Source organism: Agromyces sp. NSFZ (genome assembly GCF_056156205.1).
The window spans coordinates 168,606-279,373 of sequence record NZ_CM149585.1; the positions used below are offsets into that span (position 1 = coordinate 168,606).

At 70.8% G+C, this 110,768-nt stretch carries 113 protein-coding genes (2 of these 113 cut by a window edge); 64 read left to right on the forward strand and 49 right to left on the reverse strand.

All coding sequences use genetic code 11. The features are described 5' to 3' along the window. The 4 genes in view from ACVFI9_RS00785 to ACVFI9_RS00800 are tightly spaced (at most 59 nt apart) and all read left to right on the forward strand, a layout consistent with a single transcriptional unit that may run on beyond the window. Positions 1-120: the 3' end of a serine hydrolase domain-containing protein gene (locus ACVFI9_RS00785; RefSeq protein ID WP_474764146.1), read on the forward strand. Its footprint begins 981 nt before the window's first position; the window shows 120 of its 1,101 coding nt (coding positions 982-1,101); its start codon lies beyond the left edge, outside the window; the stop codon is at positions 118-120. Positions 121-176: 56 nt separating this feature from the next. Then, a complete protein-coding gene (locus tag ACVFI9_RS00790) occupies positions 177-1,058 on the forward strand; it encodes an LssY C-terminal domain-containing protein (protein ID WP_474764147.1) in 882 nt (293 codons plus the stop codon). Further along, positions 1,055-1,699, forward strand: a complete 645-nt coding sequence (locus tag ACVFI9_RS00795) for a hypothetical protein (RefSeq protein ID WP_474764148.1) — start codon at positions 1,055-1,057, stop codon at positions 1,697-1,699. The genes ACVFI9_RS00790 and ACVFI9_RS00795 overlap by 4 nt, the downstream gene beginning before the upstream one ends. 59 nt (positions 1,700-1,758) lie before the next feature. Next, positions 1,759-3,036 carry a serine hydrolase domain-containing protein gene (locus ACVFI9_RS00800; RefSeq protein ID WP_474764149.1) on the forward strand — a complete coding sequence of 426 codons (1,278 nt, stop codon included), beginning with the start codon at positions 1,759-1,761 and terminating at the stop codon, positions 3,034-3,036. Positions 3,037-3,063: 27 nt separating this feature from the next. On the opposite strand, the gene ACVFI9_RS00805 is transcribed toward ACVFI9_RS00800, so the two are convergent. Then, complete coding sequence (locus ACVFI9_RS00805; protein WP_474764150.1) at positions 3,064-4,035, reverse strand: SIS domain-containing protein; 972 nt, start codon at positions 4,033-4,035, stop codon at positions 3,064-3,066. Next, the gene (locus ACVFI9_RS00810) at positions 3,999-5,183 is read right to left on the reverse strand and encodes a hypothetical protein (protein ID WP_474764151.1); all 1,185 of its coding nucleotides are present in this window, start codon (positions 5,181-5,183) and stop codon (positions 3,999-4,001) included. Before ACVFI9_RS00810 ends, ACVFI9_RS00805 begins: the two co-directional genes overlap by 37 nt. 120 nt (positions 5,184-5,303) lie before the next feature. Between ACVFI9_RS00810 and ACVFI9_RS00815 the strand changes: the two genes are divergently transcribed. The 4 genes from ACVFI9_RS00815 to ACVFI9_RS00830 are packed head-to-tail and all read left to right on the forward strand — an operon-like array spanning position 5,304 to position 9,255. Then, the gene (locus ACVFI9_RS00815) at positions 5,304-6,398 is read left to right on the forward strand and encodes a polyamine ABC transporter substrate-binding protein (RefSeq protein ID WP_474764152.1); all 1,095 of its coding nucleotides are present in this window, start codon (positions 5,304-5,306) and stop codon (positions 6,396-6,398) included. 4 nt (positions 6,399-6,402) lie between these two features. Beyond that, positions 6,403-7,305: an ABC transporter permease gene (locus ACVFI9_RS00820; protein ID WP_474764153.1), complete on the forward strand. Its 903-nt coding sequence runs from the start codon at positions 6,403-6,405 to the stop codon at positions 7,303-7,305. Beyond that, positions 7,298-8,149 (forward strand): ABC transporter permease, encoded by an 852-nt coding sequence (locus tag ACVFI9_RS00825; RefSeq protein ID WP_474764154.1) that lies wholly within the window; start codon positions 7,298-7,300, stop codon positions 8,147-8,149. Before ACVFI9_RS00820 ends, ACVFI9_RS00825 begins: the two co-directional genes overlap by 8 nt. Next, a complete protein-coding gene (locus tag ACVFI9_RS00830) occupies positions 8,146-9,255 on the forward strand; it encodes an ABC transporter ATP-binding protein (RefSeq protein ID WP_474764155.1) in 1,110 nt (369 codons plus the stop codon). Before ACVFI9_RS00825 ends, ACVFI9_RS00830 begins: the two co-directional genes overlap by 4 nt. Here ACVFI9_RS00830 and ACVFI9_RS00835 read toward each other — a convergent pair. Next, positions 9,234-9,845, reverse strand: coding sequence for a TetR/AcrR family transcriptional regulator (locus ACVFI9_RS00835; protein ID WP_474764156.1), 612 nt, complete (start codon positions 9,843-9,845; stop codon positions 9,234-9,236). The genes ACVFI9_RS00830 and ACVFI9_RS00835 overlap by 22 nt on opposite strands. A 131-nt stretch (positions 9,846-9,976) precedes the next feature. Between ACVFI9_RS00835 and ACVFI9_RS00840 the strand changes: the two genes are divergently transcribed. The 4 genes from ACVFI9_RS00840 (at position 9,977) to ACVFI9_RS00855 (ending at position 14,907) form a co-directional block, all read left to right on the forward strand. Next, on the forward strand, positions 9,977-11,278 hold the full coding sequence (locus ACVFI9_RS00840) for a glycosyltransferase (RefSeq protein ID WP_474764157.1): 1,302 nt from the start codon (positions 9,977-9,979) through the stop codon (positions 11,276-11,278). Beyond that, positions 11,275-12,699, forward strand: a complete 1,425-nt coding sequence (locus ACVFI9_RS00845; protein WP_474764158.1) for an NAD(P)/FAD-dependent oxidoreductase — start codon at positions 11,275-11,277, stop codon at positions 12,697-12,699. The genes ACVFI9_RS00840 and ACVFI9_RS00845 overlap by 4 nt, the downstream gene beginning before the upstream one ends. Before the next feature lie 114 nt (positions 12,700-12,813). After that, entirely contained in the window at positions 12,814-14,268 is a 1,455-nt protein-coding gene (locus ACVFI9_RS00850) for an aminobutyraldehyde dehydrogenase (RefSeq protein WP_474764159.1), read from the forward strand. A 102-nt stretch (positions 14,269-14,370) separates the two neighbouring features. Continuing rightward, the gene (locus ACVFI9_RS00855) at positions 14,371-14,907 is read left to right on the forward strand and encodes a YbhB/YbcL family Raf kinase inhibitor-like protein (RefSeq protein ID WP_474764160.1); all 537 of its coding nucleotides are present in this window, start codon (positions 14,371-14,373) and stop codon (positions 14,905-14,907) included. A gap of 57 nt (positions 14,908-14,964) precedes the next feature. Here ACVFI9_RS00855 and ACVFI9_RS00860 read toward each other — a convergent pair whose 3' ends face one another. Together ACVFI9_RS00860 and ACVFI9_RS00865 are read right to left on the reverse strand one after the other, a co-directional pair. Further along, complete coding sequence (locus ACVFI9_RS00860) at positions 14,965-15,195, reverse strand: PLD nuclease N-terminal domain-containing protein (RefSeq protein WP_474764161.1); 231 nt, start codon at positions 15,193-15,195, stop codon at positions 14,965-14,967. 20 nt (positions 15,196-15,215) lie between these two features. Then, the gene (locus ACVFI9_RS00865; RefSeq protein WP_474764162.1) at positions 15,216-15,854 is read right to left on the reverse strand and encodes a LysE family translocator; all 639 of its coding nucleotides are present in this window, start codon (positions 15,852-15,854) and stop codon (positions 15,216-15,218) included. Between the two features lie 70 nt (positions 15,855-15,924). On the opposite strand from ACVFI9_RS00865, the gene ACVFI9_RS00870 reads away from it, so the two are divergent. Together ACVFI9_RS00870 and ACVFI9_RS00875 are read left to right on the forward strand one after the other, a co-directional pair. After that, positions 15,925-16,440 carry a MarR family winged helix-turn-helix transcriptional regulator gene (locus tag ACVFI9_RS00870; protein WP_474764163.1) on the forward strand — a complete coding sequence of 172 codons (516 nt, stop codon included), beginning with the start codon at positions 15,925-15,927 and terminating at the stop codon, positions 16,438-16,440. Beyond that, positions 16,437-17,117: a GNAT family N-acetyltransferase gene (locus tag ACVFI9_RS00875; RefSeq protein WP_474764164.1), complete on the forward strand. Its 681-nt coding sequence runs from the start codon at positions 16,437-16,439 to the stop codon at positions 17,115-17,117. The genes ACVFI9_RS00870 and ACVFI9_RS00875 overlap by 4 nt, the downstream gene beginning before the upstream one ends. A 48-nt stretch (positions 17,118-17,165) precedes the next feature. Here the strand turns inward: ACVFI9_RS00875 and ACVFI9_RS00880 are convergent, their stop codons facing one another. Further along, positions 17,166-17,543, reverse strand: a complete 378-nt coding sequence (locus ACVFI9_RS00880; RefSeq protein WP_474764165.1) for a VOC family protein — start codon at positions 17,541-17,543, stop codon at positions 17,166-17,168. A gap of 58 nt (positions 17,544-17,601) precedes the next feature. Between ACVFI9_RS00880 and ACVFI9_RS00885 the strand changes: the two genes are divergently transcribed. The 5 genes from ACVFI9_RS00885 (at position 17,602) to ACVFI9_RS00905 (ending at position 23,098) form a co-directional block, all read left to right on the forward strand. After that, a complete protein-coding gene (locus tag ACVFI9_RS00885; protein WP_474764166.1) occupies positions 17,602-18,747 on the forward strand; it encodes an enoyl-CoA hydratase/isomerase family protein in 1,146 nt (381 codons plus the stop codon). A 114-nt stretch (positions 18,748-18,861) separates the two neighbouring features. Then, positions 18,862-20,400: an MmgE/PrpD family protein gene (locus tag ACVFI9_RS00890; protein ID WP_474764167.1), complete on the forward strand. Its 1,539-nt coding sequence runs from the start codon at positions 18,862-18,864 to the stop codon at positions 20,398-20,400. Positions 20,401-20,580: 180 nt separating this feature from the next. Beyond that, positions 20,581-21,720 (forward strand): bifunctional 2-methylcitrate synthase/citrate synthase, encoded by a 1,140-nt coding sequence (locus ACVFI9_RS00895; protein ID WP_474764168.1) that lies wholly within the window; start codon positions 20,581-20,583, stop codon positions 21,718-21,720. A 17-nt stretch (positions 21,721-21,737) separates the two neighbouring features. After that, entirely contained in the window at positions 21,738-22,436 is a 699-nt protein-coding gene (locus ACVFI9_RS00900) for a dihydrofolate reductase family protein (RefSeq protein ID WP_474764169.1), read from the forward strand. Positions 22,437-22,516: 80 nt separating this feature from the next. Beyond that, complete coding sequence (locus ACVFI9_RS00905; protein ID WP_474764170.1) at positions 22,517-23,098, forward strand: acyl-CoA thioesterase; 582 nt, start codon at positions 22,517-22,519, stop codon at positions 23,096-23,098. A gap of 24 nt (positions 23,099-23,122) precedes the next feature. On the opposite strand, the gene ACVFI9_RS00910 is transcribed toward ACVFI9_RS00905, so the two are convergent. Continuing rightward, entirely contained in the window at positions 23,123-24,232 is a 1,110-nt protein-coding gene (locus ACVFI9_RS00910; RefSeq protein WP_474764171.1) for an AI-2E family transporter, read from the reverse strand. Between the two features lie 49 nt (positions 24,233-24,281). Continuing rightward, positions 24,282-24,791 carry an SRPBCC domain-containing protein gene (locus ACVFI9_RS00915; protein WP_474764172.1) on the reverse strand — a complete coding sequence of 170 codons (510 nt, stop codon included), beginning with the start codon at positions 24,789-24,791 and terminating at the stop codon, positions 24,282-24,284. A gap of 83 nt (positions 24,792-24,874) precedes the next feature. Between ACVFI9_RS00915 and ACVFI9_RS00920 the strand changes: the two genes are divergently transcribed. Beyond that, the gene (locus tag ACVFI9_RS00920; RefSeq protein ID WP_474764173.1) at positions 24,875-25,243 is read left to right on the forward strand and encodes a hypothetical protein; all 369 of its coding nucleotides are present in this window, start codon (positions 24,875-24,877) and stop codon (positions 25,241-25,243) included. Positions 25,244-25,269: 26 nt separating this feature from the next. Here the strand turns inward: ACVFI9_RS00920 and ACVFI9_RS00925 are convergent, their stop codons facing one another. The 3 genes from ACVFI9_RS00925 to ACVFI9_RS00935 form a co-directional block, all read right to left on the reverse strand. After that, the gene (locus tag ACVFI9_RS00925) at positions 25,270-26,970 is read right to left on the reverse strand and encodes a phytoene desaturase family protein (RefSeq protein WP_474764174.1); all 1,701 of its coding nucleotides are present in this window, start codon (positions 26,968-26,970) and stop codon (positions 25,270-25,272) included. A 72-nt stretch (positions 26,971-27,042) separates the two neighbouring features. Further along, positions 27,043-27,843 (reverse strand): ABC transporter permease, encoded by an 801-nt coding sequence (locus ACVFI9_RS00930; RefSeq protein WP_474764175.1) that lies wholly within the window; start codon positions 27,841-27,843, stop codon positions 27,043-27,045. A 34-nt stretch (positions 27,844-27,877) separates the two neighbouring features. Continuing rightward, positions 27,878-28,876 carry an ATP-binding cassette domain-containing protein gene (locus ACVFI9_RS00935; RefSeq protein ID WP_474764176.1) on the reverse strand — a complete coding sequence of 333 codons (999 nt, stop codon included), beginning with the start codon at positions 28,874-28,876 and terminating at the stop codon, positions 27,878-27,880. Between the two features lie 60 nt (positions 28,877-28,936). Here ACVFI9_RS00935 and ACVFI9_RS00940 point away from each other — a divergent pair, with 60 nt between their 5' ends. Then, complete coding sequence (locus ACVFI9_RS00940; protein WP_474764177.1) at positions 28,937-29,932, forward strand: helix-turn-helix transcriptional regulator; 996 nt, start codon at positions 28,937-28,939, stop codon at positions 29,930-29,932. A gap of 36 nt (positions 29,933-29,968) precedes the next feature. Here the strand turns inward: ACVFI9_RS00940 and ACVFI9_RS00945 are convergent, their stop codons facing one another. Next, a complete protein-coding gene (locus ACVFI9_RS00945) occupies positions 29,969-30,982 on the reverse strand; it encodes a LysR family transcriptional regulator (protein ID WP_474764178.1) in 1,014 nt (337 codons plus the stop codon). Between the two features lie 188 nt (positions 30,983-31,170). On the opposite strand from ACVFI9_RS00945, the gene ACVFI9_RS00950 reads away from it, so the two are divergent. The 3 genes from ACVFI9_RS00950 to ACVFI9_RS00960 are packed head-to-tail and all read left to right on the forward strand — an operon-like array spanning position 31,171 to position 37,404. Beyond that, positions 31,171-34,881, forward strand: coding sequence for a proline dehydrogenase family protein (locus ACVFI9_RS00950; RefSeq protein ID WP_474764179.1), 3,711 nt, complete (start codon positions 31,171-31,173; stop codon positions 34,879-34,881). A 35-nt stretch (positions 34,882-34,916) separates the two neighbouring features. Next, positions 34,917-36,437, forward strand: a complete 1,521-nt coding sequence (locus ACVFI9_RS00955; RefSeq protein WP_474764180.1) for a glycosyltransferase — start codon at positions 34,917-34,919, stop codon at positions 36,435-36,437. Positions 36,438-36,462: 25 nt separating this feature from the next. Next, positions 36,463-37,404: a 1-phosphofructokinase family hexose kinase gene (locus tag ACVFI9_RS00960; RefSeq protein WP_474764181.1), complete on the forward strand. Its 942-nt coding sequence runs from the start codon at positions 36,463-36,465 to the stop codon at positions 37,402-37,404. A 9-nt stretch (positions 37,405-37,413) separates the two neighbouring features. On the opposite strand, the gene ACVFI9_RS00965 is transcribed toward ACVFI9_RS00960, so the two are convergent. Continuing rightward, positions 37,414-37,836, reverse strand: a complete 423-nt coding sequence (locus ACVFI9_RS00965; RefSeq protein ID WP_474766345.1) for an ATP-dependent zinc protease family protein — start codon at positions 37,834-37,836, stop codon at positions 37,414-37,416. An 80-nt stretch (positions 37,837-37,916) separates the two neighbouring features. Here ACVFI9_RS00965 and ACVFI9_RS00970 point away from each other — a divergent pair, with 80 nt between their 5' ends. Continuing rightward, the gene (locus ACVFI9_RS00970; protein ID WP_474764182.1) at positions 37,917-39,110 is read left to right on the forward strand and encodes a RimK family alpha-L-glutamate ligase; all 1,194 of its coding nucleotides are present in this window, start codon (positions 37,917-37,919) and stop codon (positions 39,108-39,110) included. Positions 39,111-39,117: 7 nt separating this feature from the next. On the opposite strand, the gene ACVFI9_RS00975 is transcribed toward ACVFI9_RS00970, so the two are convergent. Beyond that, complete coding sequence (locus ACVFI9_RS00975) at positions 39,118-39,552, reverse strand: GntR family transcriptional regulator (RefSeq protein ID WP_474764183.1); 435 nt, start codon at positions 39,550-39,552, stop codon at positions 39,118-39,120. 2 nt (positions 39,553-39,554) lie between these two features. Next, positions 39,555-39,992, reverse strand: coding sequence for an Lrp/AsnC family transcriptional regulator (locus ACVFI9_RS00980; RefSeq protein WP_360510369.1), 438 nt, complete (start codon positions 39,990-39,992; stop codon positions 39,555-39,557). 158 nt (positions 39,993-40,150) lie between these two features. On the opposite strand from ACVFI9_RS00980, the gene ACVFI9_RS00985 reads away from it, so the two are divergent. Further along, positions 40,151-40,951 (forward strand): LLM class F420-dependent oxidoreductase, encoded by an 801-nt coding sequence (locus ACVFI9_RS00985; protein WP_474764184.1) that lies wholly within the window; start codon positions 40,151-40,153, stop codon positions 40,949-40,951. A 13-nt stretch (positions 40,952-40,964) separates the two neighbouring features. On the opposite strand, the gene ACVFI9_RS00990 is transcribed toward ACVFI9_RS00985, so the two are convergent. After that, the gene (locus tag ACVFI9_RS00990) at positions 40,965-41,777 is read right to left on the reverse strand and encodes a hypothetical protein (RefSeq protein ID WP_474764185.1); all 813 of its coding nucleotides are present in this window, start codon (positions 41,775-41,777) and stop codon (positions 40,965-40,967) included. Between the two features lie 337 nt (positions 41,778-42,114). Here ACVFI9_RS00990 and ddaH point away from each other — a divergent pair, with 337 nt between their 5' ends. Together ddaH and rocD are read left to right on the forward strand one after the other, a co-directional pair. Next, positions 42,115-42,975, forward strand: coding sequence for a dimethylargininase (gene ddaH / locus ACVFI9_RS00995; RefSeq protein WP_474764186.1), 861 nt, complete (start codon positions 42,115-42,117; stop codon positions 42,973-42,975). Then, complete coding sequence (gene rocD, locus ACVFI9_RS01000; RefSeq protein WP_474764187.1) at positions 42,972-44,279, forward strand: ornithine--oxo-acid transaminase; 1,308 nt, start codon at positions 42,972-42,974, stop codon at positions 44,277-44,279. The genes ddaH and rocD overlap by 4 nt, the downstream gene beginning before the upstream one ends. Before the next feature lie 42 nt (positions 44,280-44,321). Here rocD and ACVFI9_RS01005 read toward each other — a convergent pair whose 3' ends face one another. Both ACVFI9_RS01005 and ACVFI9_RS01010 read right to left on the reverse strand, forming a co-directional pair. Continuing rightward, positions 44,322-45,056, reverse strand: coding sequence for a DUF4097 family beta strand repeat-containing protein (locus ACVFI9_RS01005; protein WP_474764188.1), 735 nt, complete (start codon positions 45,054-45,056; stop codon positions 44,322-44,324). Between the two features lie 78 nt (positions 45,057-45,134). Next, the gene (locus ACVFI9_RS01010; protein WP_474764189.1) at positions 45,135-45,965 is read right to left on the reverse strand and encodes an alpha/beta fold hydrolase; all 831 of its coding nucleotides are present in this window, start codon (positions 45,963-45,965) and stop codon (positions 45,135-45,137) included. 197 nt (positions 45,966-46,162) lie between these two features. Here ACVFI9_RS01010 and ACVFI9_RS01015 point away from each other — a divergent pair, with 197 nt between their 5' ends. Together ACVFI9_RS01015 and ACVFI9_RS01020 are read left to right on the forward strand one after the other, a co-directional pair. Then, a complete protein-coding gene (locus ACVFI9_RS01015) occupies positions 46,163-47,335 on the forward strand; it encodes a zinc-binding dehydrogenase (protein ID WP_474764190.1) in 1,173 nt (390 codons plus the stop codon). After that, positions 47,313-48,113, forward strand: a complete 801-nt coding sequence (locus ACVFI9_RS01020) for an IclR family transcriptional regulator (RefSeq protein WP_474764191.1) — start codon at positions 47,313-47,315, stop codon at positions 48,111-48,113. Before ACVFI9_RS01015 ends, ACVFI9_RS01020 begins: the two co-directional genes overlap by 23 nt. Before the next feature lie 43 nt (positions 48,114-48,156). Here ACVFI9_RS01020 and ACVFI9_RS01025 read toward each other — a convergent pair whose 3' ends face one another. Beyond that, positions 48,157-49,137 (reverse strand): aldo/keto reductase, encoded by a 981-nt coding sequence (locus ACVFI9_RS01025; RefSeq protein ID WP_474764192.1) that lies wholly within the window; start codon positions 49,135-49,137, stop codon positions 48,157-48,159. A 203-nt stretch (positions 49,138-49,340) separates the two neighbouring features. On the opposite strand from ACVFI9_RS01025, the gene ACVFI9_RS01030 reads away from it, so the two are divergent. From ACVFI9_RS01030 to ACVFI9_RS01060, 7 genes are all read left to right on the forward strand, one after another. Further along, positions 49,341-49,643 (forward strand): putative quinol monooxygenase, encoded by a 303-nt coding sequence (locus ACVFI9_RS01030; RefSeq protein WP_474764193.1) that lies wholly within the window; start codon positions 49,341-49,343, stop codon positions 49,641-49,643. Positions 49,644-49,681: 38 nt separating this feature from the next. After that, positions 49,682-50,158 (forward strand): N-acetyltransferase family protein, encoded by a 477-nt coding sequence (locus ACVFI9_RS01035; RefSeq protein ID WP_474764194.1) that lies wholly within the window; start codon positions 49,682-49,684, stop codon positions 50,156-50,158. A gap of 20 nt (positions 50,159-50,178) precedes the next feature. Then, a complete protein-coding gene (locus tag ACVFI9_RS01040; RefSeq protein ID WP_474764195.1) occupies positions 50,179-50,415 on the forward strand; it encodes a ribbon-helix-helix protein in 237 nt (78 codons plus the stop codon). Beyond that, the gene (locus ACVFI9_RS01045) at positions 50,412-50,756 is read left to right on the forward strand and encodes a type II toxin-antitoxin system PemK/MazF family toxin (protein WP_474764196.1); all 345 of its coding nucleotides are present in this window, start codon (positions 50,412-50,414) and stop codon (positions 50,754-50,756) included. Before ACVFI9_RS01040 ends, ACVFI9_RS01045 begins: the two co-directional genes overlap by 4 nt. A 216-nt stretch (positions 50,757-50,972) precedes the next feature. Continuing rightward, positions 50,973-51,455: a nitroreductase family protein gene (locus ACVFI9_RS01050; RefSeq protein ID WP_474764197.1), complete on the forward strand. Its 483-nt coding sequence runs from the start codon at positions 50,973-50,975 to the stop codon at positions 51,453-51,455. 38 nt (positions 51,456-51,493) lie between these two features. Further along, positions 51,494-52,918, forward strand: coding sequence for an FAD-binding oxidoreductase (locus tag ACVFI9_RS01055; protein WP_474764198.1), 1,425 nt, complete (start codon positions 51,494-51,496; stop codon positions 52,916-52,918). Positions 52,919-53,032: 114 nt separating this feature from the next. Continuing rightward, positions 53,033-53,191: a hypothetical protein gene (locus tag ACVFI9_RS01060; protein WP_474764199.1), complete on the forward strand. Its 159-nt coding sequence runs from the start codon at positions 53,033-53,035 to the stop codon at positions 53,189-53,191. On the opposite strand, the gene ACVFI9_RS01065 is transcribed toward ACVFI9_RS01060, so the two are convergent. Genes ACVFI9_RS01065 through ACVFI9_RS01085 form a run of 5 tightly spaced genes read right to left on the reverse strand, consistent with a single transcriptional unit; the run spans position 53,181 to position 58,285 of the window. Next, the gene (locus ACVFI9_RS01065) at positions 53,181-54,353 is read right to left on the reverse strand and encodes an acyl-CoA dehydrogenase family protein (protein WP_474764200.1); all 1,173 of its coding nucleotides are present in this window, start codon (positions 54,351-54,353) and stop codon (positions 53,181-53,183) included. The genes ACVFI9_RS01060 and ACVFI9_RS01065 overlap by 11 nt on opposite strands. Before the next feature lie 2 nt (positions 54,354-54,355). Continuing rightward, positions 54,356-55,246, reverse strand: coding sequence for an amidohydrolase family protein (locus ACVFI9_RS01070; RefSeq protein ID WP_474764201.1), 891 nt, complete (start codon positions 55,244-55,246; stop codon positions 54,356-54,358). Then, positions 55,243-56,913, reverse strand: a complete 1,671-nt coding sequence (locus ACVFI9_RS01075) for an AMP-binding protein (protein WP_474764202.1) — start codon at positions 56,911-56,913, stop codon at positions 55,243-55,245. Before ACVFI9_RS01075 ends, ACVFI9_RS01070 begins: the two co-directional genes overlap by 4 nt. Next, complete coding sequence (locus tag ACVFI9_RS01080) at positions 56,910-57,827, reverse strand: SDR family NAD(P)-dependent oxidoreductase (protein ID WP_474764203.1); 918 nt, start codon at positions 57,825-57,827, stop codon at positions 56,910-56,912. Before ACVFI9_RS01080 ends, ACVFI9_RS01075 begins: the two co-directional genes overlap by 4 nt. Continuing rightward, on the reverse strand, positions 57,824-58,285 hold the full coding sequence (locus ACVFI9_RS01085; protein ID WP_474764204.1) for a MaoC family dehydratase: 462 nt from the start codon (positions 58,283-58,285) through the stop codon (positions 57,824-57,826). The genes ACVFI9_RS01080 and ACVFI9_RS01085 overlap by 4 nt, the downstream gene beginning before the upstream one ends. A 174-nt stretch (positions 58,286-58,459) precedes the next feature. On the opposite strand from ACVFI9_RS01085, the gene ACVFI9_RS01090 reads away from it, so the two are divergent. From ACVFI9_RS01090 to ACVFI9_RS01120, 7 genes are all read left to right on the forward strand, one after another. Continuing rightward, on the forward strand, positions 58,460-58,999 hold the full coding sequence (locus ACVFI9_RS01090; RefSeq protein ID WP_474764205.1) for a UGSC family (seleno)protein: 540 nt from the start codon (positions 58,460-58,462) through the stop codon (positions 58,997-58,999). A 1-nt stretch (position 59,000) separates the two neighbouring features. Further along, positions 59,001-60,128 (forward strand): hypothetical protein, encoded by a 1,128-nt coding sequence (locus tag ACVFI9_RS01095; RefSeq protein ID WP_474764206.1) that lies wholly within the window; start codon positions 59,001-59,003, stop codon positions 60,126-60,128. A gap of 288 nt (positions 60,129-60,416) precedes the next feature. Further along, positions 60,417-61,520: an ABC transporter substrate-binding protein gene (locus ACVFI9_RS01100; protein ID WP_474764207.1), complete on the forward strand. Its 1,104-nt coding sequence runs from the start codon at positions 60,417-60,419 to the stop codon at positions 61,518-61,520. Positions 61,521-61,627: 107 nt separating this feature from the next. Further along, positions 61,628-62,464 (forward strand): ABC transporter ATP-binding protein, encoded by an 837-nt coding sequence (locus ACVFI9_RS01105; protein WP_474764208.1) that lies wholly within the window; start codon positions 61,628-61,630, stop codon positions 62,462-62,464. Between the two features lies 1 nt (position 62,465). Beyond that, positions 62,466-63,263, forward strand: a complete 798-nt coding sequence (locus ACVFI9_RS01110) for an ABC transporter permease (RefSeq protein ID WP_474764209.1) — start codon at positions 62,466-62,468, stop codon at positions 63,261-63,263. 136 nt (positions 63,264-63,399) lie between these two features. Then, on the forward strand, positions 63,400-64,188 hold the full coding sequence (locus ACVFI9_RS01115; RefSeq protein WP_474764210.1) for a polyprenol monophosphomannose synthase: 789 nt from the start codon (positions 63,400-63,402) through the stop codon (positions 64,186-64,188). Positions 64,189-64,294: 106 nt separating this feature from the next. Then, positions 64,295-65,497: an MFS transporter gene (locus tag ACVFI9_RS01120; protein WP_474764211.1), complete on the forward strand. Its 1,203-nt coding sequence runs from the start codon at positions 64,295-64,297 to the stop codon at positions 65,495-65,497. Here the strand turns inward: ACVFI9_RS01120 and ACVFI9_RS01125 are convergent. The 3 genes from ACVFI9_RS01125 to ACVFI9_RS01135 all read right to left on the reverse strand — a co-directional run bounded on the left by ACVFI9_RS01125 (position 65,475) and on the right by ACVFI9_RS01135 (position 68,591). Beyond that, positions 65,475-66,389 carry a helix-turn-helix domain-containing protein gene (locus ACVFI9_RS01125; protein ID WP_474764212.1) on the reverse strand — a complete coding sequence of 305 codons (915 nt, stop codon included), beginning with the start codon at positions 66,387-66,389 and terminating at the stop codon, positions 65,475-65,477. The genes ACVFI9_RS01120 and ACVFI9_RS01125 overlap by 23 nt on opposite strands. 58 nt (positions 66,390-66,447) lie before the next feature. Further along, entirely contained in the window at positions 66,448-67,233 is a 786-nt protein-coding gene (locus ACVFI9_RS01130) for an SDR family NAD(P)-dependent oxidoreductase (RefSeq protein ID WP_474764213.1), read from the reverse strand. Between the two features lie 83 nt (positions 67,234-67,316). Next, positions 67,317-68,591 carry an ROK family protein gene (locus ACVFI9_RS01135; protein ID WP_474764214.1) on the reverse strand — a complete coding sequence of 425 codons (1,275 nt, stop codon included), beginning with the start codon at positions 68,589-68,591 and terminating at the stop codon, positions 67,317-67,319. A 147-nt stretch (positions 68,592-68,738) separates the two neighbouring features. Here ACVFI9_RS01135 and ACVFI9_RS01140 point away from each other — a divergent pair, with 147 nt between their 5' ends. From ACVFI9_RS01140 to ACVFI9_RS01160, 5 genes are all read left to right on the forward strand, one after another. Beyond that, complete coding sequence (locus ACVFI9_RS01140) at positions 68,739-69,086, forward strand: hypothetical protein (protein WP_474764215.1); 348 nt, start codon at positions 68,739-68,741, stop codon at positions 69,084-69,086. A gap of 98 nt (positions 69,087-69,184) precedes the next feature. Next, positions 69,185-69,889 carry an RraA family protein gene (locus ACVFI9_RS01145; RefSeq protein ID WP_474764216.1) on the forward strand — a complete coding sequence of 235 codons (705 nt, stop codon included), beginning with the start codon at positions 69,185-69,187 and terminating at the stop codon, positions 69,887-69,889. A 98-nt stretch (positions 69,890-69,987) separates the two neighbouring features. Continuing rightward, positions 69,988-70,470, forward strand: a complete 483-nt coding sequence (locus tag ACVFI9_RS01150) for a hypothetical protein (RefSeq protein WP_474764217.1) — start codon at positions 69,988-69,990, stop codon at positions 70,468-70,470. A 141-nt stretch (positions 70,471-70,611) separates the two neighbouring features. Beyond that, the gene (locus ACVFI9_RS01155; RefSeq protein ID WP_474764218.1) at positions 70,612-70,917 is read left to right on the forward strand and encodes a hypothetical protein; all 306 of its coding nucleotides are present in this window, start codon (positions 70,612-70,614) and stop codon (positions 70,915-70,917) included. Beyond that, a complete protein-coding gene (locus tag ACVFI9_RS01160; protein ID WP_474764219.1) occupies positions 70,914-71,447 on the forward strand; it encodes a methyltransferase family protein in 534 nt (177 codons plus the stop codon). Before ACVFI9_RS01155 ends, ACVFI9_RS01160 begins: the two co-directional genes overlap by 4 nt. Here ACVFI9_RS01160 and ACVFI9_RS01165 read toward each other — a convergent pair. Both ACVFI9_RS01165 and ACVFI9_RS01170 read right to left on the reverse strand, forming a co-directional pair. Next, positions 71,437-72,828, reverse strand: a complete 1,392-nt coding sequence (locus tag ACVFI9_RS01165) for an alpha-hydroxy acid oxidase (protein WP_474764220.1) — start codon at positions 72,826-72,828, stop codon at positions 71,437-71,439. The two genes, ACVFI9_RS01160 and ACVFI9_RS01165, sit on opposite strands and share 11 nt — an antisense overlap. Further along, positions 72,822-73,667, reverse strand: coding sequence for a FadR/GntR family transcriptional regulator (locus tag ACVFI9_RS01170; RefSeq protein ID WP_474764221.1), 846 nt, complete (start codon positions 73,665-73,667; stop codon positions 72,822-72,824). Before ACVFI9_RS01170 ends, ACVFI9_RS01165 begins: the two co-directional genes overlap by 7 nt. A 218-nt stretch (positions 73,668-73,885) precedes the next feature. Here ACVFI9_RS01170 and uraD point away from each other — a divergent pair, with 218 nt between their 5' ends. Beyond that, positions 73,886-74,401: a 2-oxo-4-hydroxy-4-carboxy-5-ureidoimidazoline decarboxylase gene (uraD, locus tag ACVFI9_RS01175; protein WP_474764222.1), complete on the forward strand. Its 516-nt coding sequence runs from the start codon at positions 73,886-73,888 to the stop codon at positions 74,399-74,401. Between the two features lie 5 nt (positions 74,402-74,406). On the opposite strand, the gene ACVFI9_RS01180 is transcribed toward uraD, so the two are convergent. Beyond that, positions 74,407-75,444: an NAD(P)-dependent alcohol dehydrogenase gene (locus tag ACVFI9_RS01180; protein ID WP_474764223.1), complete on the reverse strand. Its 1,038-nt coding sequence runs from the start codon at positions 75,442-75,444 to the stop codon at positions 74,407-74,409. A gap of 117 nt (positions 75,445-75,561) precedes the next feature. On the opposite strand from ACVFI9_RS01180, the gene ACVFI9_RS01185 reads away from it, so the two are divergent. After that, positions 75,562-76,068, forward strand: a complete 507-nt coding sequence (locus ACVFI9_RS01185) for a DUF1707 SHOCT-like domain-containing protein (RefSeq protein WP_474764224.1) — start codon at positions 75,562-75,564, stop codon at positions 76,066-76,068. Between the two features lie 15 nt (positions 76,069-76,083). Here ACVFI9_RS01185 and ACVFI9_RS01190 read toward each other — a convergent pair whose 3' ends face one another. Then, positions 76,084-77,085: an NYN domain-containing protein gene (locus ACVFI9_RS01190; protein WP_474764225.1), complete on the reverse strand. Its 1,002-nt coding sequence runs from the start codon at positions 77,083-77,085 to the stop codon at positions 76,084-76,086. Positions 77,086-77,149: 64 nt separating this feature from the next. Further along, positions 77,150-77,743 (reverse strand): DJ-1/PfpI family protein, encoded by a 594-nt coding sequence (locus ACVFI9_RS01195; protein ID WP_474764226.1) that lies wholly within the window; start codon positions 77,741-77,743, stop codon positions 77,150-77,152. Between the two features lie 170 nt (positions 77,744-77,913). On the opposite strand from ACVFI9_RS01195, the gene ACVFI9_RS01200 reads away from it, so the two are divergent. Together ACVFI9_RS01200 and ACVFI9_RS01205 are read left to right on the forward strand one after the other, a co-directional pair. Next, the gene (locus tag ACVFI9_RS01200; RefSeq protein WP_474764227.1) at positions 77,914-78,690 is read left to right on the forward strand and encodes an IclR family transcriptional regulator; all 777 of its coding nucleotides are present in this window, start codon (positions 77,914-77,916) and stop codon (positions 78,688-78,690) included. Between the two features lie 82 nt (positions 78,691-78,772). After that, positions 78,773-80,359 carry a serine hydrolase gene (locus ACVFI9_RS01205; RefSeq protein ID WP_474764228.1) on the forward strand — a complete coding sequence of 529 codons (1,587 nt, stop codon included), beginning with the start codon at positions 78,773-78,775 and terminating at the stop codon, positions 80,357-80,359. Positions 80,360-80,499: 140 nt separating this feature from the next. Here the strand turns inward: ACVFI9_RS01205 and ACVFI9_RS01210 are convergent, their stop codons facing one another. Next, positions 80,500-81,438, reverse strand: coding sequence for a 2-hydroxyacid dehydrogenase (locus ACVFI9_RS01210; protein ID WP_474764229.1), 939 nt, complete (start codon positions 81,436-81,438; stop codon positions 80,500-80,502). Positions 81,439-81,482: 44 nt separating this feature from the next. Between ACVFI9_RS01210 and ACVFI9_RS01215 the strand changes: the two genes are divergently transcribed. Beyond that, on the forward strand, positions 81,483-82,019 hold the full coding sequence (locus ACVFI9_RS01215; RefSeq protein WP_474764230.1) for a hypothetical protein: 537 nt from the start codon (positions 81,483-81,485) through the stop codon (positions 82,017-82,019). 8 nt (positions 82,020-82,027) lie between these two features. Here the strand turns inward: ACVFI9_RS01215 and ACVFI9_RS01220 are convergent, their stop codons facing one another. From ACVFI9_RS01220 to rhaI, 3 genes are all read right to left on the reverse strand, one after another. Then, a complete protein-coding gene (locus tag ACVFI9_RS01220; RefSeq protein WP_474764231.1) occupies positions 82,028-83,473 on the reverse strand; it encodes a rhamnulokinase in 1,446 nt (481 codons plus the stop codon). Positions 83,474-83,526: 53 nt separating this feature from the next. Beyond that, the gene (locus tag ACVFI9_RS01225) at positions 83,527-85,599 is read right to left on the reverse strand and encodes a bifunctional aldolase/short-chain dehydrogenase (RefSeq protein ID WP_474764232.1); all 2,073 of its coding nucleotides are present in this window, start codon (positions 85,597-85,599) and stop codon (positions 83,527-83,529) included. A 285-nt stretch (positions 85,600-85,884) separates the two neighbouring features. Beyond that, a complete protein-coding gene (gene rhaI, locus ACVFI9_RS01230) occupies positions 85,885-87,051 on the reverse strand; it encodes an L-rhamnose isomerase (protein ID WP_474764233.1) in 1,167 nt (388 codons plus the stop codon). Positions 87,052-87,200: 149 nt separating this feature from the next. Between rhaI and ACVFI9_RS01235 the strand changes: the two genes are divergently transcribed. The 3 genes from ACVFI9_RS01235 to ACVFI9_RS01245 all read left to right on the forward strand — a co-directional run bounded on the left by ACVFI9_RS01235 (position 87,201) and on the right by ACVFI9_RS01245 (position 91,225). Continuing rightward, positions 87,201-88,217, forward strand: a complete 1,017-nt coding sequence (locus ACVFI9_RS01235) for a LacI family DNA-binding transcriptional regulator (RefSeq protein ID WP_474764234.1) — start codon at positions 87,201-87,203, stop codon at positions 88,215-88,217. A 113-nt stretch (positions 88,218-88,330) separates the two neighbouring features. After that, complete coding sequence (gene gdhA, locus ACVFI9_RS01240) at positions 88,331-89,704, forward strand: NADP-specific glutamate dehydrogenase (protein ID WP_474764235.1); 1,374 nt, start codon at positions 88,331-88,333, stop codon at positions 89,702-89,704. Positions 89,705-89,812: 108 nt separating this feature from the next. Then, complete coding sequence (locus ACVFI9_RS01245) at positions 89,813-91,225, forward strand: glycoside hydrolase family 5 protein (RefSeq protein ID WP_474764236.1); 1,413 nt, start codon at positions 89,813-89,815, stop codon at positions 91,223-91,225. Positions 91,226-91,279: 54 nt separating this feature from the next. Here ACVFI9_RS01245 and ACVFI9_RS01250 read toward each other — a convergent pair whose 3' ends face one another. From ACVFI9_RS01250 to ACVFI9_RS01260, 3 genes are all read right to left on the reverse strand, one after another. After that, entirely contained in the window at positions 91,280-92,869 is a 1,590-nt protein-coding gene (locus tag ACVFI9_RS01250; protein ID WP_474764237.1) for an MGH1-like glycoside hydrolase domain-containing protein, read from the reverse strand. A gap of 121 nt (positions 92,870-92,990) precedes the next feature. Continuing rightward, on the reverse strand, positions 92,991-94,304 hold the full coding sequence (locus ACVFI9_RS01255; protein WP_474764238.1) for an ABC transporter substrate-binding protein: 1,314 nt from the start codon (positions 94,302-94,304) through the stop codon (positions 92,991-92,993). A 208-nt stretch (positions 94,305-94,512) separates the two neighbouring features. Next, positions 94,513-95,565: a LacI family DNA-binding transcriptional regulator gene (locus ACVFI9_RS01260; protein ID WP_474764239.1), complete on the reverse strand. Its 1,053-nt coding sequence runs from the start codon at positions 95,563-95,565 to the stop codon at positions 94,513-94,515. 120 nt (positions 95,566-95,685) lie between these two features. On the opposite strand from ACVFI9_RS01260, the gene ACVFI9_RS01265 reads away from it, so the two are divergent. Both ACVFI9_RS01265 and ACVFI9_RS01270 read left to right on the forward strand, forming a co-directional pair. Beyond that, positions 95,686-96,627, forward strand: a complete 942-nt coding sequence (locus tag ACVFI9_RS01265) for a carbohydrate ABC transporter permease (protein WP_474764240.1) — start codon at positions 95,686-95,688, stop codon at positions 96,625-96,627. Between the two features lie 43 nt (positions 96,628-96,670). Further along, positions 96,671-97,576, forward strand: coding sequence for a carbohydrate ABC transporter permease (locus tag ACVFI9_RS01270; protein WP_474764241.1), 906 nt, complete (start codon positions 96,671-96,673; stop codon positions 97,574-97,576). Here the strand turns inward: ACVFI9_RS01270 and ACVFI9_RS01275 are convergent. Both ACVFI9_RS01275 and ACVFI9_RS01280 read right to left on the reverse strand, forming a co-directional pair. After that, a complete protein-coding gene (locus tag ACVFI9_RS01275) occupies positions 97,569-99,113 on the reverse strand; it encodes an MFS transporter (RefSeq protein WP_474766346.1) in 1,545 nt (514 codons plus the stop codon). The genes ACVFI9_RS01270 and ACVFI9_RS01275 overlap by 8 nt on opposite strands. Before the next feature lie 5 nt (positions 99,114-99,118). Continuing rightward, a complete protein-coding gene (locus ACVFI9_RS01280; protein ID WP_474764242.1) occupies positions 99,119-99,601 on the reverse strand; it encodes a MarR family winged helix-turn-helix transcriptional regulator in 483 nt (160 codons plus the stop codon). Between the two features lie 93 nt (positions 99,602-99,694). On the opposite strand from ACVFI9_RS01280, the gene ACVFI9_RS01285 reads away from it, so the two are divergent. The 3 genes from ACVFI9_RS01285 to ACVFI9_RS01295 all read left to right on the forward strand — a co-directional run bounded on the left by ACVFI9_RS01285 (position 99,695) and on the right by ACVFI9_RS01295 (position 102,161). Continuing rightward, entirely contained in the window at positions 99,695-100,543 is an 849-nt protein-coding gene (locus ACVFI9_RS01285) for an alpha/beta fold hydrolase (protein ID WP_474764243.1), read from the forward strand. A 59-nt stretch (positions 100,544-100,602) separates the two neighbouring features. Then, the gene (locus ACVFI9_RS01290) at positions 100,603-101,652 is read left to right on the forward strand and encodes a lipoate--protein ligase family protein (protein ID WP_474764244.1); all 1,050 of its coding nucleotides are present in this window, start codon (positions 100,603-100,605) and stop codon (positions 101,650-101,652) included. A 185-nt stretch (positions 101,653-101,837) separates the two neighbouring features. After that, positions 101,838-102,161: a hypothetical protein gene (locus tag ACVFI9_RS01295; RefSeq protein WP_474764245.1), complete on the forward strand. Its 324-nt coding sequence runs from the start codon at positions 101,838-101,840 to the stop codon at positions 102,159-102,161. 3 nt (positions 102,162-102,164) lie between these two features. Here the strand turns inward: ACVFI9_RS01295 and ACVFI9_RS01300 are convergent, their stop codons facing one another. Beyond that, positions 102,165-102,701, reverse strand: a complete 537-nt coding sequence (locus tag ACVFI9_RS01300) for a nitroreductase/quinone reductase family protein (RefSeq protein ID WP_474764246.1) — start codon at positions 102,699-102,701, stop codon at positions 102,165-102,167. Then, positions 102,698-103,165 (reverse strand): hypothetical protein, encoded by a 468-nt coding sequence (locus tag ACVFI9_RS01305; RefSeq protein WP_474764247.1) that lies wholly within the window; start codon positions 103,163-103,165, stop codon positions 102,698-102,700. The genes ACVFI9_RS01300 and ACVFI9_RS01305 overlap by 4 nt, the downstream gene beginning before the upstream one ends. Before the next feature lie 144 nt (positions 103,166-103,309). On the opposite strand from ACVFI9_RS01305, the gene ACVFI9_RS01310 reads away from it, so the two are divergent. Continuing rightward, positions 103,310-103,954, forward strand: a complete 645-nt coding sequence (locus ACVFI9_RS01310) for a TetR/AcrR family transcriptional regulator (protein WP_474764248.1) — start codon at positions 103,310-103,312, stop codon at positions 103,952-103,954. Here the strand turns inward: ACVFI9_RS01310 and ACVFI9_RS01315 are convergent. Continuing rightward, complete coding sequence (locus ACVFI9_RS01315; protein WP_474764249.1) at positions 103,947-104,450, reverse strand: flavodoxin family protein; 504 nt, start codon at positions 104,448-104,450, stop codon at positions 103,947-103,949. The genes ACVFI9_RS01310 and ACVFI9_RS01315 overlap by 8 nt on opposite strands. Before the next feature lie 70 nt (positions 104,451-104,520). Here ACVFI9_RS01315 and ACVFI9_RS01320 point away from each other — a divergent pair, with 70 nt between their 5' ends. Next, complete coding sequence (locus ACVFI9_RS01320; protein ID WP_474764250.1) at positions 104,521-105,465, forward strand: DNA-methyltransferase; 945 nt, start codon at positions 104,521-104,523, stop codon at positions 105,463-105,465. 365 nt (positions 105,466-105,830) lie between these two features. Here the strand turns inward: ACVFI9_RS01320 and ACVFI9_RS01325 are convergent, their stop codons facing one another. From ACVFI9_RS01325 to ACVFI9_RS01345, 5 genes are all read right to left on the reverse strand, one after another. Continuing rightward, positions 105,831-106,856, reverse strand: coding sequence for a LacI family DNA-binding transcriptional regulator (locus tag ACVFI9_RS01325; RefSeq protein ID WP_474764251.1), 1,026 nt, complete (start codon positions 106,854-106,856; stop codon positions 105,831-105,833). Between the two features lie 50 nt (positions 106,857-106,906). Next, a complete protein-coding gene (locus ACVFI9_RS01330; RefSeq protein WP_474764252.1) occupies positions 106,907-108,385 on the reverse strand; it encodes a GH1 family beta-glucosidase in 1,479 nt (492 codons plus the stop codon). Further along, positions 108,382-109,308, reverse strand: coding sequence for a carbohydrate ABC transporter permease (locus ACVFI9_RS01335; protein ID WP_474764253.1), 927 nt, complete (start codon positions 109,306-109,308; stop codon positions 108,382-108,384). The genes ACVFI9_RS01330 and ACVFI9_RS01335 overlap by 4 nt, the downstream gene beginning before the upstream one ends. Before the next feature lie 2 nt (positions 109,309-109,310). Beyond that, a complete protein-coding gene (locus ACVFI9_RS01340; protein WP_474764254.1) occupies positions 109,311-110,288 on the reverse strand; it encodes a carbohydrate ABC transporter permease in 978 nt (325 codons plus the stop codon). Between the two features lie 81 nt (positions 110,289-110,369). Beyond that, positions 110,370-110,768, reverse strand: the 3' portion of a protein-coding gene (locus ACVFI9_RS01345; protein ID WP_474764255.1) for an ABC transporter substrate-binding protein. 870 nt of this gene lie beyond the right edge of the window; 399 of the gene's 1,269 nt are visible here — the last part of the coding sequence; its start codon lies beyond the right edge, outside the window; the stop codon is at positions 110,370-110,372.

A 110,768-nucleotide genomic window follows, 5' to 3' on the forward strand; every position in this document is an offset into this window, starting at 1 on the left:
CTCGGCTTCGCGAGCGTGCTCCTCATCGACACGACGAGCGGCACGGCTGCGATCGTGCTCGCGAACCAGAGCGACGCGGTCGACGATGTCGGCGCGACGCTGCTCGCCCGACTCGACTGACGGGTTCGGCCGAGCCGGTCGGCTCGATGCCCGCCCGCCGCGGTTACCATGCAGTCATGGGCGAGGTGGGCGCCGGGGCATCCCGAACCGACGCGACGGCCGCGGGTCAGGCGGCTCCGCGAAGGCTCTCGTTCACGACGATGCTCGACGGCTTCTTCTTCGTGTTCGCGGGCGTCGCCTCGGTCTGGCTCGCGTGGCTCGTGCTCAGCCAGTCGTTCGAGTTCGGATGGTTCGGCATCGCGTTCTTCGTGGTGTTCTGGCTCGTGCTCGCCTACCTCGTGCTGCCGCGGCTGCATCGCATCCTCACCGCGGTCTACGTGCCCGACTACTTCATCGGCCGGGCGCGCACGAGCGACGGGCTGCTCGGCGACCCCGTGAACCTCGCGTTCGACGGGAGCGAGGCATCCGTGCACGCCGCGATGCGCGCCGCCGGCTGGACGCGCGCCGACGACGTCACCCTCGCCTCGAGCTGGCGCATCGTGACGTCGACGGTCACGCGTCGCAGCTACGACGAGGCGCCGGTGAGTCCGCTGTTCCTGTTCCACCGGCAACAGGACTTCGCCTACCAGCAGGAGGTCGAGGGCAACCCCGCGCGTCGGCACCACGTGCGGTTCTGGCGGACCCCCGACGGATGGCTGCTCCCGGGCGGGCGCCGTGTCGACTGGCTCGCGGCCGGCACCTTCGACCGCAGCGTCGGCTTCTCGCTCTTCACCCTGCAGGTGACGCATAAGATCGACGCCGACATCGATGTCGAGCGCGACCACATCGTCACCACCGTGCTCGGCGCCAACCCGGCCGCGCGGGTCGAGGTGCTGCGCGACTTCTCCTCCGGCTACCACTCCCGCAACGGCGGCGGTGACACCATCCGCACCGACGGCGACCTCCCCGTCGTCGATGTCGGCGAGGTGCCCGTGGGCGCGCTCGAGGCGGCCCCGTGAGCGGCGGGAGCGAGCCGCGGATGCCGCACCCCGACTCGAGCGAACGGCCGGCGCGCGGCCCTCGAGCCGACGTCGAGAAGCGGCCCGCGTTCGAGTCGCCCGCAGTGCTCGCCACGCCCGTGACGCCGCCCGCCTCGATGCGGCGGCCGGCCGCGACGGCGTTCGGCGCCGGCCTCGTGGTGGCGCGCGTCATCGCCGGCGTGGTGTGGCTCGTCGCGCTGGGGCTGCGGTGGGACGAGGTGGTGCGCGAGCAGGTCGACCTCGTGCTCGAACCCGGCACCGACGAGGCGGCCGCCGCGGACCTCGTGCTCGCCGTCCTGCTTGCCGGCGGCGGGATCGTGCTCGCCGTCGAACTCATGCTCGCGGTGCTGATCTGGTTCGGCAGCAACTGGGCGCGGATCGCGGTCATGTGCTTCTCGACGATCAGCATCGTGGTCGCCTGGATCGACTCCGTCACGGGCACGACCGAGATCACCCTGCGCACGACCTTCGTCACGCTCGCGCTCGACATCCTCGTGCTGCTCGCGCTGTCGAGTCGCAACGCGCGCGCGTATGCGCGGCGACCGCGGCGGCGGGTCATCCTGGTCCGGCGGTGGGCGGGCGATCCCGAGCTGCGCCGCCGCCGGCAGCACAGGACCTGACCGCGAAGACTGGACCTGGGTCCATGGTCATGGCTCGCGGGGTGCCAGAGGATGGCGAGGTGACTCGCGTGCCCCGCCCCGCCTCCGCCCTCACCATCCTCCTCGCCGGGGTGCTGCTCACCGGCTGCACGCTCGGCTCCACGGATGCCGCGGCACCCGGCGCTGCGTCGGATGCGTCGTCGGACGCGCCGGCGTCGGAGCGCATCGCCGGCGATGACCCGCGGGCGGACCCGGTGCGGGACGCGATCGAGGCGGCGATGGACGAGTGGTCGCTGCGCGCGGTCATCGTCCGCGTCCAGGACGGCGACGACGTGCTGATCGAGGAGGCGTTCGGCGAGTCCATGACGGGCCTGCCCGCGACGACCGACATGCACTTCCGCAGCGGTGCGATGTCCATCCCGCAGATGTCGACCGTGCTGCTGCAGCTCGTCGAGGAGGGCGTGGTCGCGCTCGACGATCCGATCGCGGAGTGGCTCCCCGATGTGCCGAACGCCGACCGGGTGACGCTCGGCCAGCTCGCGCAGATGACCTCGGGCTACGCCGACTACCTCTGGAGCGACGAGCTCATCGCCGAGATGCTCGCGGATCCGTTCCGCGAGTGGTCGCCCGAGGAGTTGCATCCGTTCGGCACCTCGAGGCCGTTGCTCTACGAGCCCGGCACGAATTGGAACTACGCGCACACCGACTACCTGCTGCTGGGCCTCGCGCTCGAGGAGATCACCGGGATGCCGCTCGACGAGCTGCTCGCCGAGCGCGTCCTCGAGCCGCTGGGGCTCGACCAGACCGCGGCGCCCGGCACCCCCGAGATCGCCGAGCCGGTGCTGCACGCCTACACGTCGGAGCGGCGCACGCCGCTCGGGGTCGCTCCCGGCGTGCGTTTCATCGAAGACTCGACGTTCTGGAATCCGTCGTGGACCCTCGCCCGCGGGTCGATGCAGTACACCGATGTCGCCGACGCCGCCACGCTGATCCGCGCGGTCGGTCGCGGCGACCTGCTCGACGACGACTCGCACGAACTCCAGCTCGCGCCCACCCTGCGCGGCGCGACCAGTGACGTCGAGGGCTGCGTGCGCGGATGCCTCGTCCAGGACGAGGCCTACACGTACGGCTACGGCATCGTGCTCACGGGCGACTGGATCATGCAGAACCCCGCGTTCTTCGGCTACGCCGCCGTCGCCGGGTACCAGGCGGACGACGACCTGACCATCTCCGTCGCCGTCACGTACCTCGAGGACGCGTTCGATGAGGACGGCGCGGTGCCCAACCGGGCGACCTCGCTGTTCCGCGAGCTCGCGATCGCGGTGGCTCCCGAGCGGACGGCGCCGGGCCGCGGCTGAGGTCCGTTCGGCGAGCGGAGTCGACCTTCAGCCCTGCCGAAGCCAGCGGTCGGCGACGAGTTCGCCCGCGAGCACCTCGGTGAGCGCGGCCACCGAGTCGTCGCCGTCGCCCGGGAACCGCAGCGTGAGCTCGGCACCCGGCAGGTCGCGGCCGACCGCGGCGAGCCGCGAGCCGCGAGCCGCCATCCACTCGAGCGCCTGCGCGTCCCAAGCGGATCCGGCGTACACGAGCGCACGGTAGTCCTGCGTCTTCGTGAGGTACACGTCGACGTGCGACCAGTCCCCGGTCTCCGAGGCGTAGGCGGCGCGGCGGGGCACCTCGCGCAGCATGAGCGCCGCCTGCTGCGCGCTCGAGGCGCGCTCGGCCGGCGCGAGGGTCCAAGTGCCCATCGGCCCGGCCAGCAGGTCGGCGAGCGGAGCGAGCCAGTCGGCGGAGGTCGCGAGCAGCTCGGCGTTGGCCGCGGCGGCCGACCGCGCGGCATCCGCGTCGAACCGCGCCGTCGGCGCCGTGCCGAGCAGTTCGGCGAGCACCGCGTCGAGCACGAGGAACGTCGCCCGGAACGTGCGGCAGGCGACGCCGGATGCCTCGACGCCGGCGCCGAGCGGCACCACGACGTCGGCCACCCGGGCGAGTTCGGAATCCGATCGGTTCGTCACGGCGACCAGCCGACCCGTGCCGCGGTACCGTTCGGCGGCGCGGAGCACCTCGGCGCTGCCTCCGGTCGCCGACACGGCGACGACGGCGAGATCGGGTGTCGAGGGCGGCAGCAGCTCGGTGCTCGCGAGCTCGACGACGACGTTCCCGCCGATCGCGCGGTAGCGCCGGGCCACCACGTCGGCCGCGTAGCGGCTCGACCCCATGCCGAGCACCAGCACGCGCGAGGCACCCAGCATGGGCAGTCGATCGAGGCCCGGCAGTCCCTCGTCGAGTGCGTCGGCGAGTGCCGCGAGGGTCTCGGGAATCAGCTCGAGGTCGGCGCGAAAGGCGGCGGTGTCCACGGTTCCTCCGGGTGGTCGTTCGACGAGGGATGACGGTACGTGATCGCTGCGTCGGGCGCGTAGCGCCACACCGGCAGGAAGCGATCGGCGTAGTGCAGTTCGGCCACGAGCTGCTCCGCCTCGAATCCGGGCACGAGGCCGGGGTCGAAGAGCTCGGATCGCACGAGCGCCGCGCGGTACGCGGCCAGCAGGTCGGCGCGGGCCCGATCGGCCCAGTCGAACGCCCGGGCGTCGACCCGGCCGGCGCGCTTCTGCGCGACGGCGGCGACGAGGTCGAACGACACGAGCAGGTGCGCGAGGTCGCGCGCCGCGGCATCCGGTCGCTCCCGATCGTCGGGGGAGAGCTGCGGGTCGCCGTCGAAGTCGATGATCGTGTAACGCCGCTCGCCGCGACGGCCGTCGCCGTCGCCGGGAGACGCGAGCACCTGCCCGACGTGCAGGTCGCCGTGGATCTCGAACTCGACGCCCGGCCCGGTGTCGCCGAGCGAGCGGATGTCGCGCTCGAGCGAGGCGCGGCGGTTGCGCAGGCGCGCCCCGGCCGGTCCCTCGGCGGCCGTGATCGCGCGACGCAGTGCGGCGGTCGCCCGCGCGAGTCGTCGGCCCGCGGCATCCGTGCCTGCCGCCTTCGCCTCTGCGCCGAGCACGTCGTGGATGCGGGCGGTGCGGGCGCCGAGCAGCGCGGGCCATTCGGGGTCGGGTGCGCCGTCGAGCACGGCGACCACGTCGTCGACCGCCCAGCTCCAGCCGTCCTCCGCCCCGGGCAGGTACTCCGTGACGATGGCGAGCGTCGACGTGCCGAGCCGCGGATGCCGCCACTCGACGCGTCCATGCAGGCGAGCGACGTCGCCGGAGCCGGCCCGGGCGAGCCGTTCGAGCAGCCGTCCGGCGCGATCCGCCGCCGCCCAGTGCCCGACGATCTTCACGACGAGGCGCTCGTCGACGATCACCGACGTGTTGGTCTGGTCGACCGCGATGGCCCGCTCGGGCGCATCGTCGGCGAGACCCTCGACGACGAGCCCGGCGAGGGCCCGCGCGACGCCGTCGCCCGCCGCGGGCGATCGGCCGTCGACGAGGACGCGACCGTCGGCGTCGACCGACAGGATGCGGCCGGCGATGCGCGGTCGCTCGCCCTCGAGTGCGGAGTTCATTGAATTTGGATTGTAACTATCTGGAAAACTCCACGCCAGCACGTCCTTTGATCCATTGCGGTTTCTTCACTCGTGATGCAACAATCGCTCAACCATTCTGAGCGCCCCCAGGAGGAACACATGCCCACCACGCGACGGATCGCCGCGGCAGCGGCCGGCACCATCGCCCTCGCCCTCGTCGCCACCTCGTGCTCCACCGGCGGTGGCACGGAGGTCGACCCCGAGGCCGACATCAGCGAGCAGACCCTGACCGTCTCGATCTGGGCGGACTACTACCCCGAGGACCTCGCCGAGCAGTTCGAGGAGGAGACGGGGGTCAAGACGACGATCGTCAACCACACCACCAACGAGGACATCGTCGCCAAGCTCACCGCGAGCGCCGACCCGGGCATCGACGTCGCCTTCGTCTCGGGCCAGTACGCCCAGGCGCTCGGCGAGCAGGGGATCCTCGCCGAGCTCGACAAGTCGCTCATCCCCAACGAGGAGAACCTCTATCCCGAGGCGCTCGAGCTCGACTACGACCCGGGCAACGTCTACTCCGAGCCGTACGCATGGGGCACGACGGGCCTCTGCTACCGGCCCGACCTCACGGGCTTCGAGCCGACCTCGTGGAACGACCTGCTGAACCCGAAGCCCGAACTCGTCGGCAAGACGACGATGCTCTCCACCGACCGCTGGCTCGCGATGCCCGCACTCAAGGCGCAGGGCAACTCCCTGAACACGACCGATGACGCCGAGCTCGAGGAGGCGAAGACGCAGCTCCTCGAGACGAAGTCGACCCTGCTCGCCTACGACGACACGACGTTCTACTCGAAGCTCGTGTCGGGTGAGGCTGCGATGGTCGAGGCGTGGGACGGCTGGTGCAACTACGGCATCGCCGAGGACCCGTCGATCTCGTTCGTCATCCCCGAGGAAGGCGCCGACCTCTGGGTCGACACCATGACGGTGCTCGAGTCCTCGAAGAACAAGGAGGCCGCGATGGCCTTCATCAACTTCATCCTCGACCCCGAGGTGCAGACGTGGGTGGCCGAGAACATCCTCTACAAGGTGCCCAACCAGGCCGCGATGGAGGCGCTGGACCCGGCGCTCGTCGAGTCGTACCCGACGCTCGGCATCACGGTCGACGAGCTCTTCGAGCAGGAGGTGATCGTCGACCTCGGCGACGACACCGTCAAGTACGTCGACCTGAACGCCGAAGTGCTGGCCACCAACTGACCCCGTGACGTCGACGCTCCATCGGGAATCCCCCGCCGCACGCTCCACGCGCGTGCGGCGGGGGATCGCCCCGCTGCCCTTCCTCGCGCCGGGCATGCTCTTCCTCATCGTCTTCATGGCGATCCCGGTGGGCCTGCTCGCGTTCTACACCTTCTTCAAGCGGGGCCGCTTCGGCGGCATCGTGTTCGAGTTCACGCTCGACAACTGGGTGAAGCTGTTCGAGCCCCTCTACGTCGGGGTGATCCTGCAGTCGATCGGCCTCGCGCTCATCGTCACCGTGCTCGCCCTCGTCATCGGCTACCCGATGGCCTACGCGATCGCCGGGCTCTCTCCGAAGTGGCGCACGGTCGCGCTGGTCGCGATCGTGCTGCCGTTCTGGACGAACTTCCTCATCCGCACCTACGCCTGGATCCTGCTGCTCAACAACGCCGGCTGGGTCAACCAGTGGCTGCAGGGACTCGGCATCACCGACGAGCCGATCAGCATGCTGTACACGCCGCAGGCCATCGTCGTGGGACTGCTCTACATGTACCTGCCGCTCATGGTGCTGCCGCTCTACGCATCGCTCCAGCAGCTCGACCCGTCGCTGCGCGAGGCGGCGACGAACCTCGGTGCCACCCCGTGGCGCGCGTTCCGGACCGTGACCCTGCCGCTCTCCCTCCCCGGCGCGCTCACGGGATGCATCTTCGTCTTCGTGCCGGCGATGTCGAACTTCGTGATCCCCGAGCTCATCGGGGGCGGCAAGACGATCATGGTCGGCAACCTCGTGCGCGACCAGTTCTTCGAGGCGCGCGACTGGCCGTTCGGCGCCACCCTCGCGCTGCTCCTCACCATCCTGCTCGTGCTCGTGATCCTCGCGCAGTCCGCGGTGTCGCGCCGCCTCACGGAGGGACCGCGCCGTGGCTGATCCGACCGCCCGAGCGGCACCCACGACCACCGCGATGCGGGAGCTCGACCCCGACGCGCGTCCCCGTGCGGTGCGCAAGCCCCGGGGCATCCTCGTGCCGCTGTGGCTCGGGTACGTGTTCCTCTACCTGCCGATCCTCATCGTCGTCGTGATGAGCTTCAACGACTCCGAGAACCTCTTCGTGTGGCGGGGGTTCTCGCTCCGGTGGTACCCCGAGCTGTTCGCCGACGAGCAGATCATGCAGGGGCTCGTGAACACGCTCATCGTCGCGACCGGCGCCACCGCCGTCGCCACGGTGCTGGGCACCCTCCTCGCCTATGGCATCCAGCACTACACGCGCGGCGGGCTCGTGCGGGCCTTCGCGATCGCCCCGGCGATCCTGCCCGACCTGCTGCTCGGCATCGGCCTGCTCACCTTCTTCTCGCTGCTGACGGTGACGCTCGGCCTGCACTCCGTGATCCTCGCGCACGCGGTCTTCGCCACGGCCTTCGTCACGGCCATCGTGCTCGCGCGCATGGCGAACCTCGACCCGAGCCTCGAGGAGGCGTCGCGGGACCTCGGCGCGGGGCCGGTACGCACTTTCGTGCGGGTCACGCTGCCGCAGCTCGCACCTGGCATCGTCGCGGGAGCGCTGCTGGCGTTCACGCTCTCGATCGACGAGTTCGTGATCGCGTTCTTCACGACCGCGCCGACCCAGCCGACCCTGCCGATCGTCATCTACTCGATGGTGCGCTTCGGTGTGACCCCCGAGGTGAACGCCCTCGCCAGCCTCCTCCTGCTCGTGAGCATCGTGACGGTGATCGCGGCGCAGCGACTGACCCGACTGACAGGAACCCCGAAGTGAGCACCGCACCCCTCCTCCGCGTCGACGGCGTCCGCGCCGTCTACGGCGACACCGTCGCCCTGCACGGCATCTCGCTCGACATCGCCGACAACGAGTTCTTCGCACTCCTCGGTCCGTCGGGCTGCGGCAAGACCACCCTGCTGCGCTCGATCGCGGGGTTCGAGACGCCCGAGTCGGGCCGCATCGAGGTCGACGGACGAGACCTGCTGGCCATGCCGCCGCACCGGCGACCGGTGAACATGATGTTCCAGAGCTACGCCCTCTTCCCGCATCTCAGCGTCGAGCGCAACATCGGCTACGGACTCGAGGCCGAGGGGCTGCCTCGGGCGGAGGTGCGTCGTCGGGTCGCCGAGGTCATGGACGTCGTCGGCCTCGCGCACCTCGGCACGCGTCGGCCGGCCCAGCTCTCGGGCGGCCAGCGCCAGCGCGTCGCGCTCGCGCGCGCGATCGTGAAGCGGCCGCGGCTGCTCCTGCTCGACGAGCCGCTCTCGGCGCTCGACCGGCAGGTGCGGGCGTCGATGCAGCTCGAGCTGAAGCGGCTGCAGCACGAGGTGGGGCTCACGTTCGTGGTCGTCACGCACGATCAGGAGGAGGCCATGTCCATGGCCGACCGCATCGCGGTGCTGCGCGAGGGACACCTCGAGCAGCTCGCGACGCCGCAGGAACTCTACGCGAACCCGGCGACCCGGTTCGTGGCCTCGTTCATCGGGTCGGCGAACCTGCTCGACGGAACGGCCACGACGGCGGGCGTCGACGTGCCGGGCATGGGCGAGGTGGCGGCGGCGCACGGCTTCGCCGTGGGGAGCCGGGTCACGGCGGTGGTGCGGCCCGAGGACGTCGAGCTGGCACCGGATGCCGCGACGGCGCGCCTGCGCGGCACGGTCGTCGACACCTACTTCATGGGCGGCGCCTCCACGATCTCGGTCGAGGTGCCCGGAGTCGCCGCACCGATCCTCGTGAGCGTGCACGGCGCGAGCCGGCTCACCCGCGGCGACGCGGTCGGCGTGCGGTTCGGGCGGGCGGCGGTCGTCGCGAACGACGCGCCCGCGGTATCCGTCGCCCCGGAGGCGGCCGAGGAGACGGCTCAGGAGGGGGTCAGCGCGTGACCCGTGGCGAGCCGGGCGAAGGCCACGATGAGCTCGAAGGCCGCGTCGTGGCCGATGGTCGGGTGCTTGGCGATGATGCGGTACCCGTATGCGTCCTCGAGGGCGACGAGGTTGCGCGCGATCACGATCGACGGTTGCGTGAGCGTGAAGATGCCGCGGGCGGCGCCCTGCTCGAGCACGACCTGGTACATGCCGACCTGACGGTCGTAGAGGGTGGTGAGCAGCGACGCCATCAGCGGGTTGCGGCCCGCCGAACCGCCGAGCTCGCACAGCAGGCGCACCTCGGTGTCGTCGGGGCCGCTCGGAAGGCCCGACTTCGCGAGGGCGAGCAGGCGGGTCACCGGATCGTCGGGCAGCTGCTCGAGCATGCGCACCCGGCCCTCGTAGAAGCGCTCCATGCCGGCGCGGTTCGCCTCGAACATGAGCTCGTCGATGTCGGGGTAGTAGTAGAGCACCGCACCCGAGGTGAGGCCGGCCTCCTCGGCCACCCGGTTCAGCCGCGCACCGTCGGGTCCGTGCGCCGCGATCGCCCGCTGCGCGGCCGCGACCAGCTGGCTGCGACGCTCCTCTTGTCGCTTCGGCCTGGCCATGCCGCTCCTCCCAGCAGACGGATTGTCTGCACCGTCGGTCAATATTAGGCCGAACTGTCGCCACTTCGCAGAGCTATTGACATCCCGCATTCATTCCATCAGCATTCAAGAAATCCACGAACGGAGTCGTCATGACCGGTGAGCGTCGCACTTTCCTCTTCATGCCAGAGAGCGCCTACGGCCCCACGAACAACTGCATCGGAATCGGCAACGAGCTCCTCAAGCGCGGCCACCGGATTGTGTTCGCAGCCGAGCGATCGTGGGAGGGCAAGCTCGCCGCGCTCGGATTCGAGGAGGACCTCGTCGACCTCGCGCCCGCCCCCGAGGGGGACGTCGAGCAGGACGCCGGCCAGTTCTGGAAGGACTACATCAAGGAGGTCTCGCCGGAGTTCCGGAAGTCCACCGCGGAGCAGCTCGAGACGGTGACGAAGCCCATCTGGGAGGCGCTCATCGACGGGGCGAAGTACTGCGAGCCGCAGTTGAAGCAGATCATCGCGCGCGTGCAGCCCGACGTCGTCATCGAGGACAACGTGCTCGCGTTCCCCGCCCTCGTGACAGCCGGCGTGCCGTTCGTGCGCATCGTCTCCTGCAACCCCCTCGAGGTGCCGGGCGACGACATCGCTCCCGTGTTCTCCGGGCTCGGCGAGGACGACCGCGAAGGCTGGGCGGCGTTCCGCGCCGAGTACGACCGCACGCACCGGAGCCTCTGGGAGTCGTTCGACGAGTGGGTGCAGCAACAGGGTGCTCCGCCGCTGCCCGAGCTCGAGTTCATCCACGAGGGCGACGAGAACCTCTACGTCTACCCCGAGGTGCTCGACTACACCGACCGCCGCCCGCTCGGCGCGAACTGGCACCGCCTCGACTCCTCGGTGCGTGAGACCGAGCAGGCCCCCGCCGACCTGCCCGCCTCGTTCACCGACGGCAGCCGTCCGCTCGTGTACTTCAGCCTGGGCTCCCTCGGCTCCGCCGACGTCGAACTGATGCGCCGGGTCATCGCCGTGCTCGCCGAGCTGCCGATCAACGTCATCGTCTCGAAGGGTCCGTTGCACGACGAGATCGAGCTCGCCGACAACATGTGGGGTGCCGAGTTCCTGCCGCAGACGAAGATCCTGCCCCTCGTCGACCTCGTGATCACCCACGGCGGCAACAACACCACGACCGAGGCGTTGCACTTCGGCAAGCCGATGATCCTGCTGCCCCTCTTCTGGGACCAGTACGACAACGCGCAGCGCGTGCACGAGCGCGGCTTCGGCATCCGGCTCGACACCTACGGGTTCACCACGGAGGAACTGCAGGAAGCCGTGCACACGCTGCTCGGCGACACCGCCCTCCGCGAGCGCTTCGCCGTCGTCGGCGCCGACATCCGCTCGCGTGGCGGAGTCACGGCCGCCGCCGACCTCATCGAGCGCGTGGGCGCACGGGAGCGCGTGTGAGCGCGGGCTCCTCCACGGCGGGCACGGATGCCGCGGTGCACGCGCTCGACGACGCGGCATCCGTTCCCTACTGGATGGACCGTGCCGACGCCCCCGACCGGCGGCCTCGTGTCGAGGGGCCGGTTGACGCCGACCTCGTCGTGATCGGCGCGGGCTTCACCGGGCTCTGGACCGCGTGGCGCGCCCTCGAGCGCGACCCCGAGCGGTCGGTCGTCGTGCTCGAGGCCGAGCGCGTGGCCTTCGGCGCCACCGGCCGCAACGGCGGCTTCGTCGCGTCGTCGCTCACGCACGGGCTCACGCACGGCACGCACGTGTGGCCCGACCAGGTCGGCGCGCTGCACGAGGAGGGCGAGCGCAACCTCGCCGAGCTCGTGGCGACGATCGGGGCGGCCGGCATCGACTGCGACCTGCGCCGGTCGGGCAAGACCACGATCGCCGTCGAGGAGTGGCAGCTCGCCGGCCTGCGCGACGCACAGCGCCTGGGGGAGCGGCACGGCGTCGCCCTCGAGCTGCAGTCCCGCGAGGAGGTGCAGGCCGACGTGCACTCGCCGACGTACCTGGGCGGGCTCCGCGATCGCACGGGCACGGTGCTCGTCGACCCGGCGCGGCTCGCCTGGGGCATGGCCGCCGAGCTCGAGCGCCGCGGCGTGCGCATGTTCGAGGCATCCGCCGCCACCGGACTGGCGCGGCACGCGGGCGGCGTGCGCGTCGCGACGGCGCACGGCCACGTCGACGCGCGCGACGCCGTGATCGCGACGGCCGCCTACCCGGCGCCGCTGAAGCGACTCGGCAACTACCTCATGCCGCTCTACGATCACGTGCTCATGACCGAGCCGCTGAGTCCCGCGCAGCGGGCCGCGATCGGCTGGGCCGAGGGGCAGGGGCTCACCGACGCGGGCAACCAGTTCCATTACTACCGGCCCACGGCCGACGGGCGCATCCTGTTCGGCGGCTGGGACGCCGTGTACTACTTCGGCGGCCGGGTCGACGCGAGCCTCGAGCAGCGCGACAGCTCGCATCAGCTCCTCGCCCGGCACTTCTTCGAGACGTTCCCGCAGCTGGCGGGGCTCAGGTTCACGCACCGCTGGGCCGGCCCCATCGACTCGACGACCCGGTTCACGGCGGCGTACGGCACCGCGCTCGGTGGACGCGTGGCGTACGCGGTCGGGCACACCGGCCTGGGCGTCGGCGCGTCGAGGTTCTCGGCGGATGTCGCGCTCGACCTGCTCTCGGGCGAACCCACGTCGCGGCTCCGCTACGACATCGTGCGGCGCCGTCCGTTCCCCATTCCGCCCGAGCCGTTCCGCAATCCCATCGTGCAGTTCACCAGGCGATCGATCCTCGCCGCCGACGCCCACGAGGGGCGTCGCAACCTGTGGCTGCGCACCCTCGACCGCTTCGGACTCGGCTTCAACTCATGAGGCACACCGCTCGCTGAGCCTGTCGAAGCGAGCAGCACCCCAAGGAATTCGCTCCGACCCTTCGACAGGCTCATGGCACCGCGAGCTCGGCGCACGCGAGGAAAGGACCCCCACATGACCACCGGCACGTTCATCGGCGAATATCACCCCGGCACCGGCGGCGACACCGTGATCAGGAATCCGGCGACCGAGGAGGAGGTCGCCGCATTCACCTCATCGGGCGTCGCCGACGTCGACGAGGCGGCCGCCGCGGCGCGCGCCGCGCAGCCCGACTGGGCGGCGAACACCCCGGGCGAGCGCTCGCTCGCGCTGCTCCGCCTCGCCGACGCCATCGAGGCCGACGGCGAGCACCTCGCCAGGCTCGAGGTCGAGGACTCGGGCAAGCCATGGACGACGGCGTTCGACGGCGAGCTGCCGTTCGCCGTCGACAACCTGCGCTTCTTCGCGAGCGCCGCGCGGTCGCTCGACGGCACCGGAGCCGGCTCGTTCTCGAACGGGTACACCTCGATCCTCACGCGCCGCCCCGTCGGCGTGGTCGCGGGCATCACGCCGTGGAACTTCCCGCTCATCATGGCGATCTGGAAGGCCGGGCCCGCGCTCGCCGCGGGCAACGCGGTCATCGTGAAGCCGGCGCCCGCCACACCGCGCACGACGCTCCGCCTGGCCGAGCTCGCCGTCGAGGCGGGCCTGCCGGCCGGGCTCTTCAACGTCGTCACGGGCGACGCCGAGGTCGGCCAGGCCCTGGTCACCCACCGCGAGGTCGACATGGTGAGCGTGACCGGGTCGACCGAGACCGGCAAGGCGGTCATGCGCGGGGCCGTGGACCGCGTGAAGCGCGTGCACCTCGAACTCGGCGGAAAGGCGCCTGTGCTCGTCTTCCGGGACGCCGACCTCGGCGCGATGGCGCACGCGGTCGCCCTCGGCGCCACCTACAACACGGGCCAGGACTGCACGGCGGCCACCCGCGTCTACCTCGAGCGATCGGTCTACGACGACGGCGTGGCGGCACTCCGGGCGTCGCTCGCCGAGGTGGTCGCCGGCGATCCGATGGACCCCGAGACCCACATCGGGCCGCTCATCTCGCGATCGCACCGCGACCGCGTCGAGGGCTTCGTATCGCGTGCCGTCGCCGAGGGCGCCGAGGCGCTCTTGGGCGGCCACGCCATCGACCGGCTCGGCTCCTACTACGCGCCCACACTGCTCGTCGGCGCGTCGCAGTCGTCGGAGATCGTGCAGGGCGAGGTGTTCGGCCCGGTGCTCGTGGCGCTCCCGTTCGACGGCGAGGCCGACGGCATCGCGCTCGCCAACGACAGCGCCTACGGACTCGCCTCGTCGGTGTGGACCTCGGATGTCGCGCGCGCGCTGCGCGTGAGCCAGTCGCTCGACGTCGGCGTGACGTGGGTGAACGACCACCTGCCGATCGCGTCGGAGGCGCCGCACGGTGGCGTCAAGGGTTCGGGCTTCGGCAAGGACATGTCGATCGAGCCCCTGCTCGACTACTCGGTCACGCGACACCTCATGATCCGGCACGCCGCTCCGCCCGAGACGACCGGGTTCCGTCCGGCCTGACTCCCCGCATGCGCGCAGCGCCCGCTTCGCTCCCACACGTCGCCGCGGCATCCGCATAGGCTGGCAACGACCGATGCGCGATCCTGGGGAGGGAGGACGCCCATGCTCGACTACGACCCCTACGACGCCCTGCAGCGAGCGCGACCCGTGGCGCGATTCGAGGTGACGAGCGCCGACTTCGAGCAGGGTGGGCCGCTCGCTCGCGGGCAGTGGGCCGCGTTCGCCGGCGGCGCGGATCGTTCACCGCAGCTCGCATGGTCGGGATTCCCGCCGGGCACCCGCAGCTTCGTCGTCACCTGCCTCGACCCCGATGCGCCTTCGGCCTCGGGGTGGTGGCATTGGGTGGTGGCGAACATCCCGGCCCCGGTCACGAGTCTCGACGAGGACGCCGGCGCTGCGGGCGGCGAGAGGCTGCCGCAGGGCGCGCTCATGCTGCGCAACGAGGACGGCGAGAAGGCCTACAGCGGCGTCGGACCGCCGCGCGGCACGGGCGTGCACCGGTACATGTTCGTCGTGCACGCGCTCGACGTGCCGAGCTTCGACCTCGATCCGGATGCCTCGCCCGCGAGCCTCGGCACCCGCTGCTTCTTCCACGCCCTCGGGCGCGGCATCCTCGTGGGCACGGCGACACGCGACTGACCGCGAGCCGAGACCGCGAGCCGCGACGGCACGCCGCGTCGAGCTGCCGCCGCGTCGTCAGCCGATGACCGGGCGCGGGCGTCGGCCGAGCGCGAAGTAGGCGATGGGGCCGACGAAGTTCACGGCGATGATCGCCGCCCAGGCGAGTTTCGGCCCCCGCACGAGTTCGGGCGGCCGCTTCGCGAGGTCGGCCCACGCGGTCGCCGCGAGCGCGAGCTGCACGGATGCCGCAATCACCAGCCCCGTCTGCTCAGGTGCGCTGAGCTCGTCCCACCGTCGGTTCTCCATGGCGAACACGTCCCTTCGGGTCAGTGCTTGTTCCCCGACAGCGCGAGGACGCCGCCGAGGCCGATCATCATGACCCCGCCGGTCGCGGCGAGGTGCGCCGCACGTCGCGGCGAACGGGCGAACCAGTCACGTGCGGCGCTCGCCGCAATCGCCCAGACGGAGTCGCAGATGAGGGCGAGGATGATGAACACGAGGCCGAGCTCGAACAGCTGCAGCGGGATGGCGCCGGCCGTGAAGTCGACGAACTGCGGCAGCACGGCGACGAAGAATGCGATGGTCTTGGGGTTCGTGACGCCGACGATGAAGCCCTCGCCGAGCTGGCGCCAGTGCGAGCGAGGCAGCACCTCGCCGTTCACGGCGGCTGCGGCATCCGCCCGGTGGCGGATCGCCTGGATGCCGAGGTACACGAGGTAGAGCGCGCCGGCGATCTTGATGACGGTGAAGACGATCACGGACTGCGCGACGAGCGCGCCGACGCCGAGGGCGACGGCGGCGACGAGCGGCACCATGCCGACGGCGTTGCCGAGCACGCTGAGCAGGCCGCCGAGGCGCCCGAGCGCGAGGGAACGGCCGATCACGAAGAGCACGCTCGGGCCGGGGATGACGATGAGCACGACCGACGCGAGCATGAATGCCCAGAGGTTCTCGAGGGGGACCACGTGAGCATGCTACTCCGGCGACCTTGCACTTCTATCACAAGTTATATAACCTGTTATCGAGGAGGCGGACGTGGTCGAGGACATCGTGGGGCGGTTGGGTCATCTGACGCTCGGCACGCGGCTCAAGCGCCTGGGCGAGCGCATGCAGGCCGAGACGACGAGATTCATCGAGGCCAGGGGCGTGGCACTGCCCGCGAGCTGGTTTCCGCTGCTCGCGGCCCTCGAACGCACCGGCGGCCTCACGGTCGGGCAGCTGGCCCAGGCGGTGGGCGTGAGCCAGCCGGGCGTCACCCGCACCGTCGGGAGACTCGCCGAGCTGGGACTCGTCGAGGTCGTCGCCCACGGGTCGTCGGATCGCCGTCGGCGCACCGTGCAGTTGACGGCCGCGGGCGAGGAACTCGTGGCGCGGGCGCGCGCCGACGTGTGGCCCCACGTCGAGGCCGCCGTCGTCGAGGCCTGCGACGGACTCGACGGTTCGCTCCTCGACCAGCTCGCCGAACTGGAGGCCCGCCTCGACCGCGACCCCATCGACGGGCGGGCCGGCCGCCTCCGCGCGGCGAGGGCCGCCGAGGAGGAGACCCGATGACGAGGCATCCGCTCGACCGCCCCGCCTGGAGCGCGCTCACCAGCAGGCAGGCCGAGTTCTCGGTCGGCGACGACCGGGCCCGGCGATTCGACCCCGGCATCGGCCCGCTCGCCGCCGTCGCCGCCGACGACCCCGAGCACCTCGCTCGACTCGGCGAACTCGTCGCCGACACCGGACGCGTGCTGCTCCTGCAGCGCGGCGAGATCCCCGTGGCGCCCGGCACGACCGTGCGGCTGACCGGCCCCGGCGTGCAGCTCGTGCTCGACCGGCTCCCCGCCGTGCCGACGACCGCAGAGATCCTGCCGCTCGGGCCGCACGACGCCGCCGAGATGGTCGCGCTCGCGAAGCGGACCGAGCCCGGACCGTTCGAGGCGCGCACGCCGGAGCTCGGCGGGTTCGTCGGCATCCGCGTCGACGGTCGCCTCGTGGCCATGGCGGGTGAGCGCATGAGGCCGGAGGGCTACGCCGAGGTCAGCGGGGTCTGCACCGACCCCGGGTATCGGGGCCGCGGCTACGCCGCCATGCTCTCGGCCGCTGTGGCCGACCGTATCCTGGCTCGCGGCGAGACGCCATTCCTGCACGCCTATGCGGGCAACCGGGGCGCGATCGCCCTGTACGAGCGACTCGGCTTCGTGCTCCGCACGCCGGTCGGGATCCTGGTGCTCGATCCGGCGTGAGGTCGGCGACGGCGACGGCGACCGTGCCGCGCGGCCGTGCGGTCGCGCTTACTCCTCGTCGGGTGGCGGCGAGATCGCGGCGCCCAGGCGGATGCGCGTACCGAAGGGATCGGTGAGGAGGGAGGTCCGCTCGCCCCACGGCTGGTCGAGCGGCTCCTCCTCCACGGTCGCGCCGGCGTCGGCGAGAGCCGCCGTGACCCGATCGACGTCGTCGACGTAGAACCAGAGCAGCACGTTGCCGGGCGGCCGCGGCGCCTCGGTGAGTCCGAGGCCGAGCGATGACGTGCCGACCGCCAGTGAGACATAGTCGGGATCGCCCTCGAGCGGGAACCGATACGCGACGGCGCCGCCGAGGGCGTCGCGGTAGAACGCCAGCGCCGCCGGCATGTCGTCGACCTCGAGGATCGGAAACGCGGATTCGATCATGGCCCCTCCTCGAACGGGAGGCTACGCCGTCGGATGCGATGCCGCTACGGTGGCACACGTGGCACACCTCAGCGACCAGATCTCCGCGACCGTCGCCGACGGGCTCGGCCACCTCACGCTCGACCGCCCCAGAGCGCTCAACGCGCTGAGCTACGAGATGATCCGCGAACTCACCTCGGTGCTCGAGCTGTGGCGCAACGATCCAGAAGTGGGCGTCGTCGTCCTCGACGGCGCCGGCGAGCGCGGTTTCTCGGCGGGCGGCGACATCCGGGAGCTCTACGGGTACGCCGTGAACGGCAACGCGGCCGAGGCGCGCGAGTTCTTCCGGTCGGAGTACCGGCTCGACGCCATGATCGCCCGCTACCCCAAGCCGGTCGTCGCCATCATGGACGGCATCACCATGGGCGGCGGGGTGGGGCTCGCCGGTCATGCCGCGATCCGGGTGGTCACCGAGCGTTCACGGGTCGCCATGCCCGAGACCCGCATCGGATTCACGCCCGATGTCGGCGGCTCCTGGCTGCTCGCGAAAGCGCCCGGCGAGCTCGGCGTGCACCTCGCGCTCAACTCCCGCACCATGGATGGCGCCGACGCCATGCACGCGGGCTTCGCCGACGCGTTCGTGCCCTCCGCGCGCCTGCCGCACCTCATCGACGCGCTCGCCGAACGAGCCGACCCCGGCACCCCCGCCGAGATCGTGATGCTCTTCGACGAGACGCCCGGGCCGTCGGCGCTCGCCCTGGCCCGTGACTGGGTCGACGCCTGCTACTCCGCGCCCACCGTGGCCGAGATCATCCAGCGCTTGCGGGCCTTCGCCGAAGGGCGAGCAGCGGGGCCGACGGAGGGCGGCTCGGCGAGCCCGTTCCCGTCGCATCCGCTCGACCCGGCCGCCCGCGCCTACGCGGCGGCCGCGGCGGACGAGCTCGACACCCTCTCGCCGACCGCCCTCACCGTCACCCTCGAGTCGGTGCGCCGTGCCCGCACCCTGCCGACGCTCGAGGACGCCCTCGAGCAGGAGTTCCGGCTCGTGTCGTGGTTCATCGAGCAGCACGACCTGATCGAGGGCATCCGCGCGCAGGTGATCGACAAGGACCGGGCGCCGAAGTGGAACCCGCCGACGCTCGACGGCGTCGACGACCGGCTCGCCGCGCGCGTGATCGACACCCAGGTGCACGACCCGGTGTGGCCCGCGCGCGCCGGGGGTTGAGGAGCGAGCGCAGCGAGCGTCTCGAAACCGCGGACCCGCACCACACCGGACCCCGTTCCGCAACCCCGACGCGCCCCCCGAGGCATCCGCGCCGCCGTTCGATAGCGTTGGCACGTGAAGACCCACCACCTGCGCACGCACCGGAGTGACGAGAACCTCTCGCGAGAGGGCCAGCTCGCCTGGCAGCTCGCGGCCACCGCGATCGATCCCGTCGAGGTCGACGACGAGGTCGTCGACATGGTCGTGAACCGCGTCATCGACAACGCGGCGGTCGCAGCGGCGGCGCTCGCGCGCAAGCCCGTGGTGTCGGCACGCAGCCAGGCGCTCTCGCACCCGGTCTCGATCGGCGGCGATGGTGCGACCGTGTTCGGTGCGGATGCCGCGCGCCGCACGTCGCCCGAGTGGGCCGCGTGGGCCAACGGGGTCGCCGTGCGCGAACTCGACTTCCACGACACGTTCCTCGCCGCGGAGTACTCGCACCCGGGCGACAACATACCGCCGATCGTCGCGGTGGCGCAGCACCTGGCCGCCGGACGCGGGTTGACCGGACGCGACATCGTGCGCGGCATCGCGACCGGCTACGAGATCCAGATCGACCTCGTGAAGGCGATCTCGCTGCACGAGCACAAGATCGACCACGTCGCCCACCTCGGCCCGTCGGCCGCCGCCGGCATCGGCACGCTGCTCGGACTCGACCAGGAGACGATCTTCCAGGCCATCGGCCAGGCGCTGCACACGACCACCGCGACCCGCCAGTCGCGCAAGGGCGAGATCTCGAGCTGGAAGGCGCATGCGCCCGCCTTCGCCGGGAAGATGGCCGTCGAGGCGGTCGACCGGGCGATGCGCGGCGAGACGAGCCCGACGCCGATCTACGAGGGCGAGGACGGCGTGATCGCGTGGCTCCTCGGCGGGCCCGACGCGAGCTACGACGTGCCCCTGCCCGAAGCGGGCGAGGCCAAGCGCGCGATCCTCGACTCCTACACGAAGGAGCACTCGGCGGAGTACCAGGCTCAGGCGTGGATCGACCTGGCCCGCAAGCTCCACGAGGAGTATCCGCTCATCCTCGACGACCCCGACCGCATCGAGTCGATCACGCTGCACACCTCGCACCACACGCACTACGTGATCGGCTCCGGGGCCAACGACCCGCAGAAGTACGATCCGGATGCCTCGCGCGAGACGCTCGACCATTCGATCCCGTACATCTTCACGGTCGCCTTGCAGGACGGCGCGTGGGATCACGAGGCGTCGTACTCGCCTGAGCGGGCGCACCGCGACGACACGGTCGCGCTCTGGCGGAAGGTGTCGACCGTCGAGGATCCCGAGTGGACGCGGCGTTACCACTCGCTCGACGTGAACGAGAAGGCGTTCGGTGGCCGCGTGGTGATCAAGCTCGCCGACGGCGGCGAGATCGTCGACGAGATCGCCGTGGCCGACGCGCACCCGCTCGGTGCTCGGCCGTTCGGTCGCGAGCAGTACGTGCAGAAGTTCCGCGCGCTCGCCGCCGAGATGCTCGAACCCGCCGAGATCGAGCGCTTCCTCGACCTGGCGCAGCGCCTGCCCGAGCTGGGCCCCGACGAGATCGCCGGCCTCACCTTCACGGCGGCGCCCGGCGCGCTCGTGGGCGTGGAGATTCCGACCGGCCTGTTCTGACCCGTCCGTTCCCTGAGCTCGTCGAAGGGCGGTCCCTGAGCTCGTCGAAGGGCGGTCCGTGAGCTCGTCGAAGGGAACTGCCGCTCCCGCGCTTCGACAGGCTCAGCGAGCGAACGCCGGGTGCCCCTAGGCTGGGGGAGCGGCCGCGCTGCGGCGGCCGCTCCGGTCACGAGGAGCACGATGAGCGATCAGCAGCAGGCGGCAGCGCCGGTCATCTACAAGGGCCTGGCGGGCGTCCCCGTCGACTACACGGCCATCTCGAAGGTGAATCCCGACACGAACTCCCTACTGTACCGCGGGTACCCCGTGCAGGAGCTCGCGGCATCCGTCACCTTCGAAGAGGTCGCGTACCTGCTCTGGAACGGCGAGCTGCCCGACGACACGCAGCTCGCCGAGTTCGAGGAGCGCGAGCGCGCACATCGCGGGCTCGACCACGACGTCAAGCGGATCATCGACGAGCTGCCGCTGAGCGCTCATCCCATGGACGTCGTGCGCACCGCCGTGAGCGTCATCGGCGCGAGCGACCCGGCCACGAGCGACGCCTCGCCCGAGGCCAACCTCGACAAGGCGATCCGGCTGTTCGCGAAGCTCCCGTCGATCGTCTGCTACGACCAGCGCCGCCGTCACGACCTCGAGTTCGTCGAGCCGCGCGACGACCTCGGCTACTCGGCAAACTTCCTCTGGCAGGCCTTCGGCGAGGCGCCCGAACTCGCGGTGGTGAACGCGTTCGACGTGTCGATGATCCTGTACGCCGAGCACTCCTTCAACGCCTCGACCTTCGCCGCTCGCGTCATCACGAGCACGCTGGCCGACCTCTACTCCGCCGTCACCGGCGCCATCGGCGCGCTCAAGGGCCCGCTGCACGGCGGCGCCAACGAGGCCGTCATGCACGCCTTCGCCGAGATCGGCGCCGCGGATGACGCGGCCGCATGGCTCGACGCGGCGCTCGCCGAGAAGCGCAAGATCATGGGCTTCGGCCACCGTGTGTACAAGAACGGCGACTCGCGCGTGCCGACGATGCGGGACGCCCTCGAGCGCATGGTCGAGCACTACGACCGCCCCGACCTCATGCGGCTGTACATCGCCCTCGAGGAGGCGATGGCCGGGCGCAAGGGCATCAAGCCCAACCTCGACTACCCGGCGGGGCCCACCTACCACCTCATGGGCTTCGACACCGAGACGTTCACGCCGCTCTTCGTCGCGAGCCGGGTCACCGGCTGGACGGCGCACATCATGGAGCAGACCGCGGCCAACGCGCTCATCCGCCCGCTCTCCGTCTACAACGGCCCCGACGAACGGCACGTGCCCGTGCGGGGATGATCGTGCGGAGGTGATGCATGGCGCAGGTGTTCCTCGAGCTGTCGATGACGGTCGACGGATTCATCACCGCACCGGGCATGAGCCGGGAGCATCCGCTCGGCGTCGGCGGGACGCGCGTGCACGAGTGGATCCTCGGGCTCTTCGGGTCGGAACCTGCGACGACGGGCCTCATTCCCGAGCAGGTCGCCGCTTCCGCAGTCGCCAGCTCCGGAAGCCCCGAGCAGGTGGATCGCCTCATCGCCGCCCGCATCTTCAACCGCAGTGGCGCGTTCGTCATGGGGCGCCGCACGTTCGAGGCGGGGGAGCAGCTGTGGGGCGAGCGCAACGTGTTCGGCCTGCGTCCGTGCTTCGTGGTCACCGACCGTCCGCGCGAACCGATCCTGCGCGGGCGTTCACGTTTCGAGTTCGTCACCCAAGGCGTCCGCGAGTCCATCCGCCGTGCCGGCCTGGCCGCGAGCGCCGCACCGATCACCGTGTTCGGGAACGCCGCGATCGCTCGCGAGGCACTCCTCGGCGACCTCGTCGACGAGCTGCGGCTGCATCTCGCGCCGGTGCTGCTCGGCGCGGGTGACCGCCTGTTCCGCGAGGTGCAGAGCCCGCCGGTCGAGCTCGAGCTCCTCCGCGTCGAGCGCGGCGCCCGGGCCACGCATCTGCGGTATCGCGTCATTCGGCAGGACCGGCGCCGCGGCGGTCTTCGCGCATCTGCACAAACCTGAGCGCGTCGCCTCGTCACTTCCCTGTGCCCAGTGCGCAACGATGGAAGATCGACCACGAATCGGGCATACAGTCGTGGGTTATGCACATGTTGTTCCGCACGTTGCTGCACCTGCTGTTCCTCTCGCGCCGCAAGCCCGACCTCGGGTACCGGGATGTCGCGCGCACCAGGTTCATCACCCTGCCGACCGACCTCGACATCAACCGCCACATGAACAACGGCGTGTACTTCTCGATCATGGATGTCGCCCGCTTCGACATGCTGGTGCGCAACGGGGTGTGGAAGATGATGCTCGACAAGGGCTGGTATCCGGTCGTGGCGAGCGAGACCATCACGTTCCGCAAGTCGCTCGGGCTCTGGGATCGCTTCACGATCGAGTCGCGACTGGTCGGCCATGACGACAAGGCCGTGTACATGGAGCAGCGCTTCGTGCGTCCCGCCTCGACCGGTTCGGCGACGGGAACGGGGGAGCCCGAGATCTACGCGACGGGGTTCATCCGCGCGCGCTTCCTGCGGCGTGCCGGCGGCACGGTGCCGATGTCCGAGATCGTCGAGGCGCTCGGCGTGACCGACGCGCACGGCATCCCGGAGTGGCTCGAACGGTGGGGCACGGATGTCGCGCTGCCCGCGACGCGGGCGGAGGCGCCTTCGGTCTGGCCCTGAGGGGGCGGGAGGGCGGAGGAGGGGTCAGGAGCGCGCCTTCAGCGGCACGACGACCTCCTTGATGATCAGCATGATCCCGGCCGCGACCGGGATCGCGACCAGCGCGCCCGGGAGACCCGCGAGCGTGCCGCCCGCGAGCGCGGCGATCAGGACGATCGAGCCCGGCACCTGTACGGCCCGGCTCATGACCCGAGGCGTGAACACGTACGCCTCGACCTGCATGTAGACGAGCATCGCGACGAGCACGATGAGCGCCGCGCCGGGCGACACGAAGAGCGCGACGATCGTCATGAACACGGTCGTGAGCACGGTTCCGATGAGCGGGATGAGCGTGATGAAGAACGCCGCCACCGAGATGACGAGCGCGAACGGCACGCCGACGAGCGACAGCAGGAGGAGGCTGAACACCGCATTGAAGAACGCGAGCACGACCATCCCGCTGAGGTACCGGCCGACGTTCTGCATGATGCGCTCGGCGTAGTCGACGACACGCGCCCGATGGGATGCCGCGACGAGGCTGTAGACGGCGGCCTTCGAGGCATCCAGCGTCGCGGTGAAGTAGATGGTCAGGATGAAGATGAAGAACCCGGTCGAGATCCCGCCGACGATCGCGACGCCGATGTTGAGGGCGCCGCCGCCCACCGTGGCCCAGAAGTCCGGGTCGCTGATGGTCGTGGTGATCCACGCGTAGACCGTGCCGAGGACCCCGCCCGTGCCCGACTGCGCCTCCTGGAACCACTCCTGCGTCTGCAGGTCCTGGTACATCGCGGGCAGCGACCGGATGAACGAGGCCGCCTGGCTGATGACGAGCGGCAGCACGAGCCAGAGCAATCCCGCGATGACGAGCACGAAGAGGATGATCACGGTCAGGATCGCGAGGGGACGGCGCATTCCTCGCCGCTCGAGCCATCGCACGAGCGGATCGAGTCCGAGGGTGATGAAGATCGCGGCGAACACCGAGAACACGACGCTCGACAGGCTCGCCATCGCCGAGGCGAGGGCGAGCGCGAGCAGCACGCCGAGCGTCGCGACGAACGCCCAGACGAACGGGCGGTTCGCCATGAGATTCGCGTGGCGCTCGCGCAGCCCCTGCCTGCCGTCGGCCTCGCGGGCCCGCCGCTCGATGCTCTTCACGGCGTCAGTCTAGGGTTCGCCCGCCTCGGGGCCCCGCACCCCGCCGGTCTCAGCTGCGCGCGGCGTCGGGGACGTGCAGTCGCCGGTAATGGTCGGAGAACGACGGGTAGTACTGCTCCCATTCGGGCATCGTGCGTCCGGCGTGGGCGGCGACCAGCCGGTCGAGGTAGTAGTCCCAGCCGGGGCCCATCGTCGCGGCATCCGCTGCGCTCTGCAGTCGGTTCCCGAACGTCAGGGTCGTCATGCCGCCGCCCTCGACGAGGTGGCAGTACACGCGCATCGGTGCGTTGCCCTCGCGTGAATCGACCGTGAAGCGGTGCGGCGGCTGGCACTCGAGGATGGACACGTTCTGCCAGTCGCTGCCCTCCTCGAACGACATGCGGAACTTCACGCCGCCGGTCGCCGGGCTGCCGGTGTAGGTGCCGATCCACGCCTGCATGGCGCCGGGATTCGTGAGCGTGAACCAGACCTCTTCGATGGGCGCATGGAACAGGCGGTCGAATTGCAGGTACAGCCCGTCGGGCTTCAACGTGTAGTGGCCGGTCGGTTTCGCGGTCATCATCGCCTCCCTGCTCGTCGTGCTCTCAGGCTAATGCGGCGGCATGCCTATCTCCACCCGACAGGCCTCACTAGAGTTGCCGCATGAGTTCCAAGGGAGGGCAACGCGTGGGAAACGACGCAGCGATGAACGTCACCGAGGGCAAGTCCGGATTGTGGGGGGCCCTGGCCGGCGTGATCGTCGCCGCGCTGATCGCCGTGCCGCTCTCGGCGGCGTTCGCGTTCGCCACGCATCCGATGTCGCAGCAGCTCTTCGCGGGCCGACTCGAGGAGGCGTCGACCGGCGGCTACGTCGCGTTCTGGTGGGTCGTCACGCTCCTGCTCGCGGCGCTGCCCTTCCTCGTCGGCTTCGGCGTGGCCAAGCTGTCACCGCGCTCGCTCACGATCGTGGGTGCGGTCGTCGCGCTGTTCGTGATCGCGATCATGGTGCTTGGGCAGATGTTCGTCTTCTGATCCCACCGCGGTCGGGGCGCGGCATCTCAGCCGACGGATGCCTCGAGCACGGCCATCGCCGCGTTGTGTCCGCCGATGCCGCTCACGGCCCCGCCGCGCACCGCGCCCGAGCCGCAGACGAGGATCCGCGGATGCCGCGTCGCCACGCCCCACCGTTCGGCGGGCGTCCGGAGTGGGGCGTCCTCCTCGGCCCATGGCCACGACAGCGGCCCGTGGAAGATGTTGCCGCCCGGCATGCGGAGCGCCTCCTCGAGGTCGAGCGTGGTCTTCGTCTCGATGCAGGGGCGGCCCGCGGCATCCGTCGCGATGACGTCCTCGATGGGCTCGGCGAGCATCGAGTTCAGCGATGCGAGCACGGCGGCCTGCAGCCGCTCGCGCAGCTCGTCGTTGCGGAACCGCTCGAGCAGGCGGTGCGGCACGTGCAGTCCGAACACCGTGAGGGTGTGGGCGCCGGATGCCGCGAGCTCGGGGTCGAGGATGGACGCGTCGCTCAGCGTGTGGCAGTAGATCTCGCACGGCAGCGGCGACGGGATCTCGCCGCGGGCGGCGGAGCGGTAGGCGGCGTCGAGCTGCGTCTCGAGCTCGTTGATGTGGAACGTGCCGGCGAACGCCGCCTCGGGGGCGACCTCGGTGTCGCGCAGGCGCGGAAGGCGGGTGAGGAGCAGGTTCACCTTCACCTGCGCGCCCTCGGGGGCGGCGAGCCGGCGGAGGCGTTCGCGCACGACCGGCGGGACGGCGAGGGGGCCGTCGGGGGAGAAGGGGCGCTCGTCGCGCGGGGCGACCCCACCGTTCCCTGAGCCTGTCGAGTTCCCTGAGCCTGTCGAACGGAACCCGGACGCCGCGGCCTCGAGGAGCGTGTCGAGCACGGCCGGCGCCACGTTCGAGAGCAGGATGGCAGCGGATGCCTCGTGCTCGACGCCGTCGAGGCGGTATCGCACGCGTCCGGCGGGGTCGACGGCGATCACCTCGGCGCCGGTGACGAGCTCGGCGCCCGCCTCGCGCGCCGCGTGGGCGAGTTCACCGGTCACGGTGCCCATGCCGCCGACCGGGACATCCCAGTCGCCCGTGCCGCCGCCGATGACGTGGTAGAGGAAGCAGCGGTTGGCGTCGAGTGCCGGGTCGTCGAGGTCGGTGAACGTGCCGATGAGGCCGTCGGTCGCGACCACGCCGCGCACGAGGTCGTCGGAGAAGCGAGCGTCGATCGTGCGGCCGAGCGGCTGCTCGATGAACTCGGCCCACACCCGGTCGTCGCCGACGAGGGCGCGCGCTTCGTCGCGGGTCGGCAGCGGCTCGGTGAGGGTGGGGAACAGCGCCTCGGCGACCCGCGTGGTGTCGGCGTAGAACGCCTGCCACGCGTCGGTGTCGTCGGCTGCGCCGACCCGGGCGAACGCGTCGCGAGCGGCTGAAGCATCCGCCTCGACGTCGACGAGGAGGCCGCGCTCGGGGTCGCGGGGGTCGGGCGTGTACGACGAGTACCGGCGGCGCACGAGCCGCACGTCGAGCCCGAGGTCGTCGATGACGCGCTGCGGCAGGAGGCTCACGAGGTACGAGTACCGGCTGAGGCGCGCGTCGACGCCGTCGAACGCCTGCGCCGAGACGGCGGCGCCGCCGAGGTGGTCGTCGCGCTCGAGCAGGAGCACGGAGCGTCCGGCGCGGGCGAGGTAGGCGGCGGCGGTGAGGCCGTTGTGTCCGCCGCCGATGATCACGACGTCGTGGTGCTGGGGCATCCCACGAGCGTAGACGGAACCGGGGGGCGAGCGGATGGCGCATCCGCTCGCCCTCGCCGGCCAACTCGGCGCTCAGTTCGCGCGGCGCATCGCCCGCACGCCGACGAACACGCCGATCGCGCACGTCGCGGCCGCGGCGATGACGCCGCCGAGCACGGCGGGGCTGCCGAGGTCGCCCGCGAGCAGCGCCCGTTCGGCGGCCACGAGGTAGCTGAGCGGGTTCACGGCGGCGGCCACCTGCATCCAGTCGGGACCGTCCTCGAGGGGGAGCAGCATGCCCGAGAGGATCATGAGGGGGAACAGCAGCGTCTGGTGCACCATCCAGAACATCCAGTCGCGGTTGCGGCAGGAGAGCGCGAGCGTGTAGCTCAGCGCACCGAACCCGACGCCGAACACGGCGAGCACCGCGAGGCCGGCGACGAGGCCGGGCACGTCGAGCCGGAACCCGAACGGCACGGCCACGAGCACGACGATCGTGCCCTGGATCGTGAGCGGCACGACCTCCTTGAGCGCACGCCCGACGAGCAGGGCGCTGCGGGACAGCGGCGCCACGAGCGTGCGCTCGTGCGAGCCGGTCTGCATCTCGAAGAGGAGGTTCGCGCCCGTCGAGGCCGTGCCGAACAGGGCGACCATCACGAGGATGCCCGGCACGAACCACTGCAGGGTGCCGGCGACGTCGCCGCCGGCCGCGCCGATGAGCAGCGGCCCGAACAGGCCGAGGAACACGAGCGGCTGCACGAGCGAGAAGATCACGCTGAACGGATCGCGCACGAGCGGGCGCGACTCGCGCACGAAGACGGTTCCGACGTCGCGAGCGAATCCGGTGGGGCGTGCGGATGCCGCGGGGCTGGTGGTGGCGGTGGTGGTGGTCATGATGTGGTCCTTTCGGTCGAGGTCGGACTGAGGGTCAGCTCGCGAGGGCGGGCTCGGGCTGGGGTTCGGGCGTCGCGGCCTCCTCGCGGAGGCTGCGGCCCGTGAGCGCGAGGAACACGTCGTCGAGCGTGGGCTGGCGATGCGTCGCCGCGAGCACGTGGAGTCCCGCGTCCGAGAGCTCGCGGATCCAGCGGGGGAGGGCACGGTCGCCGCCGGGCGCGGTGACCGTGACGACGGCCCCGTCGACCGCGCCGCCGACGCGGGACGCAGCGGCTGCGGCATCCGTCGCCGAACCGAACTCGAGCGTCACGCGGTCGCCCGCGAGCGACGACTTCAGCGCCCAGGCGGTGTCGTCGGCGATGACGGCGCCGTGGTCCATCACCATGACGCGCTCGGCGAGCTGGTCGGCCTCGTCGAGGTAGTGGGTCGTGAGGAAGATGCTCGTGCCGGTGGAGCGGCGCAGGTCGACGATGTGGTCCCACAGGTTGGCTCGGCTGTGCGGGTCGAGGCCCGTCGACGGCTCGTCGAGGAAGAGGAGCTCGGGCCGATGGATGAGGCCGAGCGCGATGTCGAGCCGTCGCTTCTGACCGCCCGACAACGACTGCACCTGCCGATTCGCGACCTGGCCGAGCTCGAGCGACTCGATGAGCTCGGCGGCGCGGGCGCGCGTCTCCCGGCGGCCGAGTCCGTAGAACGCGCCCTGCGCGTGCAGCTCGTCGCGCACCCGCTGGGTGTGCCCGCCCGACGAGCCCTGGCCGACGTAGCCGATACGGCGACGCACGCCGGCCGGATCGTGGCGGATGTCGCAGCCGGCCACGATCGCCTCGCCGCTCGTCGGCGGCAGCAGCGTGGTGAGCATGCGCAGGGTCGTCGACTTGCCGGCGCCGTTCGGGCCGAGGAAGGCGACGAGCTCGCCGTGGGCGACCTCGAGGTCGACGGCGCGGACGGCCTCGACGGTCTGCCCCTTCGAGCGGAACGTCTTCGTGAGGCCGCGGGCGGTGATCATCTGCTGGTGGTTCGTGAGCTTGGTCATGCGTCCAGTCTCCCGAGGCATCCGGCCACTTCCTGTCCGCATGGGCGAGATACTTGGAGTATGGCCGCGACCACGTCGAGAACCCTCGAACTCCTCTCCCTGCTGCAGAGCCACCGGCACTGGTCGGCCCGCGAACTCGTCGACCGGCTCGGCGTCAGCGAGCGCACGCTGCGTCGCGACGTCGAGCGGCTGCGCGAGCTCGGCTACGGCATCGAGTCGATGCGCGGGAGCGCGGGCGGCTATCGCCTCGAGGCCGGCACGGGCCTGCCGCCCTTGCTCCTCACCGACGACGAGGGCGTCGCGATCGCGGTCGGGCTGCGCTCGCAGGCGACCGCAGGGCTCCGCGGCGCCGAGCACACGACGCTCAGCGCGCTCGCGAAGATCGAGCAGGTGCTGCCCGCGCCGCTGCGCCGCCGCATCGATGCGCTGGCCTCGCACGCGACCCCCGGCGTCGGACCCGGCGCGGCCGGGGCATCCGGACGTCCGATGCCCGAGATCGACACCGAACTGCTCGGCGCGCTCGCGCTCGCCTGTCGCGATTCGGAGCGGCTGCGCTTCAGCTACATGGATGCCTCGGGCCAGGCCTCGGCGCGCGTGGTCGAGCCGTACCGACTCGTGCCCGTCGCCCGGCGCTGGTACCTGCTCGCCTGGGATCGGCAGCGCGAGGACTGGCGCACGTTCCGCCTCGACCGGATGGCCGACCTCTTCCCGACGCGCGTGCGCTTCGAGCCGCAGCCGCTGTCCGACGACGAAGCTCGCGAACGCGTCGAGCGGGCGCTGCGGCATCGCGACCGCAGCGTGACGGCGCACGTCATCGTCGAGCTGCCGCGCGAGGAGCTCGTCGAGCATCTCGGCTGGTACGGGCGCGACGTCGTGGCGGACGGGCCGTCGCGGTCGGTGTGGCCGCTCGAGGCCGACCACGTCGAGAACCTCGCGATGGCGCTCATGTGGGTGCCCCGGGGCATCCGGTACCGCGTCGAAGGGCCGCCCGAGGTGCTCGAGTTCCTCGTCGAGCAGGCCGAGCGGTTCGCCGCCGCGGCCGGCGGGCGGGGCTGAGCGCCGGCGGCATCGGCCGTGTCTCGGTGCATCGCGTCAGTTGCCGGCCGCGGTGGCGGTGCGCCGAGCGGCTCGGCGCAGCGCGTCACGGCAGGCCACGACGGCGGGACGGGCGGCCACGGCGTGGCGGGTCGACGTGAAGACCTCGCGCTCGGGATGCCCCGGCAGGTCGACGAGGGTGACGCTCGGGTCCTCGCCCGCCCACACCAGGTCGGGCAGGAGGCCCACGGCGTTGCCCGAGCGGATGAGCCGGATGTGCGCCATGAGGTCGGCGGTCTCGAAGCGCACGTCGGGCTCGAAGCCCGCGTCGCGGCAGAGCTGCTCGGCCCACTCGCGCGACGCCGTGCCTCGCGGCTCGAGCACCCATGGCATGCCGGATGCCGCGGCGAGCGAGCCTTCCCCGGCCCGCCCCACGTCACGCTCTGCGGATATCCGATCGGCCACGCCGGCCGCACCCTCACCTGAACCGGGGTGGCGGATCGTATATCCGCCGGATGGAACGGGAGCAGGAGCGGGGGCGGGCGGCAGCGCCAGCCGGATCGCGTCGGCGGCGAGGTGCACTCGGTCGAGGTCCTCGCGGTGCGCACGCGTGTGCCCGGGGTACTGCTCGGCGACCACGAGGTCGAAGTCCCGCGCCGCGACGTCGAAGAGGGCGAGCTCGGGCTCGCGCTCGGTGACCTCGACACGGAGTGAGGGGTGCTCCGCGCGCAGCAGCGTCAGGGCCTGCGGCACCACGGCGTGCGCGGCTGACTGGAACACGGCGATGCGCACGGTGCCGCCGACCGAGGTGAGCGAGCGCGCGACATCCGCCTCCGCCTCCTCGAGGCGGTCGAGCACCGCCTGCCCGTGCTCGACGAGCACGAGCGCCTGCGGCGTGAGCTGCACGCGCCGGCCGACCTGCACGAGCAGCGGCACGCCCGCCTCGCGCTCGAGCAGGCTCAGCTGCTGCGACACCGACGACGGGCTGTACGACAGCGCCTCGGCGACGGCGGCGAGCGTGCCGCGGCGGCTCAGCTCGACGAGGAGTCGCAGTCGTCGCACGTCGAGCACGGGTCCTCGCTTCCGGAGCTGTCGGAGGGCGCTCGCTTCGACAAGCTCAGCGAGCGCGACCATTCGGTTCTGATGAACAGTATGCGTCAGATTCATTTGCTGTACCGAACGGATGTCCCAGCGCACACTGGTAGCGAGCGGCGCGGATGCCCGGCGCGCCCGGATCAACGGAGACTACCCTCGTGACCATGTCGAACGCCGCGACCGACGCACGACCGCACACCGACCAGGTCACCGCCCTCGTGCGCCGCTGGCTCGCCGAGAGTGCCGACCACCCCGCCGAACCCGCCGCCGAGCGACTTGCCGGCGTGCTGAAGGACCCCAACGGGCTCGCCTTCACGGTCGGCTTCGTCGACGGCGTCATGCGGCCGGAAGACCTGGGCGTCGCAGGCCGCAACCTCGAGCAGGTCGCGAGGCTCACGCCGAGGTTCCTGCCCTGGTACCTCACGGCGGCCGTCCGCGTCGGTGGGGTCGTCGCGCCCGTGTTCCCGTGGCTGGTCATCCCGATCGCGCGGCGCGTGCTCCGGGCGATGGTCGGACACCTCGTGCTCGACGCGACGCCCGACAAGCTCGGTCCGGCGATCGCGACACTGCGCGAGTCGGGCAACCGCCTCAACCTCAACCTGCTCGGCGAGGCCGTGCTCGGCGAAGACGAGGCCGACCGGCGGTTGCGCGGCACCTACGATTTCCTCGCGCGCGACGACGTCGACTACGTGTCGATCAAGGTCTCGAGCGTCGTCAGCCAGCTCTCGATGTGGTCGTTCGACGAGGCCGTGCAGCGGGTCGTGAACAAGCTCACGCCGCTCTACGAACTCGCGGCCGCGAGCCCCACGCCCAAGTTCATCAACCTCGACATGGAGGAGTACCGCGATCTCGACCTCACCATCGCGGTGTTCACGAACCTCCTCGACCAGCCTCGGCTGCGCGGGCTCGAGGCGGGCATCGTGCTGCAGACCTACCTGCCCGACGCGCTCGGCGCGATGCAGGAACTCACCGCCTGGGCCATGGAGCGTCGTCGCGCGGGCGGCGCGCCCATCAAGGTCCGGGTCGTGAAGGGCGCGAACCTCGCGATGGAGCACGTCGACGCGGCGATCCACGGCTGGCCCCTGGCGACCTACGACGTCAAGCAGGACTCCGACACGAACTACAAGCGCGTGCTGAGCTGGTCGATGACACCCGAGCGCACCGACGCCGTGAAGCTCGGCATCGCCGGACACAACCTCTTCGACATCGCCCACGCCTGGCTCATGGCCAAGGAGCGCGGCGTCGACTGGCGCGTCGAGTTCGAGATGCTGCTCGGCATGGCGACCGGGCAGGCCGAGGCGGTGCGCCGCGACGTCGGCAACCTCCTGCTCTACACGCCCGTGGTGAATCCGACCGAGTTCGACGTCGCGATCGCGTACCTCATCCGTCGCCTCGAGGAGAACGCCAGCCAGGACAACTTCATGTCGGCGGTCTTCGAGCTCGGCAGCGACGAGCGCCTGTTCGAGCGGGAGCGCCTCCGCTACGAGCGGTCGGTCGCGGCCCTCGAGGCCGAGGGGCCGGGGCGGTCGGCGTTCCCCGAGCCGGTCGAGGAGGTTGCGCCGCCGCGTCCGAACCGGACGCAGAACCGCCGGACCGAGTGGACCGAGGAGACGTTCGCCGAGGCCATGGCGGTGCCCGACGCGCCCGCGCCCGGCGACGACCTCGACGAGGACGCGTCGCTCACGAGCGTCGTGCTCGAGATCACGCGCGGCAGCGGCGGCGTCGAGTTCCCTGAGCCTGTACCGTTCCCTGAGCCTGTCGAAGGGAACACTCCCGGCAGGCCCGCTTCGACAGGCTCAGCGACCGGTACGACCCTCCACGCAGGCCCCGGCGCCACCCCGGGCTTCCGCAACGAGCCCGACACCGACCCGGCGCTGGCCCCCAACCGCGAGTGGGGTCGCCGGATCCTCGAGCGAGTGCCCACGTCACGGCTCGGCATCGACACCGTGGCCGCGGCCCGCGTCGAGGACCAGGAGGCGCTCGCCTCGATCATCGCCACGGTCGCCGAACGCGGCCGCGCCTGGGGGGTGCTGACGGGCGACGAGCGGGCCAAGGTGCTGCACCGCGCGGGCATCGCGCTCGCCGCGAATCGCGACCGGCTCATCGAGGTCATGGCCGCCGAGACCGGCAAGACCATCGCCGAAGCCGACCCCGAGGTGAGCGAGGCCATCGACTTCGCCCACTACTACGCCGAGCGCGCTCGCGAGCTCGACCACGTGCATGGGGCGGTCTTCGTCCCGCCGAAGGTCACCGTCGTCACGCCGCCGTGGAACTTCCCGGTCGCGATCCCCGCCGGTGGTGTGCTCGCCGCGCTCGCCGCGGGCTCCGGCGTGATCATCAAGCCCGCGAAGCTCGCCCAGCGCGCGGGCGCGGTGATGGTCGAGGCGCTCTGGGAGGCCGGCGTGCCGCGTGAACTCCTCGCGCTCGTCGACCTCGCCGACCACGAGCTCGGTCGGCAGCTCGTCGCGCACCCCGCTGTAGACCGGGTCATCCTCACGGGTGCCTACGAGACGGCGCAGCTGTTCCGGTCGTTCCGCAACGACCTGCCCCTGCTCGCCGAGACCAGCGGCAAGAATGCGATCATCGTGACGCCGTCGGCCGACCTCGACCTCGCGGCATCCGACGTCGTGAAGAGCGCCTTCGGGCACGCCGGCCAGAAGTGCTCGGCAGCGTCGCTCGTGATCCTCGTCGGCTCGGTCGCGAAGTCCGAGCGGTTCCGCCGCCAGCTCGTCGACGCCGCCACGTCGCTGCGGGTCGGCTACCCCGAGCAGGCGTCGAGCCAGATGGGCCCCATCATCGAGCCTGCGAACGGCAAGCTCCTGCACGCGCTCACCCAGCTCGGCATCGGCGAGGAGTGGCTCGTCGAGCCGAGGCAGCTCGACGGCTCCGGACGGCTCTGGTCGCCCGGCATCCGCACGGGTGTCGCCGCCGGCTCGTACTTCCACCTGACCGAGTTCTTCGGACCCGTGCTCGGCGTCATGCACGCGCGCGACCTCGACGAGGCGATCCGGATGCAGAACGCGGTCGACTACGGCCTGACCGCGGGCCTGCACTCGCTCGACCCCGATGAGATCGCCACGTGGATCGACCAGGTCGAGGCCGGCAACCTCTACGTCAACCGCGGCATCACGGGCGCCATCGTGCAGCGCCAGCCGTTCGGCGGCTGGAAGCGCTCCGCAGTGGGTGCCGGTGCGAAGGCCGGCGGGCCGAACTACCTGCTCGGCCTCGGCGAGTGGCTGCCCAGGCACGATCCGTCGACATCGGGCACGCTGCACCTCCGCGGCCTCGAGCGCCGGGTCACCGAGTTCATCGAGGCGTCGCAGCCGTCGCTCGACTACGAGACCTTCGAGGTGCTGCGACGTTCGGCCCTGTCCGACCAGCTGGCCTGGGCCGAGGAGTACGGCATCGCGAAGGATGTCTCGGGCGTCGGCGTCGAGCGAAACCTCTTCCGCTATCGCCCGGTGCCCGTGACGATCCGCATCGGCGAGTCGTCGGCGCTCGCCGAGGGGCTGCGCGTCATCGCGGCCGGCCTGCTCGCGAAGTCGCACCTGTCCGTGTCGACGGCGTTCGAGCTCCCGGCCCCGGTGCGGGCGGTCCTCGCCGCCCGCGAGATGCTCGTGGTGCGCGAGGGTGATGCCGCCTGGCTCGGCCGCGCCGAGAACGGTGGGATCAGGACACCCCGCGTGCGCCTCGTCGGCGGCGGTGCGTCGGCGCTCGCCGCGGCGCTCGGGGGCACTCCGGATGTCGCGGTGTGGTCGCATCCCGTGACGCCGTCGGGCCGGGTGGAGCTGCTGCCGTTCCTGCGCGAGCAGGCGATCTCGATCACGAACCACCGGTTCGGCAACCCGACGACGATCTCCGACGCCGTCGTCTGACCTCGCGCGGCTCGCGCCCGAACTACGCTCGAGTCATGGGGGTTCGTTCCACGCGCCTGCCGGCGGGCCGGTATTTCGCGCTCACGTGGTCGATCCCCGAGCAGTTCGGCGGCATGACCACGGCGCTGCTGCATCGCTCTGCGGCGTTCCACGGGGTGGCGGGCGTGGACGTCGACGTCCTCACGTTCGACGATCGCCCCGACACGCCCGTTGTCGAGCAGCACCTGCGGGAACGCGGTGTGCTCGCCGATGGGGTGCGCATCGTGAATCTCTACGACTGGCTCCGGGAGCATCCGCTCCCCGGTGGCTCGCTCGCTCCCGACCGCGTCTTCACGCCTCTCACCGACGCCGAGACGACCGAGGTGCGCCTCCGCGACGGCGCCGTGATCGCCCGCGTCCGGCGGCGCGCCGATGGGCGGATCCTCCAGGTCGACCATCTCCGATCCGATGGCTCGCTCGTGCTGAGCGATCGGCGCGACGTACGGAGCCACGGCACGCCGGGGGGCCGGTCGGTCGTGCTGTGCGATTCCGGTGGGAGCCCAGTGCGGTCATGGCGACGCATCCGGCCCCTCTACACTGCGTGGCTCGACGCCCTGACCGACCGGGCGCCGAGCTTCATGATCGTGGACAGCAAGACGGTCGCGCGCTTCATGGTCGGCTACCGGCGAGCCCGCGTGATCGTGGCGCACGTGGTGCACGCGTCGCATCGGCCGGGAGCGGGCGAGCCGGGTCCGGTGCGTGCCTCCCGGCGCGAGGTCTTCGAGCACCTCGACGAGTTCGACCTGGTGTCGTTCCTCTCGCCCCGGCAGGCGGCCGAGGTGGGTGAGCTCGTCGGGCCGCGCCGAAACGTCGTCGTGATCCCGAACTCGCGCACCGATACGCCCGTGAGCCGGGTCGGGGATCGCGACCCCTCCCGCGGCATCGTGCTCGCGGCGCTGGAGGAACGAAAGCGCGTCGAGCACGCGGTCGAGGCCGTGCAGCTCGCGAACTCCCGGCTCCCGACGCCGCTGCACCTCGACGTGTACGGCGACGGAGAATGCCGTGCCTCGGTCGAGTCGCGCATCGCCGACCCCGGTGCGGTGCGCCTCCACGGATACGACCCGGAGGCGCGGGCGCGACTGGCGGAGGCCTCGTTCCTGCTGCTCACCTCGCGTTCCGAAGGCTTTCCGCTCGTGCTCGTCGAGAGCCTCGCCGCCGGCTGCCTGCCGATCGCCTACGACATCCGGTACGGGCCGGCCGACATCATCCGCGACAGGCGCAACGGATTCCTCGTGCCTGCCGGTGATGTCGAGGCGCTCGCCGCGACCCTGCAGCGCTTGCACGACCTGCCTGCTGGGCGCGTGGCGGCGATGCGGCGTGCGGCCGTGCGGTCGGCGCACAGGTTCGACGACGAACGGGTCGTGGCGGCCTGGGCCCGCGAGTTCCGACGGGCGGAGGCACGCAAGCGCGGCTCCCCTCCGCTCGTCTTCGCGCTGCGCACCGCGGTGGCCCGCGTGCCGGGGGCGAGATCGGCGTACCGGGCGATCACCGGGAGCGGCCGCGACATCCGGAACTGATGCCCTCGCCCCATAGGCTCGGGTCATGTCCGTGCATGCCCCGATCGTGACGCTGACGATGAACCCCGCGCTCGACGTCTCGAGCTCGACCGAGCAGGTCGTGCCCGAGCACAAGCTCCGCTGCGGACCGACCCGGTTCGATCCGGGTGGCGGCGGGGTCAACGTGTCACGGGCGATCCGGAACCTCGGCGGCAACTCCGTCGCCATCTGTCCGCTGGGCGGTCCGACCGGGCAGGCCTATCGGGGCTTCCTCGAGCACGAGGGGGTGCTCGCTCGCGTGGTCGGCGTCGCGGGGAACACCCGCGAGAGCTTCACCGTCGACGAGCTGGCGACGGGCGACCAGTTCCGCTTCGTGCTGCAGGGACCGACCCTGCGGGAGCCCGAGTGGCGTGCCTGCCTGTCGGTCGTGGCCGACCTCCTCCCGATCGGCGGATACCTCGTCGCGAGCGGCAGCCTGCCTCCGGGAGTCCCCGACGACTTCTACGCCCTCCTCTCGCGGATCTGCGGCGAGCACGATGTGCGCATCGTCGTCGACGCGTCGGGGCCGGCGCTCGAGGCGGCGCTCGACGAGGGGGTGTTCCTCATCAAGCCGAGCCTGCGCGAGCTCGCGGAACTGGTCGGCTCGGGCGACACGCTCGACGAGGCCGAACAGGTCGAGGCGGCGCGGTCGATCGTCGCGAGCGGACGTGCCGAGGTCGTCGCGCTCTCGCTGGGTGCTGCCGGTGCCGTGCTCGCGACCACCGATGGGGTGCTGCGACTGCTGACGCCGCGCGTGGACGTGCGGAGCACCGTGGGGGCGGGCGACGCGTTCCTCGCCGGGCTCATCCTCCGGCTCGCCGAGCGACGCAGCGTGGAGGAGGCCTTCCGCACGGCCGTTGCGGCGGGCAGCGCGACGGCCATGCTCGAGGCGACGGGGCTCTGCCGCGCCGAGGATGTCGCGCGGCTGGAGGCCGAGCTCGCGGCCTGAGGCCGGGGCTCAGCGCCCGCGATTGCGACGGCGGATGCGTCCGGGCGCCCGCCCGCCCGTGAACGACTTCGCCGCATCGACCACGAAGCCCTGCCGCAGCGCCTCGCGGCCGATGAGCATGCGGAAGCCCATCTCGTCGCGGTTGGTGAGCGTCACCTCGGACTTCACGGCATGCCCGCGGAGCACCACCTCGAGGAGCACCACGATCCGCACCTCGGTGTGCCCCGAGGAACTCCGCACCGCGCGACGATCATGGATCGGCAACTCGACGACCACGGCGTCCTCATCGGTGTCCTGCCAGGGGTGCACGCCGAACCGCACGAAGTGCCTCCGACCGCGCCGGAACTCGACGATGTCGAAGGCGTGCAGCGACGAGGTGCGCGCTCCCGTGTCGATCTTCGCCTTGATCCATGGCACACCCACCCCGGGCAAGCCGACCCACTCGCGCCATCCGACGATGGTGTTTGAATGGGAGGGCTCTACCACCCGACCATCTTCGCAGGGGCAACACGATGAAACTGGCGATCCTCTCGCGCGCGCCGCACGCGTACTCCACGCAGCGGCTCCGCACGGCCGCGGAGCAGCGCGGTCACGACGTCAGGGTGCTGAACACCCTGCGCTTCGCCATCGACCTCGCCGGCCCCGAGCCCGACCTGCAGTACCGGGGTCGACCGCTCTCCGACTACGACGCGATCCTGCCGCGCATCGGCAACTCCATCACCTATTTCGGCACGGCCGTGGTGCGCCAGTTCGAGCAGATGGACGTCTACACGCCCAACACGGCGAACGGCATCACGAACGCGCGCGACAAGCTGCGCGCGAATCAGATCCTCTCGCGGCACAACATCGGCATGCCCGCCACGGCCTTCGTGCGCAACCGCGCCGACGTGCGTCCCGCCATCCAGCTCGTCGGCGGCGCGCCCGTCGTCATCAAGCTCCTCGAGGGCACGCAGGGCATCGGCGTCATCCTGGCGCCCGAGGTGAAGGTCGCCGAGGCCATCATCGAGACGCTGCACTCGACGAAGCAGAACGTGCTCATCCAGCGATTCATCGCCGAGAGCCGCGGCCGCGACATCCGTGCCCTCGTCGTCGGCGACCGCGTCGTCGCGGCCATGCGTCGTGTCGCGAGCGGCGACGAGTTCCGCTCGAACGTGCACCGAGGCGGCACGGTGGAACCGGTCGAACTCTCGCCCGAGTACGAGCAGGCGGCGGTGCGCTCGGCGCAGATCATGGGCCTCAAGGTCGCGGGCGTCGACATGCTCGAGGGCAACGAGGGCCCACTGGTGATGGAGGTGAACTCGTCGCCGGGCCTGCAGGGCATCGAGACGGCGACGAACCTCGATGTCGCGGGCGCCATCATCGACTACATCGGAGGACAGGTCGCGTTCCCCGAGATCGACGTGCGCCAGCGTCTCACCGTCTCGACCGGGTACGGCGTCGCCGAGCTCGTCGTGCACGGCGCAGCCGACCTCGTGGGCAAGACCCTCGGCGAATCGGGGCTGTGGGAGCGGGACATCACGGTGCTGACCCTGCACCGCGGCGCGAACGTGATCCCGAACCCGCGCAAGGGCGTGATGCTCGAGGCCGAGGACCGCCTCCTCTGCTTCGGCAAGCTCGAGGAGATGCGCTCCATGGTGCCCGAGCGACGCCGTCGCCGGGCGAAGGTGCGGCGCCTGCCGAAGCAGCCGATCCCCGAGGCGAGCTGAGCGAGCGTCAGCTGAGCGCGGCGTCCACGATCGCGCGAGCCTCGGATGCCCCCACCCCGAGTCGCCGCGCGAGCGCCGCATAGTCGGCGGCGGCCCGCTGCAGCTGCCGCTCACCGGGCTCGCCATGCTCGGCGACGAAGGTGCCGTTGCGTCCGCGGGTCTCGATGACCGCGTCGGCCTCGAGCGCGCGGTACGCCTTGGCGACGGTGTTCACGGCGAGCCCGAGTTCGTCGGCCAGCGCACGGACCGTGGGAAGCTTCGCGCCGACGGCGAGCCGCCCGTCGCGCACGGCCTCCACGACCTGCGTGCGCACCTGCTCGAACGGCGGGTCGGATGCCACCGGGTCGATCGTGAACCTCATGGCATCGCTCGGCGTGGACTCGCGCTCGGAAGCGGTCGGCCCCGTGGCATCCGGACCCCCCTCGGCCTGCCGGCGGGTCATCGTCAGTCCCGGTTGCGGTTCACGAGCCGCGAGAGCACGATCGCGCTGCGGGTGTGGTCGACGTTGGGGGCGATGCGGACGCGTTCGAGCGCGTCTTCGAGCGAGGTGATGTCGCGGGCGCGCATGTGCACGATCGCGTCGGCGCTGCCCGTGACGGTGCCGGCGTAGACGACCTCGGGCACCCCCTGCAGGATGCGCTGCAACTCGTCGGGAGCGACGGTGCCGCGGCAGAACAGCTCGACGTACGCCTCGGTGGACATGCCGTCGACGGCGGGGTCGACCTGGATGGTGAACGCCTTGATGACGCCGTCGGCGACGAGTCGGTCGACGCGTCGCTTGACGGCGGACGCGGAGAGGCCGACCGACGACCCGATGTCGCCGTAGCCCGCTCGCGCGTTCTGCCGGAGCAGGTCGAGGATGGCGCGGTCGAGGTTGTCCATCCTCGGAGTGTACGTCGATTCGTTGCGTTCTGACAGCGGTTGACGCCGATATCGTGCGCCGGTTCGCTGACCTTCAGCAGCGCTTCGAGTCCGAGCCCGCCCATCACTGAGCGGATGCCGCGGGCTGCACCCGCGGCATCCGCCCTAGTGTTGGACGCATGCCTCTCGATTCCCCCGTGCGCCTCGGCATCCAGTTGCAGCCCCAGCACGCCGAGTACTCCGCCATCCGCGACGCCGTGCTCCGACTCGAGGAACTCGGCGTCGACATCGCGTTCAACTGGGACCACTTCTCCCCCCTCACCGGCGATCGAGACGGCAAGCACTTCGAGGCCTGGACGATGCTCGGCGCGTGGGCCGAGCAGACCGAGCGCATCGAGTTCGGCTCGCTCGTGAGCTGCAACTCGTATCGCAACGCCGACCTGCAAGCCGACATGGCCCGCACGCTCGACCACATCAGCGCGAAGCGAGGGGTGGGCCGGTTCATCTTCGGAACCGGATCCGGCTGGTTCGAGCGCGACTACGACGAGTACGGCTACGAGTTCGGCACGCCCGGCTCGCGGTTGAACGCGCTGGCCGGCGCGCTGCCGCGCATCGAGGCCAGGTGGGCGAAGCTGAACCCGGGGCCGACACGCAGGATCCCGATCATGATCGGCGGCAAGGGCGAGCAGAAGACGCTGCGGATCGTGGCGCAGCACGCCGACATCTGGCACTCGTTCGTCGCACCCGACGACCTGCCGCACAAGCTCGACGTGCTGAGGCGCTGGGGCGACGAGGTCGGGCGCGACGTGTCGCAGATCACGGTGTCGAACGAACTCACCCGGCGTCGCGTCGATCTCGACTACGCCGACGCGCTCTACGCCGCCGGCGTTCGGCTGTTCACGCTCGGCATCTCGGGACCCGACTTCGACCTCGGCGCCGTGACCGAGTGGCTCGCGTGGCGCGACGCGAAGAACGGCTGAGCCCGGGTCGCGATCAGCTGCCCGGAATGCCGACCGGGAGCGTGACCGGTCGCCCGCCGACCTGCACGGATCCGTCGGCATACAGGGTCACCACGACCGCGCCGGCACCATCGTGCCAGAACTCGTAGCGCAGACGCCCGGCCTCGAAGCTCCCGTCGTATGTGCACGACAGGCCAATGCCCGGTTGGCCGGGCACGACGATGACCACGCACATGTCCACCGTCGATCCGGGTGACTTCGCGGCATAGACCGCGGCTCCATCCGGCATGGTCACGAGGAGCCTCAGATCCGCCGATTGCACCCACTCCTCGGGAAGTTCGAGGGCGGGGCTGTCGGCGGGCGTCGCCGGTCGATCGAAGACGTCGTAGGCGAGCGACTCGGTCACGACCGGGCCGGTGAGCACGGCGCCGACGTCGAGTGAGAGGTCCGGGGCCGATCCGGGCGCGCGGAGCTCCGGCTCCACGCTCGGCATGCGCGCGTCGAGCTGCCAGCCGACGCCCACGCCGAGGACCAGTGCCGTCGTGCCTGCGATGATCGCCCACCTGAGCGGACGAGCAGGGTCGGTGGCGGCTCGCTCGGCGAGTGCCTCCGACGCGGATGCCTCCGACGCGGACGGCTCGGGGACGGACGCCTCGGGCGCCGCGCCCGGCGGGAGCGCGACGTCGACCCCGGTCGTCGTGGCCGGGTCATCCGTCTCGGTCGCCTGATCGCGTCGCAACGACTCGAGCTCGACGAGGGCGGCCGCACGCTCGGTGTCGCTCGCCGCAGCGCCGTACGCGACGCGCTGCAGGTGTCGCATCCGTTCGTCACGGGTGGACTCGTCCATGCGACCCCCCACGGCCGCCCGGCCGTGCACCGGGTCCAGCATCAGGATGCCCCACACCGGAGTGCGGGGCAAGAGGGCCGTCCGGTACGAGCGCCCCGCGGCATCCGCTCGCCCTCGTATGCACGAATCGCCCGAATCGGCTGCGAACGCGCAGCGAAATTGCGCGTGAAGCCCGGAATGTTCCCGGCCGTTCGGTTCACACTGAGAGTGGCGTCTCGACGGCGGCGCAACCCGAACGTCGTCGTCGAGGCTCGAATGAGCGACCTGGTCCGCCGACATTGCCAACACGGCGGATGTCGCCCGACGCGACGACATCGGCCCCACGCGAAGGAGCGAGATGTCGACCGCGATCCAGACCGACGAGCAGTCGGGCACGAGGCCCGAGCGACGACCCACCGGACGCACCGTGCTGATGTGCCGTCCCGAGCACTTCACGGTCGTCTACCGCATCAACCCGTGGATGAACCCGGCCGAGCCGACCGATACGGGGGTCGCCCTCGCGCAGTGGCAGGTGCTGTACGACACCTACCTGGAGCTCGGCTACGACGTGCACCTCATCGATCCGATCCCGGGCCTGCCCGACATGGTCTACGCGGCCAACGGGGGATTCGTCATCGACGGCGTCGCCTACGGTGCGAAGTTCACCTACCCCGAGCGGCAGCCCGAGGGTCCGGCCTACATGGACTGGTTCCGGGCAGCCGGCTTCGACGTGCGCGAGCCCGACGAGATCAACGAGGGCGAGGGCGATTTCCTGCTCGTGGGCGAGACGATCCTCGCCGGCACCGGGTTTCGCAGCCACTCGCTCTCGCATGAGGAGCTCGCTCGCATCTTCGACCGCGAGGTGGTGACCCTGCGACTCGTCGACCCGAGCTTCTACCACCTCGACACCGCCATCGCGGTGCTCGACTCGACGCCCGGCCAGGAGCACATCGCCTACCTGCCGACCGCGTTCGACGCCGAGTCCCTCGCCGTGCTGCGCGAGCGATTCCCCGAGGCGATCCTCGTGAACGAGACGGATGCCGCGGTGCTCGGCCTCAACTCGTTCAGCGACGGGTACAACGTGGTCATCGCCTCGCGCGCCGTCGACTTCGAGCGGCAGTTGCGACTGCACGGCTACAACCCGATCGGCGTCGACCTGTCCGAGCTCCTGCTCGGCGGCGGCGGCGTCAAGTGCTGCACCCTGGAGCTGCGCCGATGAGCACCACCAACGCCCATGTGACGAACGACCGGGATGCGGCCGTCCGAGCCGAGGGCTCGGGTGTGGTCGGGCGTCTACGGGCGGAGCCTTCGGCTCGGACGGCCGCAGCCATCCACGCGGAGGACGAGCACGCCGCGCACAACTACCACCCGCTGCCCGTGGTCGTGGCATCCGGTGAGGGCGCATGGGTCACCGACGTCGAGGGCCGCCGCTACCTCGACTGCCTCGCGGCGTACTCCGCGGTGAACTTCGGGCATGGCGACCCGCGCCTGGTCGACGCGGCTCGCCGCCAGCTCGACCGCATCACGCTCACCAGCCGTGCCTTCCACAACGACCGGCTCGGGCCGTTCGTCACCGAGCTCGCGGCGCTCTGCGGCAAGGACATGGTGCTGCCGATGAACACCGGCGCAGAGGCCGTGGAGTCGGGCATCAAGATCGCGCGCGCCTGGGGCTACCGGGTGAAGGGCGTCGAGGCGGATGCCGCGAACATCATCGTGATGGCCGGGAACTTCCACGGGCGCACCACGACGATCATCTCGTTCAGCGACGACCCCGACGCGCGAACCGATTTCGGGCCGTATACGCCGGGATTCCACAGCGTGCCCTACGGCGATGCCGCCGCGGTGGAGGCCGCGATCGACGAGAACACCGTCGCGGTGCTCGTCGAGCCCATCCAGGGCGAGTCCGGCATCCTCGTGCCGCCCGCCGACTTCCTGCCCGAGTTGCGCCGCATCACGCGCGAGCGCGACGTGCTCCTCATCGCCGACGAGATCCAGTCGGGCCTCGGCCGCGTGGGGGCGACGTTCGCGTGCGACCTGGTGGGTGTGGTGCCCGACCTGTACCTGCTCGGCAAGGCGCTCGGCGGCGGCATCGTGCCGGTCTCCGCCGTGGTGGGTGATCGCGACGTGCTCGGCGTGATCCAGCCGGGCCAGCACGGCTCCACCTTCGGCGGCAACCCGCTCGCCGCGGCGGTGGGGCTCGAGGTCGTTCGCATGCTCGCGTCGGGCGAGCCGCAGGCGCGGGCCCGTCAGCTCGGCGCGCACCTGCACGAGCGGCTCGACGCACTCGTCGGACACGGCGTCGTCGCCGTTCGCGGCGCGGGCCTCTGGGCCGGCATCGACATCGACCCCGCGCTCGCCACCGGGCGAGAGGTCTGCGAGGCACTCATGCGTCGCGGCGTGCTCGCGAAGGACACGCACGGTTCGACCATCCGGCTCGCGCCCCCGATCGTGGTCGAGCAGGGTGACCTCGACTGGGCCGTCGACCAGCTCGAGGCGGCCCTCGCGGAGTTCCGCGGCGCGTGACACGACGAGGGGCCGGATGTCGCGGCATCCGGCCCGCTCGCGTCAGCCGCCGGTCACGGTGATCGACCCGTTCGACGTGCGCAGTTCGAGTTCGAACTCGCCGTCGGGGTCGTCGTCGACGCCGATGTCGGTGGAGCCGTTCGAGGTCTCGGCGGTCACCCGGTAGGTGCCATCGGGCACCGCGAGCTCGATCGCGCCGTTCGACGTCCGGGCCTCGACATCCTGCGCCTCACCCAGTTCGAGCTCGATGCCGCCGTTGGAGGTGCGCACGCTCACGCCGTCGCCGTTCAGGTCGCGCCCGATGACGCGCCCGTTGCTCGTCTCGGCATCGACGCCGCCCGAGACCTCCTCGAGTTCGATGCGTCCGTTCGACGTACGCACGTCGACCTCGGTGACTCCGGTGAGCTCGATGGCCCCGTTCGACGTCCGCCCGCCCACGTCGAGGCCGATGGGGCCCTCGACGGTGTAGTCGACCGAGCAGAACCGGCCGCAGCCGCCGAGCTCGAGGGTGTCGCCGTCGAGTTCGTGCGTGTCGCCGATGTCGCGGTCGCCGATGTACGAGACGGTGCGCTCGACCGTGATCTCGGTCGCGCCCTCGACACCGGTCACCCGGACACTGCCGTTGGGCTCATCGAGCTCGATGGCGGCGATATCCTCGGTCACCGTGAAGTCGTCGGTGAAGCGCTGCGGCGGGCCGATGAAGTTGCATGCGGCGAGGCCGCCGATGGTCATCGCCGTCACCGCTGCCGCGGCGGCGGCCCGAACGAACCTGTTCATGAGATCCCCCTTGCGACGATCGACCTTAGGCCCTCCATCGCGACGTCCGCATGGACGAAGGTCCCGTGTCCTTCCCCGTTACTTCGCGAGGAATGCGAGCAGCGCGGCGTTGACCTCGTCGGCGTGCGTCCAGAGCAGGCCGTGCGGGGCGCCCTCGATCTCGACGTAGTCGGCATCGGGCAGCCGCTTGCGGAACTCACGTGCGGTGACGTCGATCGGGAGGATCCGGTCGGCGGTGCCGTGCAGGATGAGGGCAGGCACGTCGACCTTCTCGATGTCGGCGCGGAAGTCGGTGAGCCAGGTGTCGACGCAGGCCGATGCCGCGTACCACGAGGCACGGGCCGCCACGTTCCAGCTGCCCCGAACCGCCTCCTCGCTGATGCGGGAGCCGAGGTTCTCGTCGAGGTTGTAGAAGTTCTCGAAGAACCCCGTGAACCAGGCGAACCGGTCGTTCACGGCCTGCGCCTCGAGGTCGCCGAAGTCGGGAGCCGCGCCGCCCGGGTTGTCGTCGGTCTGCCGCAGGTACGGCTCGAGGGAGCCGAGGAACGCGGCCTTGGCGATGCGCTCGCTGCCGTGGTTGCCGAGGTAGCGACCGACCTCGCCCGTGCCCATCGAGAAGCCCACGAGCACGACGTCGTCGAGGTCGAGCGTGTCGAGCAGGGTCTTCAGGTCGGCCGCGAACGTGTCGTAGTCGTAGCCGGTCGTCGGCTTGCCGGATGCCCCGAAGCCACGACGGTCGTAGGTGATCACGCGGTAGCCGGCCTCGAGCAGGGCCCGCGCCTGCTTCTCCCACGAGTGCCCGTCGAGCGGGTAGCCGTGGATCAGCACGACCGGCTGGCCGCTGCCGTGATCCTCGTAGTAGAGCTCGATGGGGGCGGAGTTCTCGGTTCCGACGGTGATGTACGGCATGGGCGTCCTCACTGCTCGATGACGGATGTCTCGATGACGGATGTCTCAGCGGCGCTTGGCGCCGCCCTCGCCAGTCCACCACCCGCCGACCGGCGCCCACAAGGGCGGCTGTGCTTTCATCCAGTGAACGCCCGATTGACACGAGGGCACCATGCCGGATGCTGGATCCTGTGCCGTTCGATGACGAGAGGACCCCCATGCCGACATCCCCGAGCGAGGTGCCGCGCACGATGCGCGCCGCGGTCCTGCATGACGAGGAACCGCGGCTGCGGGTCATCGACCTCGACGTGCCGGCGCCCAGGCGGGGTGAGGCGCTCGTCAAGGTCATCGCGTGCGGCGTCTGCCACACCGACCTGCACGTCGTGAAAGGTGAGGTCGCCTTCCCGCGACCGGCGGTGCTCGGCCACGAGATCAGCGGCGTCATCGTGGGCTTCGGGCCGGGCACCGACGTGCCCGAGTCGCTCGAGGTCGGCGCAACCGTGGTGGGCGCGTTCATCATGCCCTGCACCGACTGCGACGCCTGCCGCCGTGGCCGCGACGACCTGTGCGCGAACTTCTTCGCGCAGAACCGGCTGCGCGGCACGCTCTACGACGGAACCAGCCGCCTGTCGATGCCCGACGGCGGGTTCCTCGCGATGTACTCGATGGGCGGGCTCGCCGAGTACTCCGTCGTGCCGGTGTCGGCGCTGGCCCCGCTCTCGGAATCGACGGATGCCACGTCCGCGTGCATCGCCGGGTGCGCCGGTCTGACGTCCTACGGCGCGGTCAAGCGCGCGGGCCACGTGGAGGCGGGCGACTCGGTCGTGGTGGTCGGCGTCGGCGGCGTCGGCTCGAGCATCGTGCAGATGGCCGCCGCCGTCGGAGCGACCCGCATCGTGGCCGTCGACATCGCCGACGAGAAACTCGAGGGTGCGCGACGACTCGGCGCGACCGACACCGTGAACTCCCGCGAGCTCGACCCCGTCGAGGCGGTGCGCGGCATCGTCGAGGGCGGGGCGGATGTCGCGTTCGAGGCGCTCGGGCGCCCGGAGACCTTCGTGCAGGCGTCGAAGATGCTGGCCGACGGCGGACGCATGGTGGCGGTGGGCATCGCCGCCGGAGCGGCGACGGCGCCGATCGAGATCACCCCACTGGTGCGGCGCGGCTACACGATCACCGGGTCGTTCGGCGGGCGGACCCGCTCCGACCTGCCGGAGGTCATCGACCTCATCGAGTCGGGCGCGTTCGACGCCGAGGGCCTCATCACGCGGCGCTACTCGCTGGAGGAGGTCGACGACGCCTATCAGGCGCTGGCCCGCGGCGAGATCACCGGCCGCGCGATCATCGTGATGGAGGATGATGGGAAGCGTGACGACGGAGCACGTCGATGAGGTTCCCGATGGAGGCGCATCTCGATCGGTGATCGACCGCGCCTTCGCCATCCTCGGCACGTTCCAGGGCGGCCGGGTGCGACAGTCGCTCTCCGACATCAGCCGTCGCACGGGCCTGCCGATCGCGACCTGCTATCGCATCGTGCAGCGGCTCGTCGAGTGGGGTGCGCTCGAGCGCGATGGCGAGGGTCGATACCGCGTGGGCCTTCGGCTCTGGGAGCTGGCGTCGCTCGCACCGCGTTCCGTCGGGCTGCAGCGGCTCGCGCGGCCGTACATGCAGGACCTCTACGAGACCACCGGGTACGCGTCCCACCTCGCGATCCGCGAGGGCCGGGAGCTCGTGTCGATCGAGCGGTTCCAGAGCCCGCGACGATCGGTGCGGCGTCCGCTGGTCGGCGCCCGCTACCCGTTGCACGCCACCGCGATCGGGCAGGTGCTGCTCGCGCACGCTCCGCCCGAGGTGCAGGAGGAGGTGCTGTCGGGGGAGCTCGAGGCCTTCACGCCGCGCACGTACACCGATCGCGAGACGCTCGAACGCCTGCTCAGGGACATCCGCCACATCGGCTACGCGGTCAGCGACCGCCAGGTCGACGACGTGCACATCGGGGTGGCGGCCCCGGTGCGCGACGCGAACCACACGGTCATCGCCGCGATCTCGCTGGCCCTCACCGAGAAAGACGTCGACGGCAAGAACATGATCCACCTCGTGCGCGTCACCGCGGCATCGATCTCGCGCACGCTCGAGGCCGCCGGCTACGTGGAGGAACAGGCCGACTGAGCAGCCGTCGGGCAACGGCCCGTCCTCGTACCGCCCGCCGGCTTCAGGCGAAGCCCTCGGGATTGCGCGGGCGATACGGCGCCTCGAGGCGCTCGACCTCATCGGAGGTCAGTTCCAGTTCGAGCGCGGCGACGGCGTCCTCCAGGTGCTCGGGCTTGGTGACACCGATGATCGGGGCCGACACCACGGGCTTCGCGAAGTGCCACGCCAGGGCGACCCGGGCCCTCGAGACGCCGCGCTCGTCCGCGATCTCGCCGACGGCCGCGGCGATGGCGCGGTCGGACTCCTCGTCCTGGCGGTAGAGGTTCGCGCCGGTCGCGTCGAGCTCGAGCCGCGGGCTCGGCGCACCGTATTCGCGGGCAAGGCGACCGCGCGCGAGCGGGCTCCATGGGATGACGCCGACGCCTTGGTCGACGCAGAACGGATGCATCTCGCGCTCCTCCTCGCGCATGAGCAGGTTGTACTGGTCCTGCATGGAGACGAAGCGGGTCCAACCGTGGAGGTCGGCGGTGTACTGCATCTTCGCGAACTGCCACGCGTGCATCGAGGATGCCCCGAGATAGCGCACCTTCCCCGAGGCGACCACGTCGTGCAACGCCCGCATGGTCTCCTCGATGGGTGTGCGGTGGTCGAGGCGGTGGATCTGGTAGAGGTCGATGTAGTCGGTGCCGAGGCGACGGAGGGAGTCGTCCACCTGCGTCATGATGGCGCCGCGGGAGAGACCGGCGTCGTTCGGCCCCGAGCCCATCGGCATGCCGAGCTTCGTCGCGATGACGACCTGGTCGCGGCGCGTGAACTCGCGGATCAACTGTCCCGTGATCTCCTCGCTCGAGCCGAGGGAGTACACGTTGGCCGTGTCGAAGACCGAGATGCCCGCCTCGACCGCCGCCCGGAAGAACGGGCGCGAGTCGTCGAGGCCGAGCGACCAGCCGTGCGCACCGCGGTCGGGCTCGCCGTACGACATGCAACCGAGTATGAGGCGCGAGATGCGCAGGCCGCTCGCGCCGAGGGTCGTGTATCGCATGCAGGCTCCAGTGTCGGCGGTGGCGCCCGACGGGTGGGCGCGCCCTCGCGGGTCGGGGGCGCCTGCGATGGTGGCAGACGACCGGATCGCGGTCCAGCGGCTTTCCACTGCGTGGTGGACCGCTGGTGCGTCCGGCGAGTGCTGAGCTATGGTCCGAGGGCGCACATCGCGAGTCGACGGATGCCGCGCACCGAGGAGGCACCGTGGCACACATCGCGATCGTCGAGTTCCGCATGGATCCGGCTCGACTCGAGGAGGCGCGAGCCGTCGTGGCGGACCTGCTCGAGGACACCCGGGCCTTCCCCGGATTCGAGCGGCTCGAATGGCTCGTGAACCGCGAGGACCCGGCACACTGGACCCTGTACGAGACGTGGGCGTCATGGGAGGACGAGCAGGCGTATCGCGGCTTCCGGGCGGGGGAGGGCGCCGTACCCGGCCTCGCCGAACTGCTCGCCGCGCGGCCGACGCTCGTGCGGTACGAGGCGCACGAGTCGTACGTCGCGTGACCGTCGCAGCCGTCGCGAGTGCGTGTCAGGATGGCTCGATGACGACCGTGACGATTCGTCCCATGACGCAGGACGAGTTCGATGCCTGGCAGTCCGAGCTCGCGGAGCAGTACGCCGCGGAGCAGATCGCCGCCGGGCGATGGCCCGAGGCGGGCGCGGTACAGCGAGCCCGTGACGAGAACGCGCAACTCCTGCCCGAGGGACTCGCAACGGCGCGCATGCTCATGCTCCGTGGACTCGATGCCGACGGCGAGCCGGTCGGCCGCGCCTGGGTGAGTCTCGACCACCCCCGCGGGGCACCGGATGTCGCATTCCTCTACGACATCGAGATCCTCGAGACCAGGCGCGGGGCCGGCTTCGGTCGCGCGCTCCTGTCCGCGGTGGAGGAGGCGACTCGGCAGGCGGGCGCCGCCGCCCTCGAGCTGAACGTCTTCGGGAGCAACGCCACCGCCGTCGGCCTGTACACCTCCGCCGGGTATGGAATCGTCACGCAGCAGATGCGGAAGGCCCTCTGACACGTCGGTATACTTCGAGTATGACCACGACGATCAAGGTGAGCGACGAGCTTCGCGACCGCTTGAAGGAGCAGGCCGCGCGAGACGGGCTCACGCTCGGCGCGCACCTTGCTCGCCTCGCGGATGCCGAAGATCGCAGGCGGCGACTGAGCCTGTTGAAGGCAGCCATCGCCCGTTCCACCCCTGCAGATGCCGAAACGCATGCGGCTGAGTCCGCCGAGTGGGAGCGAACCGAACTGACTGACACCGACTCGTGACGGGGCCGGAACTCGGCCCGGGCCTCGTCGCCTGGGCCGCTCTCGAGCCGGTGCGCGGTCGGGAGCAGGGCGGGCATCGACCGGTTCTCGTCATCGCCTCTGACGGATATCTGGACGCCGTCACCACCCTCGTCATCGCGTTGCCGATCACGACGACCGACCGTGGATGGCCGAATCACGTCCGGGTCGCCGGGCCCAGCGGGCTCGACCAGCCGTCCTGGATCATGACGGAGCAGCCGCGTACCCTCTCCCGCGACCGCCTGACGCGAGTGACGGGTCAGGTCTCGACGGAGTGTCTCGCATCGGTCCGATCGTGGCTCGGCGACTTCCTCGATCTCTGACGGTCGGCACGGCATCGGCTCGCGGGCTGCACCTCGACATCACGGCGGGTCCGGAGACCACGTTCGACCTGCGAGGCAGGTTCACCACTGGTGAAGAGCCGGAATAGCTCCCGTCGAGCCGCGGTTGCCGACTGTGTGACCGCCGGCGCCCATGTCCTGCCCCACGCGTTCGCACGGGACCGCTACAGCCCCGTGCGATTCGACGCGGGGCACACCGTGTCGAGTGGAGAGGTCGACCTCCTGCTCGAGGCGGCAGGCCGTGCCCCGTCGGCCGGCAACTCGCAGCCGTGGTCGTTCATCGTGGGGCGGCGCGGCGACCGCGTCCACCGGCGGCTCGTCGCCCATCTCGCGCGGAGCTCGACGAGATGGGCCCCCGATGCGAGCCTCCTCGTCGCCAACCTCGCGCATCGATTCGTCGAGGACAGCGACCTGGAGTACTCCGAGTTCGCGCAGTACGACCTCGGACAGGCGGCCGCCCACATGACCTTCCAGGCCCACGCGATGGGGCTCTTCGTCCACCAGTTCCGCGCCTTCGACCGCGACGGCGTCACGCTCGAGTTCGGGATCCCCGAGCACTGGGAGGTCACCACCATGGCGGCGATCGGCATGCCTGTGGGGGGAGGGCGGGACGAGCCGGGGCCCGGCACGAGCGACGAGCGACACCCGCTCGAGGAGATCACCTGGGAGCGGGCCCGTTGAGGCCCGGCCGGGCCGGCGAGCCACGGGGGAGGATCTCGATGGAGATCGAGGCAGTGCGCGGGCTCCGCGCCGACCTCGACGGCGAAGTGCTGCTGGGCGAGGTTCCCGGATATGCCGAGGCGATCCGCACCTTCAACGGCCGCTACCGCGAGGTGCGCCCCGCCATCGTCGTGCAGTGCGCTTCCAGTCGCGACGTCGTCACCGGGCTTGCCTTCGCCCGGCAGCACGGCATGCCCGTCGCGATCCGAAGCGGCGGTCACAGCTTCGCCGGCCGGTCGACGACCCCCGGAATCGTGATCGACACCAGTCGCATGCACAGCATCGCCGTCGATGGGAACCGGGTCATCGTCGGCGCCGGAGCCCAGCTCGGCTCCATCTCCGACGCCCTGATCCCGCTCGGCCTGACCATCGCAGGCGGCACCTGCCCGACGGTCGGGATCGCCGGGCTCGCGCTCGGCGGAGGGCTCGGCATCCTGGGTCGCCGTTGGGGAGTCACCAGCGACCGACTCATCGCGGCCGAGGCCGTCCTCGCGGACGGCACCATCGTCACGTGCGACGCGCACCAGTACGCCGACCTGTTCTGGGCGCTTCGGGGCGGCGGTACCGTCGGACTCGCCGTGGTCACCAGCCTCACCTTCGACGCGGTACCCGTACCCGAGCACGCGGTCGACTTCCACGCGCGGTGGCCGATCGCCGCCGCCTCGAACGCCGTTTCCGCATGGCAGCGGTGGGCGCCCGAGCAGCCCGATGCCCTTGCCGCCAGCCTGAAGGTGACCGTGCCTGCTGGTGCAGAGCCGCAGGTCGACCTCTACGCCACGTGGTTCGGCGACCCGGGCGAAGCAGGGACTCGGATGCACCGATTCGCTCGGGAGCTCGGCGAGCCGGATGTCGCCGCCGCGGGCATCGAGGTGGCGGTGACCGACTACCGCGGCGCGACGCGGTTCTGGGCCGACCTCGGCCGGCCTCCTGCCGAGACCGGAGCCGCGGAGGATGACTCGCCCGCAACGGCACCGACACCGGAGCTCCTGTACTCGACGTCGCAGTACTTCGACCGCCCGATGCCGTCACGCACCAGCGCTCGGCTTCTCGAGGTGCTGACCGGTGACCGGCACGGCGAGCACGCGAGCGAGCTCGACTTCATGCCGTGGGGCGGCGCCTACAATCGCACCGCCGCCACGGACACGGCCTTCGTCCACCGCGACGCCGCCTTCCTCCTGAAACTGACGACCACGCTTCCGCTGCACGCATCCACGGAGGCGCAGGATGCCGCATCGGAGCACCTGGAGCGCATGGCTGCCGCGACGCGCGCTGCGAGCACCGGACGGGGATTCCAGAACTTCGCCGATTCCGACCGGCTGCTCGACGCCGAGGCGTACTACGGGACCAACCTGCCACGGTTGCGGGACATCCGGGCGCAGTACGACCCCCGCGGCCTGCTCTCGCAGGGGCATCCGCTCGATTGAATCCGCTCGCGAGCGCTCAGCTCTCGTCGAGCAGTTCCAGCAGACGGGTCGTCGTGCGCCAGGTGCGCACCGTCTCATCTGCTGGTCGCCGCCGATGCGCGCACCGATCCGCGGGTGCGCACCGAGGCGAACAGCTGGATCGACACCGCGGTGACGCTGGGGGCGGCACTCGGCGCCGCGGTGTTCGGCGGGCTCACGGATGCGGCCGCACCGGGCCTCGCACTCGCGATCAGTGCCATCGTCCCCGCGGTGATCCGGAACCTCAGCGCGTGAACGCGCTCAGCCCGGTGATGGCCCGCCCGACGATGAGCGAGTTGATCTCGTGCGTGCCCTCGAACGTGTACAGCGCCTCGCAGTCGGCGAAGTATCGGGCCACGTCGTGGTCGACACGGATCCCCTCGGCGCCGCAGATCTCGCGGCCGAGCGCGACGGTCTCGCGGGCTCGGTCGGCCGCCCACGTCTTGGTCAGCGCGGCATGCTCGTCGCCCAACGGCCCGCGTTCGGCGAGCTCCGTGAGCCGCACCGCCATCGCGAGCGTCGCGGTCGCGTTGCCGAGCATGCGCGCGAGCTTCTCCTGGATGAGCTGGAACCCCGCGATGGGTCGCCCGAACTGCTCACGGCGGAGCGCGTACGCGAGCGCCGCCTCGTAGGCGCCCGTCTGCAGGCCGGCGGCATTCCACCCGATCACGAACCGCAGCTTCGCGAGGATGGCCGACATGTCCCGGAACGACTCGATGCGCTGCAGGCGATCCGACTCGGGGACCCGCACGTCGTCGAGCACGATGTCGCCGTTGCGCACCATGCGCAGGCTGATCTTGCCGCCGATGTCGGTGACGGTCACGCCCGGCGCCTCGCGTGGCACGAGGAACGCCTTGGCCCGTCCGTCGGCGGCGTCCTTCGCAACGACGAGGATCACGTCCGACAGTGCGGCGTTGCCGATCCACCGCTTGTGTCCCGTGATCCGCCAGGTGCCGCCCTCGCGCGTGGCGGTCGTCTCGAGGCCGCCCGCGACATCCGACCCGTGCTGGGGTTCGGTGAGGGCGAAGCATCCGCTCAACTCGAACGACGGGATCAGCGGATCCCACTTCGCCACCTGCTCCGGCGACCCGCCCTCGCGCACGACGGTGCGGAACATGCCGACCTGGCCGCCGTAGAGCGTGCCGATCGACGTGTCGAAGCGCGCGAACTCGAAGTGCTTGAAGCCGAGGTAGATCGCACTCGGACGGCCGTCGTCGCCGAGCAGCGCAGGATCGTCCTCCAGGCGCAGCGCGGCGAGCTCGGCGCGCAGGTGCGCCGGCGACTCGCCACGCTCCCACCACTCGGTGAGGTGCGGGCGGGCGCGCTCCTCCAGCAGGTCTCGGAGCGACTGCAGCTTCGCGTGCTCGACGTCGGAGAGGAGCTCGGTGTAGCCGAACAGGTCGGTCGGCGCAGCCATGCTCATTCGCCGAGCCCCAGCAATCGCACCGCGTTCTGCTTCAGGATGAGCTGCCGGACCTCGCCGTCGAGCTCGAGTCCGTCGAAATCGCCCAGCCACCGCTCGGGCGTGAGGGCCGGGAAGTCCGTGCCGAAGAGCACCTTGTGCTTGAGGTACGTGCGTGCCGCGCGCACGAGCGACGGCGCGAAGTACTTCGGCGACCAGCCCGACAGGTCGATCCACGTGTTCGCCTTGTGGGTTGCGACCGACAGCGCTTCGTCCTGCCACGGCACGCTCGGGTGCGCCATCACGACCTGGAGGTCCGGATGCCGCGCCGCGACGTCGTCGAGCAGCATCGGGTTCGACAGCGACAGGCGGAACCCCCACCCGCCGGGAAGGCCCGCGCCTGCGCCGGTCTGCCCGGTGTGCACGATGATCGGCAGGCCGAGCTCCTCGATGGCGGTGAACAGCGGCGTGTACTCGGGCGACGACGGGTCGAACGCCTGCACGGTCGGGTGGAACTTGAAGCCGCGGACGCCGAGCTCGAGCGCCTGGCGCCGAGCCTCCTCGACGGCGGCCTCGCCCTGCAGCGGGTCGACGCTTCCGAACGGGATGAGCACGTCGGCGTTGCGCTTCGCCCCCTCGACGAGGTCGTCGACGCTGTTGGGCGCGTGGCCGAGGTTCGTGGTCGCGTCGACCGTGAAGACCACCGCGCCGATCCGCCGCTCCCGGAAGTACTCCGCGGTCTGGTCGACGCTGCGCGGCCCGTGGCTGCTCTTGAAGTACGCCGCCATCGCCTGCGACAACGCGGGGGGCGAGGCGGTGCGGCCCGAGCCGTCGATCTGCACGTGCACATGCAGATCGATCGCAGTCAGCTTGTCGAGGTCGAATCCCGGCCAGTCGCCCACGCTCATCCGCCCAGTCCCGCCGGTTCGCGGGGGGCCGCTTCGCGCGGGGCCGCTTCGCGATCGGTCGCTTGCCGCGACGCGAGTTCGGCGGCGGCATCCGCCTTCATCCGTTCGAGCTCGACCTTGCCCGTGGGGGTGCGCTCGAGCGAGTCGCGAACGAACACGTGGCGCGGCTTCTTGTAGCCGGCCAGGCGCTCGTCGAGGTGGGCGAGCAGCTCGGGGATGTCGATCGTCATGCCGGGTGTGGGTGCGAGGGTGGCGCTCACCACCTCGCCGAAGCGCGGGTGCGGCATGCCGTAGACGACGGCGTCGTCGACGGCCGGATGCTCCAGCAGCGCGTGCTCGACCTCGGCGGGGAACACCTTCTCGCCGCCCGTGTTCACGACGGCGCTGAGCCGGCCGAGCAGTTCGATCGAGCCGTCACCGCGTGCCCTGGCCCAGTCGCCCGGCATCACGTACCGATGGCCGCGGATGGTCGGGAAGTTCTCGGCCGTCTTCTCGGGGTCGCCGTAGTAGCCGGCGGGCAGGATGCCTCGGAAGGCGAGGATCCCGAGGGCACCCGCCTCGGCCTGGATCTCGTTGAGTTCCTCGTCGAGCAGCACCGTGCCCGGCGTGATGACGAATCTGGCCGGCAGGTCGTCGACGCTCCTCGTGATGCCGAAGGCGTACGGGCCGCCCTCGGAGGAGGCCAGCATGTCGACGATCGTGAGGTCGCCGAGCTGGTGCAGACGCCGCTTGACGTCGTCGCTGAATCGCATTCCCGAGCTGAAGATCGACTCGACGTGCGGCAATCCGACGCGCGAGCGTTCGGCGGCCTCTGCGAGCGGCAGGCCGAGGGCGTCGCCCGCGACGATGAGGCGGCTCGCCCGGTGCTCCGTCGCCAGCCGCAGTGCCTCGTCGATGTCCATGCGGGGCGCCGCATGGAGCACGACGGTACCGCCGAGCGCGAGCGTGCCCATGGTCGTCGACTGGGCGGTTCCGTGCATGAGCGGGGTGAGGGGGAGCGTGACCACGCGTGGCGTCGAAGGGTCGACCGCGATGCGGATCGCTCCCTCGACGTCGTCGGGAGGGGTGATGCCGATGACCCCCCACGTCGACTGCTGTCGGGCCACGAGCAGGGTGTCCAGGTCCCAGACGACCGCCTTCGGCATGCCGGTGGTGCCGCCGGTGTAGAGCCGGAGGTCGGCGCCGCGGGGTGCGGCGGCCGGCATCGTGCCGCCCGCCGCGATGAGGTCGTCGTAGCGCACGGCGCCGGGCAGGGGTTCGCCGCCGTCGTCGACGGTGATGAGGCCGACCGGCGGTTCGAGGCCCGCGGCGGCATCGTGGGCGATCGCGCCGAGCGAGGTCGGCGCGAGCAGCACCTTGGAGCCCGAATCGACGAGGAGCGCCCGCACCTCCCCCGCCCGGTACCGGTAGTTGATCGCAACCGGAGCGACGCCGATCGAGAGGCACGCCCACATGAAGGTGAGGTACTCGGGCCGGTTGTACAGCAGCATGGCCGCGGCATCCCCGAGTCGAAGACCGCGCTCGGTGAGGTACCGGGCGAGGGCGCCGGCCTCCGCGGCGAACCGGGCGTACGTGACGGTGTCGTCGCGGGTGATGATCGCGAGCCGCTCGGGGTCATCGCGGGCGATCCCCTGCCAGAGATCGCTGTAGTGGGGTGCGGCCGTCACTGGTCTCCTCCGTTGCGGGCGGGCGGCCCAGAGGGCTGGGCGCGGGAAGCGAAGCTGGTACGCCAGGCGGCGCCGATGCCGTCGGCGCTCCACCCGCCGTCGGCGTACTCGACCGCGAGCTCGGCCGGGTGGGAGTACAGGGTGAGCTTGTCGCCGCCGATGCCGATCGCCTGGCCCGTGACCTCCTGCGAATCGTCGGAGGCGAGCCAGACGATGAGCGGGGCGACATCCTCCGGCGTCCCGAGGGCGTTGTCGTGACGATACCGTGCCGGGATCGGCTCGCCGGCCAGGTACCGCTCGTAGACCTCCTGGTACTTGGGGATCGTCGCCGTCATCGGGGACAGCGCGACGGGCACGACCGCGTTCGCGGTGATTCCCGCGCGTGCGAGCTCCAGCGACCAGGTGCGGGCCATCGCCACGACTCCGGCCTTCACCGCGGCGTAGTTGGTCTGCCCGAAGCTGCCGAACTGCCCGGCCGGCGACCCGATGACGATGATGCGTCCGCCCTCGCCCTGCTCGCGCAGGTAGCTCGCGGCCGCACGACCGCAGGTGAAGGCGCCGCGCAGGTGGGTCGAGACCACGGCGTCGAAGTCGTCGTCGCTCATCTTCCAGAGCACGCGGTCGCGCAGCACTCCGGCGTTCGCGACCAGCACGTCGAGGCGGCCGAACGACTCATGGGCCGCGTCGACGAGCGCCTGGGCGGTCTCGGCCGATCCGACGGCGCCGATCGACGCGACCGCGCGGCCACCCGCGCCCGTGATCCGCTCGACGGTCGCGGCGGCGCTCGCTTCGTCGACGTCGTTCACCACCACGGCGGCCCCGGCGTCGGCCAGCGCGATCGCGTACGCCTGGCCGAGGCTCCGACCCGCGCCCGTGACGATCGCCACGCGGCCGTCGAGGCGCCCCGCGCTCATCGGTAGTGCCTCAGGACGAGCTCCGCAACGCACGCCGGCTTCTCGGCGCCCTCGACCTCGAAGGTCAGGGGAAGCTCGACCTGCCAGCCCCCGTCGACCTCGGTCACGGACTTCACGACACCCCGCACCCGGATGCGCGCACCCGACGGCACCGCGTTCGGGAACCGGATCTTGTTGAACCCGTACACGATGCCCATGCTCGCGCCCTGCACCCGGTAGATCTCGCGCAGGTGGCGCACCACCATGCTGAGCGTGAGCATCCCGTGCGCGATGGTCCCGCCGTACGGCGACCTCGCGGCGGCCTCGGCGTCGACGTGGATCGGGTTGTCGTCGCCCGAGAGGTCCGCGTAGCGATCGATGTCGTCCTGCGTGATCTCCCGCCACGACGACGGTCCGAGCTCTCGGCCGGCCAGGCTGGTGATGTCGTCGATCGTCGAGATCGCGGGTGTTACGGTCATGCTCACTCCTCACGCGCGCCGGCGTCCTCGCCGATCGCGACATCCGAAAGCCTCTCGTGCTTCGGCCCCGTTCGACAGGAGTCTTTTCATCCAGTGAAAGTGGCACTGTGGCCCGCGAATCGGCGCGTGTCATCCTGTCGCCAGATTGACGACCGCGATGAGAGGCATGTCGAGATGGCACTACACGAACTTCTGCTCGATCCGACGGGAATGGAGGAGCATGCGACCGACAGCACGCTGTCACCCCGTCCAGTGAGCCTCAAGGGGCTGACGATCGGGCTCCTCGACAACACGAAGCCGAACGCGACGATGCTCCTCGAGGAGATCGCGAAGGAGCTGCAGGAGCACTACGGCGCCGGCGAGGCGCGCATGTACACGAAGGACTACTTCGGCACTCCCGTGAAGGAGGCGCTCCTCGACCAGATCGTCGACGAGTGCGACGTGGTGATCACGGCCGTCGGGGACTGCGGCTCGTGCAGCGCGGCCACCGTGGCCGACGGCATCATGCTCGAGCGCGCCGGCGTGCCGACCGTGAGCATCACCTCCGACTCGTTCCTGATGTCGGGCCAGGCGATGGCGACGGTGCAGGGATTCCCCGGCTTCGACTTCTACGCGGTGCAGCACCCGGTCGCGAGCCTGAGCGCGGACGAGGTCAGGGAGCGCGCGCTGACCGCGCTGCCAGAGGTGCTGCGGATCCTGGGAGTGGAGGGCTGAGATGACGACGACATTGGAAGAGGCGAAGGTGCCCGGAGCGGAAGCGGAAGCGGAGGTGGAACAGCTCCGCGAGGTGCTGGAGCACTACTGGGATCGCGAGTGGACCGACGGGCTCCCGGTCGTGCCGGTGACCGAGGGCTACCTGTCGAAGTTCCTCGCCACGGTCGATCGCGACCCCGGCGAGGTCCTCTTCACGATCACCCACCTGAACCGCCACATGACCGTGCGGCTCGCCGCCGTCAACGCCGCGATGGCCGGATGCCGCCCCGAGTACTTCCCCGTCGTGGTCGCGGCCTGGGAGGCCATCGCCAAGGAGCCGCACCCGGCGCGCGGCATCTGGCAGAGCACGACGGGAACGGCGCCGTTCCTCGTCGTGAACGGTCCCATCCGGAACGAGATCGGGCTCAACAGCCAGGGCAACATCTTCGGGTCGGGCTTCCGTGCGAACGCCACGATCGGTCGTGCCATCCGCCTCGGCCTCATCAACGTCTTCGGCCTGCACCCGCACAAGCTCGACCAGGCGACGCAGGGCACGCCGGCGAAGTACTCGGCGTGCATCGGCGAGAACGAGGAGCAGAGCCCCTGGGCGCCGCTGCACACCGATCACGGTTTCGACGCATCCGACAGCGTGGTGACGGCGTACGTGATCCGCTCGGTGATGCACATCGAGGCGCGTCACACGATGGACCCCGAGCAGCTCGCCCTCGACTTCGTGGACACGATCCGACGTACCGGCTCGCTCATCCACGAGTACACGAGCGCGCTGCTCGTGCTGGTGCCCGAGCACGCCGAGGTGTTCGCGTCGGCGGGCTGGAGCAAGGACGATCTGCGCGACTTCGTGTTCGAGCACGCCACCCGTCCGCGCTCGGAGCTGGTGGCGGTCGGCAAGGACGCGCTGTCGCACAAGACGCGCTGGCGCCTGGCGTCGAACCACCCGGATTCGATGCCCGACACGGCCGCGGCATCCGACGATCCCGACACCGTGCGCGTGCTCAGCCACCCCACGTCGATCCAGATCATGGTCGCGGGTGCCAACAACGCCGGCGTCTCGGCCGTGGTCGAGGTGTTCACCCTCAACCCGCCGCGGGAGCATCCGTTCTCGTACAGCAAGGTCGAGGCCCGCGACTGACCCGGCCCCCGCGCGTCCGCGAACGCGTGCAGATCCGTCCAGCACAATTGCGTCCGCGGACGCTCTCGGCGGATCTGCACACGTTCGGCGGGGTGGGGGGCGACCGCGACACCCGAACGGCCTGCCCCGCCCGGGGACGGGTGGTCGGCCTGCGTTGCAGCCCCGACCGCGGCAATGAGATGCTTTTCGCTTGATGAAAACCCCATTGGGATAGGCATCCGGCACTGGGCAGACTCGACCTGCCGTCCACAACGATGCGGGCGGGTGGATTTGACACAGGAGTCAGACATGATCACAGCAGTGGCGCATCCGACCGCCAGACCGTCGAAGAAACGCTTCGCACGCATCGCCGCGGCCTTCGTCGCAGCCGGAGCGCTCGCGCTCACGGGCTGCGCGGGCCAGGGCACGACGTCCGGCGAGACCAACGGCGAGGCGGCCCCAGAGAAGCTCGAGAAGATGGTGGTCGTCACCTTCCTTCCGCTCGAGTCCTTCACCTTCACCCCCGAGATGTACGCGTATTCCGGCGGGTACTTCGAGAAGCACGGCCTCGACGTGCAGCTGCAGCCCGTGCAGGGCACCGCGGCGGCGATCCAGACCCTGCTCGGAGGGGCGGCGCCGATCACCCGTGCGAGCACGGTCGACGTCTTCCCCGGCATGGAGGACGGCCAGCCGATCGTCGCGGTCGGCACCATGGCGCGCAAGTCCAACCTGCGCGTGATCTCGACGGAGGACAAGCCCATCGAATCCGCCGAGGACATGGAGGGCGAGGTCATCGGCCTCGGCTCCATCGGCGGCACGAGCGAGAAGATGCTGAACTTCGCGCTCGACGACGCCGACGTGCCGCGTGACTCGGTCACGCGCCAGGCCGTGCCGGTCACGGCGGCGACGTACGAGATCGTGAAGCAGGGCACGCTCAGCGGCTACGTCGTGAGCCTCGACACCTCGCTCGCGATCGCCCAGCAGAACGACGACGCGGTGGTCAGCGACGCCGGCCTCGGTGACGTGCCCGACCTGCAGACCTGGATCACGACCAAGTCGAACCTCGAGAACCCCGAGCGCGTCGCGCAGATCGAGAATTTCCTCGCGGCGATCAAGGAGGCCACGCAGGCCGTCATCGACGACGCGGAGAACGACTTCGCGAACGTCCTGGAGGTCCTGCGCGAGAGCGGTGACTGGGACTTCCCGGCCCTGCAGGACGACGAGGTGGCCGTCGGCGCGCTCGAGGTCTACACGTCGAAGACGTGGGCCGACGAGTCGGGCACGGTGGGCCTGCTCGAGAACGACCTCGACGCCTGGAACAGCGCGTACGAGACGTACACCAAGGGCGGACTGCTCAAGGGCAGCGGAAACCCCGAGGAGTGGATCACGAGCGATTACCTCCCCACTGACTGATTGCACACCGTTCCCCCAGGGTCCGCCCCGCTCACGCGGGCGGGGCGGTCCGGGACCAACCCGATGAGAACCGGGGAGAACCCGAACAGAGAGGCAGTGTCGCCCCGATGAGCAACGACATGATGACGCCGACCATTCCGACGTCCGAAGCGGGCACCGAGACCCCTCGGCTCCTGATCACGGGAGTCGGTCGTGACTTCCACACCAAGGCCGGCGTCACGCACGCGGTCTCGGGAATCGACCTGACGATCCAACGCGGCGAGTTCGTCGCACTGATCGGCCGCTCCGGCTGCGGCAAGACCACGCTCCTCCGGATGATCGGCGGACTCCTGCCGCCGACGACCGGGACGATCGAGGTCGACGGCAAGTCGCTGTGGCGCGACAACAACCACGTCGACTCCTCCGCCATCACGAAGCTCGGCTTCGTCTTCCAGGAGAGCAACCTGTTCCCCTGGTTCTCGGTGCTCGACAACATCGCCCTGCCGCTGAAGCTCCGCGGCGTCGGCAAGCGCGAGCGACGCGCCCGGGCCACCGAGTTGGCGGCGCTCGTCGGTCTCACGGGCTTCGAGCGCTCGTATCCACGAGAGCTCTCGGGCGGCATGCGCCAGCGCGCCGCGATCGCCCGCGCACTCAGCACCGAGCCCGAACTGCTCCTCATGGACGAGCCCTTCGGTGCGCTCGACGCCCTGACCCGGGAGCGGATGAACCTCGAACTGCAGCGGATCGTCATGGAGACGACGTCGACCGTGGTGTTCGTCACCCACGACATCCCCGAGGCGGTGTTCCTCGCCGATCGCGTCGTGCACATGACGCCGCGGCCGGGCCGGATCCGCCAGATCCTGCCGGCCGACTTCCCGAAGCCGCGCTCGGTCGACCTGCAGACGACCCCCGAATTCAATGACATCGTTCGTGCCCTGCGGCACGACCTCGACGAGGAGGAATGACGTGAACCAGACCCGAATGCTGAAGATCCTGCCCTGGATCGTCACGCCCACGCTGGTCGTCCTGATCATCGTGGCCTGGCATGTCATCGTCACCACCATGAACGTGAACACGTTCATCTTCCCGCCGCCCGCGATGGTGTGGGAGTCCCTCGTGACCCTGCTCGGGGAGTCGAGGACCTGGGACGCCGTGCTCGTCACGGTCACGGAGGTGCTGATCGGCTTCAGCATCGCCGTGGTCGCGGGCCTCGTCGTGGGCGTCGTCCTCGGCAAGGTGCACTGGCTGGAACTCAGCCTGCGTCCACTCATCGTGATCACGCAGGTCGCGCCGAAGGTCGCGTTCGTGCCGCTCTTCGTGATCTGGTTCGGCTTCGGGCTGACCTCGAAGATCGTCCTCTCAGCGCTCCTGGCGTTCTTCCCCGTGATGCTCAACGTCCTCCTCGGCGTCCGCTCGGTCGAGCAGGGCCACCGCGAGGTCATGCAGAGCTTCAATGCGACGCGAAGCCAGGCCTTCTTCCAGCTCGAGATGCGCAGCCTCCAGCCGTACCTGTTCGCGGGTATGGAGGTGGGCATCGTGCTCGCGACGATCGGTGCCATCGTGGGCGAGTACCTCGGCGGCAACGACGGCCTCGGCAACCTCGTGGTGTCGGCGATGAACTCGTTGGATGCGGCCAGGACCTTCGCGCTGATCCTGCTGCTGTCGGTGATCGGACTCGTGTTGTACCTCATCGTCAACGAGGCGAAGCGGTTCTTCATCCCGTGGCACGAGTCGGTGTACGGACTGCGGAACGCCACCGCCTGACCCGGCATCGCGACGACGGCGAACGTGCTGCGATCCACTCCGGATCGCGGCACGTTGGCCGTTTCGGGGCGACAGTGGTCCGTGCGGGCGGCGACCCGTACGATGGTGCCAGCACCGCATCGAGGGGAGTACACGGATGTCGCGGCCCCTCGTGGTCATCCCGACCTACAACGAGCGCGAGAGCCTCGCCGACACCGTCCAGCGGGTGAGGGCGGCGGTGCCCGAGGCATCCGTGCTCGTGGTCGATGACTCGTCGCCCGACGGCACCGGCGCGCTCGCCGACGGACTCGCCACGGCCGACGGTGCGGTGCACGTGCTCCACCGCACCGCGAAGAACGGCCTCGGCGCCGCCTACCTCGACGCGTTCGGCTGGGCGCTCGAGCGAGGCTACGACCCCATCGTGCAACTCGACGCCGATGGGTCGCACCTGCCCGAGCAGCTGCCACGCCTCCTCGCCGCGCTCGACCCGGTCGGGGCCGCCGGTCCCGCCGACCTCGTCATCGGCTCGCGCTGGGTCCCGGGCGGGGCCATCGAGAACTGGCCACGGCACCGCGAGTTCCTCTCGCGGTGGGGGAGCGCCTACGCGCGCGCCGCGCTGCGCCTCCACACGCGTGATGCGACGGCCGGGTATCGCGTGTTCCGCGCAGACGCCCTGCGTCGACTGCGGCTCGAGGACGTGCACACGCGTGGCTACGGGTTCCAGGTCGACATGCTGTGGCACGCCCGCGACGCCGGTCTCACCATCGTGGAGGTTCCCGTCACGTTCGTGGAACGCACGCGGGGCCGCTCGAAGATGAGCCCGGCCATCGTGATCGAGGCCATGATCCGGGTGACGGCCTGGGGAGTGCGCAGCCGATTCGGGCGTCGTCGGGCGGATGCCACGGCAGAGCCTCGTGGCGCGCAGACGGGGAGCGCGGCATCCTGACGTGACCGCGGCGCCGATCTCCGGAGGAACGGTCGGGTCTCGGCGACGATCGGTCGGGTGCGCTCGGCGCGCCGACGGGAGTCTGGAGTGGACCTGAAGGAGCACCATGTCCACCGACACGCTTTCGACGGCGGCGCAATCGCCCGCTGCGTCGACCACGCCCACCGTCCGTCCGGCCGACTGGCTCGCCGTCGTCTCGCTGGGACTGGGCATCTTCACGCTCGTGGCGAGCGAGTTCCTGCCCGCGAGCCTGCTCTCGCCGATCGCCGCCGACCTCGGCATCACCGAGGGCGTCGCCGGTCAGCTCGTGACCGCGACGAGCATCATCGGCATCATCGGCGGACCGCTCGTCGTGTCGAGCCTGCCGCGACTCGACCGGCGCTGGGTGATGGCCGGACTCACGACCCTCGCCATCGCCTCCAATGTGCTCGTCGCCGTCGCGCCGGCGTTCGGGCTCATGCTGGCCGCCCGACTGCTGCTCGGCATCTCGATCGCCGGGTTCTGGGCCATGTCGCTGGCGGTGACCGCCCAGCTGGTGCCGGCCGACCGGCTCGGTCGGGCCATGACGATCGTGAACACGGGCGTGTCGCTCGCGACGATCGCCGCGGTGCCGGCGGGTGCCTACCTGGGGGAGCTGCTCGGATGGCGGGCGGTGTTCCTCCTCGCCGCAGGCGCCGGCGTGCTGACGCTCGCCGCGCAGCTCTCGACGCTGCCGTCGGTGCCGCCGAGCGGGGCACCGGGCTTCCGATCGCTGCTGCAGACGGCGCTCACGCCCGTGGTGGCGCTCGGCGTGCTCGCGATCGTGCTCATCGCCGGCGGGCACTTCATGGGCTTCACCTACCTGCGGCCGGCGTTCGAGACGATCGACGGGCTCACGCCCGGGTTGCTCGCCGTCCTGCTCATGGTGTTCGGCGTCGCGAGCTTCATCGGCAACCTCGTCGCCGGCCCGTTGGCCGACCGGCGGCTGCGCGCGCTCGTCATCGCCGCGCCGATCGCGATCGGCGTGGGAACCGCGCTGTTCGCGATCGCCGGGTCGGGCCTCGCGATGGCGTTCGTCACGGTGTTCGTCTGGGGCGTCGGCTTCGGGGCCGTCCCGACGATGGTGCAGACCTGGGTGGCGCACGTCGCCCCCGAGCGGCTCGAGAGCGCGGGCGGGCTCATCGTCGCGGCATTCCAGATCGCGATCACGATCGGCGCCGCCGTCGGCGGACTCCTCGTCGACTCGGTCGGGGTGCAGGCCGCGTTCATCGCCGGCGGAATCGCCGCCGTGCTCGGCGGCGTCGCCCTCAGCTCGGCACGGGCTCGCTGACGGGAGCCGACTCGGCGCCGAGTCGCGCGACGGCTCGGCGCCAACTGCCGGGCGGAGCGCCCGCGTGCCGACGGAAGGCGCGGCTGAAGCCGGCCTCGCTCTCGTAGCCGAGCCGGTAGGCGACATCGCCGACCGAGGCGCCGTCGCGGAGCATCCGTTCGGCTCGTTCCATTCGCACGCGAGTCAGGTAGCGGGCAGGCGTATCGCCGACGGCGTCCTTGAAGTGCTCCGCGAACTGCGATCGGGACGCTCGGGCAAGGCGGGCGAGCGACTCGACCGTCCACGGTGAGCCGGGGTCCTCGCGGATGGCCTCGATGACGCGGCCGAGGTGCGGGTCGCGCGCGGTCGCGAGCCATTCCCGGGCGCTGCCGCAGCCGCGCTCAAGCCAGATGCGCACCGCGGCCGAGGCCACGACATCGGCGAGCCGATCGATGACGGATCCGCTGCCGGCTCGCTCGCTCGACGCCTCGGCGAGCATGGTCTCGAGGAGCGACGCGAAGAACGGCTCCTGCACCCGGAAGCCGCAGGCGAACAGCACTTCGGGCATCGCCGACGTCGCGAACGCCTCGGCGTGCTCGAGCGCGAGGGAGCCGCTGAGGAGCCGCGCCGACCGAGCAGCTCGAAGTTGCGCCGAGCCGCTGAACGGCAGCATCACGAAGTCGCCGGTCTGCATCGTGAGCGCCTCGCCGCGATCGCGGCGCAGCTCGAGCGCGCCGTCGGCGACGTAGTGGAACCGAATGCCGCGGCCGTGGTCGTGCACGACCGCGGCCGCCGGGAGGTGGCGGTGACCGAACTCGAGCACCCGCCAGCGCAGGCGCTCGAGCACCCGGTCGATGCTGCGTCCGGCATCGTCGACCTCGTCGGGGATGGGGCCGACCTCGATCGCGCTCATGTGAGGTGCAAGTCGAGGTCGTCGCCGAGCATTCCCTCACCCGGGGACGAGCGATGCGTCAGCGGCGTTCCTCGGCGATGGCGTTCCCGCCGTCGACCGGGATGAGCTGGCCGGTGACGTAGGCCGCGCCGGGCGTCGCGAGCCAGGCGATCGCGGAGGCGACCTCCTCGGGCCGACCACTGCGCGCGAGCGGCACCAGCAGTCCCTCCTCGGCCTCGCTCGGCAGCTGGCTCGCGGTTGCGATCCAGCCGGGGGCCACGGCGTTCGCGGTGATGCCGGAGAGCGCCTCGTCGACCGCGAGGGCGCGCACGTAGCCGAGCATGCCGGCCTTCGCCGTGGCGTAGCCGACGTCGCCCTTCGATGCCATGAGCGGCCCCGAGACGCTCGAGACGCAGATCACACGGCCCCATCCGACCTCCCGCATGCCCGGCAGCATCGCCCTGGTGAGCAGGAACGCCGTGGTGAGGTTCATGGCCAGGCTGGCGTTCCAGTCGGCGAGCGGCATCGTGCCGTCGCCGTGGAGCATCTCGGGGTCGCCGGTCGCGATCATGCCGGCGTTGTTCACGACGATCGTGGGACGGATGCCGGCGGCCGCGAGTTCCGCGGCGAGATCGTCGACCTGGTCCTCGGTGTCGAGACGCGCCACGAACCCGGTGGCCGTGATGCCCGCGTCGCGCAGTTCCTCGGCCCGCTCGAGGACGCGCTCGCTGGTTGCCGTGAGCACGATGCCGGCACCGAGCTCCCCGAGGGCCTTCGCCGCAGCGAAGCCGATGCCCATGGGGCTTCCCGCTCCACTCACGATGGCGATGCGTCCGTCGAGGTTCCACAGGTCGGGGAGGGTCATGACGACATCGTACGCACGCGCTGCGGCTGTCGAGCAGGGGCGCAGGGCGTGCCGGCGCGCACGGCGAGACCGCGCCCGGCGACTCAGCGCGCGAGGAGGAGGGGGTCGGCGAGCAGGCGCTCCTTGGCCTGGCGCCGGGCGCCCACGAGGGGCGCGTCGTCTCCCGCACGCGCGGCAACGATGGTGGGGATCGCGCCGAGCGCCCCGCCACCCAGCGTCGGACGGTTCGCCCGGTACGCGGTGTCGATGTCGGCCACGAGCCGCGACCAGTAGCCGCCGACCACGACCATCGCGGGGTCGATCGTCGGCACCACGAGTTGCAGGGCGCGTCCGACCCAGCGGGCCGCGTCGAGCCACGACCACCGTGCTCGGTCCGCCGCCGCCTCGATGCGTGCCACGAGCTCCTCGAGCGCTGCGGCGCGCCCGTGCTTCGCGGCGAAGTCGGCGAGGTCGGCCCGCTCGAGCACGTGCTCGGGCGACGCGACGGTGGCGAGACATCCGCGTTGTCCGCACTCGCAGCGCACACCGTCCTCGACGACGGGGAGATGTGCGAACGACATCGCCATCCCGTGCGCGCCCGGCAACGGCCTGCCGCCGGCGACCGCCGCCGCCGCGACGGCTGTGTCGCCGGCGAGGTACAGCACGTCGGCGACCTCCGTCGGTCCGCCGCGCTCGGCCGCCACGGCCGCCACGGCGGCCGGCTCGAGGGTGAGCGGGAGGAGCAGCTTCGGCTCGACCTCGACGAGGGCGGGCACGCGGGCTCGAAGTTCTCCGAGCACGTCGACCGGCTCGACGCCGAACCGGGCGTCGGTGATGACCACGGCAGGCGAGCCGGCCACGATGCCGTCGACGAGCACCGTGACCTCGGCGATCGGATGCTCCGACCGCTCGGCACGGGCGAGGGCGCGCGAGAGTGCCGAGGCGAGCGCATCGAGCGCCGTCGCGGGCGTCGGCGATGAGCCGCCCGGGCCATCGGCTTCGGCGAGGGCTGCGACTTCGGCGATGGGAACCGGGAAGCGACCGAGCTCCTCGCCCGACAGGCCCGCGAGCGTGGCGACGGCATCGTCGGCGCCGATCATGCAGGTGACGAGCACCCGGTCGGCCGCCGAGAGCGAGAGCGGGGCGGCACGCCCGTCGCCCGTCGCGTCGGGCTGCGCGGGTCGCAGCACACCGGCGTCGATCAGGCGGGCGGTGAGCCCCGCGATCGCACCGCGACCGAGGCCGGTCGCGGTGGCGAGCTCGCTCCGCGTCGACGGGCCATGATCGACGAGGTGCTCGAGGACGAGCGTCGTATGGGCGAGATGCGTCGTGAGCGGACCGGTCGTGGGAGGAACGGAGGTCTCGCCGACGTTCGTCATGCCGCAAGCATGGTGGGCGGCGCCCCCGCGGGTCACCTACCCCATTCGGGGGGTATGTGCGCGGGTGTCCGCGTGCAACCCCTTGCCGCCCTATGCCGCCCCGCGTAGACCGAGGACATACCGCAACCGAGAGGAAGGAGACCGCTCATGGCGATCCGACTGAACGAACCCGCACTGCGGCAGGCCCGCGCGCTCGTACGCGAGGGCAAGGTGGTGCGTGACGAGCGCGACGACTGGAGCGAGCACGCGCCGAGCGCCGACGAGGAGAACGCGTTCATCGAGCGGAACGGCTGGGCGGAGTACCGGCACTGGCACCTCGGAATCGACGACGACGAGACCCGGGACACGAAGCAGGCGTCGTCGTTCCCGTTCGGCGACTTCACGAAGGTGCACCGGTGCGCCGTGGTCGCCCTCGAGAGCCGCGCCGGCCAGTACGACCACGACGAGATCCGCGACGAGGCCAGGAAGCTGCTCGAGCTCATCGACGAGGGCTGAGCCGGGAGGGCCGGATGCCGCGGGCCGGCGCCGCTCGAAGGCCGCGCGATGACCATTGGACGTGCCGGAACGCGCGAGTCGGTGGGACACTCGTCGCCATGCAGAACGACACGCCCACGCGCTCCCAGCCGGCCCCACCCACCGCGGCGGTCGCCGACGCCGCCCTGCGCCTCGGGGTGGACGCCCGCCTCGCGCCCGTCGCGCTCCGGGCGCTCGCCCCGTGCGCACCCCTGTCGGGACGCGCCCGACCCGTCACGCACCTCGGCAGCGTCGACGTGCTGCTCGAGACCATCGACGACGCGGCAGTCGGCGATGTCATGGTCATCGACAACGGGGGACGCCTCGATGAGGCGTGCATCGGCGACCTCATGGTGCTCGAGGCCGAACGTGCCGGGCTCGCCGCGATGGTGGTGTGGGGCCAGCATCGCGACACCGCGCAGCTCCGCGAGATCGGGTTGCCGGTCTTCAGCCTGGGCACGTGCCCGTACGGACCTCGTCGGGTACCTCCGGCGAGCCGACGCATGAACTCGGCGTTCCTCGACGGCGTGGCTGTGACCGAGGCCGACCACGTCTTCGCCGACGATGACGGCGTGCTCGTCGTGGCATCCGACCACATCGACGAGGTGATCGAGCTCGCACGCGAGATCCAGCGCGTCGAGACCGCACAGGCCGAACGGATGCGGGCCGGCGCGACCCTGCGTGAGCAGCTCGACTTCTCGGCGTACCGGCGGCGACAGGCCACCGAGCCCGACTTCACCCTCAGGCGTCACCTGCAGGAGCGGGGTGGCGCGATCGAGGTGTGACGGTCTGTCAAGGGGTTGGGTCGGACCCGGCGCCGCGCGTACGCTCACCGGATGTCGAGGCCGTGGATCGATCCCGTCGATCCCGTGAGGAGGACCCGATGACGAAGCAGAGCCAGCAGGAACGAGAGACCCGTCGAGCGGCGAAGCGAGCCGTGAGAGAAGCCGAGCGGTCGGCGAAGCAGACACACCACCTCGCGTCCTCGCTCCCGAAGGAGGTGCGCCCGAAGGTCGACGCGCTCGCCGACGTGGAACGCGCCCGCATCCGGCGCGCGAAGGACGAGGTCGGCAGCAGCCCCCGCCGAGCGCGCCGCGAGGCCCGCGTCGCCGCGGCACGGCTCGAGCGCATGGCCGTGCGGTACGGCACGGCCGGCGGACGCGCCTCCTCGAGCGACGCCTCCCGCAGGGGCCGCCCGTCGAAGGTGATCAAGCGTCAACGCGTGCAGGTGAAGGAGGCGAAGACGATGGGCGTGGTCACGGGGATCCGCACCCTGCTCATCGGCCTGTTCACGCCGACCGATCGCCGGAGCCAGCAGAAGGTCGCGAAGCGCCGTGCCCGCCGATTGAAGTTCGGCACCGCATAGGCCGTGCATCGGCAACCCTGAGGCGCTCGGCGCTCGCGGGCGGTGCGGCACGCGGTGGACGCACGCGGCACTGCATGAAGCATCCGAGAATGGGTGATTCTCCTGATGACGCCACGGGCCTCCGTCCGTAGCGTCGCAGGCATGGATCTCGCCGTGATCGCCGGCATCCTCTCCACCGGCCTCTTCGCCATGAGCTACCTGCCCATGCTGGTGAAGGCCGTACGCACGAAGGACCTGTCGTCGTACAGCCTCGGCAACATCGCGATCACGAACCTCGGCAACGCCGTGCACTCGGTCTACGTCTTCAGTCTGCCGATGGGACCCATCTGGTTCCTGCACGCCTTCTACCTCGTGGCCTCCGCGCTCATGCTCACGTGGTTCCTGCGGTATCGAGCCGCGTGCGGGCGGCACGCCACGCGCCGCGTGCCACGAGAGCGGGTGCCGTGATCGCGAACCTGGCCCGACGCGTCGTGGCGGCGTATCAGAACCTCCCGCTCCCGGCGGGTTCGGCTCTCGGCGTCGTCGCAATCCTCGTGCTCGAGCGCGTCCGGCCCGCACCTCTCCGCGGTCCGCGGGCGATTCGACGTACCGTCGGCGCGATCGCGCTCACCGCAGGGTGTGCGCTGAACGCGTGGGCGCTCGCCGAGCGCCGCCGGCGGACCGTCGGCGAGTTCCAGCTCGAACAGCCGCAGTCGATCGTCATCACCGGGCCGTACGCGTTCAGTCGCCACCCCATGTACGTCGGATGGTGGCTCATCCACCTCGGTGTCGGCGTCCTGCGCGGATCGGCCTGGGTCGCGGCCACGCTGCCCGTTGCCGTCGTGATCGAGCACCTCGGCGGTGCGCTCGCCGAGGAACGGGAGCTCCTGGCGCGGTTCGGCGAGGACTACGCGCGGTACGCCGAGCAGGTGCCGCGTTATGCGGGCCGGCCCAGGCACCGCCGGCGCCGGCCGAGCGGCGGGCGCGTCACTTCGTGACGGAGCTGCGCGCGGCGGGCTTGGTGCGGCCCATCGTCGCCGCAGTCGTCGTCGTCGTCGCAGCCGCCTGCTGCGTCGACGACGGGCGCGGCGTGCGGACGGTCTTCGGCTTCGACGACGCGGCGGCGGCCGCGGCATCCGCCACCGGCTTCGCGACGGGCTGCAGGCGCGCGAGCTGCGTCACGTGCTGCGGGCCCAGCTCGTCGAGCGTCGCGACTTCGAGGAGCTTCATGGTGCGCTCGATCTCGGAGCGCAGGATCGCGATGGTCTTGTCGACGCCGCGGCGGCCCCCGGCCATGAGCCCGTAGAGGTAGGCGCGCCCGACGAGCGTGAACCGGGCGCCGAGCGCGATCGACGCGACGATGTCGGCGCCGTTCATGATGCCGGTGTCGAGGTGTACCTCGAGGTCGCGGCCGACCTCGCGCACGACGTGCGGCAGCAGGTGGAAGGGGATCGGCGCGCGATCGAGCTGGCGGCCGCCGTGGTTGGACAGCAGGATGCCGTCGACGCCGCGGTCGGCGAGGAGCTTCGCGTCCTCGACCGTCTGCACGCCCTTCACCACGATCTTGCCCGGCCACATCTCGCGGATGTCATCGAGGTCGTCGAAGGAGATCGTCGGGTCCATCGCCCAGCCGATCATCTCCTCGACCGTGCCGCCGGTCGAGGTGAGCGAGGCGAACTCGAGCGGAGGGGTGGTGAGGAAGTTGATCCACCAAGCCGGTCGCGGCAGGGCGTTCACCACGGTGCCGAGCGTGAGCTGCGGCGGGATCGAGAAGCCGTTGCGCTTGTCGCGGAGGCGCGCGCCCGCGACCGGCGTGTCGACCGTGAAGAACAGCGAATCGAAGCCGGCGGCTGCCGCTCGCTCGACGAGCCCGTACGAGAGCTCGCGCTTTCGCAACACGTAGAGCTGGAACCAGTTGCGGCCCGTCGGATTCGCCGCCGTGACGTCCTCGATCGAGGTCGTGCCGAGTGTAGAGAGCGTGAAGGGGATGCCGGCGGCACCGGCTGCGCCCGCCCCGGCGATCTCGCCCTCGGTCTGCATCATGCGCGTGAATCCCGTTGGCGCGATGCCGAAGGGCAGGGCGCTCGGGCCGCCGAGCACCCGGCGGGTCGTGTCGACGACCGGTACGTTGCGCAGGATCGACGGGTGGAACTCCACGTCCTCGAACGCCTGTCGTGCGCGCGCGAGCGAGAGCTCGCCCTCGGCGGCGCCTTCGGTGTACTCGAACGGCGCCTTGGGCGTGCGGCGCTTCGCGATCGCGCGCAGGTCGGCGATCGTGAGGGCTTGCTCGAGCCGACGGTCGGTCGGATTGAGCGTCGGCTTCTTGAACTGCATGAGCCGCCCGACCTCGCGGGGGTTCGGGAACTGGCGCTTCACCATGTCGGGGTGCTCTCTCTCGTGGGCGTCGTCGGGTTCCCCGAGCCTGTCGAAGGGTCCCTGGGCCTGTCGAAGGGGGACGTCGCTTCGACGGGCTCGGCGACCGGCGGGGAGATCTCGGCGTAGTACCCCGAGATGTGGTCGTGGATGCGGGTGCGCGCGGCTGTGGCATCCGCCGTCCTGATCGCGTCGACGACGCCGCGGTGCTCGCGACGCAGGCGTGTACTGGTCGCGGACCAGTCGCCGATGCTGCGGAGACCCGCGAGCGCGTAGCCCTCGATGCCGCTGCGAAGGCCGGCCATGGTGGCCGTGATCACCTGGTTTCCGGATGCCTCGGCCAGCGCGAGGTGGAAGGCGGCGTCGAGCGCGAGGAACTCCGGCGGTTCGAGGCCCGGGGAGTCCATGGCGTCGAGCAGGCGCTCGGCCGCCGAGAGGTCGGGGCGCGCGGATGCCTCGGCCTGAGCCTCGGCGACGGCGAGGTCGCCGACGACGGATGCCTCGAGCACGAGCCGGGTGCGCACGATATCGCCGACGGGGAACCCGCGCGCCGCGACCTGCAGCCGCATCAGGGCGCTCATGGCGCCGCCGGGAGTGGCGATGATGATGGCGCCGGCGTTGGGTCCGGAGCCCGCGTGCGTGCGGATGAGGCCGAGCACCTCGAGCACGCGCAGCGCCTCGCGCACGCTCGAGCGGCCAACGCCGAGCGCCGCCGAGAGCGCGCGCTCGCCGGGAAGGCGGTCGCCGGGCGCGAGCGTGCCCTCGACGAGCTGGCCTTCGATGTGCTCGAGCACGGTCTGCCAGGCGCGGGGTTCGATGGATCGCGCGGATGCCTCGTCGCCCATGCCGTCCTCCGTTCGCGCGCGGTGTGGTCTGACCACGGTAGCAGATGTGGTCAGACCACATGGCCTTCCTCCGCAGCCGGGGACTTCGCGAGACCTGAGGAGGATCGGGGCGAGCGTCCGCGGATGTCGTGACGTCCTCAGGTGCGTCGATGGTGTGCCGGATGCCCCGAGGCGCAGACTGGTCGCACGGCGCGCCCGCGCCGGAAGGAGCGCACGACATGAGCGACATCACTGCGCCGGGTCGGCGGTTCCGTGAGGAACTCCGGGCCTGCCTGCACGTCGAGCGCTGGGTCGACGAGGTGGCGGATGCCGCGCCGTACGACTCGGTCGATGAGCTCCTCGCCGCCGCGGCCGCCGCGGCGACGCCGCTCAGCCCCGACGAGATCGATGAGGCGCTCGCCGCCCACCCGCGGATCGGCGAGCGAGCCGCCGGCGCGGGTGCGGCCGCGCGGTTCTCACGCGCGGAGCAGTCCGCCGCCGACGCAGGCGACGCCGAACTCGCCGCGGCGATCGCCGACGGCAACCGGGCCTATGAGGAGCGGTTCGGTCGGATCTTCCTGATCCGAGCAGCCGGCCGGTCGCGCGCGGAGATCCTCGCCGAACTCGCCCGACGCCTGGTGCTCGACGACGCGGGCGACCTCGCCGTCGTGGGCGAGCAGCTCCGCGAGATCGCACTGCTCCGGCTCGAGCAGCTCTTCGCCAACGCGCCGACGCCGATCGGCGAGGCATCCTGACCCACCTACGGCACCACGACCGCCCGCCCGCGCAGGGTGCCCTCGTGCAGTCGGCGGTACGCCTCGGGGGCCTCGTCGAGCGAGAACACCTCGGTCTCCACGTGCACGTGGCCCGACCGAGCCAGGTCGAACACCTCGAAGAGCTCAGACCGCGAGCCCCAGTACGGCGAACGCACGGCGGAGTCGTACGGGCGCGCCAGCACGCCGCCGGGAAGGGTGCCCGCGCCGACGCCGAGGAGCACCTGGTCGCCCTCGACCGAGATCATCGCGTGGCCCGAATCGAACGTCGGCTGGATGGCGACGAAGTCGAATACCGCGGTGGCGCCCTTTCCGCGCGTGAGCTCGCGCACCCGCTCGGGAGCCTGGCCGTCCGAGGGGAACACGTGATGCGCACCCACCTCGGTCGCGAGCTTCAGCTTGTCGACGTTCACGTCGAGCGCGATCACCATGGCGGGCGTCAGTGCCCGGAGCATCTGGATCGCCACGTGACCGAGTCCGCCCGCGCCGATGACCACGGCGGTGGAGCCGGGTACGAGTTTCGGCAGCGACATCTTGATCGCGTGATACGGGGTCAGGCCCGCATCCGTCAATGCCACGTTCGCGACCGGGTCGAGATCGCCGATGGGCAGCAGGTGGCGCGCATCGGGCACGAGCATGTACTCGGCCATCGAACCGGGGGAGCCGAGGCCCGGGGGAGGCGCGATGTTCAGCTCGGCCGCGCGCTCGCAGTAATTCTCCTTGCCCTGCGAGCACTGGTAGCAGCGGCCGCAGCCCTGCGGCCCGTACACGGCCACCGACTCGCCGAGCGTCAGCCCCGTGACGCCCTCGCCGAGCTTGTCGACGACGCCGATGCCCTCGTGGCCGAGCGTGAGAGGCAGCCCGAAGGTGTACTGCTCGGCCGGGAGGCCCATGAGGAAGCTGTCGGAGTGGCAGGCGCCCGCCGCGGTGACCTTGAGCCGCACCTGCCCCGGGCCCGGCTCGGGCGTCTCGACCTCGACCACCTCGGGCTCGGCGCCGATCTTGCGGTACTGCAGTGCCTTCATGTCCTCGTACTCCGTTCGTCGCGGGGGTCCTGACGGCCATCAGCCTTCATTGTCGAGGTGACGGATGCCGCGACGAAAGTCCCATCCGGAGGTCGGAGCACGCGGCACGCTGGGGTCATGAGCGGATATGCGAATCCAGACCGGCCCCAGCTGCGGCTGAGCGACGCCGAACGCGACGAGGCGGTGGGCGCCCTCTCGGCGGCCCGCACGGAGGGACGACTCACCGAGCCCGAGTACCAGGAGCGGGCGAGTGCCGTGCGCAGGGCGGTCACGAGGGGCGACCTCGGGCCGATCTTCGCCGACCTCCCTGATGCGGCACCCGCGGAGCAGCAGCTGCCCGGTCCGAACGCGCCCGTGCCGGCGCCGCCGCCTCCGGTGATGGCGGCGCCGATGAGCGGCTACGACGGGGCCGCCGCCTACCGGGAGCCGCGCCGGTCCCGAGCACTCGGCGGACGCGTGGGCGACACCATCATGGCGCTCACGCCGTTCCTCGCCACGGCGTTGTTCTTCCTGTTCGGGTTCTACGTCAACTTCGCGTGGTCGTGGCTGTGGTTCCTGCTCATCCCGGTGGTGGCGATCATCATCTACGGGCCCGGCGGCCGCGACGATCGCCGCTCCGACTGAGCGGGTCGGGTCGGGTCAGTCCTTCTTCGCGGCCTTGGGCCGGATGCGGACCCGGTTGCCGCCCGTCTCGTCGAGCTCGACCACGCCCGCGCGCGACTTCACGAAGTCGGTGAACGAGGCGAACCCGAGCGCGCGTTCCTGGAACCCCGGGTCCATGCGGAGCATCTGGTTCTTCACGGCGCCGCTCGCCTGCCACTCCTGATCGTTCTTCGCCCGAAGCAGCTCCAGCGCCTTCAGCAGCAGCCGGCCGGGGTTGCGGGCCGCGGGCGTCGGCGCCGGCTCGGCAGACTTCGCGCCTGCAGCCTTCGTCGTCGGTGCGGCCGGCGCGGCATCCGCCTGCTTCGCCCTGGTGCTGCGCGAGCTCTTCCTGGTGGCACCCGTCGCGGTGTCGGATGTCTCGGCCGGAGCTCCGGGCGCCGGTTCGGGCTGCGCGCCCTCGTCGGCCTCGACCGCGGCATCCGTCGAGAGCAGCGCGTCGTAGTCGGCGAACTCGTCGCACGACGCCGTGAGCGCTCGGCTGGTGCCGCCCGAGACGCCGATGCCGACGACGTAGCGGCCGAGCCGCTTGCATTTCTGCGCGAGCGCGACGTAGTCGGAGTCGCCCCCGACGATGACGATGTGGGTGAGGTCCTCGATGCGGAACATGTCCTCGACGGCGTCGACGGCAAGGCGGATGTCTGCCCCGTTCTTCGTCGCAGAGAGCGGGAACAACTGCACGAGGTCGACGGCGCGGTCGATGAGCTGGCCGCGGTAGCTCGCGTTCACGGGCGTCGACCAGTCGGCGTATGCGCGAGAGATCGCGATCGTGCCGAACGTCGCGGCGAAGTCGAGCACCGCGTCGATGTCGACGGTCGCCTCCTTGAGGCGCGCGGACGCCACCGTGCCGGGCGCGACGGTCTTCGAGCGCGACGTGTCCTTGCGGTACGCGCCGTCGCCGTGCAACTGGTCGTACCGAGAGATGACGATGTTGTCGAAATCGAAGTACAGGGCCACACGGGGTTCTGCCGAGGCGAGCATGTCGACCTTCCGTCGGTGGGCGTCACCTCGATCGTAGGCCCGTGGGTTGAGGAGGCGCTGCTCCTCAACCGGCGGTCGTGGCCGTGAGCTCGCCCTCGGCGCGCACCCCGGCCGCCTCGAGCACCTCGAGGAACGCCTTCATCCAGGTGCCGTTGTCGGGCCAGGCGCGCGCGGTGACGAGACGGCCGTCGACCACGCCGCCGCCGTTCTCGAACACGCCGCCGGCTGTCTCGACGTCGACCGCGAGCTCCGGGTACGCGGACGACCTGCGCCCCTGCAGCACGCCCGCCGCCGCGAGCAGCAGCGGCCCGTGGCAGGTCGCCGCGACCGGGGCATCCGCCTCGAAGAAGTGACGCACGATACGCTTCGCGTCCTCGTTGTTGCGGATGTACTCGGGAGCGCGCCCGCCGGGCACGACGATCGCGACGTAGTCGGCCGGGTCGACGTCGGCGAACGCGACATCCGCCGGCCAGGTGTGACCGAGCTTCTCGGTGTAGGTGTCGAAGCCGTCGACGAAGTCGTGCACGACGAACTGCAGCTTGCGCGCCTCCGGGGCGCCGAGGTGCACCTCGAAGCCCGCCTCCTGCAGGCGGTGGTAGGGGTAGAACACCTCGAGCGTCTCCGCGGCGTCGCCGGTGAGGATGAGGATCTTCGACATGGGGTACCTCTCTGTACGTCGGGGCGGTCGGGATGCTTCTGCGAACGGATGCCCCGCCCGCGGCATCCGTCACCGATGCTCGCCCCACTCGGGAGTGGTCGTCACCGGGCGTTCGCACTATGTGCGAATCGTCGTGGAAGTCTGCCGGACTCGGCCGTAGCATCGGCGTCATGAGCGCAGTGGAGCGCCGGAGCGGCACGGGCATCCAGTCGGCCGAGCGCGCCCTGCACATCCTCGAGCTCGTCGGCGCTGCGCCGACCGGCCTCACCGCCGCCGAGATCGCCGAGCGGCTCGGGCTCGGGCAGTCGACGACCTACCGCCTGCTCGCGACGCTGCAGCACGAGGACTACCTCGCGCGCCAGCCCGGCGAGCACCGGTACATCCTGGGTCGCTCGGTCGACGAGCTCGGGCGCGCCCTGCAGGTGCAGCTCGTCGCGACGAACCCCGTGCGGGCGGTGCTGCGCGCCCTGCACGACGCGGTGCACGCGCCCGCCTACCTCACGGTGTTCCGCGGCGACGACATCGCCGTGGCGCACATCGCGGACTCGCCCGAGCATCCGCGCATCGGCCAGCTGCACGTGGGGTTCGCCGAGGCGTCGCACACGACCGCGTTCGGCAAGCTCATGCTCGCCTCCCGCGACGACGCGGCCGTCGCCCGCTTCCTCGAGCGGCGCGGCGCCGCCCGGCTCACGGCCTCGAGCGTGACGGATGCCGCGACGCTGCGCGAACAGCTCGACGAGGTGCGCGCCCAGCAGCTCGCCGTCGAGGTCGAGGAGTACCTGCCGAAGCTCGCGTGCATCGCGGCGCCCGTGCGCAGCCCGGCCGGGCGCGTCGTGGGCGCCGTCTCGGTCTCGGTCTCGGCGAAGGACCTGCCGTCGCGGGCGTGGGAGCTCGAGCGGGCGGTGCGCCGCGGCGCATGGCAGGTGTCGGCGCGCGTCGCGAACTAGCGGCTGGCCCCCGGTTGCGCGGCAGCGCGTCGCGCGTCGCCGCCGATAGTGTCGAATCGGTCTGTCGTTCGAGGAGTCACCCATGCTGCACGTCCGTTCCGCCCTGCCGGCGCTCGCCGCCGCGATGGTCATCGCGCTCACGGGATGCACCGCCGACACGACGTACGCGCCGCGCCCGGTCTCGGGCGACACGCCCGCCGGCGACGCGGTCGAGCTCGCAGACGGCGGTCTCGACGGGGCGCTGGAGGAGCTGCCGTCCATCGTGGAGCGCGTGCTCGAGGAGTCGGGTGTGCCGGGAGCCGCCGTCGCGGTCGTGCAGGGCGACGAGCTGCTGTTCGCCGAGGGGTTCGGCGTCAAGGTCGTCGACGGCGACGACCGGATCGACGAGGAGACCGTGTTCCAGATCGCGTCGATGTCGAAGCCCATCGGCGCGACGGTCGTGGCGACCCAGGTCGACGCCGGTGTGGTCTCGTGGGACACCCCGGCTGCGCCGCTTCTCCCCGGCTTCGCGCTCTCCGACCCCTGGGTGACCGACCACGTCACGATCGGCGATCTCTATGCGCATCGGTCGGGGCTGCCGATGGCGGCCGGAGACGACCTCGAGGACATCGGCTACGACCGCGACGAGGTGCTGCAGCGCCTGCGCTTCGAGCCGCTCGACCCGTTCCGCACCACGTACCACTACGCCAACTTCGGCATGACGGCCGGTGCGCAGGCCGTCGCGAACGCGGCAGGCGTCGACTGGGAGAGCCTGTCGGAGCAGGAGCTCTACGAACCGCTCGGCATGGACTCGACGAGCTCGCGCTACGAGGACTTCCTCGCCCGCGACGACCGGGCGACCCTGCACGCGCTCGTCGACGGGACCTTCCAGCCCCTGTACGAGCGCGACCCCGACGCCCAGTCTCCTGCGGGCGGCGTGAGCTCCAACGTCGTCGACATCGCCAAGTGGATGTCCCTCGTGATTGGGCAGGGCACCGCCGCGGGCGACGAGCTCATCGACCCCGGCGCGCTCGCACCCGCGATCTCCGCCGAGATCGTGTCGGGTCATCCGCCGTTCCCCGGACGCGCCGGCATGTACGGGTACGGCTTCAACGTCGGCTCCCAGCCGAGCGGGCGCGTCACGTTGAGCCACTCGGGCGCGTTCACGCTCGGCGCCGCGACGAACTTCCAGATCGTGCCCGAGCTCGGTCTCGGCGTCGTCGCGCTCACGAACGCCGGTCCGGTCGGCGCGGCCGAGGCCATCGTCGCCGAGTTCCTCGACCGCGCGCAGTTCGGCGAGTCGACACGCGACTGGTACCCCGCCTACAACGGGGCGCTGGGCCACTACTACGCGCCGGCGGGCGACCTCGCCGACGCGACGGCGCCCGCCGACCCCGCGGCATCCGCGCCCCTCGAGCAGTTCGCGGGAACGTGGACGAACGAGTACTTCGGCGACGCGGTCGTCGAGCTCGACGGCGACACGCTCATGGTGCGGCTCGGCCCCGACGGCGGCTACGCGCTCGAGCTCGAGCCCTGGGACGGCGACACCTTCGCGTTCGTGCCGACGGGTGAGAATGCGCCCTTCGGCTCGCGTTCGTCGGCGACGTTCGAACTCGCCGGCGGCGCCGGCGGCGACCGGATGACGCTGCAGTTCTTCGACGCGAACGGACTCGGCACCTGGACGCGCTGACGCCGGCGCCCCATGTATCCGTTCCCGCGCGGCGTTCCCATTCGGTCGGAAACATGACGCGGGAACGGGAACGTGCGGCGGTCAGGCGGCGGTAGGGCGCATCCCTCCGGCCGGCCGTTCCTGAATTCAGGACCAAGGGGTCAGCTGCGGAGCACGACGTTGCGGGGTTCGTCGCCGCGGAGCATCCGCTCGATCTGATCGCGCAGGAGCCGGGCCATGCGCGGCATCATCGCGCTCGACGCGCCGCCGACGTGCGGCGAGATGAGCACGTTCGGCAGCGCGAAGAGCGGGTGTCCGTCGGGAAGCGGCTCGGGGTCGGTCACATCGAGGGCGAACCGCAGGCGACCGGATGCCGCCTCCGCGAGGATCGCCGCCGTGTCGGCGACCTTGCCGCGGGCGATGTTCACGACGAGCGCGCCGTCGGGCAGGGCAGCAAGGAAGCGCTCGTCGACGAGCTGCGTCGTCGCATCGCTGAGCGGGACGCCGACGATCACGATGTCCACGGTGGGCAGGAGGGCGGGGAGCTCGTCGATGCCGTGGATGTGCCCGGTCTCGTCGTCACGCGCCGTCGAGGCGACGCGCACGAGCTCGACCTCGAACGGGGCGAGCCGCGCCTCGATCGCCCGACCCACGCCGCCGTAGCCGAGCAGCATCACGCGCCGGTCGGCGAGGCTCGCGTGCCGGGCCGGGGCCCAACGACCCTCGACCGCGCCGCGTACGAAGCCGGGGATGCCGCGCTGCACCGCGAGCGTCAGCGCCACCGCGAGTTCTGCCGTCGACGTCTCGTGCACGCTCGCCGCATTCGCGTAGACGTGTCCGGGCGGGAGTGCGGGGGCGATGTCGTCGTAGCCGATCGACTGCGACTGCACGAGTCGCGTCGTCACCTGCCCGAGCGCGCCGAGCAGGCGAGCGGTGCCCATGTACGGCGGCACGACGATGTCGAGGTGGCCGGCCGGCGGCGTCGACCTCAGGTCCCAGATGACCACGTCGGCCCCGTCGGGGACGCCGCCGGGTCCGTGTTCGAGCGCGTCTCGCAGCGTCTCACCGGGCACGGTCACGAGCAGGCGTGATTCGGTCATGCCGCAATCCTTCCAGAGCGGCGAGGCGCTGCTACCGTGGGCGCATGGCGGGGGACGGTGCAACGCGAACACGTCGCCGCCGCTACGACCGGCCCGCCGACGAGCGCGCCGAGGCTCTCAAGGAGCGCGTCTACGCGACCTTCACCGGGCTCGCGATCGTGCTCGTGCAGCAGGACAACGTCGAGCACCTCACCGCCGTGCGCGCGACAGCGACGCTCCTCATCGGCATCCTCGCCATCACCGCCGCCGGCTTCGTCGCCGAGGTGATCGCGCACCTCGCCGTGCATGCGGCCTTCCCCGACCGCGAGGAGTTCGGACGCATGCTCCGCGTCTCGGGGTCGGCCGTCGCCTCGGCCGGCCTCCCGCTCATCCTGCTCGCGCTCGCCGCATTCGAGGTCTTCGAGCTCGAGGGCGTCCTGCTCGCGGCCTCGATCGTCTACCTCGCGACCCTCGCGCTCATCGGCTACATCGCAGTGCGGCGCACGAAGGTCACCTGGTGGAAGCAGCTCATCGCGCTCGGTGCGCTGGTCGCACTCGGCCTCGCGGTGGTGGTCCTGCAGCAGTTCGCGCACGGCCACTGAGCTCGACATCACCGGCGAGACGACGGCTCGTACCGCCGCGGCGGGAACGCCGCCGTGACGAGCGCACGCAGCGACTCGAGGTCGCCGTGCGCGAACCCCTGGGCGCGGGCCTGCACGAGCACGTTGCCGATCGCGGTCGCCTCGACCGGCCCGGCGAGCACCGGGATGCCGGCGCGGTCGGCCGTCCGCTGGCACAGCAACTCGTTCAGCGCGCCGCCACCGACGAGGTGGATCGTCTCCACGTCGATCGTCGAGAGCACCGACGCCGTGCGCACCGCGGACGCGAACGCCTCGGCGAGGCTCTCGATGATCGATCGTGCGAACTCGGCCCGGCTCTGGGGGGCGTCGAGGCCGTGCTCGACGCACCACTCGGCGATGCGCCCGGGCAGGTCTCCTGGCGCGAGGAACCGCGCGTCGTTCGCATCGAAGACGGCGACGCGGTCGGCGACGGATGCCGCGGCCGCGAGCAGTTCCGGGAGGTCGACGGTCTCGCCACCACGCTCCCACCAGCGCACCGACTCGCTCAGCAGCCAGAGCCCCACGACGTTGTGCAGGAACCGCACGCGTCCGTCGACGCCGCCCTCGTTCGTGAAGTTCGCCTCGCGCGCGGCATCCGTCGTCACGGGACGCTCGAGTTCCACGCCCACGAGCCCCCACGTGCCGCACGAGATGTACGCCGCCGACTCCGACCGCATCGGCACCGCGACCACGGCCGAGGCGGTGTCGTGCGAGCCGACGGCGACCAACTCGAGTCCCGTTGGGGCGCCGAGCTCGGCCGCGACACCTGCTCGCAGGGCGCCGAGCGAGTCACCCGGCGACACGAGCGGTGCGAAGACGGATGCCGCGAAGCCGAGTCGTTCGATGAGCTCGTCGTCCCACTCGCCCGAGTCGACCGCGACGAGGCCCGTGGTGGAGGCGTTCGTGCGCTCGGTCACCCTCGCGCCGGTGAGCTGGAACCCGATGAGGTCGGGGATGAGCAGCAGGGAGTCGGCGAGGCCGAGCCATCCGTCGGCCGACGCGCCCTCGGCGCCGAGCTGGTACAGCGTGTTGAACGGAAGGAACTGCAGCCCGTTGCGGCGGTAGAGCTCCTCGAACGGCACGATCGCGTGCACGTGCTCGACGCCGGCCTCGTTGCGGTCGTCCCGATAGTGGAACGGCTCGCCGAGCAGGCGGCCGCCCCGCAACAGGGCGTAGTCGACGGCCCAGGCGTCCACGCCGATCGACGTGACGGCCGGGTCACGACGGAAGGCGTCGGCGAGGCCGCGGGTGAGGTCGCGGTAGAGCCCGGCGAAGTCCCAGTGCAGCCCTGAGGCGAGTCGCACCGGTCCGTTCGGGAACCGGGCGACCTGGTCGAGCTCGAGCGTGCCCGCCCGTCCGTCGACGCGGCCCAGGATGACCCGGCCGCTCGTCGCGCCGAGGTCGACCGCCGCGACGGTGCCCGCTGGGCGGCCCACACGCCTGGAGGCTCCGCGCAGCGCGCCAGCGCTGGGTGGAGGGGGCGTGGGGATCATCGCAGGAATGCCGCGGCCACGCCGGCGTCGACCGGGACGTGCAGGCCCGTGGTGTGGCTGAGTTCGGGCCCGGTGAGCACGATGACCGCGTTCGCGACATGCTCGGGCAGCACCTCGCGCTTCAGGATCGTGCGCCGGGCGTAGAACTCCCCGAGCTCCTCCTCGGGGATGCCGTAGGTCTTGGCACGGTTCGCGCCCCAGCCGGAGGCGAAGATCCCCGAGCCGCGCACGACGCCGTCGGGGTTGATGCCGTTCACCTTGATGCCGTACTCGCCGAGCTCGACCGCGAGCAGCCGCACCTGGTGCGCCTGGTCGGCCTTCGTCGCCGAGTAGGCGATGTTGTTCGTGCCGGCGAACACCGAGTTCTTCGACGAGATGTACACGATGTCGCCGCCGAGGCCCTGCTCGATCATCACCCGAGCCGCGGCCTTCGACACAAGGAACGACCCCTTGGCCATGACGTCGTGCTGCAGGTCCCAGTCGGCCTCCGTGGTCTCCAGCAGGGGCTTCGACAGCGACAGGCCGGCGTTGTTCACGACGAGGTCGAGGCCGCCGAAGGCGAGCACGGCCTCGTCGATCGCATGCTGCACGGCCGCGGCATCCGTCACGTCCGCCTGCACGCCGATCGCGACATCCGTGCTGCCGATCTCCGCCGCCGCGGCCTGTGCCTTCTCGAGGTCGAGGTCGGCGATGACGACGCACGCGCCCTCGGCGGCGAGTCGGGTCGCGATGGCCTTGCCGATGCCGGATGCCGCGCCGGTGACGAGCGCGATGCGCGTCGCGTGCGGCTTCGGCGCAGGCAACCGCTGGAGCTTCGCCTCCTCGAGCGCCCAGTATTCGATGCGGAACTTCTCGGCGTCGCTGATGGGTGCGTACGTCGAGAGGGCCTCGGCGCCGCGCATCACGTTGATCGCGTTGACGTAGAACTCGCCGGCCACGCGTGCGGTCTGCGCGTTCGCGCCGTACGAGAACATGCCCACACCCGGCACGAGCACGATGAGGGGGTCGGCGCCGCGCATCGCCGGCGAGGCCGGTTCGTTCGCTGAGCCTGTCTCGTTCGCTGAGCCTGTCGAAGCGAAGCGCTCGTAGTACGCCCGGTAGTCGGCCCGGTACTGCTCGTGCTGCTCCTTCAGGCGGGCGATCGACTCGTCGACGGATGCCCCGGCCGGCAGGTCGAGCACCATGGGCCTCACTTTGGTGCGCAGGAAGTGGTCGGGACAGCTCGTGCCGAGTGCCGCGAGGCGAGGGTGCTCGGTGCGGGCGAGGAAGTCGAGCACCTCGGGGGCATCGGTGAAGTGCCCGACCATGGGGCGGTCGTGGGAGGCCAGCCCGCGTATGGTCGGCGCCAGCGCGGCCGCCTTCGCTCGGCGTTCGGCCGGCTCGAGGGGCTCGTAACCGGGCAGGAGGGTTCCGAACGGGGCCGCCGTGCCGTGCTCGGCGATGTACGCCGCGGCGGTGTCGATGATCCAGAGCGAGTTGCGCTCGGACTCCTCCGAGGTGTCGCCCCACGCGGTGATGCCGTGGCCGCCGAGGATGCAGCCGACCGCCTGCGGGTTCTGCGCCTTGATCCCGGCGATGTCGAGGCCGAGCTGGAAGCCCGGACGACGCCACGGCACCCACACCACCCTGTTGCCGAAGATCTTACTCGTCAGCGCCTCGCCGTCGGTCGCGGTCGCGATCGCGATGCCGGAGTCGGGATGCAGGTGGTCGACGTGCGCGGCGTCGACGAGCCCGTGCATGGCCGTGTCGATCGACGGGGCCGCGCCGCCCGTGCCGTGCAGGCAGTAGTCGAACGCGGCGACCATCTCGTCCTCGCGCTCGACGCCGGGGTAGACGTCGACGAGCGCGCGCAGGCGGTCGAGGCGCAGCACCGCGAGGCCCTGCTCGGTGAGCGTGCCGAGGTCGCCGCCCGAGCCCTTCACCCAGAGGAGTTCCACGGGCTCGCCCGTGACGGGGTCGAAGCCGGTGCCCTTCGCCGACGTGTTGCCGCCGGCGTAGTTCGTGTTCCTCGGGTCGGCGCCGAGGCGATTCGACCGTGCGATGAGGTCGGCAGCGGCCTGGTTCGTCATGGGGTGGATCCTCCGGTGATGGTGGCGGTCGATGTCCGGACGAGGGGGTCGCACCGACGCATGTCGCGGTCGACGGTGACGGAGGTCGCGGGCTGCACGGCCGGGAGCGTCGGATGCGCGAGGAAGCGGCCTCGCGGGAGGCCGGAGTTCGCCGACGGAGCGCGCGTCTCCTGCGCGACCTCGGGTGTGGCGCCGGGCGCAGGCGCCCCGCCGGCGGAGTCGATGATAGCGCCAGCGGGCACGTCCGCGCGCGCCGATATCCGCAGGACGGAACCCGCGAGCAGTCTAGGCACCCCAGCCCGCCTGGACGCCGCCGACGCGCTCCTCGGCGATCTTCGCGAGGTAGCCTGATGCCGCGAATGCCCGCATCGGGTCGGCGGCGAGGCCGCGCGACTCGCGCCACTCGGCGAGGGCCGGGCGCACGTCGGTGTAGAACGCGTCCATGAGGATGCGGTTCGCCTCGAGGACGTCGCCCGAGACCTGGGCGGTACGCAGTGCATCGGTGTCGACGAGCAGGGCCCGCGCCGTCATCTCCTGCACGTTCAGCACGCTGCGGATCTGGCCGGGCACCTTGTCTTCGACGTTGTGGCACTGATCGAGCATGAACGCGACATCGGGGTGGTTCAGGCCGCCGCCGCGGATCACCTCGAAGATGATGCGGAAGAGCTGGAACGGGTCGGCTGCACCGACGATGAGGTCGTCATCGGCGTAGAAGCGCGAGTTGAAGTCGAACGAGCCGAGCCTGCCGAGACGCAGCAGCTGCATGACGATGAACTCGATGTTCGTGCCGGGGGCGTGGTGTCCCGTATCGAGGCAGACCATGGCCCGCTCGCCGAGTGCCGCGACCTGGGCGTACGAGGTGCCCCAGTCGGGAACGTCGGTGTGGTAGAACGCGGGCTCGAAGAACTTGTACTCGAGCACCAGGCGATGCTCGTCGCCGAGGCGCCTGTAGATCGCCGCGAGGGACTCGTGCAATCGGTCCTGCCGGCCGCGCAGGTCGGTCTGGCCCGGGTAGTTCGAGCCGTCGGCGAGCCAGATCTTGAGATCTCGGCTGCCGGTCGCGTGCATGATGTCGATGCACTCGAGGTGATGGTCGATGGCGCGCTGCCGCACCGCCGCGTCCTCATGCGTGAGGGACCCGAACCGGTACTCGTCGTCCTGGAAGGTGTTCGAGTTGATCGTGCCGAGCGCGACGCCGAGGTCCTCGGCGTGACGACGCAGGTCGTCGTACGATTCGACCCTGTCCCAGGGGATGTGCAGTGCGACGGTGGGTGCGAGCCTCGTGGCGGCGTGCACCTGCGCGGCATCCGCGATCTTCTCGAAGGGGTCGCGGGGCGTCCCCGGGGTGCCGAAGACCTTGAAGCGGGTGCCGGAGTTGCCGAACGCCCAGCTGGGCAGCTCGATCGACTGCCGTTCGAGCTGGTCGAGGACGGACTGCGGAAGGGTGCTCACGAGTGCCTGCTCTCTCTGCGGACGGTCTGGATGCTCCAGCCGGAAGTGAATCGTTTCAACACTAGGGCCTCGCCGGGATCCGACGCAAGCGGTCGTCGCCTTCGGGCGAGCGTGGCGTCGACTCCGTAGACTCCGACGAGGAGGTGCGCATGGCGGTGAGCGTGCGGGAGGTCGCGGCCGCGGCATCCGTGTCGGTGGGCACCGTCTCGAACGTCCTGAACCGGCCCGACAAGGTCGCGCCCGACACCGTCGCGCGGGTGCTCGCCGCCATCGATGAGCTCGGGTTCGTGCGCAACGACGCCGCGCGCCAGCTGCGAGCCGGGCGGAGTCGCTCGATCGGCCTCGTGGTGCTCGATGTGCGCAACCCCTTCTTCACGGAGGTCGCCCGTGGCGCGGAGGATCGCGCCGCCGAAGAGGGCATGACCGTCCTGCTCGGCAACAGCGACGAGAATCCCGATCGAGAGCGCTCCTACCTCGACCTCTTCGAGGAGCAGCGGGTGCACGGCGTGCTGATCTCCCCGCTCGGCGATGACGACTCCCACCTGCAGCGCGTGCGCCGCCGGGGCACCTCGGTCGTGCTCGTCGACCGCGTCTCGGAGGATCGAAGCCTCTCGTCGGTGGCCGTCGACGACATCGTCGGAGGCGAGCTCGCGGTGCGCCACCTCCTCGGCGCGGGCCGGCGACGCATCGCCTTCGTCGGCGGACCCACGAGCATCCGCCAGGTGGCCGACCGGCTCGAGGGTGCACGACGGGCCGTCGCCGAGGCGTCGGGGGCGGCCGAGCTCGAGGTCATCGAGACCCCATCCCTCACGGTGCTCGACGGACGCGCCGTCGGCGAGGCGATCCGCGAACGTCCGACGGCACAGCGACCCGACGCGGTGTTCGCCGCCAACGACCTGCTCGCCATGGGGGTGCTGCAGGCGTTCAACATGCTGGGCTCCGTGCGCGTGCCCGACGACATCGCCCTCATCGGGTACGACGACATCGACTTCGCGGCGGCCGCCGTCGTGCCGCTGTCCTCGATCCGCCAGCCGGCCTGGCTCATCGGCTACACCGCGGTGGACCTGCTCCTCAAGGCCGCCGACGAGCCCGATCGCGCGGCCGAGCAGGTGGTGTTCCAGCCCGAGCTCGTGGTGCGCGACTCCACGGGCGCCGCCCACGACTGAAGGCCGCCAGGGCCAGCCCACGCGGTCGGTCACGTCACACAGCGGATCCTCAACGCTTGTCTGGTTATGGTGGAGGGTGCCGCGCTCGGCCAGCACCACGTGGCATCCGCTCCATGGAAGGACCGCGCGTGAGCCCCAAGACCACCATCGCCGACGTCTATGCCCAGACACTCGCTCGCAACCCCGGCGAGGCCGAGTTCCACCAGGCGGTGAACGAGGTCTTCGGCTCGCTCGACCGGGTGCTCGTGAAGCATCCGGAGTACGTGCAGGCCTCGATCCTCGAGCGCGTGTGCGAGCCCGAGCGGCAGATCATCTTCCGCGTTCCGTGGGTCGACGACGGCGGGCGCGTGCGCATCAACCGCGGCTTCCGCGTGCAGTTCAACTCGGCGCTCGGCCCCTACAAGGGCGGCCTTCGCTTCCACCCGAGCGTGCTGCTCGGCACGGTGAAGTTCCTCGGCTTCGAGCAGATCTTCAAGAACGCCCTCACGGGCATGCCCATCGGCGGCGGCAAGGGCGGCAGCGACTTCGACCCGAAGGGCAAGTCCGATGCCGAGATCATGCGGTTCTGCCAGTCGTTCATGACCGAGGCCTACCGGCACCTCGGCGAGTACACGGATGTCCCGGCCGGCGACATCGGCGTGGGCAGGCGCGAGATCGGCTACCTGTTCGGCCAGTACAAGCGCATCACCAACCAGTACGAGTCGGGCGTGCTCACGGGCAAGGGCGTCACCTGGGGCGGCTCGCTCGTGCGCACCGAGGCCACCGGCTACGGCGCCGTGTTCTTCGCCCAGCACATGCTCGCCACGCGAGGGCGCTCCTTCGACGGTGCCCGCGTGCTCGTGTCGGGCTCGGGCAACGTCGCCATCTACGCGATCGAGAAGGTGCACGAGCTGGGTGGCGTCGTGGTGGGCGCATCGGACTCGTCGGGTTCGATCCACGACCCCGACGGCATCGACCTCGAGCTCCTGCGCGACGTGAAGGAACGGCGTCGCGAGCGCATCGAGGCGTATGCGACCGAGCGTGGCGGTCGCGCGCGGTTCCTGCCCGGGGCATCCGTGTGGCAGATCGCCGGCGACGAGCGCATCGACGTCGCCCTGCCCTGTGCGACCCAGAACGAGCTCCACGAGGAGGATGCCGCGCGACTCGTGGCGAACGGCCTCGTGGCGGTCGTCGAGGGCGCGAACATGCCCACGACGCCGGGCGCCGTGCGCGTGTTCCGCGAGGCGGGCGTGCTCTTCGGGCCGGGCAAGGCGGCGAACGCCGGCGGCGTCGCCACCTCCGCGCTCGAGATGCAGCAGAACGCGTCGCGCGACTCGTGGTCGTTCGAGCACACCGAGGAGCGGCTCTCCGAGATCATGGCCGGCATCCACGAGCGCACCGCCGAGACGGCCGAGGAGTACGGCGCACCGGGCGACTACGTCGTCGGGGCGAACATCGCGGGGTTCATCCGCGTCGCCGACGCGATGCTCGCGCTGGGCGTCATCTGACCCCCGGCGCCGAGGAGAGGGGACCGCAGCGACCCGATTGAGCCGCCGTTGCGAGAAACCGCTTTCTCAGCTACGTTCGAGGCGATACGAACCCGGGAGAGGACTCCGATGACCCGTCTCGACTGGCTCACCGTTCGCGGTACCGACCTCGTCGACGAGAGCGGGTCCGCCGTGCGGCTCGCCGGCGTCGGCCTGGGCGGCTGGATGAACATGGAGAACTTCATCACCGGCTACCCCGGCAATGAGGAGGACCTCCGGCGCATCCTGCTCGACCGCATGGGCCGCGAGGCGTACGACGCGTTCTTCGAGGCGTTCTCCCGCGACTTCTTCGACGAGGCGGATGCCGCGCACCTCGCCTCGCTCGGCATCAACAGCGTGCGCATCCCGTTCAACTACCGCCACTTCGAAGACGACGCGCGGCCGTTCGCGCTGAAGGAGGAGGGGTTCGCCGGCCTCGACCGGGTGGTGACGCTGCTCGCCCGTCACGGCATCTTCTCGATCCTCGACCTGCACGCGCTGCCGGGTGCGCAGAACCAGCACTGGCACAGCGACAACCCGACGCACCGTGCCGCGTTCTGGAAGCATCCGCACTTCCAGGACCGCGTGGTGCACCTCTGGGAGGCGCTCGCCGACCGCTACCGCGATCGTCCCGAGGTGGCGGGGTACAACCCGGTCAACGAGCCCGCCGACGAGTCGGGCGAGGTGCTGCCGCGGTTCTACGACCGCCTCGAGCGGGCGATCCGCGCGATCGACCCCCGGCACGTGCTGTTCCTCGACGGCAACAAGTACTCGACCGACTTCAGCGCGTTCGATGCACGCGCAGAGCCGCTGCCCAACACCGTGTACACGGCGCACGACTACGCGTTGCCCGGCATCACCAGCGCGACCGAGTATCCCGGCACGACGCGCGGCGAGTACTTCGACCGCTCCGTGGTGGAGCAGACCTTCCTGCGTCGCACCGAGTACATGCGCCGCACCGGCACGCCCATCTGGATCGGCGAGTTCGGCCCCGTCTACTCCGCCGATCGCTCGCAGGACCCGTGGCGCCTGCAGCTGCTGCGCGACCAGCTCGAGATCTACCGCGACCACGGCGCCAGCTGGGCGCTCTGGACCTACAAGGACATCGGCCTGCAGGGACTCGTGCACGCGCGCCCCGACAGCGACTACGTCGAGCTCATCCGACCCGAGCTCGAGACCAAGCAGCGGCTCGGCATCGATTCGTGGGGCGGGTCCGACGCGGGCGTGCGCGACATCCTCGACCCCATCGACGCGGTCTTCGACGCCGAGTTCCCGGGCTACTCGCCGTGGCCCTGGGGGCGCCAGCCGCACATCGCCGTGCTCGTGCGGCACATCCTCCTCGCCGAGCCGTTGGCCGAGCGCTTCGGCGACCGCTTCCGGGGGTTGGCTCCGGATGCCGCGGCCGAGCTCGCGGCGTCGTTCCGGTTCGACCGCTGCGACGAGCGCACCGGGCTCTCCGACGTACTGCGCGACCACCTGCAGCCGGCCGCCGCGTCCCGCTGAGATCACCGGGCTGTCGCGGAGCTCCCGCCGAAGGTCGCGGATCTCCCACCGAGGTCAGGCGCGCGGCAGCACCACGCCAGGCCCGCCGCGTCGCACGACCCGCGTGCCGTCGAGTTCGACGCGCTCGTTGCCCGCGACCTCGACGGCGAACTCCTCGCCCGCCACCCGCACCGAGCCGGCCACCGGCCGTGCCGTCATGCCGACGAGCGCGCGAAGTCGGCCCGCACGGTCGGCGACGGCACGGAGACCGTGCGGCATCCGCAGGAACTCCTGCCCGTCGCGGTAGCCGACCGCCTCGGTTCGGGTGTTCACGAGCTCGAGGCGCACGCCGTCGACGGTGCGTTCGTAGGCGAGCTCCTCGGCGACGTCGTGATGGTCGACTCGCCTGGGCAGCAGTCCCGTGAACCAGAGCTCGCCGTCGGGCCGTGGCAGGATCCCGAAGAGCCGCTCGACGGTGTCGAGCAGCCAGAGGATCGCGGGGGAGTACTCCTCGGTGTACCCGGGCTCGCCGGTCCACGGGCTCATCACCTGTGGGAACCGTCGCATGCGTGCGACCGCGGCGACGACGGGCATGAGGGAGAAGGCGAGTTCGGCCACGTGACCGTGATGCTCGAACGCGTGCGGCGCCCGGATGAGGGTGAGGAAGTTGACGGGCCCGCCCCAGGAGTTCGCGCGGAAGTCGTGGTCGAAGCGCGGGTCGTCGAGGGCGAGCGACGTGAACGGATAGGCCGAGAAGAACTTCCGAGAGTTCAGCAGGTAGCGATCGAGCGATGCGGCGAAGAACGCGGAGTCTCCGACCTCGCAGGCCAGGACGCGGAGCAGCACGTCGGACTGCACGCGCACGTGCCGTCCGGCCGAATCGACGTCGTACCAGCATCCGTCGATCGCGTCGAAGCACGCCTCGAGGGCCGAGAGGCTGGCAGCGGCCCTCGCTCGCCAGGGTGCGGGGTCCTCGCCGAGCTCTTCGGCGATGCGCGCCAGGTAGGCGCGCTGGCATGCCACGTTGGCGGTGAGGTCGGGCGTGAGGAACGGCAGCACGCCGGACTCGACGTCGAACGCGGCGGGGTCGCCACCCGGGGTCTGGTCGGGCACGCCCCAGAACCGCGGCGAGCGGTCGTGCCCGGTGTCGAAGGCGCAGAACGCCTCGACGCCGCCCGTGCCGCGCGTGTCGCGGTGGTCGGCCAGCCAGGCGTCATGGCGGCTGAGCGCGGCGTACATCGTGGCGAGGTAGGCACGGTCACGGCCACCCATGAGGTAGTGGTGCCAGACGCTCCGAGCGAACGGCGTGACCATCTGGATCTGCGCGTACCCCGCGCCTTCCGCCGTGAGCTTGTAGGGGAGGAGCCCGTCGGCGCGCTGGTGCGCCGCGAACTGCAGGTGCGTGTCGCGGGTGACGGCGGCGTCGAAGCGGTCGAGCACCTCCGCGTTGATCGTCGCCGTGCTCTCCATCCAGCTGCCGAGGTACACGCCGCCCTCGTTGAGCACGGGCATGTCGGAATCGAGCGGGCGGATGCAGCGGGCGAGCTCCTCGACCGCCTGCTGCCACGCCGACTCGAGCGGACCGCCGAGGGCGGCGAAGCGGACGTCGCCGAGACGCCGGGTCGATGCTCGGAGGCGCTCGAGAACGGGGGCGGGATGCGACATGACCTCGGCCTTTCCTGACGTCGCCGGCGCGAACGCGAGTCGGCTCGTGGGTTGGATCGTACGGGAGGAGACGACCGTGGGCGGTCCCGAAGGACCGCCCACGACCGCCGGGGGAGCGGGATCAGTCGTTCTCGAGTGCCGCCTCGAGCTCCGACACCCACTGCTTCGCGCCGTCTTCGACGGACACCTTCCCGAACAGGATGTCCGACTCGATGCGCTGCGACAGCTCGTTGAGGATCGCGCCGCCGGCGGGCTGCGGCGGGGCGACGACGCCGATCTCGAGCACCTTCTCGAGGTACTCGGCCGACTGGGCGTCTGCCGGGGCGAGCAGCGGCTTGACCACCTCGAGGGTGTCGGGGTTGAACGGCAGTCCGCGGTTGGCGAGGATGATCTTCGCGGGCTCCGGCTGGTTGAGCAGCCAGTCCACGAGCAGGGCGGATGCCTCGGGGTGCTTCGTCTCCGAGGCGATCGCCCAGAACTGCGAGGGCAGCACGGCGACGCCCGAGACCTTCGTCGACGTCGGTGGGGCGATGATCTCGACCTCGGCGCCGCCCGTGCCGGCCGCGTACGAGCCGATCTGGTTGTTGTAGGCGAACGTGATGGCCGCCTTGCCCGTGCCGAACAGCGAGAGGTCGGGGGTCACGTTCCAGTGCTCGACGATGACCGACGGGTCGGGCAGGCCACCGCCGGCGACGAGCTCCTGCTCGAGCTCGTACCACTGCTGGATGACGTCGGCGTCGGTGGCGAGCTCGCCGTCCCAGTCGTAGATGCCCTCTTCGGTGTACTGCGCGACGTACGTGCCGAGGATGTCCTGCACGCGGAGGTCGAGGCCGACCACCCCCGGAACCTTCTCCGGGATCTCGTTGGCGATGTCGACGAGGTCCTCCCACGTCCAGTCGTCACCCGGCACCGGGATGCCGGCCTGTTCGAAGATCGTGGTGTTGACGAGCGCGCCGATCGCGTTGCCGCCGGTTGGCAGGCCGTAGATCGTGTCGTCGACCGTCGCGTTGGTGAGCGTGAAGTCCTCGTACTTGCTCGTGTCGAGCTGCTCGCTCACGGTGGAGAGGTCGAGGAGCGCGCCCGCAGCGCCGTACTCCTGCGGCTTCGCGCCGCCGAGGGCGAACACGTCGGGCGCGGTGCCCGAGGCGAAGTCCGTGGCGAGTCGGTTGAACAGGTCGTCGGGGGCGCCGACCGGCTCCTCCACGACCGTGATGTTCGGGTACTCCTCCTCGAAGAGGTCGATCGCCTCGGCCATGATCGCTGCGCGCTCATCGTTGCCCCACCAGGCGATGTGGAGCTCGACCTCCTCGTTCGGGTCGAACCCGCTGCCGGACTCGCCTGACGCGGTGGCCGAGCATGCGGTCAGGAACAGGGTCGCGGTCAGGGCGACGCCCAAGGTCGCCCGTCGTGCAACGGTGCGTGTCGTACGCGTCATTGCGCCTCTTTCCATGTGATCGAGGACCACGTGCCGCGGTCCTGGTGCGGGATCCGCGACGTCGGGTTCGCCGCGGCGACGTGTTGCACGAGACCTGGGGATCATCTCGTGAAACCGCTTTCTCGGGAGAAGCTAGCACCGATATGTTGGGGTGTCAACGAAATCTCGCGACGAGTACTGAAACGTTGCAAGCGACGGTGTCGCGTCCTCAGTCGGCGCCGCGCCGCGCGGTCGAGCCGGCGTCGCCGGCGAGGGAGGCGAGCAGCGGCGCGGCCGTCGAACCGCGGAGCTCGACCCGGGGTTGCAGCAGCAGGTCGTCGCCAGGGCCCTCGCCGTTGATGAACGCGAGAAGCCGTTGCCAGGCCAGGGCACCGAGTTCCTCGTACGGCACCGAGGCGGTGGTGAGGGGTGGCGACGTGTAGCGGGCGAACGGGATGTCGTCGAAGCCCGTGACCGACACGTCCTCGGGCACCCGCACACCTGCAGCCAGCAGACCGTCGACGAGCCCGACGGCCACGAGGTCGTTGAAGGCCATGGCCGCGGTCGCGCCCGACTCCCTGACCAGTCCCGCGACGCGCCTGCCGTCCTCGGTATCGGCACCGCAGCTGATCCGGTGCAGCACCACGTCGGGACGCGCCGCCTCGAACTCGTCGAGCGCCCGCCGGCGGCGCGCGTTCGACACGCTGCGCTCCGGTCCGCCGAGGTAGATGAACGAGCGGTGTCCTTGGTCGTACAGGTGCTGCGCGAGCTCGGTGATGCCCGAGCCGTAGTCGATGGAGAGGGAGGGTGCCGCGATGGATGGTGACGGCCGGTTGATGAGCACCACGGGTGCGAGCCCCGCGGCGATCTCGACGAGCCGCTCCTCGGGCATGCGGGGCGCGCAGAGTACCACGGAATCGCATCGCCGCCGCAGTTCCGTTGCGAGCACCGGCTCGTCGTCGGGAGTCTCCGCGGAGTCGGCGACGAGCACCCGGTAGCCGTCGCGTGCGGCCGCCCGGGTGAGGCCGCCGAGGATCGCCTGGAAGGCGGGGTTGCGGATGTCGGGCACGAGCAACGCCACCGTGTGCGTCTCACCGAGCGCGAGACTCCGGGCGAGCGGGCTCGGGGAGTACCCGAGTTCGGTGGCCGAATCGCGGACCCGCTCCGCCACCGACGGCTCGCCCACGAATCGGTCGTTCATCACCCGCGAGACCGTCGCCGGCGAGACGCCGGCGTGCCTGGCGACATCCGCGATCGTGGTCGTGGTGCCTCGTCGTGCCATCGGTCTCCTCAACACGGAACGTCATTTGACAAATCGCGATCTCAGCAACAAAGATCAGACAGCGCGAGAAACCGCTTTCACAAAGTGTACCGGTTCTCACGCCCAGACAGGGAGGTCCGCATGAGCAGTCTCGGCGAACTCCGCTCGTTGGCGCGGTCGGCGCGTGCGAGCGGGCCGCGCGTCAAAGAGAGGCATCCCGACAACAAGGCGGGCTTCCTCTTCCTGCTCCCGTGGTTGATCGGAATCCTGGTGTTCACGATCGGGCCGATGCTCGCGTCGCTGTACCTGGCCTTCACCGACTACAACCTGCTGCAGCCGCCGAAGTGGGCGGGTGTCGACAACTTCGTGCAGATGATGGGCGACGCGCGGCTCTGGAACTCGTTCCGCGTCACGCTCGTCTACGTCTTCGTGTCGGTGCCGCTGCAGCTCGCACTCGCGCTCGGCATCGCGATGCTGCTCGACCGCGGCATGCGCGGACTCTCCTTCTACCGCTCGGTGTTCTACCTGCCGAGCCTCCTCGGCGGCTCGGTCGCGATCGCGATCCTCTGGCGGCAGGTGTTCGGCAAGGAGGGCATCGTCAACGGGTTCCTCTCCTGGTTCGGCATCGAGGGCCCCGGCTGGATCTCGCATCCCGACTACGCGCTCGGCACCATCATCCTGCTGCACGTGTGGACCTTCGGCTCCCCGATGGTGATCTTCCTGGCGGGCCTCCGCCAGATCCCCGAGATGTTCTACGAGGCGGCCGAGGTCGACGGTGCGGGCAAGGTCCGGCGCTTCTTCTCGATCACGTTGCCGCTGCTCACCCCGATCATCTTCTTCAACCTCGTGCTGCAGGTGATCTTCGCGTTCCAGTCGTTCACGCAGGCGTACATCGTCTCCGGCGGCACCGGCGGTCCGAGCGACTCGACGATGTTCTTCACGCTCTACCTCTACAAGCAGGCGTTCACCGAGCTGAACATGGGGTACGCCTCGGCCATGGCGTGGTTCCTGCTCCTCGTCATCGGCGTGATCACCGGGGCGAACTTCTGGCTCTCGAAGTACTGGGTCTTCTATGACGACTGACATCAGGCCGGTCTCGCGTCCGGCCGACGAAGGGAACGCGAACATGACCTCGACGATGGAGCCGACCACCACCAGGGCGGTCGTCGGTGCGCCCCTGGAGCAGGCGCCTGCGCGCACCGGTCGCCGCCGCTGGGTGTCGGTCGCCAAGCACGCAGGCCTCATCGCCCTCTCGATCGTGATGGTGTATCCGCTCATCTGGCTGGTGGTCTCGTCGTTCAAGCCGAACGGCGACATCTTCCGCGACCTCGGCATCTTCACGACCGACCTCACGTTCGAGAACTACCTCCAGGGCTGGACCTCGCAGCAGCTTCCGTTCAGCGTCTTCCTCGCGAACTCGTCGATCCTCGTGCTGGGCGCGATCATCGGCAACCTCATCTCCTGCTCGCTGGCGGCGTACGCGTTCGCGAGGCTCCGGTTCTGGGGGCGCAACGCGTTCTTCGCGATCATGCTCGGCACGATCATGCTGCCGTTCCACGTCGTGCTGGTGCCGCAGTTCGTGATCTTCCGCGAGCTCGGGTGGCTCGAGACGTTCCTCCCGCTCATCGTGCCGAAGTTCCTCGCGGCCGACGCCTTCTTCATCTTCCTGATGGTGCAGTTCATCCGCGGCCTGCCCAAGGAGATCTTCGAGGCGGCCCGCATCGACGGCGCCGGCCAGTTCCGGATCTACTCGCAGATCACGCTGCCGCTCATGGTCCCGGCGCTCGCCACGACGGCGATCTTCACGTTCATCTGGACGTGGGGCGACTTCTTCGGGCCGCTCATCTACCTGCGCACACGTGAGAACTTCCCCGTCTCGATCGCCCTGAAGGGCTTCGTCGACGCGCAGTCGTCGTCGGACTACGGCGCGATGTTCGCCATGTCGGTCGTGAGCCTCATCCCGCTCTTCCTCGCGTTCCTCATCGGCCAGCGGTACCTGATCAAGGGGTTCGCGACCACCGGCATCAAGTAGCCGACGCGGTGCCGCAGCGGGCGGCCGTCTCGCGGCGGGCGCCCGATTCGCGGTGGGCGCCCGTCTCGCGGTTCCAGGGCTCCGGATGCTCCGACTGCCGGTGTCCGTGCTTCGGCAGCGGGATCGGGGAGGTGAGCGCCACCTGCTCCGAGAAGTCCGCGGGCACGAGGCGGTCGGTCGGCACGGGAGGCACGAGCGTGTGCTCGCGGAGGCGGTCGCGCTCCACCGCATCGAGGTCGCGCACGATCTCGACGGGCTCGGTGGCGATCGCCGCGAGGGCCGCCGTCGGGGCATCCGCGAACCGTACGACGGGCCGCCACCGGGTCTGCGGATGCCGCGCGAGGTGCATGCCCCTGGCGACGATGAGCCAGCCCAGCCCGATGAGTGCGGCCAGGGCTCCGGATGCCGCGGCCACGCCGAGGGCCCACCGGGGACCGAACGCGTCGGCGACGGCGCCCACGATGGGAGCGCCGACGGGCGTGCCGCCGACCATGACCGCCATGTACAGCGCCATGACTCGGCCCCGCACCGCGGGATCGGTCGTGGACTGCACGTAGCCGTTCGCCGTGGTGAGGATGGTCACGACTCCGAGTCCGATGAGCACCATGGAGGCTGCGAACGCCCAGAACGTCGGCATCAGCGACGCGATGAGCGCGGCCAGGCCGAAGAACCCGGCGGCGATGATGATCACGCGGAGGCGAGCGCGGTCGCGTCGCGCCGCGAGCAGCGACCCGGCGAGCGACCCGATCGCGAGGATGGAGGAGAGCAGGCCGAACTCGCCGGCGCCGCGACCGAACTCCACCGCCATCGTCGACGCGAAGATGGGGAAGTTCAGGCCGAAGGCACCGATGAGGAAGACGATCACGAACACGACCACGAGGTCGGGCCGGCCGGCGACGTACCGGAAGCCGGCGACCAGCTGCCCTCGCTGCCTCGCACCCCGTGCGTGCTGCCGCATGGAGTCGGTGCGCAGCAGGGCCAGTGCGACGAGCATCGCGAGGAACGTGGCCGCGTTGGCGATGAAGACCCAGCCCGAACCGACGACCACGATGAGCAGGCCCGCGACGGCCGGCCCGATGAGCCGCGCAGTGTTGAACGACGCGGAGTTCAGAGCGACCGCGTTCGACATGTGCGAGTTCGACACCAGGTCGGTGACGATCGTCTGGCGCACCGGGGTGTCGATCGCGCTCACCACTCCGAGCGCGAGCGCGAAGGCGTAGAGGTGCCAGAGCTCCGCGACGCCCGTGACGAGCAGCACGCCGAGCGAGAGACCGAGCAGCATCATCGTGCCCTGCGTGAACACGAGCGTGCGGCGCCGGTCGAAGCGGTCGGCGATGAGGCCCGTGACGGGCACGAGCAGGAGCTGCGGCGCGAACTGCAGGGCCATCGTGATGCCGACGGCGAGGGCGTCGTTGTCGGTGAGCTCGGTGAGCACGACCCAGTTCTGCGCGGTCGCCTGCATCCAGGTGCCGACGCTCGAGATGAGCGCGCCGATGAACCAGATGCGGTAATTGCGCACGGCGAGGGAGCGGAACATGGCACTCATTCGTCGACGAGCCTCCTCAGGATGATCGTGGCCTCGGCGAGCGTCTCGCGCTCCGCGGGGGTGAGCGTCGCGAACCGCTTGGCGAGCCAGGCGTCGCGGCGGCGTCGGGTCTCGCGGACGACGACGTCGCCCGCCTCGGTGGTCGACACGAGCACCTTGCGGCCGTCGTCGGGCGCGGACGAGCGGGTGACGTACCCGGCGTCGACGAGGCAGTTGACCGTGCGATTCATGGACGGGGCGGTGACCCGCTCGAGCTCGGCGAGGCGGCCGATCGTGAGCGGGCCGTCGACCGAGATCCACGCGAGGGTCGAGAACTGCGAAGCGCTGAGCTCGGTCTCGGTGCGCTCCTGCCGGAGTCGGCGGGCGAGGCGCATGATCGCGACCCGCAGCTCGCTGCTCTGCTCGGCGAGGGAGCGCCGCCGATGGGATGCCGCGGGCGCGGGCCGATCGGGAAGGGTCGAGAGCGGGGCATCCGTCATGATGCTTAGTGTAACAAATTAGTGTGGCTAAGCATTCCGGCTGCCCGCGCGGCTGGTAGCGCCGCTGCCGCGCCGGACTGACACAATGGCCGCATGCCGACGTTCACCGACGACCACGGGGTTCGCATCCACTACGAGTCGTGGCGCGTGCCCGACCCGTCTGCCGTGGTGCAGCTCGCGCACGGCGTCGGCGAGCACATCGGCCGCTACGGCGAGCTCATCCGGGCCCTCAACGACGCTGGGTACTCCGTCTGGGCCGACGACCACCGCGGGCACGGGAAGACCGGCTTCGAGCAGCATGGAGGCGACCTCACGCGTATGGGGCGTCCGGGCGTCGGGGGCATGCAGGCGTCGATCGCCGCCGTCGAACGGTTCACGACGGTCATCCGCGAGGCGGAGGGCGACGATGTGCCGCTCGTGATCCTCGGGCACTCGTGGGGGTCGTTCATGGTGCAGCACGTGGTGAACCGGCATCCCGAACGATACGCCGCCGTCGTGCTCACGGGCACCGCGTGGCTCCAGCTCGGGTACACGAACATCGGCGACCTCAACAAGCGCTTCGCGCGACCCGGGGGAACCGCCGTCGAGTGGCTGAGCCGTGATCCCGAGGTCGCCGTCGCCTGGGAGGCGGACCCGTACACGACGAACCGCACGCTGCAGCAGCTCTACGGCTGGCCGCAGTCGCTCAGCCTCATGACCCGTCCGTCGAAGCGGATCCCGAGCGAGCTCCCCCTGCTCATCCTGATCGGTTCCGACGACCCGGTCGCGGGGGAGCGCAGCGCGCTGCGGCTCCTGCAGGACTACCGGCGTCGGAGCGGACTCGTCGACGCGCAGCTCATCGTGTACGAGGGCGCCAGGCACGAGGTCTTCAACGAGACGAACCGCGCCGAGGTGCGCGCCGACCTCATCCGCTGGCTCGACGAGCGCTTCGCGGTCGACTGAGCCTGCACGAGCTGAAGGCGCCGGCGCCCGGGGCGTCCGCCGACCGTAGGCTGGACCCCATGCACGGTGAGTACAAGGTCCCAGGCGGCAAGCTCGTGGTCGTCGACTTCGACGTGGTCGACGGTGTCATCCGCAATCCGCGCGTGGCGGGCGACTTCTTCCTCGAACCCGACGAGGCGCTCGACGACCTGAACCGCGCGCTCGACGGCCTGCCCGCGGCATCCGATGCCAAGCAGATCGCGGCCGCGGTCACCAAGGGCCTTCGCCCCGACGCGGTCATGCTCGGCTTCTCGGCCGACGCCGTCGCGGTCGCGGTGCGACGCGGGATGACGGATGCCACGAGCTGGTCGAACTACGACTGGGAGCTCGTGCACGACCCCGCCGTGCCGCCGCGCCTGCACCTCGCGCTCGACGAGGTGCTCGCCACCCGCGTCGGCGAAGGGCGCCGCAAGCCCACGCTGCGCTTCTGGGAGTGGGAGGAGTCGGCCGTCGTCATCGGGTCGTTCCAGTCGGTGAAGAACGAGGTCGACCCCGACGGTGCCGCGAGGTACGGCTTCGACGTCGTGCGGCGCATCTCGGGCGGCGGCGCGATGATGATGGAGAAGGGCAACGTCGTCACGTACTCGCTCTACGTGCCCGCCGAGCTCGTGCAGGGCATGAGCTTCGCCGATTCCTACGCGTTCCTCGACGACTGGGTGCTGCAGGGGCTGCGTTCGCTCGGCATCGAGGCGACGTACCAGCCGCTCAACGACATCGCGAGCCCGTCGGGCAAGATCGGCGGCGCCGCGCAGAAGCGCCTCGGTTCGGGCGGCGTGCTGCACCACGTGACCATGGCGTACGACCTCGACAACGCGAAGATGCTCGAGGTGCTCCGCATCGGCCGCGAGAAGATCAGCGACAAGGGCATCGCGTCGGCGGCCAAGCGCGTGGACCCGCTGCGCTCGCAGACGGGTCTTCCGCGGGGCGAGGTCATCGAGGCGCTGAAGCAGACGTTCACGGGGCTGTACGGCGCGACGCCAGGATCGGTCACCCCCGATGAGCTCGCCGAGGCCGAGGAACTCGTGGAGTCGAAGTTCTCGACCAGGGAGTGGCTCTACCGCGTGCCCTGACGCTCGGCTCGCGGCCGCGGCATCCGCTCGTGGCCAGTTCGGCGGAGATACGATCGGGCGCACCGCCGCTGCGAGGCACCCGCCCGGGGTGCCGGATCGTATATCCGCAGAACGTGACGGCGGGCATCCGGATGCCTCTCCACAGCCCGCGAGGAAGGCTCAGCCTTCCCGGCTACAATCGCCGGGTGGAGTGGTGGATCTGGGTCGGCATCGCCGTGCTCGTCGTGGGCGGCATCGCGCTCGCCGTGCGGCTCGGTTGGATCGACCTCTCCGACAAGACACGCCGCGGCGGCGGCGGTGGTGGCGGCATCATGATGATCGGCGATGAGGTGTTCGCGCCCCGCAAGCATGAGGCGCAGGCCGAGCTCGATCGCCAGAGCCGCCTGCCCGCACCGGCACCTTTGCCTGGCGACGGCGACAAGGGCATCGCGTTCGCCGCCGAGGACGTCGACGAAGATCACCCCGATCGGTTCCGCGGGCGCATCCGGCTCGATATCGATCGCGGCTGACCGTCAGCGCGGTCCGGGCGCGGCGGAGCGAGCCCGGATTCGGAACACGGGATGCTCGGCGGCGATGCGCTCGAAGGCCGCGAGCGGTGCCGACGGCCTCAGCCCGAGATGCGGGCGCGCGCCCGGCGCGACGGTGAGATAGCGGCGCAGGACAGGCGCCCGGTCGCCCACCGGCACCGGTTCGAGGTGCACCTCGAACTCGTGCCCGCGGCGATGCAGCACGGCGTCGCCGGCGGCCGCCTCGACGTTGCGCACCCAGTTCGCCTGGGGTCCGAGCATCGAGACGAGGTACTCCTCGCCGCCGACGTCGGCGACGGCCACCGGGACGGAGGTGCGCCGGCCGGTGCGCCGGCCGCGCACCTCCAGGACGGCGGTCTGGGGCGGCACCAGCACGCCCGCCGAGTACAGCACGGCGTCGAGGCGGTTCCACCACCGCATCAGCGCGCCCGGACGCCCGGCCCGATACAGCGCGCGCTTCGCGGCGCTGAGTCGTTCGGCCGCCGCGTCGACGAGTCGACGTGCGGTACCCGCCGCGGTCATCGGCGTTGCCGCCACAGTTGCGTGACGACCGCGAGCCCGACGGCGCAGGGGAGGAGCTGCAACCATGCCAGCACCGGAACGAGGCCGACGTCGCCCGACGTGTCGCGCACGGTGAGGCCGGTCAGTGCGACGAGCACCGCCGCGAGGAGCACGGCCGTCGCAGCCCAGGGCGCCCATCGCTTGCCACGTGCGGTCGCCCAGATGGTCGCGAGCCAGGCCAGGAGTCCGAAGCCGCCCACCACGCCGAGGATCGGCAGGTAGAGCGCCACCGCGGTCTCGACCTCGGCCACTCCATACGACGGATACGACGCCTGGATGTGGGCGGCGAGCATCCGCGTCGTGGCGTCGTCGACGAACGCTGCGACCGTGACGAAGATGGTCAGCGCGAGCCCGACCCACATCGTGGCGAGCGCCGCGCGAGGTCGTGTCGTCCACGGCGTGCTGGTCGGTGCATGTGCGGTCATGGAGTTCTCCCTGGGTCTGCTGCATCGAGCGAGCTCGGCGCGGTGGTGTTACAGGTAGTCACTGTCTGAATGCAAGTCACTCTACGTATACAGCGAGTAGGCGTCAACCCGACAGTCACTTCCAGCGGTCGCTATGCTCAGGGCATGGCAGGACTCCGCGAGCAGTGGCGTCGCACGGCCATGCGCACCATCCAGGAGCGCGCGCTCGACCTGTTCGACGAACGAGGGTTCGCGGCGGTCACGATCGAGGAGATCGCGGCGGCGGCCGAGGTCTCGCCGTCATCGGTGTACCGGTACTTCGGCACCAAGGAGGGACTCGTCGTCGCCGACGAGTTCGACACCATGAGTCCGCAGGCGCTCGACAGCCTGCTCGATCCGGCGGACCCCGTGGGCAGCCTCCTCGAGGCGGTCCGCCGCTACGAGTCGCCGCGCGCGGAGCCGTCCGGGTCCGACGGGTCGTCGGCGGTCGAGCCGATCTCGTGGCGGAGGGTGCGCTACTTCATGGCCGAGCCGTCGGTGCGCATGGCCGCATTCGCCTCGCTCGATCGGGCGGCACGGCGCATCGCGCCGTTGCTGGCGTCGGCGAACGGCCTGAGCCCGTCGCAGGCCCGCGTCGCGGCGAATGCCATCGCGTTCGGCTACTTCGCCGCCCTCGAGTCGTGGTTCGACGACGGCGGCACGCGCCCGATCGCCCACTACGTCGAGGAAGGACTCCGGCCGCTCCGCAGTCTCTGGTCGAGCGGCGAGGCGTCGAGCGGCGAGGCGCCCAGCCGACCGGCGGTCAGCTGAGCGGCAGCGTACCTGCGAGGTCGGTACCCCACTGGCGCGCACGCTCGAGCTCGCCCTCGGCGACGGGTCCCGAGTAGCCGTGCACGCCGAACGTCTCGGGCTTGACCGCCGGCCGGAACCCGAGCGCGACGAGGCGCTTCATCGCCTTCTTCGCGGCCGACCCCGGCAGCCGGGGCGAGACGATGCGCGTGTCGAACGTGGCGACCGGCACGTGCTTCGCGGGTGCGCGAAGCTGCTCGATCCACTCCCGGATGCCGTTCGCCGGGATCCGGGTGGCTCCCTGCTGCCGCGCCGACTCGCGCGTCGACGCGCTCGACATCGAGAACGCATGCGTCGGACCGCCGACCACCAGCAGGTCGACGTCGTCCTCGACCGCGGGCGGGGCGGATGCCGCATCCACGACGTCGACCGTCTCACCGCCGATGCCTGCCGCGATCTCGCGCGCGATCTGCTCGGTGTTCCCCCAGATGGACTCGTAGACCACCATCACTCGCATGTCGGACCCCCTCCCGCGCCACCCTACGCCGACCACGCCACGAGGTGAACCCGCTGGCAGACTGGGAGTCGTGGCATCCGACGAACCCGACCGCATCATCCACGCGGACAACCTCGACGTGCTGCCGACGCTGCCCGACGGGCGCTTCACGCTCGTGTACCTGGACCCGCCGTTCAACACGGGCCGGATGCAGGCGCGACGGGCGACGCGGCACATTCGGGTCACGGAGGCCTCGCTGACGGAGGCGTCGGCCGACGGTTCCGGCGACGACGAGGCGACGGATGTCCCGCGCCCCGTGGCATCCGGAACCATCACCGGGTTCGCGGGCAAGCGTTACGAGCGCATCCGGGGCGACCTCCTGCGCTACGACGACCGCTTCGAGGACTACTGGGCGTTCCTCGAGCCGCGCCTCACCGAGGCCTGGCGCGTGCTCGCCGACGACGGCACCCTCTACCTGCACCTCGACTACCGCGAGGCGCACTACGCCAAGGTGCTGCTCGACGCGCTCTTCGGGCGGGAGTGCTTCCTCAACGAGATCGTCTGGGCGTACGACTACGGCGCCAAGGCGAAGCGAAAGTGGCCGACGAAGCACGACACGATCCTCGTGTACGTGAAGGACCCGGCCCGCTACTGGTTCGACTCGACCGCGGTCGACCGCGAGCCGTACATGGCGCCCGGGCTCGTGACCCCCGAGAAGGCCGAGCTCGGCAAGCTGCCGACCGACGTCTGGTGGCACACGATCGTCTCGCCGACGGGCCGCGAGAAGACGGGCTACCCGACGCAGAAGCCCGAAGGCATCCTGCGGCGCATCGTGCAGGCCTCGACGCGCGAGGGCGACTGGGTGCTCGACTTCTTCGCGGGTTCGGGCACGACGGGCGCCGTCGCGGCGACGCTCGGCCGACACTTCGTGCTGGTCGACGAGAACCTCGCGGCGATCGAGGTCATGCGCGCGCGATTCAAGGATGTCGCGGGGGTCGAGTTCACCGAGGGCACGCCGGCGCCGGCCGCGGGCTGAGGGGGCGCCGAACCCGGGCCCGCAGCCGCGCCGCGGGTTGAGGAGGCGCGCCGGCGCCGTCTCGAAACCCGCCGATGTTGCGACGCCGAACTCGAACGGGCGCGGATGCACGGTCGCACCGTGCATCCGCGACTTCTCGATTCAGCCCGTTCCTGAACGACCCGGACGCCGAACTCGAACGGGCCCGGATGCAGTGTCGCACCGTGCATCCGCGACTTCTCGATTCAGCCCGTTCCTGAACGACCCGGACGCCGAACTCGAACGGGCCCGGATGCAGTGTCGCACCGTGCATCCGCGACGTCTCGATTCCGCGGCACGTGCGCCGCACCCCGCGCGCCCCGGGACACGCACGACGGATGTCGCGACTACGCCGACGCGCGCCGCACGAGCCGCGTGGGCATGAGGTTGCGGTGCGGCACGTCGGCTTCGCCGGCGAGCATGCGCAGCAGCAGGTCGGCCATCTCGTAGCCCATCTGCTCCGACGGCTGGTGCACGGTCGTGAGCGGGATGGCCGACGAGGTCGCGGCTGGACTGTCGTCGAAGCCGACGACGGCGACGTCTTCTGGCACGCGGCGTCCGCGTTCACGCAGCACCGCGAGGGCGCCGGTCGCCATGAGGTCGCTCGCGACGAACAGGGCATCGAGATCGGGCACGCGGTCGAGGAGGCGGCGGGTCGCGGCCACGGCGCTCGCGACCGACCAGTCGGCGGTCTCCACCGCGTCGGCCTGCAGGCCGGCCACGGCCATGGCCCGCCGGAACCCGTCGAGCCGGTCCACCCCTGCGGGCATGTCGAGGGGGCCGGTGATCGTGCCGATGCGGCGCCGGTTGATGGCGATGAGGTGCTCGGTCGCGGTCAGCCCGCCCTCGACGTTGTCGACGTCGACGAAGATCTCGTCGTCGGATTCGTGCGAGGGCCGTCCGCCGAACACCATCGGCACCGAGTCGAACGCCTCCCACACCGCGTCGTCGCCCTCGTGGTGCGACACCACGAGGGCACCGTCGACCACGCCCGACCGCAGATAGCGCAGCGCCTTGCGCCCGGGATCGTTGCTCGCGACGAGCAGGTTCAGCAGGTACTCGCTGTCGTCGAGCCGACGCGTGATGCCCTCGACGATGGCGGCGAAGTACGGGTCGCCGAAGAACCGCGTGGTGTCCTCGGGCACGACGAGCGCGATCGCCTGGGTCGTGCGGCTCGCGAGCGAGCGGGCCGCTCGGTTGGGCACGTAGTTGAGCTTCGCGATCGCCGCGTTGACGGCCGTGACCACGTCGGGGCTCACCTTCGGCGACCCGTTCACGACGCGACTGACGGTCGCGCGCGAGACCTTCGCCTCGCGCGCGACCGCCTCGAGCGTCGGCGCCGAGGGCCGTGTGCGGACCCCACCCCCTTGCATGTCCGTCAGTCTATTTCGGTCGCGCGTCGTCGGTGGTCGTCGGCCGTCGATCAACCGTCGGATGCCGCGGGCGCGGCGGATGCCGCGGGCAGGCCGCGCTCGCGGATGACGCGCCGGTACGCCAGCCCGCTGTCCTTCACGGTGCGCTCCTGCGTGCCGTAGTCGACGTGCACGAGCCCGAAGCGCTTGTCGTAGCCCCACGCCCACTCGAAGTTGTCGAGGATCGACCAGTAGAAGTAGCCGTGCACGGGCGTGCCCTCGTCGATGGCGTCGAGGATCGACGACAGGTGCCCCAGCAGGAACTCCGTACGCTCGACGTCGTGCACCGAGCCATCCGCCGACACCTCGTCGTCGTATGCCGCGCCGTTCTCGGTGACGTACAGGCGCACCCCGGCCGGCCCCGCGTACTCGCGGTGCACCCGGCCGAGCAGCTCGCGCAGGCCGTCGGGCTCGACCTCCCAGCCCATGACCGTCTGCGGCAGTCCCTGGGAGTGGAAGTGCACGCCGTCGGCTGCTGGATACGGCGACCGCGTCGGCCGCTCGGTGGGCGCCTCGCCGCCGTGCGGCTGCGCGGGCGGCAGCGAGCTCACGAACTCGGTGTGGTAGTAGTTCACGCCGAGCGCGTCGATGGGCGTCGAGATGATCTCGAGGTCGCCGGGCTTGATGACGTCGCGGAGCCCGAGGTGCCCGACATCGGCGAGCAGGTCGCCTGCGTAGTGCCCACGGAAGATCGGGTCGAGGAAGACCCGGTTGAACTGGCCGTCGATCCGACGTGCGGCGTCGAGGTCGCCGGCGCTCGTCGCGTCCACGGGCCGGGCCACCGTGAGGTTGAGCGTGATGCCGAGCTCGAGCGACGCGTCGCGTTCGCGGAGCGCCTGCACGGCGAGGCCGTGGCCGAGCATCAGGTGATGCGCCGCCGCGAGGCCGGCCGCGACATCCTGCCGCCCCGGTGCGTGCGCCCCGCCCGTGTAGCTCAGGAACGACGAGCACCACGGCTCGTTGAGCGTCGTCCAGACCTTCACGCGGTCGCCGAGCGCGTCGTGCACGGTGAGCGCGTAGTCGCGGAATCGGAAGGCGGTGTCGCGATTCGTCCAGCCGCCCTGCTCCTCGAGGGCCTGCGGCAGGTCCCAGTGATACAGCGTGAGCCACGGCGCGATGCCGGCCTCGAGCAGCTCGTCGACCAGGCGCGAGTAGAAGTCGGTGCCCTTCGGGTTCACGGCGCCGCCGTCGGGGCGCACCCGCGCCCACGACGTCGAGAACCGGTAGGAGTCGAGGCCGAGCTCCCGCATGAGCGCGACATCGTCGCGGTAGCGGTGGTAGTGGTCGCACGCGACATCCCCGTTGTCGGCGTTGATCACGGCGCCGGGTACGCGGCTGAACACGTCCCAGATCGAGTCGGTGCGCCCGTCCTCGTGGGCGGCGCCCTCGACCTGGTAGGCCGCGGCGGCGGCGCCGAGGAGGAAGCCCTCTGGGAAGCGCCGCACGGCTGCGGTGGCGGTGGGTTCGGTGGTGGGGTGGACGATGGTCATCCCTTGACGGCTCCTTGCATGATTCCGGTGACGAGCTGCTTGCCGGCGACGACGAACAGCAGGAGGAGGGGAATGGTCGACAGCAGCACGCCCGCGAGCACGATCGAGAAGTCCACGAAGTGGTTCGACTGCAGCAGCGACAGGGCGACGGGCAGCGTGGGGTTGCTGCGGTCGAGCACGATGAACGGCCAGAAGAAGTTGTTCCAGGCCGTGACGAAGGTGAACAGTCCGAGCATGGCGGCCGCGGGGCGAGCGGCGACGACTCCGATGGTCCAGAACGTGCGGATCATGGAGGCCCCGTCGACGCGCGCGGCCTCGATGAGCTCATCGGGCACCGACTGGCGCAGGTACTGCGTCATCCAGAACACGCCGAACGCGCTCGTGATCGACGGGATGATGATCGCGCCGATGTGGCCGGTCCAGCCGAGGTCGGCGAACAGGATGTAGAGCGGCACGACGCCGAGCTGCATCGGCACGGCCATCGTCGCGACGACGAAGACGAGCAGCGGCTTCGACCCCGGGAACCTCAGCTTCGAGAACGCCCAGCCTGCGAGCGTCGAGGTGACGACGACGGATGCCGCGATCAGCGCCGAGCTGTAGATCGAGTTCCACAGCGCGGGCCAGAAGTTCACTGCCGGGTCGTTCACGACGGTCGCCGCGTTGGTCAGGAAGTTGCCGCCGGGGATCCACGACAGGTCGGGGTCGTTGATGGTGGACGCGTCGCCCGAGCCGATCAGGAACGACCAGTAGAAGGGGAAGAGCGACGCGACGAGCACGACGCCGAGCCCTGCGTAGACCCAGAAGCCGGCGCGGACGCCGCGGATGTGCCGGGTGCGCGTGCGGCTGCGGCCGCGGGTGCCGACGGGGCCGGTGCCCGGCGTTCCGCCGTCGGTCGTGACGGCGCGGGTGTCGAGTGCGGTCATGGCTATCGCCGCCCTTCGTCGCGCACGAGTCGCCTCGTCACGAGCAGGTTGATGAGTCCGATGAGCAGGATGATGAGGAACAGGATCCAGGCGAGCGCGGCCGCACGGCCGAAGTTCCACTGGCCCCAGCCGATGTCGTAGAGGTAGAGCGTGATCGTCAGCCACTGCTGCCCCGCACCGCCGCGACCGAACTGGTCGAACATCCGCGGCTCGTCGAAGATCTGCAGGCCGCCGATGGTCGAGGTGATGATCACGAAGATGAGCGTGGGCTTCAGCGATGGCAGCGTGATGCTGGAGAACTGGCGCAAGGGGCCGGCGCCGTCGACGGTGGCGGCTTCGTAGTAGTCGCGCGGGATCGCCTGCATGGCGGCGAGCAGGATGAGCGTGTTGTAGCCCGTCCAGCGGAAGTTCACCATGGTCGCGATCGCGACGTGGCTCCAGAACGGGTCCTTGTGCCAGGGGATGGGCTCCATGCCGAGGTTCGTGATGACGTTGTTCACGAGGCCGTGGTTGTCGCCGAACATGTTGCTGAAGATCAGGGCGACGGCGACGGGTGCCATGACGAAGGGCACCAGCACGCCCATGCGCCAGAAGGTCTTGGCGCGGATGTTGCGGTCGAGCATCGCGGCGATGAACACCGCGGCGATCAGCTGCGGCACGCTCGAGAGCAGGAAGATGCTGAACGTGTTGCGCAGCGCGGTCCAGAAGTGCGGCTGGCCGAGGATCCAGAGGTACTGGTCGAACCCGATGAACTCGCCCGAGTTGCGCACGAGATCCCAGTCCATGAACGAGATGACGGCGGTGAACGCGATCGGGAAGAGCCCGACGATCGCGAACATGAGGAAGAACGGCGAGATGTAGAGGTAGGGCGAGATCTTGAGGTCCCAGCGGCTGAGGCGCTGGCTGAACGAGATGACGCGCGGCGCCCGCGGTGGGCGGCTCGTCGGTGGCGCCGTCGGGCGCGTCACGGTGGCGGTCACGGATGCTCCTGGGTTCGCGTCGGGTCGGATGACTCGGGGTGGACGTGCGGGCCGCGCTGGGGCGCGGCCCGCACGAACGGATCAGAAGGCGCTGACCTCGGTGACCCAGGTGTTCCACGAGGTCTTCTGGTCCTCGACGCCGTCGAAGACGCGCGTGACCGCGTTCTGGAGTGCGTCGTGGAACTGGAAGAACTTCGGTCCCTTGAAGGTGGCGACCGTCACGGCCTCGGCACGGGCGATGCCGATCTCACCGGTGGGGGCGTTGTTGAAGTACTCGTTGGTGAAGCCCGTGAGGTCCTCGTTCTCGTAGGCCTCGGACTGGCTCGGGAAGGTGCCCGCGTTCTCGAACGCCTTGATCTGCTGCTCGGGGGCGGTCAGCCAGTCGGCGAGCTTGAGCGCCTCCTCGACGTGCTTGCCGTTGGCCGGAACGGTCAGGTACGAGCCGCCCCAGTTGCCGCCGCCGCCGGGGAAGACGTCGGC

Coding starts and splice junctions, on each gene's coding strand:
- ACVFI9_RS01305 (WP_474764247.1), bottom strand. CDS start 103,165: ATGACCGCACATGCACCGACCAGCACGCCGTGGACGACACGACCTCGC.
- ACVFI9_RS01205 (WP_474764228.1), top strand. CDS start 78,773: ATGCTGCACGTCCGTTCCGCCCTGCCGGCGCTCGCCGCCGCGATGGTC.
- ACVFI9_RS01130 (WP_474764213.1), bottom strand. CDS start 67,233: ATGACCCTCCCCGACCTGTGGAACCTCGACGGACGCATCGCCATCGTG.
- ACVFI9_RS01265 (WP_474764240.1), top strand. CDS start 95,686: ATGAGCAGTCTCGGCGAACTCCGCTCGTTGGCGCGGTCGGCGCGTGCG.
- ACVFI9_RS01015 (WP_474764190.1), top strand. CDS start 46,163: ATGCCGACATCCCCGAGCGAGGTGCCGCGCACGATGCGCGCCGCGGTC.
- ACVFI9_RS01150 (WP_474764217.1), top strand. CDS start 69,988: ATGACGAAGCAGAGCCAGCAGGAACGAGAGACCCGTCGAGCGGCGAAG.
- ACVFI9_RS01185 (WP_474764224.1), top strand. CDS start 75,562: ATGAGCGGATATGCGAATCCAGACCGGCCCCAGCTGCGGCTGAGCGAC.
- ACVFI9_RS01235 (WP_474764234.1), top strand. CDS start 87,201: ATGGCGGTGAGCGTGCGGGAGGTCGCGGCCGCGGCATCCGTGTCGGTG.
- ACVFI9_RS00935 (WP_474764176.1), bottom strand. CDS start 28,876: ATGACCAAGCTCACGAACCACCAGCAGATGATCACCGCCCGCGGCCTC.
- ddaH (WP_474764186.1), top strand. CDS start 42,115: ATGTCGACCGCGATCCAGACCGACGAGCAGTCGGGCACGAGGCCCGAG.
- ACVFI9_RS00950 (WP_474764179.1), top strand. CDS start 31,171: ATGTCGAACGCCGCGACCGACGCACGACCGCACACCGACCAGGTCACC.
- ACVFI9_RS00850 (WP_474764159.1), top strand. CDS start 12,814: ATGACCACCGGCACGTTCATCGGCGAATATCACCCCGGCACCGGCGGC.
- ACVFI9_RS00990 (WP_474764185.1), bottom strand. CDS start 41,777: ATGGACGAGTCCACCCGTGACGAACGGATGCGACACCTGCAGCGCGTC.
- ACVFI9_RS01065 (WP_474764200.1), bottom strand. CDS start 54,353: ATGGCTGCGCCGACCGACCTGTTCGGCTACACCGAGCTCCTCTCCGAC.
- ACVFI9_RS00875 (WP_474764164.1), top strand. CDS start 16,437: ATGACGAGGCATCCGCTCGACCGCCCCGCCTGGAGCGCGCTCACCAGC.
- rocD (WP_474764187.1), top strand. CDS start 42,972: ATGAGCACCACCAACGCCCATGTGACGAACGACCGGGATGCGGCCGTC.
- ACVFI9_RS01145 (WP_474764216.1), top strand. CDS start 69,185: ATGCAGAACGACACGCCCACGCGCTCCCAGCCGGCCCCACCCACCGCG.
- ACVFI9_RS01085 (WP_474764204.1), bottom strand. CDS start 58,285: ATGACCGTAACACCCGCGATCTCGACGATCGACGACATCACCAGCCTG.
- ACVFI9_RS01255 (WP_474764238.1), bottom strand. CDS start 94,304: ATGACGCGTACGACACGCACCGTTGCACGACGGGCGACCTTGGGCGTC.
- ACVFI9_RS01010 (WP_474764189.1), bottom strand. CDS start 45,965: ATGCCGTACATCACCGTCGGAACCGAGAACTCCGCCCCCATCGAGCTC.
- ACVFI9_RS01225 (WP_474764232.1), bottom strand. CDS start 85,599: ATGACGAACCAGGCCGCTGCCGACCTCATCGCACGGTCGAATCGCCTC.
- ACVFI9_RS00930 (WP_474764175.1), bottom strand. CDS start 27,843: ATGACCACCACCACCGCCACCACCAGCCCCGCGGCATCCGCACGCCCC.
- ACVFI9_RS01330 (WP_474764252.1), bottom strand. CDS start 108,385: ATGACCATCGTCCACCCCACCACCGAACCCACCGCCACCGCAGCCGTG.
- ACVFI9_RS01195 (WP_474764226.1), bottom strand. CDS start 77,743: ATGTCGAAGATCCTCATCCTCACCGGCGACGCCGCGGAGACGCTCGAG.
- ACVFI9_RS01070 (WP_474764201.1), bottom strand. CDS start 55,246: ATGAGCGTGGGCGACTGGCCGGGATTCGACCTCGACAAGCTGACTGCG.
- ACVFI9_RS01135 (WP_474764214.1), bottom strand. CDS start 68,591: ATGACGAACGTCGGCGAGACCTCCGTTCCTCCCACGACCGGTCCGCTC.
- ACVFI9_RS01115 (WP_474764210.1), top strand. CDS start 63,400: ATGTCGCGGCCCCTCGTGGTCATCCCGACCTACAACGAGCGCGAGAGC.
- ACVFI9_RS01290 (WP_474764244.1), top strand. CDS start 100,603: ATGCACGGTGAGTACAAGGTCCCAGGCGGCAAGCTCGTGGTCGTCGAC.
- ACVFI9_RS01165 (WP_474764220.1), bottom strand. CDS start 72,828: ATGGTGAAGCGCCAGTTCCCGAACCCCCGCGAGGTCGGGCGGCTCATG.
- ACVFI9_RS00835 (WP_474764156.1), bottom strand. CDS start 9,845: ATGGCCAGGCCGAAGCGACAAGAGGAGCGTCGCAGCCAGCTGGTCGCG.
- ACVFI9_RS00975 (WP_474764183.1), bottom strand. CDS start 39,552: ATGACCCGCCGGCAGGCCGAGGGGGGTCCGGATGCCACGGGGCCGACC.
- ACVFI9_RS01285 (WP_474764243.1), top strand. CDS start 99,695: ATGCCGACGTTCACCGACGACCACGGGGTTCGCATCCACTACGAGTCG.
- ACVFI9_RS00855 (WP_474764160.1), top strand. CDS start 14,371: ATGCTCGACTACGACCCCTACGACGCCCTGCAGCGAGCGCGACCCGTG.
- ACVFI9_RS01260 (WP_474764239.1), bottom strand. CDS start 95,565: ATGGCACGACGAGGCACCACGACCACGATCGCGGATGTCGCCAGGCAC.
- ACVFI9_RS01080 (WP_474764203.1), bottom strand. CDS start 57,827: ATGAGCGCGGGGCGCCTCGACGGCCGCGTGGCGATCGTCACGGGCGCG.
- ACVFI9_RS00985 (WP_474764184.1), top strand. CDS start 40,151: ATGCCTCTCGATTCCCCCGTGCGCCTCGGCATCCAGTTGCAGCCCCAG.
- ACVFI9_RS01120 (WP_474764211.1), top strand. CDS start 64,295: ATGTCCACCGACACGCTTTCGACGGCGGCGCAATCGCCCGCTGCGTCG.
- ACVFI9_RS01215 (WP_474764230.1), top strand. CDS start 81,483: ATGGCGGGGGACGGTGCAACGCGAACACGTCGCCGCCGCTACGACCGG.
- ACVFI9_RS01125 (WP_474764212.1), bottom strand. CDS start 66,389: ATGAGCGCGATCGAGGTCGGCCCCATCCCCGACGAGGTCGACGATGCC.
- ACVFI9_RS01210 (WP_474764229.1), bottom strand. CDS start 81,438: ATGACCGAATCACGCCTGCTCGTGACCGTGCCCGGTGAGACGCTGCGA.
- ACVFI9_RS00815 (WP_474764152.1), top strand. CDS start 5,304: ATGCCCACCACGCGACGGATCGCCGCGGCAGCGGCCGGCACCATCGCC.
- ACVFI9_RS01090 (WP_474764205.1), top strand. CDS start 58,460: ATGGCACTACACGAACTTCTGCTCGATCCGACGGGAATGGAGGAGCAT.
- ACVFI9_RS01270 (WP_474764241.1), top strand. CDS start 96,671: ATGACCTCGACGATGGAGCCGACCACCACCAGGGCGGTCGTCGGTGCG.
- ACVFI9_RS01140 (WP_474764215.1), top strand. CDS start 68,739: ATGGCGATCCGACTGAACGAACCCGCACTGCGGCAGGCCCGCGCGCTC.
- ACVFI9_RS01055 (WP_474764198.1), top strand. CDS start 51,494: ATGGAGATCGAGGCAGTGCGCGGGCTCCGCGCCGACCTCGACGGCGAA.
- ACVFI9_RS01190 (WP_474764225.1), bottom strand. CDS start 77,085: ATGCTCGCCTCGGCAGAACCCCGTGTGGCCCTGTACTTCGATTTCGAC.
- ACVFI9_RS01310 (WP_474764248.1), top strand. CDS start 103,310: ATGGCAGGACTCCGCGAGCAGTGGCGTCGCACGGCCATGCGCACCATC.
- ACVFI9_RS01025 (WP_474764192.1), bottom strand. CDS start 49,137: ATGCGATACACGACCCTCGGCGCGAGCGGCCTGCGCATCTCGCGCCTC.
- ACVFI9_RS01005 (WP_474764188.1), bottom strand. CDS start 45,056: ATGAACAGGTTCGTTCGGGCCGCCGCCGCGGCAGCGGTGACGGCGATG.
- ACVFI9_RS00895 (WP_474764168.1), top strand. CDS start 20,581: ATGAGCGATCAGCAGCAGGCGGCAGCGCCGGTCATCTACAAGGGCCTG.
- ACVFI9_RS01200 (WP_474764227.1), top strand. CDS start 77,914: ATGAGCGCAGTGGAGCGCCGGAGCGGCACGGGCATCCAGTCGGCCGAG.
- ACVFI9_RS01275 (WP_474766346.1), bottom strand. CDS start 99,113: ATGTTCCGCTCCCTCGCCGTGCGCAATTACCGCATCTGGTTCATCGGC.
- ACVFI9_RS00790 (WP_474764147.1), top strand. CDS start 177: ATGGGCGAGGTGGGCGCCGGGGCATCCCGAACCGACGCGACGGCCGCG.
- ACVFI9_RS01280 (WP_474764242.1), bottom strand. CDS start 99,601: ATGACGGATGCCCCGCTCTCGACCCTTCCCGATCGGCCCGCGCCCGCG.
- ACVFI9_RS01170 (WP_474764221.1), bottom strand. CDS start 73,667: ATGGGCGACGAGGCATCCGCGCGATCCATCGAACCCCGCGCCTGGCAG.
- ACVFI9_RS00960 (WP_474764181.1), top strand. CDS start 36,463: ATGTCCGTGCATGCCCCGATCGTGACGCTGACGATGAACCCCGCGCTC.
- ACVFI9_RS01035 (WP_474764194.1), top strand. CDS start 49,682: ATGACGACCGTGACGATTCGTCCCATGACGCAGGACGAGTTCGATGCC.
- ACVFI9_RS00925 (WP_474764174.1), bottom strand. CDS start 26,970: ATGCCCCAGCACCACGACGTCGTGATCATCGGCGGCGGACACAACGGC.
- ACVFI9_RS01100 (WP_474764207.1), top strand. CDS start 60,417: ATGATCACAGCAGTGGCGCATCCGACCGCCAGACCGTCGAAGAAACGC.
- ACVFI9_RS01155 (WP_474764218.1), top strand. CDS start 70,612: ATGGATCTCGCCGTGATCGCCGGCATCCTCTCCACCGGCCTCTTCGCC.
- ACVFI9_RS01325 (WP_474764251.1), bottom strand. CDS start 106,856: ATGCAAGGGGGTGGGGTCCGCACACGGCCCTCGGCGCCGACGCTCGAG.
- ACVFI9_RS01245 (WP_474764236.1), top strand. CDS start 89,813: ATGACCCGTCTCGACTGGCTCACCGTTCGCGGTACCGACCTCGTCGAC.
- ACVFI9_RS00860 (WP_474764161.1), bottom strand. CDS start 15,195: ATGGAGAACCGACGGTGGGACGAGCTCAGCGCACCTGAGCAGACGGGG.
- ACVFI9_RS00980 (WP_360510369.1), bottom strand. CDS start 39,992: ATGGACAACCTCGACCGCGCCATCCTCGACCTGCTCCGGCAGAACGCG.
- gdhA (WP_474764235.1), top strand. CDS start 88,331: ATGGAAGGACCGCGCGTGAGCCCCAAGACCACCATCGCCGACGTCTAT.
- ACVFI9_RS01315 (WP_474764249.1), bottom strand. CDS start 104,450: ATGCGAGTGATGGTGGTCTACGAGTCCATCTGGGGGAACACCGAGCAG.
- ACVFI9_RS01105 (WP_474764208.1), top strand. CDS start 61,628: ATGAGCAACGACATGATGACGCCGACCATTCCGACGTCCGAAGCGGGC.
- ACVFI9_RS00920 (WP_474764173.1), top strand. CDS start 24,875: ATGAGTTCCAAGGGAGGGCAACGCGTGGGAAACGACGCAGCGATGAAC.
- ACVFI9_RS00955 (WP_474764180.1), top strand. CDS start 34,917: ATGGGGGTTCGTTCCACGCGCCTGCCGGCGGGCCGGTATTTCGCGCTC.
- ACVFI9_RS01250 (WP_474764237.1), bottom strand. CDS start 92,869: ATGTCGCATCCCGCCCCCGTTCTCGAGCGCCTCCGAGCATCGACCCGG.
- ACVFI9_RS01300 (WP_474764246.1), bottom strand. CDS start 102,701: ATGACCGCGGCGGGTACCGCACGTCGACTCGTCGACGCGGCGGCCGAA.
- ACVFI9_RS01040 (WP_474764195.1), top strand. CDS start 50,179: ATGACCACGACGATCAAGGTGAGCGACGAGCTTCGCGACCGCTTGAAG.
- ACVFI9_RS00810 (WP_474764151.1), bottom strand. CDS start 5,183: ATGAACTCCGCACTCGAGGGCGAGCGACCGCGCATCGCCGGCCGCATC.
- ACVFI9_RS00970 (WP_474764182.1), top strand. CDS start 37,917: ATGAAACTGGCGATCCTCTCGCGCGCGCCGCACGCGTACTCCACGCAG.
- uraD (WP_474764222.1), top strand. CDS start 73,886: ATGAGCGACATCACTGCGCCGGGTCGGCGGTTCCGTGAGGAACTCCGG.
- ACVFI9_RS00880 (WP_474764165.1), bottom strand. CDS start 17,543: ATGATCGAATCCGCGTTTCCGATCCTCGAGGTCGACGACATGCCGGCG.
- ACVFI9_RS00915 (WP_474764172.1), bottom strand. CDS start 24,791: ATGACCGCGAAACCGACCGGCCACTACACGTTGAAGCCCGACGGGCTG.
- ACVFI9_RS01095 (WP_474764206.1), top strand. CDS start 59,001: ATGACGACGACATTGGAAGAGGCGAAGGTGCCCGGAGCGGAAGCGGAA.
- ACVFI9_RS00905 (WP_474764170.1), top strand. CDS start 22,517: ATGCACATGTTGTTCCGCACGTTGCTGCACCTGCTGTTCCTCTCGCGC.
- ACVFI9_RS01335 (WP_474764253.1), bottom strand. CDS start 109,308: ATGACCGCACTCGACACCCGCGCCGTCACGACCGACGGCGGAACGCCG.
- ACVFI9_RS00940 (WP_474764177.1), top strand. CDS start 28,937: ATGGCCGCGACCACGTCGAGAACCCTCGAACTCCTCTCCCTGCTGCAG.
- ACVFI9_RS00900 (WP_474764169.1), top strand. CDS start 21,738: ATGGCGCAGGTGTTCCTCGAGCTGTCGATGACGGTCGACGGATTCATC.
- ACVFI9_RS00840 (WP_474764157.1), top strand. CDS start 9,977: ATGACCGGTGAGCGTCGCACTTTCCTCTTCATGCCAGAGAGCGCCTAC.
- ACVFI9_RS01180 (WP_474764223.1), bottom strand. CDS start 75,444: ATGAAGGCACTGCAGTACCGCAAGATCGGCGCCGAGCCCGAGGTGGTC.